The sequence below is a fragment of the Chthoniobacter flavus Ellin428 genome, assembly GCF_000173075.1.
GTDB classification, from domain to species: Bacteria; Verrucomicrobiota; Verrucomicrobiia; order Chthoniobacterales; family Chthoniobacteraceae; genus Chthoniobacter; species Chthoniobacter flavus.
In genome coordinates, this window is record NZ_ABVL01000004.1 from 1 (window position 1) to 115,343 (window position 115,343).

Below are 115,343 nucleotides of genomic sequence, written 5' to 3' on the forward strand. Positions count from 1 at the left end.
CGGCGCAAGTTCTACGAAGCCAAAGAAACGGCACCGAAGGTGGCCGGTTGGTTCCTTCGGCACTTTCAAAACCTATACGAGTTGGAAGCCCAACTGCGTCAGTCGCGAGCCGGCCCCAGACGACGACATGCCGAGCGAGCCAGCTTGAGCCGATCCGTACTGCTCCGACTACACCGTGCCTTGGTGCGGTTAAAAACCGTGCGCCGTTACCTGCCCAAAAGCCTCATGGGCAGAGCGATCGACCACGCCCTCAATCAATGGCCCGCGCTCTTGGTCTTCCTCGAGGACGGCCGCCTGGAGATCGGTAGAGTCGAGGACAGGCGCGGTGGCAGTAGGAATGAGGGAGTCGCTGTTGCCGGCGGTTTTCACCATAGTGCCGGTGCCTCATTCTCATCCGTGGCTCCGTTTCCTGTCCCCGCTCCTCGAACCGGACGTGCAGATTTACCGCATCCGGCTCTCATCTCCGAATTCCCAGCTTTCGCTTTCGACTGGTCTACGCGGCTCCGTGGCAAGCGATATAGGCCAAGCCTCTCATAAAGATACTCGTCCGGGTATTGGCGATACCCAGTGCCTCGCTGCTGTCGTCGCCGCATCAACCATCTGCGCAAACGTCGGTCAGTGTAGTTCTGCAACCACAGGTAGATTCTGATCACCGGGCCTTGATTGAAGTACCCGGCCCACCCGCGGAGTTTTTCATTGAGCACCTTCACCCGAGTCTCGGGTTCGGATGCGTTCCACTGACTGCTGGTTTGCTCGTGGATTTCCCCCATGATCCGTAGGATCGCCTTCTTGGATGGCCGTGTACCGATGTATGGCTTGCCTCCTTGGCCGTAGAAGCCTCCGATAGTGTAACCGAGAAAGTCGAATGACTCTCCCGGCACGCGCACCACTTTGGTCTTCTGCTCGTTGACCGTGAGACCGATCTTCCCCATGACTCGCGTCATGGCTTTGCGAGCGTCGTTCCCGTTACCGGGACGACAGCAAATCACAAAGTCATCGGCGTAGTTCACGATCACCGAATCGAACGCCTGCTCATAGCCCAGTTGTTTCCAGGCCAGAACGAAGCGCCGGAAGTAGACATTGGCCAGCAGCGGAGAGATGACACCGCCTTGCGGCGTGCCTCTCCCAGCATCCTTGGCCGGTGTGGATCGTACCAGGCGCCCATCGGGCGTGCATTCTTCCACGGGAGCCTCCAGCCACCGGGCGATGACCGACAGCACTTGGCCATCGGCAATTCGGCGACTGAGACTTTTCATCAGCGCTCCATGTGGGACGGTGTTGAAGTAATCGCTCAGGTCTGCATCGACGACTTCCTGGCGGCCTTTCTGTCTGACTTGATAGTAGACAAGACGGACCGCCGTCTTGGCGTCCCGACCCGGACGAAACCCCATCTGCTCCTCGCAGAGATCAGTTTCGAATATCGGGCCGAGCACCATCACCGTCGCCATCTGAACCACACGATCACGCACTGTCGGTATCCCGAGCGGGCGCTGTCCTCCGTTGCTTTTGGGTATCCATACCCGAAGAAGGGGCTGCGTTCGATATTGCTTCGTGCGCAACTCCTCTTGCAGTTTTCCAAGCCACGCATCCAACCCTGCGGCCTCAATCTGCTCGAACGTTTCCCCATCCACTCCGGCACTTCCGCCATTGCGGCGGCAGCGCCGGTAAGCTTCCACGAGGAAATCTCCCCGGCAGACCTTGTCCCAAAGGCTGTAAAAGCGGTAGCTCGGTTCCGTCTTGGCTTTTGCTTGTAGTGAACTCTGTAGCTTCCGAACCGATTCAGAAGTTCTTAGATGTTTGACATCAATCTTCATGGCTCTTGCGACTTTGTTGCACTCTTCTGAGATCAGGGGTCCTTCCCTCCACCCGCGTTACCGGGCTTCATCGGTACTACAACCCCATCCGTCATCTGTGATGGCCGATCCTTTCCCTCGCGGGTTGATCGTTGTACCGACGGCAGCCAGCCACCGGCACACCTTCACAGACTTCCCTTGTTGCGTCTTCGGACACTTTCATGCATGCCGTCATCACTACCCCGGTGGAACGAGCCGAGGCGATTCGCTCTACCTCGGTTCGCGGCGGCCTTCCCCGTTATTGTGGCGGGTCGGCTTCCACGACGACATTTCGGGGCCTGCTCGATGTTCACTGCGCGTTACGGCCTGCATGGTTCGCTGGACCGCTTTGCACGGCCCTTTTCTGGTAGTACTTCAATTCATTTGTTACCTCCTGAATCGCTCCCAGTGCTTCGGGCTGGAGCGAAGTTGCCCGCCGGGATTGGAACCCGGATTCTGAAGACGCCTTTGGCAAGGCGTACACAACAACCTGGTCGAAAACGCCATCCGCCCCACCGCGATCGGTAAAAAGAATTGGCTGTTCTTTGGCGAGGCTGCCGCCGGTGAGCGCAGCGCCATCCTCTACACGATCATCGAATCTTGCCGGCGTCGGGGTATCGATCCTTTCGCCTACCTGCGGGACGTCTTCACTCGGCTGCCCTCCATGACCAACTGGCAGATCAAGGACATCACTCCGGAAGCTTGGGCGAAGCACCGAACCCCTTCCGTTCAACGTGCAGTAGCGTAGATGTCATAGGCCTACGCCTATGACGTCTACGACTTGAAACCAGAATCTACGATAGCCCTGTCAAGAGGCGCGGCAGCGGACGCTTACATGTCATCGACGCCGATGGTCTGACATCGATGGCCATCTCCGCTAGAGGTGCTTCAGTGGACGCTTACGCATGGAGCTACGGACACCGCTTACTTCCCTTCACGGGCGCACCATAGGCCTTCGGCTATGACATCTACGTTCAGAAATCAGAGCCTACGAGAGCCCTGTCAATAGGCGCGCCAGCGGACGCTTACCTTTATTTTGTGTGCGCCGCGGGTGGGCTGAGATGTTTGTCGGCAAAATCCATGTAACAGCCCCAGTCGTATTCGGTGAGGTTGTGTTTGCCGGTGCGGAGGTGATAGCCGATCTGTCCGCCCTGCATCGGCATGTCGGGTTGCGGCATGACCGAATCGGCGAGGCCCTTGAGTCCGAACAACGCGAAGACCGGGCCCGCATGGACCGCGGCGAGGAACTCACTTTTGGGATCCGCCCAGGTGTCTTCCGACGCGCTCCCAATGCAGAGCGGACGCGGCGCGATGAGCGCGTCGAGCATGTGTTGATCCAGCGGCAGCTCGTCTTCGCGATCGGCAAAGGTTTTGTAGGTATCGTTGAACCAGTGCGGAAATCCGCGATTGATGTCGCGGATATGCTCGCCCTGTTTGCCGCGTGCGAGGGCCGCGCCGGTGCAACCGGAATCGTTGCTCACGACCATGGCGAAGCGTTCATCCTCGGCGCCGGCCCAAAGCGCGGTCTTGCCGCCGCGCGAGTGTCCGACGACCGCCACGCGCTGGCCATCGATCCCCGGATCGGTCACGAGATAATCGAGTGCGCGGCTCGCGCCCCACGCCCACGCAGCGATGGCGCCCCAAGCGTCGGCGGGCCGGGGTTGCTGGTCGTAGATGGCGAAGACACCGCTCTTGAAGCCATCGTATTTATCGTGCACCACGTCGCCATTGAAGAACGCCGCGGCGGCGTAACCGCGTGCGACAATTTGCTCGGCGGGCCAGAACGGGCTTTTCACCGCGCGGGTCGGATCGATGTTTTCCGCCGCCGGCCGATTGCAGATGAGGAGAAAGCACGGCACCGGTTGCTTAATGCCGTTCGGGATGAAGAGCACGAGATGGATCGCACCCTCGCCACCCGGCCCGTGGTAACTGATCTTGATTTGTTTGCGCGTCGCTTTGCCATCCATTGCGTCGCTGGCGGAGTCGAAGGTTTCAAACTTCAAATCGGCAGGCTTTCCGACCGGAGCGCGCCCGTAGACGTATTTGCGAAAAAGCTCGAGCACTTCCGGACGCCGCGTCGTTTGCCAGGCCGCCGCGCTGGTCACGCGTTCGCCGTTTTGCGTCACGAGCGGATCGGGGAGCTGAAGCTCAGCGGCATGGACGGTCACCACGGTCGTGGCGATCAGCGGCAAAATCCGGCGCAACAGCAAAAGCATGGTGATCATGGCAAATTCCTATTCCAGAAAACACGCCGCCGGGCGACTTCGTAGGATATTTGTGGGAGTCTTGGGTGAGCCGACGTTGAGAGTCACCCGCTCCCACGGCGGTTTTCCAATTTGCGGGCGCCGGTGATGGGCATCGTTTCGCTTGTCCATCGCAGCGCCCAAGGGCCCTGATGCGTGCGGTGCGGTGGAAGCAGCAACTTACTTCGAAGGATCCTCTTCTTCGCCGGCGAGGTCGCCGCAAGCAGGAGCGGTCTTCGGCGTTTGGCCCGCGTGGAGTTGGGTTTGGCTGCCCGGCCCCCATAGCGGCCGGGCGTTTTGCGCGTGCCACTCGGACAGGAGGGTCGAGAGGCGGGCCACCTTTTCCGGATTCTGCGCCGCCAGATCACTCTTTTCACCGATGTCGACGGCCAGGTCGAAGAGTTGCGGCGAGCCCTTCTTGGGCACGACCAGCTTGAGGTCGCGGTCGGCGACGGCTGCGCCGAAGCCGGGAAACTCCCAGAAGAGCGTGGCGTGGGTGGGTTGCCTGGCGTTGCCTTCCAGCACGGGCAGCATGTCCACGCTGTCCAGTGGGTGCGAGGTTTCCGGCTTCGTGCCCGCCAGCGCGCAGGCCGTGGCGAAAACATCGAGCGAGGTGACGGGCAACTCGCACACGCTGCCGGCTGGGATGTGGCCGGGATAAACCGCGAAGAAAGGCACACGGATGCCACCCTCGTAGAGTGAACCCTTGTGATCACGCAGCGGCGTGTTGTCGTAATACGGATGGTTCGCGCCCCCGTTGTCCGAGAAGAAGACGATGAAGGTGTCTTTCTCCATACCGTTCTCTTTGAGCGCAGCGCGCACCTTACCGACCGATGCGTCCATCGAGGTGATCTGGGCGGCGTAGGTACGGCGGTCTTTGCTTTCCAAGGTCGCGGGCATCGTGTCCACCAGATCCTTGGGCGCCTGGGTGGGGGTGTGCGGCGCGTTGAAGGCCAGGTAGAGGAACAGCGGTTGATCCGGGCGCTTCGTGTGCGACTCGCGGATGATGCGCACGGCGTCGGCGCCGAACGCGTCGGTTAGATAACCGGGCACCGCTTCACCCACCGGGCCATTGCGCTCGATGCGGGCTTTGTAACTTTGGTCGCCCACTGCTCTCTCCTCAGGATGGTTCACGAAGTAATCATGTCCGCCAGTGATGATGCCGAAGAACTCATCGAACCCGCGCTCGTAGGGCCGGCAGCCGTCCTGCAAACCCAGGTGCCACTTGCCGACCATGGCCGTGTAATAACCGGCCTTGGCCAGCACCTGTGGCAGGAGCGTCTCGTTGGAAGGCAGGTGAGCGATTGGCAGGGCGGCCTCGGCGACGATGTTATTGTGATGGCCGAATCTTTCCTGGTAGCGCCCGGTCATGAGACCGGCACGCGAAGGGCTGCAGACCGGCGCGGTAACGTAACCGCGCGTGCAGCGTACGCCGCTCTTTGCGAGCGCGTCGAGGTTGGGCGTGAGGATGTCCTTCGAGCCTTGGAAACTGGCGTCGGCGTAGCCCTGGTCGTCCGAGACGATGACGATGATGTTCGGCCGCTTGGTCGGTGTATCGTCGGCGCGAACTGAGGAGGAGGCGAGGCTGAGGGCGGCGACGCTGGTGAAGGCTTTTCGTAAGAGAGACATGAGAAAGGGATCTATGAGAGTCATCCAAACCCCGGTTTCCGGAAATCGTCGTGTAGCGAGAATTCGCTACGAAAACTGTCGCACCGTGCTAATGCGACAGTCAAAGCCGTTGGATGGATGCTCACTGCCCGGTGCTCTCTAAAATCAGGATCAAGCCGCCATCCGGCGGCAACGTGATCGGCTTTCCGACTTCGAACTGGGCGGCTTTTTGGAAACCCGGGATTTCCGGCGCATGGAGTTTGGCCTTCGCGGGATCGATGCCCAAAGCGGCGAAATCGATTTCTGGCGAAATGTGCGTTTCCTCCTTCGACCAACTGGCGATTGCGAACGCGGCTTGTTTGCCGTGGTGAACATAAGCGGTCACCCGGATGGCGGGGTTGCCGATTTTCACCGGGCAATTGGGCGTCCAATAGCCGAGCATTTCGGCGTCCTTGATTTTGAAGGAATCCCACCAACCCCACAGTCCACGCGGGTCCGCAGGGGTCCAGCCGTAGCGGTGGCTGAGTCCGTAAACCATTCCTTTGGAAACGCTGGCGTGCGATTGCAGCAATTCTCCCGGAACGCCGAAGGGAATTCCGGAAATCGCCACGAACCAATAATCGGGATCGCGGGAATAGTCGGCGCCTTCGCCGAACCACAGGCTGTCGATGCACGAGAGCTGCGGCATTACTTCCGCCGGCGAGCCGTGATAATCGATCAAGGCATTGGGCTTCGTCCGGACCAGCGCCTTGCGCACGCGGAGGAACGACGCGCGGTCGAAGGTGATGCCATCCAGATAAAGGCCATCGAGCCCCGCATTTACCTCCAGCCACTTCAGCCCTTCGATGTAAAAGTTCGACCACCGGGAAGCGCCGCTGATTTGCACGGAGCCATCCTGATACTGGCGTTTGCTGTCCATGAGCGAATGCCACCGCGTGTGGTAATCACTGACCAGGTGCTCGCACATCCACGACTGTCCCGTCAGCGGATGTTCCGTCAGCGCCTTGAACTGATATTCCAGCGGAAGCTGCGACATTTCCTCGTAACCGATGTGCTCCGGAGACGGGGACAGGATTTCATCGCCCAGACTGCGCAAGGCCCACAGTTCCGGCGCGCGATTGCTCAACTCTCGGATCGTGTAGTAGGCCTTGAAGAGCCCACCGGCTCCGTGAATTTTATCCGCCACCTGGCGCAATTGGGGCGCGTTGAGGAAGGGATAATTGATGTAGGGGTTCAGGAGGTTTCCCTGATGCAGCGTAAAAATGGTGGCGTGTGAATCATCCCATTTATTGAGATGCGGCACCTTCCCGTAAGAAGGCTGGTCGTATTTCCAATCCCAATGCTGCTTGGGCAGCGGCTTGATGGGCGTGACGTAAAGATCGTATTCGAACGATTTGGGAACATTCTTCGAAATTTCCAGCGAACCCGTTTCGACGGACAATGCGTAGGTCCCGTTCTGGTGTTCCACCCGCAACTGGCCCTTTCCGAGGTTGACCCAATTGGCGCGATCATCGGGCAGGCACAGCGCGAGGCCTGCATTGTAGTCGCCGATCCACGTCGTTTTGTGTTTCTCGAGCCCGCCTTGATAGCTTTCCGGGCACTTCGAGGTCAGCGGCTTTTGGGCTCCCGATCCCAGGATGAATGTCGCGACGTCCGCCGAAATGGGGATCGTTAGCTTCACCGTATCGAGGGTGATATCCGCGTCGGAGGTGAGTGTCACTTTGCCGTGAATCACACCGTCCATTTCCACCGCCGTGTCGACTTCCTCTCGCAGGCCGCCATGCGTGGCGCTGGCCGTGAAGCGCACCACGCCGGGATCCTTCTCGACGCACTTCGCCGTGCTCGATTCGAGCGGCACCGGGGTTCTGTCCTTCACGACGTCAAAATGCACCGGGCTGCTCAGGATCGCCCGCCCCGTATCGCCAATCGCGAACATGTCGATGTGACTGGTGGCCTGACGTGGAAAGCCATCCGCCGCCAGCTCGATATCGCGTCCCAACACGTGCACCGTTTGCCCATCGACGGTAACCGGAGGAAAGGGCGCGCAGACATCGTTGTCGATTTCCGTCCGCGAATTGAGCCACCGCAGGCGGCTCAAACGCCAGGCGTCGCCGTCGCCGTGGTCAGCGAGCGACTTGTCTTCGACGGTGATCCGCAGATGCACCTCTTGCGGCGCCACGTCATCGGCCGAAACCGTCACGGTCCCTTCATACACACCGGGCTGCGCGGATTTCGGAATATCGAGGCCGAACCAAAGCGGTTGTACCCTGTCTTCCGCCACATGGACCGTCTTGGTGAAAGCTTTGCCATACTGGTCCACGCCTCCCATGTTGAAACAGGTGAACGCTTCCATCGGAATCACGGCGCCCTCCTTCGAACGCAACTCCGTGAAAGCCGTTTTCAAATGCGGCAACGTCCCCTTGAAGGCATACACGCCGATCTGGAAAACGTAGTACTCGTTCTTCTGCGCGGTGTCCGCGAATTCATCCAGTTCCTTCACGTCCCGAATCGCCCACCGGTAGGGGATCTGGTCGGTCATGCGGATCGGGTAGCGGCGATTCTCCGGGAAAAGAATGAATGGCCGGAACCGGCATCGATCTCGAAGCTGCGTGCGCTCCGCAAACGTCGAGATCACCTCCATCGGATAAAAGCTGTTCCAGTCATCCGCCGTCGCGTCTTTGAGCGACTGAAATTCCACCAGCTCCGCGGAGGGAAGCTTGCGCCAACTGCCTCCCAGCACCGGATCCTGCCCGTATCTCCTCACGGGCAATGTCCGAAGGTCATCCGTCGTGAGCTTGTTTTTGGCCAACCACTCTGCGCTGGCGGTTTGAGTGGGCGTGGGGTAGCGCGTGATGGGGAAAGAGCTGCGGGGCCACTGGAAGGCATTACCGTCGTTCACCGGAGGCAGGTAATACAAAAAATACTGGCCCGGCCCCTCGGTGGGTTGGAACGCAACCTCCCCGTACTCTTTGTTGCAAGTGACGATCACACGATTGGCGATGACTTTTCCGGACTTCGCATCCACGACGAGAATGTTCTTCCCCTCGGGATGCGCATCGCGCCGCCGCCAAGGCAGGTAAGCCAGCACTGCGTCTCCGGCTTCCTTTACTTCCACCACCGCGCGATGGTTGCCATAGATCGGGTTCCATTCATCAGTCCCGAACTTCGCGATGCCCCGCGGGACGCGATCTTCCGGCCCTCTAAAAAGCGTGTCCGCTCCGAATGAAAGATTCTCCGTGCAAGTGAGAACGGTCAGGAGAAGCGAGAACGAAACGAGCCGTGAATGCATGCTGTTTGGAAAAGGTTGAAAATGAGGATTGGCGTTGGGTTGCTGGCCGAGACGTTGTTTACAACGGCGACGAGAGGAGAGCGAGGTGGAGGGGATGGGAGCGAATCAAATGTCTGTTCCTGAAATCTGACTTTGATTCGCGTGGTCCGCGCCTTCTATTTTTCCTTTTGAGGAGGCCTCGGGGCCATCGCGGTGGAGAGAATCGTGCGCTCCTTTGGCCGGCTGGCTTTCAACTGGATAGGCGGAAGCCCGATCGGCAACCGCGTTTGCTTGAAGGCACACGTCAGCGAGCCAGGTGAAATCTCTGCTCTGAGATAGGGTGTTGTTCTCGGATTGGTCTTCCATCGGTCTGTCTCCTATTCAGCTCCCGGATAAAGTTTGAGGGCCTGCGTTTGCGACGAAGAGCGCAAATCCACTCGCGAGCAAGGCAATCAGCCTCGGCCGGCCACGGCGGGATGTGGATCTCTGCCGGGAGAGTGCAGGTGAAGACGAGGGACGCATCGTCTAATCAATGGCGGAAATTCGGATCTCCTGCCTGTAGCGAAAACTCGCTACACGCGGAAAGGTACCTCGCCCGGAGTCGACTCATGAAGCTGAAGCCGAGCCAGGGCTTGTAGCGAGTTTTCGTCACATGACAAACCGGGGACAAAGTCATGGAATGGATGCGGATTTTTACTGAAATCCATTCGATCTGGGTGGGCAAAATTTCCCAGCACAGGTCGAGCCCACCTCCACCCCCCTCGACAATGAAACTCGCTCCTTTCGCAGCGTTTACCAAGGCTAGGTATGCCTTCTCGTCTCATCCGTTTACAATCCCCTCATTCCACTGGGACGTGTGGAATGGTCACCCATTCGTCGCAATGACGAAACGATGGAGTACGGTTGTTCATGCATTCGCGATCCTGTTCGTGTTCGCTTTGGGGAACGGGGGTTTGGTCCACGCCCAGCAGGATCTGGAAACTTCGGTTCCCGCAAATTGGACGGCTAACACCGGGACCTTGTCCATTTCCCCCAATCACTACAAGATAGGCTCGCAGTCGTTGCGGTGGGACTGGACAGGCGGCGATGTCATTACCGTCAGTAATCCCGGCATCAATGCCGCGAATGTCCTGGCTTGGGGTCAGAACACCTGCAACTTCTGGGTCTGGAACGGCACAGCCATCCCGGGCGGCAAGTTGCACGTGGCGTTCATGAACGGCAACGTCGCGCAGTATTGGTTCGATTTCTATGTCGACTACACCGGTTGGCGGCGTGCGCTACGCAGCTACCGGTATGATATGGGGCACATCGCCAATGCCTCGACGACTTTCAGCTCCGTGCAGATCTCTGCCCCGGCTTCGGGAAGCGGCACCTTCTATCTCGATGCGGTGACCTGGGTGGGGAGTGGCATTCAGCGAGTTCAAGATGCGCAGAACGTGGATACCACCGGTTACAATTCGAGTTCCCTCTGGTATTCCATGTACGGCAACGCTCCGGACATCGCGACCGACGCGCCCACCGCGGCCGAGCTTTCCGATCTCGCCACTTTGCGCAGTCGCTGGCTGGCCTCGGCCAAGGGCGGCTCTGCTCCGAGCGCGTCTTCGGTGACCTCGGCCCAGAATTCCTTTACCGCGATGAACATCGTCCAGGATGCCAACGGCGTCCGCGGCCAGGTCGTCAACGATCCGACGGCGATCGATGGCGCTGGTTGGCCGCTCACGCTGGCGAAAGACTACACTTGGGGCACCTCAACTGGAACGACGAGCGGCAACGATATGGTGCTGCTCGCCCAGCACTTCATGGATCAGGGGTTCGCGGCGAACAGCAATCTTGTTCCCGGCATCTGGTATAACTACGTCAATATTCCGCCGGCGTTGGTCCTGATGGCGCCCGCTTACGATTCAGCCACCAAGGCGCGGCTCTGGGATTATTTCCACTGGAACTTTTATACGCTGGGGGAACTCTGGACCACGAATTGGGAACAGAACTCTGACGACATCTACTGTGGTATCAATTCCATGCTGGGTGCGATCCTGTTCCTCACGCCCAACGACACCGAAGCCGTGCGCCAGCTCAAAGGACTCCAGCGCTGGTTGGAGCGCTGGCTCGTTGTCTCGCAAGGTTGCACCGGTGGCATCAAGCCCGATGGCCTCAGCTTCCATCACAACTCCCATTACAATGCCTACATGTATGCGTATAAGCCGTTGATTTCGGCGCTCTCCCAGTTGAGCGGGACTGGGTATCAAATCGATCAGCCCAGCTATGAGAGCCTACGCACGGCGGTATTCACCATGCTGCGCATGTCCGCTGACGCCTCGGGGACTAACACGGGCTACTTTGCCAACGCGCTGAGCGGCCGCGATACCTTCTCCACCACCGTCGCAGTGTCCATGTGGGATCTGCGTCCCCTCGGGCAGCTCGGTGGCGCGTTCTACGGACAAAGTGCCGATCCGGTCGTTGCCCGCTACTACAACCGTCGCTTCGGGACGAGTGGTTCCAATAGTTACTCGCTCTTCGTGCCCTACGGCGTGGAGAATGCCCCGGACGGCTTCTATCAATATAATTATAGCCCACTGGGGATCTATCGTCGTGCCGACTGGGTGGCATCCATGCGCGCACCGGAGCACTACTTCTGGTCCTCGGAAATCTTTGGCCCCCCGAACGCCGGCGCCAACATCTACGGCCGGTATCAATCCTACGGCGCGCTGGAAATCCTCTACAATGGCGGCATGGCCAATAGCGGGGAGCAGATCAATGGCTGGGATTGGAATCAGCCGCCCGGCACCACCACCATCGCGCTGCCGGACAGCAAGCTAGCCGCTCTGCTTACATATTACTCGGCGGACGAATACATCTACTCGCAGCTCAACTTCTCCGGCGCCCTTGCCTTCCACGACGGGCAGAGCGGCCTCTATGCCGCCAATTTCCAGGAGAGCAACGATGACGCGAATTCCAATACCACTCTCATGTGGCGCAAGTCGTGGTTCGCCTTTGGATCGGAAATCGTCTGCCTCGGCTCGAACATCGCCGACAACGACACCGCCGACCCAACCGTCACCACGCTGTTCCAGGGCGCCCTGGCCTCGCAATCCACGGCCGTTACGCTCGATGGCAATGCGCTGACCGCCTTCCCCTACAGCAGCACGGCCAGCGGGGCGAATGCGCACTGGCTGTTGGACGCCTATGGCACCGGCTACATCACGCAACCGGGTGCGGATATCAACATCAGCCGCGCCACCCAAAATTCTCAGGATCAATCGGGCAATGGCACGCTGACCACCGGTAACTTCGCCAAGGTCTGGCTCAACCACGGGATGGCGCCGAGCGGGGCCAGCTATGAATACTCCGTCTTCCCAAGCACAAATGCCACCGCCATGGCGTCAGCGGCCAGCCAGCACGGCAATCCGTCGACCAAGCCTTACCAGGTCATCGAGCAGGACAGTACTGCGCATGTGGTGAAATGGAATGCGACCGGCCAGGTCGGCTACGCCGTCTTCGCGACCACCGCATTGCCCGCCGGCACCCAAAGCGCCGGGTTGCTCAGCGCCGTCCAGCGCCCCTGCCTCGTCATGACGCAGCCGGGCACCAATAACGACGCCTGGATGAGCGTGGTCGATCCCGACCTGAATTTTACCAACTCCCAGTCGGGCTACGGTTTGCCTCCGGACGCCAGCGTGGCGCGCACGCTCGACATTACCGTCAACGGGCCTTGGATTCTCGACCCATCGGATACGAACATGAGTATCGTCGCGGCGACGGCGAACAGTACCACCGTGCGTGTCACCACACAGCATGGATTTGCGGTGCATGTGCATCTGCTCAGTGAGATGCCGGTGGCGGTGGCCGACAGTGCGACCACGCCGGGAGATACCGCGGTGACCATTCCGGTGCTAGCCAATGATAGCGACCCGGGCGACAGTGCGCTCACCCTGCAATCCGTGACTCAAGGCGCGAATGGCATGGTAGCGATCTCCGGATCCAATGTGATTTACACGCCCGCGAGGTATTGGAATGGCACGGATAGCTTTACTTACACGATCGCCAACAGCGTGGGCGCGACCGCGACGGCGACCGTCACGGTGACCGTTACGCCGGTGAATCACCCGCCGTATTTCGCGGTCAGCCCGATCAACAAACCCAACGCCACGCAAGGCAGCGCCTATTCGCAAACGCTCGCCGGCACGGCGGCCGATCACGATGCGGGGGACACGCAGACTTATTCCAGAGTGAGTGGGCCTGCCTGGCTGAGCGTGGCGGCCGATGGCACGCTTTCCGGCACGCCGGCGAGTACGGATGTGGGGAACAACTCGTGGACAGTCCAGGTGACGGATAGCCAGGGCGCCACCGCCAATGCGACGCTGAATCTTTTTGTCGACGGCGTGTTGCCTGCGGGCGTGACGTCCGGAGATATCGGCAGTGTAGGAGTTTCAGGAAGTGCGGGGCAGAGCGGGGGGACCTATACGGTAAACGGCTCGGGAGCGGATATCTGGGGCCCTGCGGATGCTTTCCAATTCGTATCCCAGACGCTGAGTGGCGACGGTGAAATTCGCGCCCGTGTTACTTCGCAGACGAACACGAACCCGTGGGCGAAAGCGGGTGTGATGCTCCGTGAAACGACGGCCGCAGGCTCGGCGCACGCGATGATCGTGACGACGCCTGGCAATGGCTTCGCCTTCCAGTATCGCGCCACCACCGGCGGAGCGAGCGCCACCGTGTCGGGCCCGGCCCTCAACGCCGCGCCGAACAATTGGGTGCGACTGACGCGCAGCGGCACCTTGATCACCGCCTATGTCTCGGCGGACGGCGCGACGTGGACCCAAGTGGGCACGGCGGTCATTAGCATGGCCTCCAGCATCAGCGCAGGAATGGCTGTGACCAGTCATGACAATACCACGGTCAGCACCGCGACCTTCGACAACCTGACGTTGACGCCATTCCCGGCGCCGTGGCAGACCGTCGATATCGGCACGCCGGGGATGCAAGGCAGCGCGGAGTATTTCAATTCCGTCTTCACGGTCAAAGGTGCGGGCAACCTGAGCGGCACCGCGGACAACTGCCGGTTTGTGTATCAGACGATGAGCGGGGATGGGCAGATCCAGGCGCGGATCACGGCGCCGCAAAACACGGGCACTAACACGCGAGTCGGAGTGATGATCCGCGACACGCTCACGACTGGCGCGGAGTTTGCCTTCATGGGTGTCGATGGAAGCAACACTTTCACCTGGCGGCGCCGCAGCTCGACCGGTGGCGGCACGGGTTCCTTTACCAAAGGCACTGGCACCCCGCCTAACATCTGGGTGCGGTTGGTTCGCACTGGCGGCAAACTCTACGGCTATGAGTCCACGGACGGGGCAACCTGGACGATTGTCGACACCATTAACATTGCCATGGGCACCAACGTCTATGTCGGCCTGGTCAATGCCAGCGGCGATCCGACGACGCTGAACACCACGGTCTTCGACAACGTGACGGTGGTGCCATGAAGAAGTACGCACTCACCGGTACCGGGGCCGCGGGCCTCATTCTAGCCCTCGTTTTGGTGATCCAAAGATCGGCTGACGAGACTGTCGATCGATCGAAAGGGGAGCGCATCGTAACCCCGTCCGCCTCGCGGGGGCTTGAGCCGGCACCCGTGGTGGCGGTCGCCGACCGGGAGGAAAACGGGCGGACTCCCATCGCTCCCGCTAAGGTGCCTTCGCCCGTGGCATTGCCACCGGAAGATCCCATCCGTCGGCTTCTTCAGGATGTGGCCGCGGGCCGGCTGGTCCTCGATACCAACGAGGAGGAATTTGGCACGCTGGATCTTTCCCGGTCGGACGTCGTTCCGGTGATCGTCCGGTTGTGGGCGCAGAAGCATTGGGCGGAAGCTGCCCAGTGGGCACAGGCACTCCCAGAATCCGACGTAAAGTCTGCGGCGCTCCGGCAACTCGCCGTGTTGCTGACGCCGTTCGATCCCTCGGCGGCCAGGCAATGGATTGATACCTTGAAAGCCGGACCTTCGCGGGACGCCGCGGTGGAATCGATGTCGACGCAGTTTGCGTCGGCGTATCCCGAACAGGCCCTGCAACTCGCGGAAGAGCTGCCTCAGGGAGACATTCGCGACCAGACGTTGACCCACATTCTTTCCCAATGGGGCGCGCAAGACCCCTCGGTGGCGGTGGCGAGCGCTCGCACCATCGAGGACCCCGCATTGCGATCCCGTGCTCTCGCGGCGGTGGCCACGGCGTGGGCGGCGAGCGATCCCGCGGGCGCCGGCACGTTCGCCGTGCAGGAAATCGATGACGAGGCGGCCCAGACCCGCGCGGTGGTTTCCATCGTCCAGCGTTGGGCGCGAAAAGATCCGGCTACAGCCGCGGCGTGGGTGCAGCAGTTTGAGCCGGGAGACCTCTCGAACAACACCGTGGAGCAACTCGTTGCCCAATGGTCCCTGCAGGATGCGGAAGCGCCTCGTCGCTGGCTCATCACCCTGCCGGATGCGGCTACGCGCGATGCCGGCCTGGCCAGCCTCGCTCGCACGCTAGCCCAGTCTCAACCCGCGCAAGCAGCGCAATGCGCCGCGCTCATCATCGACCCTTCCCGCCGCCAGGCTTGCCTCGCCGTCTTGGGAAATCGCTAGAGCCGTTTTGATGCGGTGAGCCGTAGCGAGTGGAGCGGAGAAACAGGAGCGGGATCGAAGCACCTCCCGCGTCCGCGGGTTCTCGCGCGGAGCAGTTGCGTTTTCGCTTGGGCAAGTGCCGTGCCACGTGAATGTCGCCCATTCTCGCGACAGGCGGCAAACGACTCGTGCGCGTAAATTTGCGCAAACCCCCACCCACGAACCTCCCCCATACGCTTCCTCCTCCTGTGGCCAACAACACCAACGTTGACGAACTGCTGATCCAGAACTGTTCCGATTGTGGAGCGCCTGTGGATGTTACTAATGTCGAACCCCTGTCCGCAGTGGTGTGCCCCGTCTGTGGTGCCCCCGCGACGGTGAGCTCGATGATCGACCATTTTCAACTCGTCGACATGCTCGGTCACGGTGGCATGGGCGCGGTTTACAAGGCGTACGATACCTCGCTGGGGCGCATGGTGGCGCTGAAGCTCTTGCGCAAAAGCAGCGGCACCGCAGAGCAGATCCAACAACTGGAGACGGAAGCGGCGATTACCGCGTCGATCAATCATCCGCACGTCGTGCGGGTATTCAGCACGGGGATGGATCACGGCCGTTTCTACATCGCCATGGAGTTGGTAGAGAAGGGCCCGCTGGACAAGCTGATCGAATTGCAGGGACGCGTGGCCGAAGCACAGGCGCTGGAGGTGGGCATGCAGATCGCCAGTGGGTTACACGCGGCGCAGGAGGCCGGTCTAATTCACCGCGACATCAAGCCGGGCAACATTCTTTTCGCGGATGCGCATACGGCAAAGATCGTGGACTTCGGGCTGGCGATTTTCGCTGAAGATGAGGCGAAAGTGCGCGGGGAAATCTGGGGTACACCCTACTACGTCGCCCCCGAGAAGCTCGACCAAAAGCCCGAAGACTTCCGCAGCGATATCTATTCGCTTGGCGCCACGCTTTTCCATGCGCTCGCGGGGCGGCCGCCATTCGAGGCGGAGAATGCGTCGATGGTGGCGTTGAAGCACTTGAAGAGCCAGGCGGTGAGCTTGCAGACCTTCGCTCCGCAGGTCTCGAGCAACACCAACTACGTCATCAACCGGATGCTGAGCAAGGATCCCGATCAGCGGTACCAAAGCTACGGGGAACTCATCGAGCACTTCGAATACGCCTTGAATGAGTTGCAGGCCGGTCGTGGCAGGGTGCAGGAAAAGCGTGTGGTGCTGGAGTCCGAGCGAGAGAAAAAGGCGATGGGTTGGCTGACGTTTGCGATGATCGTGTTCGTGCTGCTGATCGGAACGGGCGTGCTTCTCCGAAATCGGATTCTCTCCGGCCCGTCGGAAGAGGAAGCGAAAAAGGGGAGCGCGCTCGTAGCCGACGGTGTGGACAAGCTGGTGGGAGCCAAATCGACGGACGCGGTGACATCACTGGCGGCATTGGCCGCGCAAAAGCCCGAGCAACCCTGGCTGAACTGGGCGGATATGTTGACCGGCCTCGCGCAGTTCATGGCCGGGAATCGTCCGGAGGGCATCGCTGCCTTTCAGCGGGTGGAGCAACGCGGTCCGTATTCGAAGAAAGACGCGGACAAAGGGTTGGCTGACTTTTTCGTCGAGACCGCCCAGCAGATGACGAGCGAGCATGTCATCGATCCGAAGACGACGAATCGGTCGGGGGGAGTAGGGCAGGCCGCGTTTCTGTTTTATGGAATGAAGGATTGGCAAGCTGGCGCTATCGATGAGGCGGCGGACTTCTTTCGGCGTTTTCGCCAGGCGGAATTCTCCGGGCCCGATGCGTGGTTGGATAGCCTCAAGCCGTTGGCGACCGATTACGTGGTCGATTACACCGCATATCAAATGGCGTCGGACGCCTGGAAGACGGCGAAAACGCCCGACCAAAAGCGCAATGCGGTAAAGGCGCTTAAGGCGGTGCGAGGCAGGCTTGCCGGGAAAGCGCAGGAACTGGCCGTGAGCGCTGCGACCGATGCGACCAGACTCGAGAAAGAACGTGCGGTGCTGCTGGTCCAAGGCAGGATCCCGGACGATCGCTATAAGCTGACGAATCGCAAGACGGGCAAGGCCATTGACGTGGAAGGGCGTTCGCACGACGACGGCCACAAGGTGCTTCTCTGGGGCTACACCAATGGCGGCAACCAGCAGTGGCACATTATCCCCCAAGACAACGGCTCCTACATGCTGGTAAATATTGAAAGCGGAAAGGCGCTTAGCCTGCCGACCAATCCCAACGCGTTGAATCCGCGCTCCATCCCCACGCCCAAGCCGGTGACCGACGATGGCACGCAGGCGCAGCAGTCCAACGTCAACAAAAGCGCGGCCTGGCAGCAGTGGAAGATCGAGAAAGTGGACAACAACTATTTCAAGCTGATTTCGCAACATGACGGCAAGGCGCTGACGGCCAAAGCTCCGGGCAACGGCGCCGCACTCATCCAGACCCCGATCAGTGCCGTCCAGGAGCAGCAGTGGAAGATAGAGGCACCGTAGGCTAAGTGCACGGATGGAAGGCCACAAAAGGCACAAAAAGCACAGAGGCCGATTTTTGCCACGGGCTAATGTTTCACCCAATCGGTGTCGGGTTGAATGAGGCAGCAGTAGCGTCGTGTCATGTAGCGAGAACTCGCTACAAAAACCGCCCTTGTATGCGATAGGATAACGTCTTGCCTATTGCTGATGCTGTTTCCCCTCCGTCATCTGCTGGTCGCCTTCTGCGCTTTTGGAACCGGCGCGCTCGCGGCGGAGCCGATTCGATTGGAGCCGGTGGAAGCGACCACTGCGGCCGATGCGCGGTTTGCAGAGGCGGTCGATGGAGTGGAGACCGCGGATAACGGCTGGATGGTCCCGCAGTCCACGCCGCAAAGCGGTGTCTTTCGCTGTGTTCCGCCGATGGCAGCAGGGCGGGTCCGGTTCTCGTTGGTCTTCGGCAGCGGTCAAAAAGACTCCTGCTTTGGCGAGTTCTCGATTTCGGTGACGACCGACCGCAATCCTTCGTTGGCAGGTCACTGGCAATTGGTCTTCCCAACCTCTTTTAGTGCCAATCAAGGCTGGCTCGACCGGGCCTACCCGCACCTCCATTTCGTGGATCATCCTGGCAAGACGACAGCGCGGGTCGGGGGGATCCTGCCAGACGATGGCGTGACCGGAATTCGCGTCGAGGTGTGGCCATCACCGATGGGCCCGGCCAGCAATGCGATTCTAACCGAACTGCGCATGGAACGAATGCCGTTCGGGACCACCAACATCGCCTTGGGGTGTCCGGTGACGGCCAGTCACGCACTTCCGGAGAAACAGTACGCCGAATCCCTCACCGATGGACTGATCGGCAGTTACGCCCATCCCGCGAATTCCAGGCTCGGGCGGGATTTTTATTTCGAAATCGATCTGCGTCGAACTCGCGATCTCGATCACATCTCTCTCCGCGGCCGTGCGCAAAGCGGGACCGGTGGCCAGTTCACTCATTTGCATCTGCAGCTTTTCGACGAGGAACCGGAGTCGGACGCGGGGCCCGTGTGGGAGGGAAAGGTCCGGGAGACCGCGCCCGAAGCGGAGCCGGGGACGGCGGCCGTGGTGCGCAGTGCGGATGGCCAGGGGACATTTCGTGGCCGCTATTTGCGAATTTTCAGCACGAGCGTGGCGCCCTATTCGCCGCAAATCGCGGAGGTGGAGGTGTACGAATCCCTAGTTCCTTCCGGTGTTCAGGTGCGGTCCAATGACCGTCTGGTGACGGGCCTGCCGGCGGTGCGCATCCCGGCCGGCGCAAACTGGCTCGCTTTCACCCTCGAAGAGCCGCCCTTGCGCGACGGTATGACACTCGGAAAGCGGTTGCGGATCGTTGGTGGACCCGACGGGTGGATCGCGCCGAATTGGCACGGGGCGGTCGAAACCCGTGGGCTGCCCCCGGGGGAATATCTTATCGAGGCGCAACTGCGGCACAGCGATTTCGAGTGGAATAGCGCCTCCTTGCGCATCCCGCTCATCGTCCTCGCGCCGTGGTGGAAAAATCCCTGGGCACAATTGACCGTGGCGCTGGCCGCCGTGGCCAGCGCCGCGCTGCTGGCCTGGCACATTGCCCGTCGCCGTGTCGCCTGGCAATTGGCGGAGTTGGAGCGAAGCCAGGAGCTTTCTCAGGAACGCCGCCGCATCGCCCGCGACATGCACGACGTGGTCGGCGCCCGGTTGACACAACTCACCGTGATGCACGAGCTCTTCGCCGCGCAGGAAACGCTGTCCTGGAAAACTCGCGAACGACTCGAGGAGTTGACCACCACGGCGCGCGACGCGGTCGGCGCGCTCGACGAAGCTGTCTGGGCCATTAACCCGCGAAACGACACGCTGCAAAATATCGCGGACTACCTTTGCCACGCGGCCAGCAGTTATCTTTCTCCACTCGATATCCGCCTCCGGCAGCACGCGCCGGAGGCGTGGCCGGAGCGCGAGGTCGGGGCGCAAAAGAGGCACCAGCTTCTGCTCGCCTTCAAGGAAGCATTGCAAAACATTGTCAAGCATGCGGGCGCCAACCTCGTGACCCTCACCCTCCGTTTTGAAGATCCCGTGATGGTCATCTGCCTCGATGACAATGGCTGCGGGTTACCGCCGGATGCCGCCGGACCGGAAAAAGACGGCCTCGAAAACATGCGCACCCGCCTCGCTGCAGTGGGCGGAAGCTGTGTCGCGCAAACTCGGGCCGAAGGCGGCACGAGAGTCGAATTTCGTCTGCCGGTTTAAGCCCTCCCTGATCATGTCCATCCGCATTGCCCTCGTCGAAGACGACCAACCGTTTGCGCGCACCCTGCAACGTTACTTTGCGCTGACTTCCGCCGTCACGTGCGACGTCGTCTTTCCCAATGCGGAAGAAGCTTTGCGGAAAATTCCCAAGCTCGCCCCTGAGCTTTTGTTGGTGGACATCAATCTGCCGAAAATGAACGGCATCGAGTTCGTCGGACAGATCGTGCAGCGCTGCCCGGGCATGCTCTGCCTGATGCTGACGATGTACGAAGAAAGCCCGCTCATCTTCGAGGCGCTCAAGGCGGGGGCCTGCGGCTATCTGCTCAAGCGCACGCCACCGCAGGAAATCGTGACCGCGATCGAAGAGGCGAAGGCCGGTGGTTCGCCGATGACGCCGCAGATTGCCCGGCATGTCGTCAACTTCTTTCAAAAGCAGCCAGTGCCTCCGCCGGCCGCGCCGGTCGAGGCGGGGCTCGCGGGCCGCGAAGTGGAAGTGCTCGGTCTTCTCGCGCAGGGCTACCTCTACAAGGAGATCGGCGAAAGCCTTGGAATATCCACGCACACGGTGAACAGCCACATCCGGCGCATTTACGAGAAGTTGCACGTCCGTTCGCGGAGCCAGGCGGTGGCGAAGTATCGCGGGCTAATCGAATAGGTTAAATTCGGGGGTATGTAGCGAATTCTCGCTACATGACGGGATCGCGCACAGACGGCATTCTCCCGCCGCACTGAGACGCGCCCGCTTGGACGCCGACGTGCGTCGTTCCTTCACCATCCAACCCCCTTGAAGCGCTCACCCCACTGCCATTCGTTCCGCAACTGCTTGAAGATCATGAAAACTCCCGGTGCTCGCAGACTTCTCATTACGTCGATTCTCACGGTGCCGATCTGGGTCGCGGCGGTCGCCGCGCTGAACTTCGGGGCCGAGGCCGCGACGACCCTCACTTGGGATAGCAACACCGGGACTTCCGGCGCGCAGGATGGCAGTGGCACATGGAATGCCGGTGGCACGACGTGGTGGAATGGCACAACCGATGTCGCGACCGCCAGCGATCTCACCACGAACATCGCCTTGTTTGGCAATGCCGGGACTCTCTCCAGTGTCGCCACTGTCAACGTGGGCACGCAGAGCATCAATGGCCTCCTATTTGGCGCGACCACGACGAACGGCTATACGCTGACCAATACCGCGGCCAGCACCCTCACCATCGGCAACGGAGGGATCACGATGAACAGTGGGGCGCAGGCGACCACGGTGGGTGATCCCACCAATCTCTCAATTGCCTTGGGCGCCGCCCAGACGTGGACGAACAACAGCGGCAATTTGTTGATGGTGGGCGGTAACGTGACCAACAGCACTTTCTTGCTGACGATTGCGGGCAGCGGTGCAGTCAGCATCTCCGGAAATATCGGCAGCGGCACCGGGGGATTGACCCAGAAAGGCACGGGGACCACGACCCTCTCCGGTGCGAATACCTACACCGGCGCCACCACGGTCAACGCCGGTACCCTCCAGGTTGGGAACGGCACTTCGGGGAGCATTGCCAGCACCTCGCCCCTGGCCTTGGGCGGTGGCACGTTCTCCGTTCTCGGCAATACCACGGGGACAACCAGTCAGACGGTGGCCAGCCTCGCGGTCAACGCGGGCGCGTCGGCCATCGTCGTCAATGCCAACGGCGGCAGCGGCACGACCCTGAATGTCAAAGCCATCGCGCGCTCTGTCGGCGGGACCATCGATTTCAGCGGCACCGGCGGCACGATTACCTCCACCGCCAATACCACCGGCGGCATCCTCGGTGGGTATGCCACCTTTAACGGCAATACCTGGGCGGTGGCCAACGGCGCAAGCGCCATCACCGGTCTCGCCTCCTACGTTAACGATACCTGGGCCTCCGGAAACAATACCACGGTCACTCTGGCCTCGAATACCGCCTACAACAACGTCACGACCAACAGCCTTCGCTTCAATGCCAACGCGGCGAGCACGGTGACACTCAGTGGAACCAATGTCATCACCACGGGCGGTATCCTCGTCACGAGCGCGGTGGGCAGTGGCAACCTTTCCACGATCACCGGCGGCACGCTGGAAGGAGCCTCGGGCAAGGATTTGGTGGCCATCGTCAATAATGCCGGAGGCCTCAGCATCGGATCGATCATCGCCAATAACACCACGGCTACCGGCCTCACCGTGAGCGGCCCGGGAACATTGACCCTCACCGCCGCCAACACCTTTACCGGTGCCACCACAGTCAATGGCACGCTCAACCTTTCCAATACCCTGGCCCTGCAAAACAGTACGCTATCTGTGGGCGCAGCGGGCAGCGTCGTCTTCGACTCCTCTGTCAGCACTCATGCTTTCACGGTAGCTGGCCTTGGGGGTGGCAATATCAACCTGATGGACAACGCAGGGACCCCCAACGCCGTCGCTCTGACGGTGGGTGCCAACAACGTCAACTCGAGCTCGTCCGGCGTGATCAGCGGGGGCGGCAGCCTGATTAAGACCGGCACTGGCACGCTGACGCTCAGCGGGGCGAATACTTTCACAGGCGGTATCACGGTCAGCGGTGGCCTCCTGTCCAATGGTTCAGGCGCCGCCACCACCAACAGTCTCGGCACTGGGCCCATCACCGTCCAGAACGGGGGAACGCTCAATTTCAATTCGTCGCGCAGTCTGCCGGTGCTTGGGGCGCTCACGATCAATGGTGCCGGTGCCAGCGGGCAGCCTGGGGCTCTGGTTGCCGGTGGCGGTCTCTCATTTGCCAGTTTTAGTTTCACGTCGATTACCCTCGGGTCCGATTCGACGATCGGGGCGTACTCCAACGGCAACGGTGTGACCGTTGGCGGAACGGTCAACCTCGGGGCCTTCACCCTCACTCTCAATCCGAATGCTTTTGCTGGCGCCATTTCGCTCCCCGGCGTCATTTCCGGAACGGGTGGTCTGACCCTGAATGGCAGCGGCGACGCGACGCATCTCGCGAGCACCGCGACCGCGACCTTGTCCGGTGCCAACAACTACACCGGAGCGACCACGGTTACTGTGGGTACGCTCGTGGCGGGGAAGGCGACGGTCGGCGGAGCCTCGCCCATCTCCGGGGCCTTTGGCGTGAATTCGACGACCACCGTGAACACGGGCGCGACCCTCGATCTTCACGGCTTCGTTGAAACTCTTGGTTCCATCAGTGGCGGCGGCACGATCACCAGCGCCGCTGCGGGAACGCCCACCCTGACGATCGGCGGGGACAACACCAGCCCGACTTTCTCGGGTGTCATCCAGAACGGTACCGCGACCAGCGTCGCACTGACCAAGATCGGTAGCGGCACCCAGACCCTCTCGGGCGCCAATACTTACACCGGTGCGACCACCGTCAGCGCGGGAACCCTCGTGGTTAGCGGTTCGCTCAATGGCACCGCCAATGTGAACGTGGCCTCCGGCGCGACGCTCGCTTCGGGTGCGACGGGATCGATCACCGCCGCGACCGCGGGCAATATCATTGTCAACGGCACGCTGGCGCCGGGCGGTCTCGGCTCCGTGGGCACCTTGACCCTGGCGCTCGGCGCGGGCTCACTGAGCTTCGCTTCGGGTTCGACACTGGCCCTGGACATCAGCGGCACGAACTCCGGCGAGGTCGCCTTTTCCTCGACCGGTGACTGGCTGCTCGGCAGCGACAACCTGACGCTCAGCCTCAGCGGACTCACTCCTGCCGACTACGGGAACACTTACACCGTCTTCCACAACGTCACGACCAGTGGCTTCAACCTCGCCGGCATCACCGGTTACGATACGGCCGACTACCTCGCCAATTTCAATCAGGTGGGCAGCGACTATCAGCTTTCCTTCACGGCCATTCCCGAGCCGAGTGCGTTTGCATCGCTCTTTGGCGGACTCGGACTTTTGGTGGCCTGGCGTCGCCGCAACCGTCAGCGCCGTGCGTAAAAGCTTTTCAAATTTGGCGCGCTAAACGGGGGCGCCAAAAACACAGAACGGCAGTGCATCGGCGAAGTCGTTTTCGCCGGTGCGCGGTCTTCATAACCAAACCGGTAGCGGAGCCATTCTAGGGGAGTGGCTCCGCCGCCCATCCTTTCCGCAGAAGAACCACACAACCGGAGACTGCCGGACCATGAACGACCTGTTCGCAATGCTACCTAGCGAATTCTCGTCACATGACGAATCACTCGCGAAGAAGAATGCTGGGCAGAGCGAACGCTCTCTCCGAGGTGACTCCCCCATGAATTCCAACGCCGCTGCTTCCAGTCGATCTCACTTCCCGCTCCGCTCCGCAGGAGGGGGGCGCGTGGATAGCGGTGCGAAATCAAGGCAGCAGGGGGTGGCGTTGGTGATCGTGCTCTTTGTGCTGGTTCTGATCACCACGCTGATCGTCGGCTTTCTCACCCTGGTCTCCACCGAACGGCAGGCTTCTTCCAGCTATGCCGACGACTCCAGCACGCGCATGTTGGCGGACTCCGCGGTGAACGTGGTGATCGCCCAAATACGCCAGGCGACGGATACGCTGAACGATGATCCTGCCTCGCCGAAGACGTGGGCTTCGCAGCCGGGGATGATCCGGGTGTATGGCTCGGATGGCGGGACGGGAAGCGGCGGCAGCGGGCTGGCCAGCCTGCAGAAGGCTTACAAACTGTATTCTTCCGATCAAATGAGCGTCTCCGCGTTTGGCGCTTCGGAGGAAAACGCGGAAATTCCGCCGGCGAATTGGAGCGCCACACCTCCTCTCTACACGGATCTCAATGAGCCGGTGAAAGTGGCCGACCCAGCGAATCCTGGATCGACCAAGCTGCGCTATCCCATCCTCGACCCAGGGGTCCTGACTAATGTGCCGGGCATGCAGATCCAGAATGCGCCAGGAACGACCAGCACCCAGTCCGCGCCGATGCCCGTCAAATGGCTTTACGTCCTCAAGGACGGCACAACGGCGGCGGCTCAAGCGGTGCCGGGAAGTCCCACGCAGGTGGACGTCACTGGCGCGACGGCGGCCAACCCGATCGTGGGCCGGATCGCTTTCTGGACAGACGACGAATGCGCCAAGGTGAACATCAACACGGCCAGCGAGGGTGTCTTCTGGGATACGCCCAAGGCCAACACCACGACAGAGCGGAGCCTGGCGAGTAGTCTGCCAGTAAAGAATGAGTTTCAGCGCTACCCGGGGCATCCGTCCACGGTGTGCCTGAGCCCGGTGCTGGGTAACTATCTGCCTAACACCGCGGGTAGCACCGCTGCGGGAACCTCCAAATATGGGCTCTACTACGACCTCGCGCCGCGCGTGCAGACCGGCGGTTCCCTGGATGGCACGCGTCCTATCACGTCCAGTTCCGCGAATCTGGTCATTAAACCCGATTCCGACCGGCTCTACGCCACACCCGACGAGTATCTCTTCAAGGCGACGTCCATGACCAGCGGCCAGCGCGACGTGAATACTTCCGAACTGACCGCGGACATGCTGGCGCAGACGCAGTTTCTGCTCACCGCGCAAAGCCGCGCACCGGAGGTCACGCTCTTCAATACTCCGCGCGTCTGTCTCTGGCCGATACAGCAGTATCAGACGACTTATACTACTCAGCCGCGCAATGCCTACGATCAATTGATCGGATTCTGCTCCAGCCTCGGTTCGGATCCGTCGCTTCCTGCGGGCTATCCCTTTTCTCGCGGCTTCGCTTACTACTTTCAGCGGGGCTACGTGACGGCGTTGCTGGCCAAGCAATATGCAAACTCCCAGGCGACATGCTACAGCGCCACGGCGGATTACGCCAAAATCCCGCGGAACCAGGCGCTCTACGCTTATCTGCAACGCCTGACTTCGCAGAGCATTCCGGGCTTTGGAGGTAACTTCCTGGGTAAGTATCCCAATGATCGGGATCAGATCCTCACGGAGTGCTACGACTATATCCGCAGCCTGGTGAATACCGTTCCCACACCACGGCAGAATTTGACGCCCTACTACTCCTATGGGCCGTACTATGTGGACTTCGGCATCATCTCGCCAATCCAAATCGGGACGACGATGGGGCAGGGGCGCTTTTACACCATCGCGCAAGCCGCGCTCCTCTTCTATCCCACGCAGGTGGACGTCAGTCCCACGAATCCGACTGTCGTCACCACCCGGACGATGCGCGCCCGTCTCATCATTCAGCCCTACTGCATTTCTCCAGGTGCCAGCGCGTTCAATCAGAACTTCCAGATCAAGGTCTCCGGCATGAATTCCTTCATGGCGGATAGCACCAATCTCGGACTGAATGCCAACGGGGTGAACGCCACGCGCACGTTGAATTTTGCCGAGGGCTACTACTCGGCCGATACCTTTTCGCCCGCGAACAAAACGGCGCTCCCCAGCATGGGTGGCCAGTTTTTCGCCTCCAACACAGGCGGGAAGAGCCCTCTCCTTGTGCCGGGGCAGGGGAGCAATGGATTCGATATCTGGGCTTCCAACACGGATATCAATGTCGTCGGAAAACCGACGTTCCAATTCAACGGGGGAAATATCACCGTTACCGTGATTGGCCCGGATCACGCCACGCAGATCCAGACATTCACCATCAACTTTCCCGCGCAAACGCTGCCGGTGCCCGCGCGGGTCGGCGGGTTGAACGACATTGGAAAACAGCTGGTGACCGGTGTGCCAAACCGGTATCAGCTCGATTACTACAACCGATTTTTCTACAGCCTCAAGAATCAGAACACCACGGATCCTCTTTACGGCCGCTATGAGAAGAATGCGCAGAGTCTTCTGAACAATCTGATTTATCCTGGAGATACCGTTTATGCGATGGCGGTGGATCCCGCCGGCACGTCCGCGGGTGATATGCGGATTATCGCCTATCAGCCGAGCATCACGTCCGGCTATTTCAAGGCTCAATCGAACCTGGCCGGTATGACCTTGCGCGGTGGCGTCTGGACCAATAGCGGACAGTTCCGGAGCTCCTGGACGACGAATTTCAAGAACTCCCAGACGAGCGGAACACTGATCCCGGGCCTGACTTATCCGGAGGACGCCATTCCCATGGTCCCCCCCGGATTGAGCGGGGCGCTGAATCAATACGGCGCGCCGGGAGATTGGGATACCGGCGACGACATTCAGGAAGACGGGCCTTATGTTAACAAGGCGGATGAGGGCTCCACCTCGCTCGGCTACTTCACACGGGGATCAGCGCTGGGATATGTCGCCGCGGGAGGCGAGTCCGGTGGCTACGGCAGCCAGGGTTCGGAGACGGATAACATTACTTTTTCCCCGAATCGCGAGATCGCCTCGGCGGTCATGTTCGGTTCGCTGCCCACCGGGGTGCATGGGAAGAGTAACAAGCCGGAGCCCTGGCAGACGCTGCTTTTCAATCCGCAGCCCGCGGCTGGTACGCAGCACTATGGATTGACGTTTCCGCAGGATCACCTGTGGCTGGATCTCTTCTGGATGCCGATCGTGGAGCCCTACGCCATCAGCGAGCCTTTCTCCACGGCGGGGAAGGTGAACATGAATTACGACATCGTTCCATTCCGCTATCTCAAGCGGCGGACCGCGTTGCAGGGGGTGTTGAAGGGCGTCTCGATGACCGCGATTCCAGATAGCGATGTCACCATCTATAAAAAGCAGCCATGGAACGGCGCGACGAATGCCGCCAATTCGAATTATCGCCTGGCGATCGATCCTGATCCCGCCGGCGGCACGTTGAAGGGATTCGAAGACCGCTTTAAACAGGGAGATATCTTTCACTCCGCGACGGAGATCTGCGGCATCTCGCTCGTGCCACTCAACTCAGGCGCCACTTACGATAATATGAGCACGTGGTGGCAGTCTCACCGATTGACGGGAGATAACCTCCGCGAGAGCCCGTACAATCAGCTGTATCCGCGGCTGACTACGAAATCGAATACTTACACCGTTCATGTTCGGGTTCAGTCGCTGCGGAAGAACGCGGCCAACGGGACGCCGGAGAGATGGGATGAGGCCAGAGACAATGTGGTCGGTGAATACCGCGGTTCCTGCCTGATCGAGCGCTACGTCGATGCTACGGAAACCGACCTGCCGGACTTTACCTCCACTGCGGATACCAACGGGAACGGAATCCCGGATAACCAGGAAACGCTCGATCACTATTACAAGTTCCGAATCATTCAACGCCGTCAATTTGCGCCATGAAACATCGTTCACCTGTCTCTTCGTCTTCCGCCTTTACCCTGGTGGAGGTAACTCTCGCTTTGGGAATTATTGTCTTCGGCTTGCTCACCGCGGTGGGGCTGCTGCCTTTGGGATTGGATTCGCTGCGGGCCTCGGGGGCGGACACGGCCGGGGCGCGGATCGTCGAGGAAATTAACTCGAGGCTGGAAGGCAGCGATTGGGATCAGACCCACAATCTCGCGGATTTCGATGGCCAGATTTATTATTACGACAACCAGGGCAATGAGATTCCCTCCGATACGGTGGAGACCGTGATGACGGCGCAGCTTTCGGTGCCGTCAAATGGCGCCTCGCTGCCCTCGAGCGATGCGACTTCCTTGAACCAGTATTTGCGCGCGGTGCAGGTCAAGTTGACCAGCCTGCCAGCGGGGATTCCGGACCGATTTACCAACCAGGCCAAGTATAAGCTGGTGACGCTGCTGGCCGCGAGGATCAGTCGATGAAAACGGGGAACGGCGCAGGTGGCAGACGGAGCATGCGCGGAACTCCGGTGACCTTCCGCTTTCACGAGGCGTTCACCCTCGTCGAGCTGCTGGTCGTCGTCGCGGTGCTGGGACTCATCATGACGATGATGTTTAACGTGCTGGGCGCCACGCAGCGCGTCTACACGGATTCCCGGTCGCGAGTAGAGCAATTCCGCGAAGCACGGGTCGCCTTTGAGTCCGTTACGCGCCGGTTGAGTGAGGCGACGTTGAACACCTATTGGGACTACAACGATCCGAATCAGCCGACCAAATACGTGCGCCAGTCGGAGCTGCATTTCATCGCGGGTCCCGCGGAGAAGTTGCTGAATGCGGCAAACCTGAACCAGACACTAACGCAGGCGGTCTTTTTCCAAGCGCCCTTTGGTGTGACGAACGACCCCAACGACGCCGCGGCGGCCACGGCCATGAATGCGTGGGGCTACTTTCTGACCTGCGACACGGACTCGGACCTCGGCGCGTTACCGGCATTTCTCGGTTCCCGCGTGATGCCAAGGAAACGCTGCCGGCTCATGGAGTTCCGCCAGCCTTCGGAACGGCTGAGCATTTACTCCCCTCCCGGAGGCGTGGCCTCGGGCTTCAAGGGGCTCACCTCTGCCAGCTTCGGCGATGCTACGGCGTGGTTCAATAATACCTCGCTGCTCAAGGACTCCACCGTTACACCGCCGCTGAAAGTCAGCCGGCCGATCGCGGAAAACATCGTTGCGCTCATCATCAGCCCGCGCAGCCCAGTGCCGCCGAAATCCACGAGCGCGCACGACTACGACGTCGCGCCAAACTATTTCTACGACTCGCGGATGTTTCTTACCGACAGCAGCAATACGCTTGCCCCGTTGACACGACATCAGCTTCCACCCAGCGTGGTGGTGACCATGGTGGCGCTCGACGAGCGTACCGCGAGCCGCTACGAGAGCGGCTCGCAGAGCACCGGTCAACTGGTGGACCAGAGCTGGTTTCAGCAGGTGAGCTTGTTTGACGCGGACATCAGCGCGCTCACCGCCTCGCTGATTGCCAAGCGTCTCAACTATGAAGTCTTCAGCACCACCGTGCCGATCCGCTCGGCAAAATGGAGCGCCAGCATTTCGCCATGAGTTCCTCGACTGATCCCGCCCGGACCAGTCTCGCGGCGTTTAGCTTGGTGGAGTTGATGGTGGTCGTTGCCATCATCGCGATCATTGCCGGCTTTGTCGTCCCCGCGACGACTGATGTCGTCCAATCCAGCCGGCTGTCGAATTGCGCGGTGAACCTGATGAACCAACTCAATGCCGCGCGCATGCTGGCCATCCGGATGAATCAGCCGGTGGAAATGCATTTCTATCAATACGCGGACACGGAAGACCCGGGCCAGACGCCCGCCTATCACGGGTGCGACATGTGGGTGAATGGGATCCGTTACAGTACGATGACGACCTTTGAAACCGGCGTCGTCTTGTCCGCCATGAAGGATGCCAGCGGCCAATCGTGGTCTTCGATCCTTGATCCATCGGTAAATACGCTCGGGACCAATCAGCCGCTTCCGACAGGCATCAAGATCGGGCGGGCGGCGTCATCGCCCGCGCCGACCTACTCGTATTTCCAGTTCCGCCCGGATGGTTCCACCAATCTCTCGGGCAGCCAGCAGTGGACGCTGACGCTTCTTATGGAAAAGGACTCGGCCAGGACGGTATTACCGTCGAATTTTGTTTCCATCGTCCTCGACCCGCTCACCGGCGGCGTGCGCATGCTCAGCCCGTAAGGAAGATGCTGCGCGTCCTCCGTTTCGAGAATGTAGACGTAGGAGAACTGAGCCATCGGGATGGGCTTGCCGAGCCGTAGCTGGAGTGAGAGAAAGTCCGCCTACGCAGAGGAACTGCTTCGGGCGGGACAACCTTCGCTTCCGCTGGAAGCTCCAGCGAAGGTTGGTTGCGGGGGCGGGATTTGAACCCGCGACCTTCAGGTTATGAGCCTGACGAGCTACCAGGCTGCTCCACCCCGCGATTGAGGAGTTGTTATTTACTTCGCACTCGCTGAGACAGCAAGGGGAAACTTTGTTTCTTCGAAAGATTTTCGCGAATGAGACGGGAAAGTCGGCGAGCGCCTCGAAGTTCAGCCTTGGTCGACGCTGTATTTCCCGGGGCCGATGAAGATGAGGGCGATGAAAAGGAGGCAGAGCTCCAGCGCGTGAGAGGCGGCGCCGAGGCCGCCCTTGGTGTGGTAGTCGGAGATGGCGGCGACGGTCATGGTGATGACCAGGAGCACGCACGAGGGACGGAAGGCGAGGCCGATGAGGAGCAAGCCCATGCAGATGGTCTCGGAAAAGGCGGCCATGAATCCCCAAAAGGCGAACCCAAAATGGATGTGGACGAATTTCATGGCGTGGCCGACTTCCTTCCATCGGCTGATGCCGCCGGCGAGCTTCGGCCAGCCGTGCACGTAGATGTATTCGAGGCCAAACGTGACGCGGAAAAAGAGCAGCGCGGCGTCGCGGTAGTTCGAGAGATTCTTCCACATGCCGCGGACGCTATCGAGGGCGGCGGGCGAGCGGCCAGATTAAAAGACGCGGATCATGCGCAGCGCGGCGAGCGCGGCGAAGCAGAGGAGCAGCGCTTCGAAGAAATCCTGCTTGATGTAGCGGATCAGCCAGCGCCCGGTGAAGGTGCCGACGGCGATGGCGGGGACGAGGACGAGGTTGAAAAGCAACGACGAGCCATGGATGAGGCCGAGGCTCCAACTGAAGGGGACCTTGAAGGAATTGAGGATGAGGAACATCCAGGCGCTGGTGCCGACGAGGGCGAATTTCGGAGTCTCCGTGGCGAGGAAGTAGAGCGTCATGATGGGGCCGGCGCCATTGGCCAACATGGTGGTGACGCCGCCGGTGAGGCCCATGCTCCAGGCGAATTGCGGAGTATGCGGCGCTTTTTCAAAGGCACGCGGATACCATCGGCGAACGGCCTGGAGGATAACCATGATGAGAACGATCCAGCCGATGATCGGGCCGAAGATGCGCCCGTCGGTGAGCTTCAGCATGATGCAGTAGCCCGCGAGAATGCCGATAATGGTGGGCGGCAGCATGCGCCAGACGATGGGCCAGCGGGCGTGCTGATGAAAGGCGATGACGGAAAGGATATCGCCGCAGATGAGCATGGGCAGGACGACGCCGGTCGATTCGCGCGGGCCGAAGAGCTCAGCCATGACGAGCACATTCAGCAGGCCCGCGCCGGAGAAACCGCTCTTGGCAAAGCCGATGCAAAACGCCGAGAGGGCGGCGAGGGACCATTGAATGGGGGTGAGATGGGGAAGCATTGCCGGGCGGCGAGGCTTTCAATCCTATGCGGCGGTGGCAAGCGGAACCGTCGCTTGGGACGGATAAGGAAAGGGGAAAAACGCAGAGACGCGGAGGCGCAGAGGGAAGAAGAGGCGACAACCCAAGAGACAGAAATTGAACCGCGAATGGGCGCCAATGAACGCGAATTATAGAAGCGAACCATTCTTCTGTTCCCGTTCATTCGCTGTTTTAAATCCACCCCAACCAACCCCTACACACTTCTTCTCTGCGCCTCTGCAGTGCTAACCATGAAAATGTCCGCACGACGCGTAGAATTTTTGGCCCGCGAATCACGCAAATAACACGAATGAGGGCAGATCATTCGCGTCATTCGGGTGATTCGCGGGTCACTTTCCCTTCCCTGTCTTTTCGCATGTTCGTGGCTCCCCTTTTGGTTGCGGCTTTGCCGCGCTGCGTCGCCGCGTTTTTAGTCCCCCGTTAATCTACGCGGCGGAGGACGAGGACGGAATTGATGCCGCCGAAGCCGAAGGCGTTGTTCAGGGCGACGCGCAGTTTTTGTTCGCGGCCGACGTTGGGTACGACGTCAAGGTCGCAGGCAGGATCGGGGGTGTGGTGGTGCAATGTGGGCGGGATGAAGCCTTCGTGCAGGGCCAGCGCGCAGATGACGGTTTCGATCGCGCCGGTGGCGCCGAGCGGATGCGCGGTGTAGGCCTTGGTCCCGGTCACGGCGAGTTTCGAGGCGTGTTCGCCGAAGACGGCTTTGATCGCCATGCATTCGTTGGCGTCGTTGAGTTGGGTGCCGCTGGCGTGGGCGTTGATGTAGTCGACGGTGTCGAGCGGGACCTGCGCCTCGGCGAGGGCTTCGCGCATGCAAGCGATGACGGCCTCGCCACTCGGCAGAGGGGTGGTCATGTGATAGGCCTCGTTGTTCAGGCTGTAGCCGAGCACTTCGGCGTAAATGTGCGCGCCGCGCTGGCGGGCGTGCTCGTATTCCTCGAGGACGACTGAAGCGGCGCCTTCGCCCATGACGAAACCGTCACGATCTTTGTCGAAGGGTTTGCAGGCAAAGGGCGGGTCGCCGGTCCAGCGGCTCATCGTCTTGATGAAATCGAACGCGCCGTAGGTCAGCGGGCTGAGCGGAGCTTCGGCGCCGCCGGCGACCATGACGTCGGCCATGTTGTCACGGATGTAGCGCATCGCTTCGCCTACGGAGACTACGCCGCTGGCGCAGGAGTTGGAATTCGTCGTGCCCGGACCGCGGAAGCCGCACTCGATGGCGATATTCGAGTGGGCACTGCCGCCGAAGACTTGCAGGGCGAGCGTTTGGTTTACGCCGCGCTGGCCTTTCTTGAGAAAGCGCTGGTGCTCGTGCTCGGCATTGGCGATGCCACCGAGAGCGGTGCCGAAGCTCACGCCCGCCCGAAAGGTCGGTTGCTCGCGCGACCAGGGAAGGCCGGCGTCTTCGAGGGCGAGCAAGGCACTGGCGACGGAGAATTGCGCGTAGCGATCGAGCCGCTTGAGGCGGTGCGGTGGAAAAAAGCGGGTGGGATCCCAGTCGAGAATCTCGCCGCCGCAATGCGCCTTGAGCTCGCTCGTGTCGAAGGTCGAGACGCGCGAGATGCCGCTGCGACCAGCGCGGATATTTTGCCAGAAAACTTCGCGGCCGGTGCCGATGCAGGTGATGGGCCCGAGGCCGGTGATGACGACGCGCCGCTTCATTGTTCGAGGTGGGCCTTGAAAGCGGCGAGCGTCTTGTTCGCAATGTTTTCGATGAAAAAGCCGCAGATGATCGGCTCCGCCAGCCAGCCGAGGAAAGGAATGCGGAATTTCAGATCGTGGATGATCTCCACGCGAGTGCCGTCACGGGTGGGCGTAAGCGTCCAGACGACTTTCATGCCCTTCGTCCACTTGCGCAGATGCTCGAAGTGAAGTTCGAGGGCATGCTCGTCCGCCCGATACTCGGAAACCCAGGAAATCGGGATGCCGGAACGGGAGGCGGCCATTTGCACAATGCTTCCCCTTTCATTTGTCTCCAGGGTCCGGACGTAGCGGTAGTGGGAAAGCAGTTCCGGCCAGCGATTCAAATCGCTGACCAGGGCAAAGATTTTTTCCCGCGGAGCGCGGATGTGAATGAAGTTGCCGGTGTGCAAGCCGGGCAATCTCCCGAGCCAACCCCTTGCTGTCGAATGAAATCGAGATGGCAGAGAAGCAGTGGCAGCGCAAGTTTCCGAATCCACGTTACTGCGAGGGCTTTTCCGGCGTCAGGATGCGATATCGCAAATTGGGAAAGGAACGGAAGCCACTGTCGAATGTGACCATTCAAAGAACGAGGTCGCCGTCCTCTTGATGCTGGTTAACCCACGACGCGGCCGACCGGTGGTGTAGGTGGGCGCCGTGGATGAGCGGCAGAAGGACATTAATGTCCCATAAAACGGCCATGGGCATCGGCTTCCTCAGCCAGTAACTGATCCTCAGCAGCCGAAACCATTTCCGGAGTTGTTTTTCGATGGGGGTCTTGGGGTTGAATGAGGGGGAACGAAGTACGGCAAGGAGCGCCGGAAGAGCCGTTTTGACGTCTTTCCAAAAAAAGTTCCAAGGCGGCCGCAACCAGATCTTTAAGGGCCTGTCCTTGAAGGGCAGCTTGGGCCTTGGCCCGACGAAGCAGGGCATCTGGCAGATCTACAGTCGTTCTCATAAAATCAGCTTGGCATATTACTGCTTTTCCGCGACCCGGATTCTGTATCGCAGGAAACACTCGTCCTCGATGACCTCCATCGAGCGCAGGTGCGCGTTGATGGATTTGGGCAGGAAATCGCCGGCGATGCCGGTGATGGTCGTGGCCTTGATTCCGCCGAAAATTTTCGGGGCAAGGGTGAGATGGATTTCGTCGATCAACCCGGCGGAGAGCAGGGCGCGGAAGATTTGGGCGCCGCCTTCGCAGACCAGGCGCTTCACGCCGTAATCGGCGCGCAGGGTGGCGAGCATGCCGGCGAGATTCACCGCCGGACCCTCGTGCAGCCAGAGGTCGGCCTTGCCGGCGAGTGCGCTTTGCACCCGGGCCGGCATGCGCGTGGTGGAGAAGATGATGATCGGTGAAAAGGTGCTTTCGAAAACGCGCAGCGCGGGGTCGATGCGGCCGGAATTGGTGAGCAACACGCGCAACGGATAGGCGCTTTGTCCACGCTTCACCCGCGCCGTGCGCAACGCCGGATCGGGCAGGCCCATCGTCATGTTGTCCGTCGCGATGGTCTTGGCTCCGGCGAGAATGGCATCGCACTCGGCGCGAATCTCCACGAGACGCCGCTTGTCTTTCGGCGAGGTGAAATTCGCCGGTGTGCTGCGGCGTGTGGAGATGCGGCCGTCCCACGTCATGGCAAAATTCGACGTGACGAAAGGGCGGGGCGGCTGGCGCGGCATTTAGCGTTTTGCTTTGTCGGGCTCGCCCTTGGACCCACCACCGCTTGCCCCGTGCACCGCCACTTCGGCGGTTTCGAGGGCCACTTCTTCTTCCGCGACGGTGTGCTCGAGCTCGGCGACTTCGCTGCGGATATCGCGCAGACGGGCGTGATCCGAGGGGCGGTAAAACAGGTAGACGACCCCGCCGATGATTCCCCAGAAGAAGGTGAGGAAGTACCCGCAGAGGGAAACGAGCGACGCGTCCGACACGGGCACGCTGCAAAGGTGATTGAGAAAAACCTGGAACAGCCCTTCGCGCACGCCGAGCCCGCCGATGCTGATGGGCATGGCCGAGATCGTGTTGACGATGGGCATGATCGCGCACATCTCGGCGAAGGTGGGCATGCGGACGTTGTCATGCCGCAAGGCCTGGCCGGCGCAATAGAAGACAGCGAAGTAGCCCAGGTGCGCGAGGAAGGAGAGGCCGAAGGCGGAGAGTGTGGGCTTCCAGGAGCGACCGTAGAGATTGTAGGCCAGGGCGAGTTCGGCGAGTTTGTCGCGGCCCGGAAAGCGCGCGGGCAGGCGGTGGATCCAGCCCCGGCTGGTCATGATGTAGATGCCATGCAGGCCGCCGAAGCTGCCACCCAGAATGATGATCGCCGGCCAGACGAACTTGTCCACCACCGGAGAACTCATCAGCCATTGCCAATCGGCGATAATCAGCACCGCGGCAAAAACGCTGAGGGCAATGAGCCCGACGAGCCGGTCCACGAGCACGGAAAGCAGGGCGACGGTGCGTTTCCCGGGAGTCTCCTTGAGAAGGTAAAAAGTCTTGATGACATCGCCGCCTGTGCCGCCGGGGATGATGAAATTGAAGAAGACACCGATGAGCAGCAGGCAACACAGGCGGACCCACCCCAACTCGATCCCCTGCACGCGCAGAAGCAGTTGCCAACGCCAGCCGGCGATGACTTCGACCAGCCCATACATGATGAACCCGAGGAAGAGCCATCGGGCATCCGCATTCCGCAGCGTCGTGGCCATCTTCGCCCGGACCTGAGGGTCATGAAAGAGATAGTACAGGATCGCCACCGTGACGACGATCTGGAACATGGTGGCGAGGGCTTTTTTCAAAGGATGAAGGAGGAGGGGTGAAGGATGAAGAATCTCGCTGCTAAAGCAAGTGGCTCTTGTGAAGGCTGATACAACAGCCAACAGGGCAGCTCGTGGTCAGCCATTCGGGCAGGAATAGGTCGAGCGGCGCCGCGAGCAAGGGCGTGGCTTGGCGAGGCAGGTTATTCATCCTTCCGCCTTCATCCTTCTCTTCTCACGCGCCGTATTTCTGGGTCCACTTTTCTCGCGCTTCGATGATCTCTTCTTTGGTGCGCCGCGGACTCATCTCGAAGACGAAAAGAGTATCGCGCGGCAGCAGGGGAATGAGCTGGTCGTAATCGATATCGCCCATGAAGGGCGCGAGATGGTCGCGGCCTGGCCATTTCGTATCGTGCAAATGGCAACCGATGAGCCGGGGCGCCGCCTCGCTGAGCCATTCGCGGTGATCGAGGAAACCGAGATTGTGCTTCACCTGGACGTGCCCGAAATCGTGCCAGTAGCCGACCTCCGGGACGTTGAATTCATTCAGCACCGTGGCCATTTCCAGCTCGTTGGGAATTTCCTCGTAGCTGTGCCGGCTTTCGATGCCGAGCTGCACGCCCTTGCCCTGCGCGTATTCCACGACGCGCTTCAGGCAATCGCGCGCCCGCTGGAGATACGGTGCGGCCTTGTCCTCGCGCTTGCGAATGCACTCCATCTTCTCGCGCACAAAGGTTCGCGAGTGCAGCAGCCCGACCTCGGCCATGTGCACGAGCTTGTCGGTGTATTGATCGATCGGCGTCCGGCCGAGATGCAGCACCACGAAGCGCGCACCGAACCGCTGGGCAAAATCGATGGTTTGGAAAGTGTGCTTCAGCGCCCGGTCGCGTTCTCGCGGATCGGTCGAGGAGAATTGATAGCAGTCGGGCGCCGCCCGGGTGATCTCGATCGGCAGTGGGCAGAAATTGTGGAGGCTGGAAATGGTGAACCCGCCCTTGTTGAAGCGCCGCTGGATGCCTTCCATGAGCGACAGACGGATGCCGTGCCCGAGCTCCACGCGCTCAAAACCGAGATCGAGGATTTCTTGCAGCATCGCTTCGCCGTCCTGGTGACGGCTGGAGTTCCAACAGGTCGAAAACGAAAGCATTGCAGATTTCTTCGGGCGAGAGTGGCGTGGGAAATGGTCAATCGGCAATGCCTAATCCGCGGAGTCGGTTGATTTTTCCGGGGTTTGCAAAGGGCCGATCTGGCGGACTTGCGGCCATTTCCAGGCGATTCCGAGCACCACGAAGATGGTCCCGATGCCTCCGCCGACGACAGAAAGCACCGGTCCGAAGAGCGCTGCGGTGATACCGGATTCAAACGCGCCGACTTCATTCGAGGAGCCAATGAAGATGTTGTTCACCGCCGAGACGCGGCCGCGCATGGCATCCGGGGTCAGCAATTGCACCAGGGTATGGCGCACCACCACGCTCACATTGTCGCAGCAGCCGGTGAAGGCGAGGGCGACGAAGGAAAGCGCGTAATTGTGTGACAGGCCGAAGATGATGGTCGCCACACCGAAGCCCGCGACCGCGAGCAACATGGCGTCGCCCGCTTTTTTCAAGGGCGGCCGGTGGGCGAGGATGAAGGCCATGAGTACCGCGCCGATAGAGGGCGCCGTGCGCAACCAGCCGAGTCCCACGGCTCCGACTCCAAGGATGCGATCGGCAAAGATGGGCAACAAGGCCAGTGCGCCGCCGAGCAGTACGGCAAAGAGATCGAGGGTGATCGTGGCGAGGATGATCTTGTTTTCGCAAACGAAGCGCAGCCCGGTGAAGAGGTCCTCCAGCGGGTGCGGATGTGTCTCGGCGATTTCCTGCGGAGCGAAAATGGGGAGGATGAAGAGGAAGCCGATCAGCCCGCAGCAGGCATCGAGAGCGTAGACTGAGGGGATATTGATATGCGCGATGGCCAGTCCGCCGAGTGCCGGACCGAGCACGCAGGTGAGCTCGAAATTGCTGCTGTTCCACATCACCGCATTGCTCAAGGCGGAACGGGGCACCAGGTTGGGGAAAAGCGCGCTGCGCGCCGCCCAGCCAAAGGCGCGGCTGATGCCATTGATGAACAGCAGGAGATACATGAGCGGGAGGGCCGCCTCGAAGATGACCCCGTTCTTTTCCCCGAAGAGTGCCGCCATCCAGTAGAGAGCGTGCATGGCTGCGGCAAGCGGGGCGATGGCCGGCACCGCGACATGTTCCCAGGCCAGGACCGTCAGACCGATCGAAGTCAGCATGGAAAGCAACTGCGTGATGAGGATGATGACCTTGCGATTCATCCGATCCGTGGTGATGCCCGCGGGAATCGAGAGAAAGATGATCGGCAACGCGCCCATGAGACCGACCAACCCGAGCGCCGTGGCCGAGTGGGTGCGCTGAAAGATTTCATACCCGAGCGCCACGCCCAGCATTTGCCGCCCGAGGTTCGCCACGAAGCTGCTCACGGCATAGCTGCGATAAGCCGGAGACCGGAAGGCCGCATAGGCATCGCGTTTGGCTGGGGCGGGCGAGGGGACGTCCGTCGGGGCTTGGGACATGAGCCGCCCAGCGTGGCTGCTGGTGCCCCGCGCGACAAGCCGGTTTAAGACGCCGAGACGCCTTCGGCGCAACATCCAACATCCAACGCCCAACATCCAATGAACCTACCGCCGAGCCAACCATCCCGGCAGCACGCTTGCGCCATTGGATGTTGGACGTTGGGTGTTGGACGTTGGGTGTTGGACGTTGGGTGTTGGACGTTGGGTGTTTGGTGTTGGGTGTTTGGTGTTTGGTGTTTTTCCCCTCCCTCCCGGTGCAAAATGACGCACTTTCCTCTTTGCAGCCGCTAAAACGCCACGTTTAGTGGGCCGCACTCCCCAGTGAAGTTATGAAATATCGGACCTATCTTATTTTCGGCGCTCCCGGCAGCGGCAAAGGCACGCAAGGCAAAATCCTTGGCGCGATCCCGCGGTTTTTCCACTGCGCATGCGGCGACGTCTTTCGCCAGCTCGATACGCGCACGGCGGTCGGTCAGGCTTTCATGGAATACTCCAGCCGCGGCGAACTCGTGCCCGATGAAATCACGGTGAAGCTCTGGATGGCGCGCATCGGCGACATGGTCGGCTCGCACACCTTCAAGCCGGATATCGACTCGCTGGTGCTCGATGGCATTCCGCGGAGCGTGAACCAGGCGAAGCTCATGCAGGAGATGATCGAGGTGAAAAAGGTGTTCCATCTCTCCTGCCCGGATCGCAACGCCCTCGTCACGCGTCTCAAAAAGCGCGCGCTCAAGGAAAACCGGTTCGACGATGCGAACGAAGAAACCATCCGGCGCCGTCTCGCCACTTACGATGAGGAATCGAAGCCGGTCCTCGAGTTTTACGGGCCGAATCTGGTGGAGGATATCGATGCCACGCAGACGCCGGTGAAGGTGCTGCAGGATATTCTGTTCGCGGTGAACGCGGGAAGCTGACGAAAAAGTTGAGAGTTGTGAGTTGAGGGTTGAGAGTCCTCCGCTTTCCCGCTTTTGTGCGGCGCTCCGCGCCGAAAGGATGATGTAATCTGCACGCCGCGGAGCGGCCATTCCGCGGCTTCGTGGTGGACTCTCAACTCTCAACCATCAACTCTCAACTTCCTTCGCATGCGCGCTATCTTCATGGGGACCGGTGAAATCGGGGTGCCCGCGTTGACCTGGCTGCTCGACAGTCCCGAATGGGAAGTTGTGGCCGTGGTCACGCAGCCGGACAAACCTGTCGGGCGCAAACAGGAACTGCATGCGCCGGCCACCAAGCAACTCGCGTTACAGCGCGGCGTGCCGGTGCTGCAACCCATCAAGCTCCGCACGCCCGAGTCGGTGGCGGAGATCGTGGCTTTGCAAGCGGACGTGATCGTCGTGATGGCCTACGGCCAGATTTTGCCGAAGTCAGTGCTCGATGCGCCGCGGTTGGCCTGCCTGAATTTGCACGCTTCCTTGTTGCCGCGTTGGCGCGGAGCGGCGCCGATTCAGGCGGCGATCGAAGCCGGAGATGCCGCGTCGGGCGTGACAGTCATGTACATGGCCGAAGGGCTCGATACGGGTGACATCCTGCTCATGCACGAGACGCCGATTAGCGTTCAAGACACCGGCGGCAGCTTGCACGATCGTCTCGCCGATGTTGCCGCGGCCGCGATGGCCGAGGCCTTGCCGCTCGTCGCCGCGGGACACGCCCCACGCACGCCGCAGGATGAAGCGCGCGCCAACTACGCACCGAAGCTTTCGCGCGAAAATGGCCTCATCGATTGGAAAGCCACCCCGGCGCAGATCGACCTCCGCATTCGCGCTATGAATCCCTGGCCCGCCGCGCACACTTTCCTGCCGACGCCCGCCGGGCCTCGCCAGCTCAAGGTCTTTGGTTGCGCTTTGCAAAGCGGTGGTTCCGGTGCTTCCGGCGAAGTGCTGCGGGCCGATGCGCAAGGCCTGCTCGTCTCGGCGCAAGGTGGCACCGTGCTGCTGAACGAGATCCAACTCGAAGGTAAGCGCCGTATGCCGGCGGGCGAATTCCTCCGTGGTCACTCCATCGCGCCCGGCACGATTCTCGGTTAAATGCCCCGTCCCTCCGCCGCTCAACGCCGACTCGACGAACTCGTCACCCACCTCCGCGGCTGCGCGCTGTGCCCGAAGATGCATCGCCCCGCGGTCTCCGGCGGACCGGTCTTGAGCAAGGTCATGATTGTCGGCCAGGCGCCCGGCACCAAAGAGCCCGTCCTCGGCCGGCCCTTTGCCTGGACGGCGGGCAAGACGCTCTTCGGTTGGTTTGAAAAGGCGTGCGGGATGGGCGAGGTCGAGTTTCGCGAGAGCATCTACATGGCGGCGGTCTGCCGCTGCTTCCCCGGCAAGAACGCGACCGGCGGCGACCGCGTGCCCGATGCGCAGGAAATCGCCACCTGCTCCCGCTGGCTCGAAGCGGAGATCAAGCTGCTGCAGCCCGAACTCCTCATCCCCATCGGCAAACTCGCCATCGGGCAATTCATCGCCTCCGACAAGCTCACCGAGATCATCGGCAAAAAGTCGCGCGTTACCTATCACGGCCACGACTTCGATATCGTGCCCCTGCCGCATCCCAGCGGCGCGTCCCCCTGGCACCGCATCGAACCTGGCCGCACCCTGCTCGCCCAGGCCCTCGACCTCATCATCCGCCACCCCGCGTGGCCGCGGAAGGGGTAGCTACTTCAGTTCACTCTGCCGCCAGCAGTAGTCGAAGAGCCCTTCGAATTCGACCCGCTGGAGGTCGGCGAGTTCCTTCAGGCTTTCTTCCGCGCCAAAGCGAGCTTGCTCGCATTCGCCGGTGAATAGGTACGGGTCCCAAGTGTCTTGTCGGGCCATATCCGCGGAGTGCTCGCAGGCCGTGCGGTGCAATTCATCGAAAATGGGCAGCTTGCCAGCGCGGCGAAACCAGTAGCGGGCATTGTCGAAATCCCCTTCGCGACGATGCATCATGCCGTGCCAGTAGGAACCGAGATCACCGGGGCTGTCCTGGAAGATCTTGTGAGCCTCGTCGATGGCGTCGAGAGCGTAGAAAAGACCGCCCCGTACCAGAGTAAACATGGCCGGCTTGCCGATGGCCCGCTGATCGCTGAGCGTGGCGTCATCCGCCGCCCGAAGCTGGAGCAGCAGGTCGTAGTCGAGCGGCTCGGTGGGGATGAGTTTCCGAAAACGGCCCTCCGCACGGAGAACGCGGTCGATAAAGTCCGAGTAGGTCTTCATGAACCCCAGACTCTGGGCGAATACGAAGGGCGACAAGGAAATTCCCGACCGTGGCAAGGGGGCTGCTACATAATAATACTGTTATGAGATCCATCGCCATTTGCGCGCTGCTGACCCCTGTGATCGCTGGTGGAGGCCTGGCCCTTTGGCCACAAGGCTCCGCCCCAGCGGCGAGCATGCCTTCCCCCTCGATGTCCCAGGCTGCAGTCGTGGCCCTGACGGCAGCGTCCAATGTCCGGCCCAGCAAGACCGGCAATGTCGTCAGCACCCAGCCGCAAACCCTGGATTTGCATACGGCGATCGAACACGGCCAGCTTTCCGCTGAATTTCGCGGCAACGGCCGCGACACTGTGCGGGCGATTTTGACGAACCGGACCGGCGGACAGCTCACCGTCCGTGTGGCTGGCGGACAGATGTTTGAATCAGGCACCAATCTGGTCGTCGTCCTGCGCTCCGGCGAAGTGGAACTCCGCCCCGGCACCCCAGTGGAAGTCACCATCCAGACCGCAGCCACCCGCTCCGCGAATAAGTTCGCCGACCGCGGCTACACGCTTTCCTACGGCACATTGCCCCGCTTGAAGCCCCTGCTCACCTATGCGCAGAATCATCCGGAGCTTTCCACCGCGACCCTGCAGACGGCGGTGCTCGCCCTGACGGAAAATCTTCCGCTCAGCGCCGTTTCCAAGTTCAGCGCCGCCGGCGCCGATCTGCCGACCCACTTTGATACCAGCGCGTTCCGCGTGGAGACAGGCGATATCGTCCATGCGCTGCTCACTCTGCGCGCCATCGGCGTGCGGGACGGCGATCTGGCGATGAATATCGATCCGCAGCTCAAGGTCGAGGCGATGATCGAACCCCTTACCCGCCCGTTTGCCATGCGCTACTATGGCATTACGCCGGCCACGGAGTGGGATTACTGGAAGTCCGAGTTGCTCTCCGGCGATGAGGCCACCCGCCACTACGCGCTCTACGGCATCGCGCGGTTTTATCCCGATATCGCTCTCGAGATGCTCCCGAAATGGGCGCGCGAGACCAAGATGGCCGAAGTGTTCCGCATCTCCGCCATCCAGGCGCTCGCCGACACCCAGCGGCCGGAAGCCCTGCCGATCCTCGAGAAGCTTTCGGATGAATTCGGCTCTGATACCGAACTGGGAAAAGCCGCTTCCAATTCTGCGAAATTTTTGAACACGAGCCTCGCCAAGCTGTCCGCAAACCGCACAGCGACAGTGAGTTTCCGTAGTTCCGTTGCGACTTCTCAATTCCAGTAAGTCGCGAGAGAAACCAAACTAAAGCCAGAGCTTTACCTTCCCAAAAGCTATGAAATCGCTGATCGTGTTACTCGCGGTCTGTTCGTTGGGCTACGCCGTCGACCATTGGCAGGAATTGGCGGAAAAACGTTCCTCGGTGGCGACGGTGGACGCTCCCGAGCTGATCCTCTATAGTTCGAAAGCCGAACCCGCCTGTGTGCGGCTGGAGGCCGAGTTAAAAAAACAAGGTATTCGTTACCAGAGACGTGACCTCACCGTGAATGCGACCCGACATGAGCTGAACGACGAGCTCGCCCGCGTCGGCAAAAGGGTCGACAGCGTCCCGATGCCAGTCGCGGAGATCGGCGGGGTGCTTTACGAGGGCGTGACGTTCGAGCAAATCGTGCACCGGTTGCACTAGGCGGATTCGCTTCTCCCAAATCACTCTTTCACCGGCAGCAGCGCGAACGACCGCAGGTCGTAATCGTCGTCGTGCACTTCGCCCTGGCCGTCGATAATGCACCGCTCGCGCTCGAGGATGTCTGCGCGTTTGTCCTCATCGTCCTTGTATTCGGACGATCTCTTCATCGCGTCGGATATCTGTTTCATCCGCTCCACCTCGTCGTGCCAGGGCTTCTTTTCCAACTGCCGCACGGCTTTCTTGCCCGGGCCGTTGGTGAGCACCGTCATGTCGAAACAGAAGAGGTCGATCCGCAGCGAATGGGGCGCGGCACTGCCGAAAAGCTGCTCTCGATAATCCGGCAGCTCGCCGTCCCAGCTCTTCTTGCGCGTCGCGGCAAGCTGAACGTCCCGGAAATGGGGAATGCTGTGGAACTCGGCGAAGAGCTGCGCAATCTCCGGTCGCGGCTGCTGTTCATCGGGATCGGCGCGTGGATTGCGAATGACGAACTTCACGAACTCGTCGTGATTCTTCTTCACGCTCTTCGGATGGAAGCTTTCCACGAGTTCGATGAATTTCGCCGCATCCCTCGGCGCCAGCCGTTCGCGCGCGAGTTGGAAGACCGCTCCGTTCGTCGCCGCATTCGCCTCCTGGAGAAATGTCTGCAGGCTGCCATCCTGCGATGTGAAACCGACGATACCGAAGGTGACGTTGGAAAAGTTATCCTGACTTTCGGCGGAGCCTTCGAGTTTGTTCAGCGTGCCTTCCCAGCAATCGATGAGGTTCGTGCTGCGCACAAAATCATCCGGCCACGGCAGCCCCACCGCGGCGAATTCCGCAGGCCCTGCGCGCCCGCTGGCCGAGTGCGCACCGGTCAAGGTGGCCTGGAGCTGGCGTGTATTCTCCGTCGTCTCCGCGCCGAATTCATCGATCGTTTTCGGAGTGCGCACATGCTCCGGCGAAGCGGTCTGCAGGAAGGCGACCAGCTTTTGGTTGTAATCGCGGATGAGGAAGCCACGCGCTCCTTCCGCAAAAGAATAATGGTCCTCCGCGCTCATCGATAAAATCGGGAGCACCAGCAGCCACGCGGCCATCAGGGAAAGCGAGGTTTTCATGCAGCGACCGAGAAAGTATCGCAGCAGGGGCGCGGTGCGAGTGCGAAACATGGGAGCGGAAAGTGAAAACTTCCTGCCACGCTTTCACCACAGTGGATGCTTCTTTACCACCACGACTCGGAAGATGTCTTCCGAAAGCCAGCGGCAGGCTGCGGGCACTTTCCACTTTCACTTTCCACTCCCAGCGAAAGATGCTCGATTGCCCGCGATGAAAAATCTCGCTGACGCACTGCTCTACGGAATCCTCGACCTCGGCTACACGCCGGCGGATGATGTCGAGCGCGTCACCGAGCAGATGCTCGCCGGTGGTGTGGATATCCTGCAACTGCGCGCCAAGGACTGGGACGAGTCTGCAGTCGAATCGCTCTGCAATCGTCTGCTCCCGCTCACCGAAGGCGCCGGCGTTCCTTTCATCATCAACGATTACCCACAACTCGTCCCTTCGGTCGGCGCGCAAGGCGCGCACGTTGGTCAGGATGACTTTACCGTTTCCGATGCCCGCTGGCGTGCCGGCCGTGCCCTGGCCGGGGAAGTGCCGCCGGTGATCATCGGCAAATCCACCCACAGCTTCGAGCAAGCCGTCGCTGCCGCCGCTGACGGCGCGGACTACATCGGCTTTGGCCCGCTTTTCGCCACGCCCACCAAACCGGGCCGCCCGGCCATCGGTCTCGAAAATATCGCCCGCATTCACGAGACCGTGCAGATTCCGATCTTCTGCATCGGGGGCATCAAGTGGGAAAATCTCGACGCGATCATCGAGGCCGGCGCGCGACGCGTGGTTATCGTCTCCGGTCTGCTGCAAGCGCCCGACATCGCGGCCTATGCACGGCGGGCGAAGGAGCGGTTGCTGAACAACGCTATCTGAACTCATGGTGGCGTTTATGAATGCGAAAAGGCGATCGTCGGACGCTTGCGTTTCGGAGTGCGGCGCTGCTGCGCCGCTTTTCGATCAGGCTCGCGAACCGCAATGTCCGCATTGCTCCACGATTTCCCAAAGCGGCGCAGCAGCGCACGCACTCCAAAACGCAAGCGCGCCACCGCGCGCGGCGTAAATTGGGCGCATTCCCATGAGTGAATCCTCCATCCAAAATGTCTCCGACACCGCCTTTATGGTGGCCGCCTATCGTGCCGCTGAGACCGAGCGTCCCAATGCGCTGTTCCAAGATCCACTCGCGGCCCGTTTGTCCGGCGACCATGGGAAAAAGATCATCGAAAACCTTCCCAAGGGAGCATTCGTCGGCGGCTGGTCCGTCATCATTCGGACCTGTGTAATCGATCGGTTGATCCAGACAGCCATCGCCGAAGGGATCGAGACCATTTTGAATCTCGGCGCGGGCCTCGATACGCGGCCTTATCGGATGGACTTGCCCGCATCGTTGCGTTGGATCGAAGCCGACTTCCCGCACATGATCGAATTGAAAGAAGAGAAGCTGGCTGGGGAAACGGCATGCTGCCGATTGGAGCGCATCAGCGTGGACTTGGGCGACGATGCGGCACGGGAAAAGTTCCTCGCCGAAGTGGCGGCCAGTTCAGCGAAGATTCTCGTCCTGACCGAGGGAGTGATTCCTTATCTGACCCCGGAGCAGGTTACCGCCCTCGCGCGGGATCTGAAATCAAAGCCGTCGTTCCGATATTGGATCGCCGATTACTTTGCGCCGGAGACCTATCGCTATCGGCGGCGCAAAGGAATGACGCGCGTGATGAAGAACGCTCCCTTCCGATTTGAGCCCGCCGACTTCTTCGGATTCTTTCGCGAACGGGGCTGGCAACCGAAGGAGATCCGTTACCTCGCGGAAGAGGCAGAACAGCTAAACCGTCCCCTGCGGTTTCCATTGCCGATGCGAATGTGGATCAAACTGGTGAGCCTGCTCATGTCGCCGGAAAGGCGGGCATCCATGAAGCGGTTCATGGGGTATGTGCTCTTTGAGCCGATGGCGTGATGGGCTTTTCGTGTTCAGTGCGGCGGAACCGCAACCAAAGAATTTTTTTTAAACGCAGAGGCCGCAGAGACGCAGAGAAGCAACCAAAGAGAACCGCGAATGGGTGCCAATGAGCGCGAATAAAGGGCGCAAACGCGATTTTTTCCATACGCGTTTATTCGTGTCCATTCACGGTTCAAAAAGTTCCGCAAGCTGCGTACACTTTTCGGGGTAGCACTGCGGAGAGCGCCGAGGGCAGGAGAGGAATACGCTCTCTTTTCAGTGTCATCCTGAGCGAAGCGCTCGCGGGCCAGTGGGGAGCGCGCAGTCGAAGGATCCGGTCGCTTTACGAGCGATTCTCGCTGGTTGTTCGGCCGGGTTGCTGAGCAGTCCCATAGGCGTCTCGCCGGTTGTTCCACGGGGTTCTTCGACTCCGTGCCCGCCACCTACCCGCCGGGGCACTCCGCTCAGAATGACCGCGAGGAGAGGAGTTTGCTTATCTCGCCGTCGCTGAAAATTGAGGACAAAGGCTCTACGGTTTTGCGGCCTCAGGTGTGATCTGGTAAAGCCGAATCCCCGGCTGCAGATACGAGATTGTGCCCTTCGGCCATTCCTTGAGCAGTTTGCCCTCGGCGAAAAGGTGGGCGTAGAAATCGCGCTGTTTGTTGTAGCCGGACTTCACGTTGGCTTGCGGCTTGGTCTCGTCGTTAAAGTAGCGCCCGTAGTTTTGTTTGCACACCGCGACGTAGCCCACGCCTTCGCTGCGCAATTTGTCCAAGTCGCCGAGATCGGGGGCGAGGCCGGATTTCGCCTCGAGCACTTTTTGCGGGACGCGGGCGGTGCTGCTCGGGCCATCGTTGCCCTTGGTCGCGGCGAGATTCACCCGATGATCTTCGGCGATGACGGCATCGAGCGGCAGGTTCGCTTTGATCCACGCGGCGACGGCGGCGGGGTCGTCGTGTTGAAAACCATCCCACGAGCGATGAAACGCCGGCCATTCCACATAAACCGTCCACGCGAGCAACGCTGCCGTCACGGCATGGCCGAGGAGGATGCGGCCGCGAATATCCGACGCTCCGAGCACACGCCCGATCTCGCCTACTCCGAGCGCCGCCAGTAGAGGCACCATCGCGCTCACCGGCAGGAGGTAACGCTCGGCAATTTTCGGTGAGCAGGAGATCAGGCCGAGGAAGAGGATGGGGAAGAGCAGGGTGATCCACTCGGCTGGCGTGCGGCGCCGCGCGGTGGCCAGCAACGCGACGGCGTAGATGGCCACGAACCCCCATTCCACCGGTGGCACCTTGCTCTTCAGCGAGTTGACGTATTCCGCGTGGGGCACCTTGCGAGTCAGCCCGTGGTGACCGCCAGCCACACCGTCCATCTCGTTGCGAATGCTCCTAAACGGGCTGGAGATCTGCCAACCGAACATCGGGAAATTGCAGATGAGGAAGGTGACGACGAAGACGATGGCAAAGGACTTTACCCGCGCCTTCCGCGGCAGAAAGGCATCGCTCGTCTTGTGCCAGATGACGATGGGCAGCGCGAAGAGAATCGCGACGATGCCGAGGTACTTCCCCGCCGCGGCCAGCCCGCAGGCGATGGCCAGGAAGCGCAGCGGGCGTTTCCCCGGCGCGCGCCACCAGATGTGCGCCGCGAGGAGGGCGAGCGCCAACCCGAAGAGCAGCGCCGGGTCCTCCTTCATGTAGTGCGACATCTCGAAGAGATCGTCCTGCAAAGCCACAGCCAGCCCCGCGCCCCAGCCGATGAGCAGCCCATAGTTCCACCACGCGAGCAGCGCAAACGCCACTACGCTCCCCGCGGCAAACGCTGCCGACACCCACCGCCCCGTTTCCACGATTGCCTGTGGATCGTGCGGCAGAAAGGCAAGGTGCGCGACATAAGTGGAGACCTGCAGGAGGAGCAGGGGATGATGGTAATTGCGACTGCCCACCAACACCTGCGTGACCTTGCCGCCTTCGTCGGGGTGATAAGTGTAGGGGAAATTATTGTGCCGCGTGTGCAGCCACAGGGTGAGGGCAAAGAGCACCACGGCCATGAGCCATACACCCGGCGTGATGCGCGGAGATTCGGTGGTCGCGGGAGAGGGAAGGGGATCGGTCACAATGAGGGAGCGGCTTGGTTACACGATGGCGTCGAACCGGGCAAAAGAGGGAGAAACATCCAACATCCAATTAAGAGCGCGTTCCGCACACGCATGCGCCATTGGGTGTTGAGTGTTGGATGTTGGATGTTCAGTCTTCACGGACAGCACCATTCCATTGAAATTCTCGAAGTCCTTTTTTGCACGTCTGTTTTGGTTTCTCGTCGGCGGGGTGCTGAGCATCTGGGTCAATGCCGGGCTGTTTCGGCTCTTTTCCCACGGCTTCGGGTGGAAGGACTGGCTCGCCTACGCGCTGAGTCTCGCGATCGTCAATGTGCTCCTATTCCTGTGGAACTACGTCGTCGGCTTCAAATCCGACCGGCACTGGACGGATGCCGCATGGCGCCAGGCCGTCTGCTTGAGCGTGTCCAATGGGCTCAATTACACGCTCGTCCTCGTCCTGCTGAGGCTCATCCCGCATTGTCCCGAAATCTTCGCGAAGGCCTTTGGCTGGTCGCCTTTCATCCACCAAAAACTGGTCGATCTCTGGAAAGAAGGCGTCATCGCCGGCGTGCAGGTCTTCATCGCTTTTTTCAAATTCGGCCTCTACCACTACTGGGTCTACCCCCAGCGCGAATCGGCCGCTTCTCCGGCCGAGGCGGAGCGGGCGTAGCGCACCTTTACGGCGCCGCCGGGTTTCCATCAGCCATTTTCCGTTAGTCTGTCATTTCCCCATTTTCCATCTGCCATCCCCATGCCTGAACCCACGGCGCCCGAACCTCTTCGTTTTTCCATGCAGTGGCGCCGGCTCGTGCTGCTCTGCCTCCCGGCGCTGATCCTTGGCGCCATCTTGCGGTTCTCCCTCCTTACCGCCCTGCCGGAGGGCTACTACGGTCCGGACAGCAATTCTTATTTCGACACCACCTCCGCGCTCTGGCTGAAGCATGAGTGGGACATGGGGCCAAAACGCCGCTGGGTTTATCCGCTGCTCCTCATTCCCACGCCGATTTTGCCCGGCCGCAATGTCGCCACCATCGCGGTCGTGCAGCACATCGTCGGCCTGCTCGTGTCGGTCATTGGTATCGGCTGGATCACGCTGAATCTCACTCGCCGCCCGACGATCTGGGTGCCACTGGTCGCCATCTTTGTGGCCATCTGGCCGCGGATGGTCTGGTACGAGCAGGAAGTCGTCGCCGAGTCCATTTTGCTCGATAGCATCATTCTCACCATGGCCCTGGCCTTCCCGGTGCAACGCTTGCGCGAGCCGAAACGCCTATTCTGGTTCCTCATGGCCGCGGCCTTGATCATCGCCATCAAGCCACATGGCCGGCCGATCTGGATCGGGCTGATGATTTCCGCCGTGCTGCTCGCCGGATGGCCGTGGCGCTGGAGCAAGCCCTGCTGGGGCGCGCTGGCACTCTCGCTGGTCGTGATCCTGACCACCGGCAGTTCCAAGCAGGGCCCCTGGCTGTTGCTTAGTTCTTCCTTGCCGCTGGTGGATCCGGACCACGGCAAATGGCCCGAGTATCGGGCCGTTCTCAAACCCTTCATTGAAGAAGCCCGCGCCGATCTCTCACAGTATCCTTGGAAACAGGCGCGTTATAAAAAGATGCTCGTCGAGTCCGGCGAGAATCTGCAGCTCGGTCCCGTGTGGCAGGAGATGCTCAAGGAACGGAAAAAGACGAAATTCCTGCGTGTCTGCAACGATCTGGCTCACGACGCCATTTTGCATTCGCCCTTCACTTACGCGCAGATGGTTTTGCGGAAAATCGGCGCGGTCCTGGCCGATCAAGACGCAGGCACGTTCATGGCGCCCCGCGCCTTTTGGAAAAGCCAGCTCGACGACAACGAGGAGCGCTGGATGAAGCATCCGGATGAAATGAAGCTGCTCTACGAGATGGACGAGAACGCCTATCTCTCCCTGGCCGAGCAGCGCCGAAAGCAGAGGGAATGGTACGAGCCCTGGGTCTACCACTTTGACCATGCCTTTTCCTGGATGAAGGCAAGCCGTGGCGAAGCCCGAAAGCTATATCTGCATCCGGCATGGTTCGGACTTCTCGCCTTGTTCGGCTTTCTCACCTGCCTGCGCCCCTCCCGCTGGCGCGAGACTTCGCCGCTCTGGCTTGCGCTGGGGTTCTATCTGGGCTTGATCTTTGGGATCGGTGATGCGGTGAGCCGTTATTTGCAGCCGATCGAATGGATCGGTCTTATTTTCGTGGCCTTGGGCCTGGACTGGTTGCTCGGGCTGGTCTGGCGGGAAGAGCCAGTCCCCGAAGAAGTGGAAAGTTGAGAGTGGATAGTTGATAGCCCTCCGCGTTTCCACTGAAATGGTCGCTTCGCGGCGGCGGCTTGCGAAACTCCAATCCGCGCGGAGCGCGCAAAAAGATTGAGAAAGCGGCTGGTCTATCAACTATCAATTGCCTCCACGGCACCGCAGGCTTCTCCTTCGTCGAATATCAACTATCAACTCCCTGCATCCCCTTGTCCGACTCCGTAACTGCTCCAGCCCGACCCCAGTCGAAGTTCGCTAGTTTCCTGCGCGAGCCGCCGGTGGCTCTTGAGGTCATCCTGTGGCTGCTGTTGGTCGCGGTGGTCGTCGGCATCCGCCTGTATCTCTGGCACCTCTTGCCCGCTTACATGTGGTCGCGCGATGCCGGGTCATACACCTTTGCCGCCTTTCAGTGGCTGGACACGGGGGAAATGGTTTTCGATGGCCGGCGCGGACCGGTCTACACGCTGCTCATTGCCGGGGCGCTCAAGCTCTTCGGTACCATGAATGGAGTGGTGTGGACGCAGCATGCACTCAATGGGCTGGCCATTCTCGGCATCGTGGCCACGGCCCGCTATTGTTGGGGACGCGTAGCGGTGTTGCCGCTCTTCCTCTGCGGCATTTGCCTCGCAGCTTACGGTCTGCCACTGCATCTGGGGCAACTCATTCGCAACGAATCCGTGCTCTTCATTCTCTCCGCAGCGGCCTTTTGTTCGTGGTGGCTGGCGCTGAAGCGGAACTCCCAGACGTGGCTCTTTATCGCCGCTTTGAGCGCAGGTATCCTCACCATGACGAAGAATGTCTTCGTCCCGTTTCCTTTCGCGCTCATCGCCGGGGCCTGGTTCCTGGAAGGGCACACTTTGCGCGGGAAAATCACCCGTGTGATCCTGGTCGTCTGCGGCTTCGCCCTGCCGTTTATCGCCCTGCGGCTCGACAACGAGGTGAGCGTCCATGTGAACCCGCCGGAGCCCCAGTCGGGGATCCTTTTCTACGGGCGCACCGCCCAGTGGACCAAGCTCGATGGCGGCATCGAGCCCGAGCTCAAGGCCAAGATTCGCGCCGAGGTCGAGGATTACAAGGCGCGCCCGAAGCTCGATAACAACATTGTCATCAAGCGCACCATCGTCCCGCATCTGTGGCGCGAATTGCAGGCGCAGGGCAAGACCGCCGTGGATCTCGATCGCCTCTGCCGCCGGTTGGCGATTGAGGCGGTGAAAAACCAGCCGAAGGCCTTTTGGGGCCAGATGTGCGCGGATACCTACAAACTCAACGTCCGCGGGGTGAAAAATGACTTCCCCAGCCCGGAACAGGTTCGCGATGCCATCGAGGAATTGCACCACCGCGACGATGACCAGCGGGTTCATCCCACAATGCAGGTGGAAAAGAACCTGGCCGCGCTCGAAGCGCACGAAGACAAGAACGATTTCCGCCTCTTCCACCGCCTCCTCAGCCGCGCGTTGCTCTTCCAATTCTATCCGGTATTCGAAACCACCATCGCGCTCTGCTTCATATGCCTCTGCACGCGCGGACGGGAACGCGAATTCTTCCTCGGGGGCGCTGCGGTCTGGTTTTTCAACATGGTGCTCCTTTGCACCGTCGGCCGCCCTATCGAACGTTATCTCATGCCGCTGGTGCCAGTGATGTTCTGGGCACTCTCGGGCGCGCTGGTGCTGCTGTGGAGGACCGCCCTGCGGGTGAAAGCGGAACCGGTGAGCATAAGCGTTTCAAGTGAAAGCGTAGCCGAAGCGAGTCGGTAGAGCTGCGGGGCGCACTCGGCGCATTCGCCGTGGGAGGATTTACGCCCTCGAATTCGCCAGTCGGCATCGCTGGTAGAGAGCGCAATTGTAGGGCGGTCCTCCTGGCCGCCGTTCGTTTGCCTTTGAATCCATGCATCCACACACGGCGGCGAAGATCGCCGGCCCTACAATCGCGCTGTCTATTCGCATGGAATCGATCACGGGATGAGGCGGGTGCTACCAGTGCAACGAGGGTGAAGATTATCCGCAGCCGGATGGTCGACACGGCTCATCACCCAAACGTCGCCGCGACCGCCTTGCCACGCCACGCCAAATCCCTTGCGCTTTTGCCCTGCAGTGCCAACCCAAAAATGGACGCAGCTTGCGTAGAATTTTTTAACCGCAAATGGACGCCAATGAACGCGAATAGGAGAGGGAGGTGAAGGCGTTTTCCTATTCGTGTCCACGAGCGGTTTTTACTCCACCAGCCCTCTACACTTCTTCTCTGCGCCTCCGCGGCCTCTGCGTTTAAAAATTTCTTTGGCTGCGGCCCGGTCGCGCCGCGCCCTCGGCGTTTAGTAACCAACCCGGCTGTAGCCGGTGGTTACCACCGGCGCCGTATGTTGAACGGGTGCGGTGTGTTGCACCACGGGCGGGTGATAATTCGTCGTGCTCTGCGTCGAATGATTGCAGCCGGTGGAACCGCCGAGACCAGTCGATGAGCCGTTATAGGTCGGATGGATCGCGGAAGACCCAGCCGAGACTACGCCCGAAGTCGTCTGCCGTGGCACAAAGGTGCTCGACCGTTGCACGCCGCTGCCACCGAGCGTGGCCGAATTAAGCGAGGTGTGATTGGAAAAGCGCCAGGGCTCCGGTTGGTTGTGGGGCGCCAGGCTCGTGCTGGTCGAGACGAACGGTCCGCGGGCGTTGGTTCCCGTCGAACGCTGGGTCCGTTGCACATATCCATTACGGAAATAGAAAACATAGACCGGATAGTACCAAGTCTCCCCATACATCGTCCGCTCCACATGCTCAGGTTGACCGTAGCTGCGCTGCACCTCCTCTGGAGACGCCTTCGATACAAACGGGGCGGGGGTGGCGGACGGATCATTGGAGCTATCCGCAGCCGGATTGGACTGGTCGGGCTGAGGAGTCGGAGATGCCTGGTCCGCCTGTGCGGGCGTGATGAGCTTGGAAATCTGCGGCAGGGGATTCGGAACGGAAGCCGCGAGCGTATTGACTTCGCTTTTGAGCGTCGTCATGTCGGGCATATGTGGCAGTACCGCGATGGCACTGAGACTGGTCGCCGCGAGGAAGAGTAACGCCTTCATAAGTCCAAAGTGATTAAAACCGCGCTGATTTCACCATTTCGGCGGTGACAGGTCAAGATTACTTCCAGATAAAATTGCCGTGAATTTGCGCACCCCCACCCGGAGGACAGGGCGTCCCCCGTCGAACGGCTCTCGACACCGATTTGCGCCTTCGGAGGCATGCCCTTGGCAAAATCCCCCCAGAGTAACCCTCCCTCCAAACTTGACCGCAGCCCTCTCTTAGCCTACCACCAACCCCTTCTCGAAAAAACCGTACCTCGTTTTGTCCACGACGCTTAGCCCTACCACTCCCGCTGCCACGCCCGCCGTTTCGGATCTGGCGGTGTCTGTCCTCATCCCGGCGTTTAATGAGGAGGAATCCATCACCGGCACCGTTGAGGCTATCCGGAAATTCGAGCCCTACGTCCGCGCCCTGGAGATCATCGTCATCAACGACGGCTCCAAGGATCGCACCGGGGAGATCGCCCGCACGCTGCCCGTCACCCTCCTCGAGCACGAGACGAATGCCGGCTACGGCGCCGCCCTGAAAAACGGCCTGCGCAACGCCAAGCACGACTACATCCTCATCGCCGACGCCGACGGCACCTATCCGCTGGAAGATATCCCGCGGCTCCTCGCCGAGGCGGACAAATACGCCATGGTCGTGGGCGCCCGCACTGGGGCCATTGTCCAGGTCCCGACGCTGCGCAAGCCCGGGAAGTGGATCATCACCCGGCTCGCGGAATACCTCAGCAACCGCAAGATCCCCGATCTCAATTCCGGTTTCCGCGTCTTCCGCAAGGACGTGGCCATGCGCTTCATCCAGCTTTACCCCGAGGGCTTTTCGTTCACCACGACGATCACCCTGGCGATGATGACCAACCACTATCCGGTCAAGTTCATCCCCATCAATTATCACCGTCGCGTGGGCAAATCGTCGATCAAGCCCCTGCGCGACTTCACCAATTTCACCATTCTCATCATTCGCATCTGCGCTTACTTCAAGCCGCTGAATGTCTTCGTCCCTCCGGCGCTGACCCTCATTTTGCTGGGAGTAATCAAGGGTGGAATCGACTACAGCCATCAGCATCACCTCGGTCTCTTTGGAATTGTGCTCGCCATGACTGGGGTGCAAATGCTTTTCATTGGGTTACTTGCGGACTTGATCGACCACCGCATGAAACTGTAGTTGTTTCCGCGACATGCCGAATTCCCTTCGCTTACACGCCTCGGATCGCCTGCTCTACTTCGCTCCGCATCCGGACGATGAAACCCTCGCCGGTGGCGGGCTGATCCAAAAAGCCGCCGCCCTCGGAGCCCAGCTCTGCGTCGTTTTCCTCACCAATGGCGACCGCAATCCGTGGCCGCAGCGGGTGATGGAACGGACGATCTTCCTCGATTCCAAGGCGCGTCGTCGCTGGGGTCTGCGCCGGCAGGGCGAAGCGCGCGCCGCGCTGGATATGCTCGGCGCCGGTGGTTCGGCCGAAAGTGCATTTCATCGGGCTGGCCTGACCAGGGCGTGACCAATTTGCTCATGACCGCCGACGAAGTGGCGCTCGACAACATCGTCAATTTCATCCGCGACTGGAAGCCGACCAGATTTTCACCCCGGCTGCCGAGGATACGCATCCTGATCACAGCGCCTTCTTTGTCATGCTCCAGCTCGCGCTGGATCGCCTGCATGCCCGCGGCCACGATACCAAGCCGACGCTCAGCTACCTGGTCCACTATCCCAAGGCGCGCCTCAACCGCACCTTGCGCACGCTGAAGCTCACGCCCAAGGAAAAGGCGCTCAAGGCCGAGGCCATCCAGCAGCACGAGACGCAGATGCTCTCGCGCCGCCGCTTCCTCGCCCATGCCCGCGACACCGAGGATTTCCACCTCCCTATGGCGCCGGAGGCCAAGCACCCGCATCACCCGGTGGCCGCCGGCGATATCGCCCGTGGTGCGTTGCAACTGCGCCTCAAGCTCCTCAAGCCGGCCCTCAGTTTCCGCGACGCCAAGCTTCACGTGGTGCTCGAGACCCTGCTCGAAGGCAGCCTGCGCTGGACGCTGAAGATGCCCAGCAAATCCGCCAAGGCGCGCATCCACTGTGCGGTCACTGGCAAGCCCGTCCGCTGGGCCTCGGTGCGCATCACCGGCCGTCACGCCACGATTTCACTCCCGGCGATGAACGCCGTCCCGCTCACGCGCATTTTCGTGAAGCTGGAAAAGCGCCCGCTCTTCTTCGACATCGCCGGCTGGCGTGAGATCGCCGTCGACGAAGCCCGCCGCCCGAAGCTGCACTTTCACCGGCACACCTCCGCGCATCCGCACGCGGCGGAGTAGGGGCGCGATTCGGTAGCAGAATTCCGGGGATCGCACCCGTCTCGGGTGCTGGCGACGGCGTCTCGCCGTCGCGGACTTTTTAATAATTTCGCCGGTTCTAACTTGCGCGCGTGTGGAAAGTTCGTTGTGGCGAGACGCCGCAACCAGCACCCGGGACGGGCGCGCTCCCCGGAGCTCCGCTGCGCCCTAGCCTCGATTCCGCACCCGGAACTGCCGAGGCGTCACGCCGGTGCGTTTGCGAAACTGTTGCGTAAACGCGCTCTGGTCGCAGAATCCGTGCTGGATCGCGATCTCGCTAATTGGTGTGGATGTCCGCACCAAGGCTTCCGCCGCGGATTGAATCCGCGTGCGCAACAACAACTCGTGCGGCGTGAGCCCCAGCGTGGTCCGCAACAGCCGGTGCAAATGCCGCTCCGAAACGCCCGCCGCGCGCGCCAGTTCCGCGGTGGTCAGATTCCGCCCGCAATGCTGCCGCGCATATTGCACGGCCGCGGTGACCTCGCGCACATCGTAGTGCCGCATGCGATCCTCGTCGCGTCGCGTGATCCCCATCACCCCAATGACCTTGCCGCGCCTATCGCGCACCGGCAGTTTCGTGGTGAGAAACCAGTCGAGATTCCGCTGCTCATTATACCAGAGCTCCAGGCGATTGATGAGCGGCTTGCCGCTGCGGATCACCTGCTGATCATCCTCGCGAAAGGCCTTCGCCCAGTCCGCAGGAAAGAACTTTTCATCCATCGCGCCGACGAGCTCATCTTCGCTCTCGATGTCGAAACGCGTGAAGGTTTCGCTGTTCGCGGCGATGTGCCGCCCCTGCGCATCTTTCACAAAGAAGAACACCCCGGGCAAATGCTCGAATATCGCGCGCACCGCCTGTGGATCGGCCATGCGGGCGAAAAAATCAGCCTGAAGGCGTTCAGAAGGCATGGCCGTATTTTAATAGAAAATGGCAGGCTGTCACCAGACAAGACTAGCCCGCAGCGGTATGAAAACGGTGCAATCGTTCATCCCCGCCATGAATATTCCCCGCCCCGTTCTCGTCTCGCTGCTTGGTTTCGCCGCCGCCATCACGCTGGCCGATGAGGCCACCGATTTCCCGCCCAAGCCGCCGGTCAAAGCGCTCTCGCCCGTCGAAGAAGCGAAGACCTTTCAACTTCCCAAGGGCTACCACCTCGAGCTCGTACTCAGCGAACCGGACATCCTCGAGCCGGTGTGCATGGCCTTCGACGGCAACGGTCGCCTCTTCGTCGCCGAGATGCGCAGCTACATGCGTGATATCGATGGCTCAAACGAGATCGTCCCCACCGGTCGCGTCTCCGTCCACTGGTCGAGCAAGCACAACGGGGTTTACGATCAGCACCGTATCTTCGCCGACAAGCTGACCCTGCCGCGCCTGCTCCTGCCGCTGGCCGATGGCGTGCTCATCGGCCAGACGGACACGAACGATATCTATTTCTACCGCGACACGAAGGGCGACGGCGTGGCCGACGAAAAGAAACTCGTCTATCAGGGCGGAGCGCGTGGCGGCAATCTCGAACACCAGCCGAGCGGCCTCACCTGGGGGATCGACAACTGGATCTACTCCGCGGTGAACAATTATCGCCTGCGCTGGAAGGATGGACAGCTCACCAAGCAAGACATTCCCGGCAACGGCGGCCAGTGGGGCGGCACGCAGGACGACGACGGCAAGTTCTGGGTGGTGAATGCCGGCTCCGAAAAGGGACCGATCAATTACCAGCAGCACTTTCTCTACGGTCAATTCAATGCGCGCCATCAAGCCGACGTCGGCTTCGAGATGGTCTGGCCGGCGATGGGCCTGCGTGATTTCCAAGGCGGCCCGGGCCGCTCGCGCGATGACAATACGCTCAATCACTTCACCGCCACCTGCGGTGGTGAAATCTATCGCGGCGACCAGTTGCCCGCGGAACTGAAGGGCAACCTCTTCTTCGGCGAACCCGTCGGGCGTCTCGTGCGCCGCGCGCAGATCGAGGTGAACGACGGCATTACCATCCTGCACAATCCGTATCCGCAGAATGAATTCCTGCGCAGCACGGACCCGCTCTTTCGTCCGGTCGATATGAAGACCGCGCCCGATGGCACGCTCTTCATCTGCGACATGTATCGCGGCATCATCCAGGAGGGAAACTGGACGCGTGAAGGCAGCTACCTGCGCAAGGTCATCAACCAATACGGCATGGACAAGGTGATCAACCACGGCCGCATCTGGCGTCTCGTGCATGACACCACCAAACATGTGCCCGAGCCGAAATTGCTCTCCGCTCCGCCCGCGCAACTCGTGGCCACGCTGGCGAATCCCAACGGCTGGTATCGTGACACCGCGCAGAAGCTGCTTGTCTTGAAACAAGACCAGAGCGTCGTGCCCGCTCTCACCACCATGGTGCAAAAGGAAAAGAATCCGCTCGGCCGCATACATGCGTTGTGGACGCTGGAAGGGCTCGGCGCGCTCACGCCCGATCTCGTCCGCACGGCTTTGAAAGACGCTTCGCCACAGGTGCGCCGGGCCGGCATTCGGGCCAGCGAATCCCTCAACGATCCCGCCTTGCAGCCAGACGTCGCCGCGCTGGCCAAGGATAGCGATCCGTCGGTCGTTATTCAGGTCTGCCTCACGGCGAAGCTCATGAAGTGGAAGGATTACGCGGATTTCATCAACCGTGCGGCCATGACTACACCCTCGAAAGGTGTGAAGGAGATCGCCACGCAAGCGCTGACCAACAGCAGCGAATTCCCACGCGAATTGAGCGGCACGCAAAAGGAAATCATGAATCGTGGACAGGCCACCTATCAGGAACTGTGCTTCACCTGCCACGGTCTCGACGGCCGGGGCATGAGCGCCGAAGGCATGCCGCCCGGCACCACCCTCGCGCCACCGCTGGCCAATGCCAGGGTCGTGCTCGGCCATCGCGATGGCCTCATCCGCGCGCTGCTGCACGGCGTCACCGGCCCGGTGGGCGGCAAGACCTACCAGGGACAGATGATCTCCATGGCGACGAACAGCGACGAGTGGATCGCCGATGTGCTCAGCTACATTCGCAATCGCTTCGGCAACTCCGTGACCTTCATCGAAGCGAAGGACGTGGCCCGCGTGCGCAAGGAAACGCAGAGCCGCACCACGCCGTGGACCGAAGAGGAAATCGCCGCTACCGCACCGTCCGTGCTGAAGAACCGTCCGGAGTGGAAGCTCACCACCAGCGAAAATGCCAGGGGTCTCGAAGCCATCGTCGATGGGAATCTCAAGACCAAGTGGAGCAGCGAAAAGCCGTTGGCCAATGGCATGTGGATCTCCGTCGAACTGCCGTCCGAGGAAACGATCAACGGCCTGCGCCTCGCCTTCGGCGAACATGGCGGCTATCTCTCTCGCAACGTGCGTGTCGAGACCTCACTCGATGGCCAGACCTGGAGCAAGCCGGTCTACAACGGCACCGCCGTGACCAACCTCACCGAGATCGCCTTCAACCCGACCAAAGCGAAGTTCATCAAGATCACCCAAACCGGCGGCGGCGACAAACGCACGCCGTGGAATCTTCACGAGCTGGACGTCACCACACCTTCCGCCCTGACGCACTGAAAAGCGCGGCGAGTTTCTTACTTGCCGCACCCCGCCTCATCCAGACAGCCGCGCACATTCGCGGCCAGCACGGTCGCGGAGCATGGCTTCGGCAGGAACCTTCTTCCTCGCCCCAGCGGGAGATGGTGATCCACGGCATCGGCGCTATAGCCGCTGCAGTAGATGACCTTGAGAGAAGGCTGCCGGGCGATCAATGCGTCGGCCAGTTCGCGGCCGGAGATTCCGCCCGGCATCACCAGGTCGGTCAGCAACAGATCCACCTGGATTCCGGGATTCTCCCATTTCTCGAGCGCGACGGCTCCTGATTCGGCGGAGATGACGTGATAGCCGAGACGCTCCAGGACGCTGCGCGTCAGGTTGCGGACCATCGGTTCGTCTTCCACGAGCAGAATGGTCTCCGAGCCACCGGGGATCGCCGTGATCGGGCGTGCCAGGGGTTTTCGGGCGGGAACCGCCGCGCAGGCGGGCAGAAACACCCGAAACGTCGTGCCCAGGCCCAGCGCGCTTTCCACGTCGATCCAGCCGTGATGCTGCTCGACGATGCCGAAGACGATCGCCAGGCCCAGGCCCGTGCCGCGCCCGATTTCCTTCGTCGTAAAGAACGGTTCGAATATCCGGGAAAGATCCGCCGCGGCAATGCCGCACCCCGTGTCACTCACGCTCAGGCAAACAAAACGCCCGGCAGAGATCCCTGGCTTGGCCGCCGCCGCCTCCGCATCGACATTCGCCAGGTCGAGCGTGACGATCAGGCGGCCGCCAGTGGGCATCGCATCGCGCGCATTAATGGCCAGGTTCATCAGCACCTGCTCCACCATCCCGGGGTCGGCGTGGACCATCGGCAGCGGCGAGGCAAAGCGGCTTTCCAGGACAATGTCTTCCCCGAGCATCCGCAGCAGCAGCTTGTTCATCGCGCCGACCACTTCCGTCAGGTCGAGATCGCGTGCTTGTTTCACGTTGCGCCGGCTGAAGGTGAGCAGTTGCCGGGTGAGATGGGTCGCCCGATCCGCCGCCGTCATAATGTCCCGGATACCTTCGCGGGTGACGCCGTCATCCGGCGCCGTCTCCAGCAGCAGGGCCGACTGCATCTGGATGGCGGACAGAAGATTGTTGAAGTCGTGGGCAATCCCGCCGGCCAGTCGCCCCACCGCCTCCATCTTCTGTGACTGGCGCACTTCATCCTCGAGCTGGCGCCGCGCGGTGATGTCTTCGGCCACACCGACCATGCGGTAGATGCGACCTTGGGCATCCTTGATGGGAAAAGCGCGATCATGAATCCACCGCACCGCGCCGTCGGGCCGCTCGATGCGATACTCCATGTCGTACTCACCGCTGTTGGCCAGTTTGCGTCGCGCCTCGGTCGCTCGCGACCGGTCATCGGGATGAATCGTCGCCATCCATGACAGCGGCGATTCGTAGAGGCCCTTGCAACTGCGTCCCCAGATTTTCTCGTACGCCGGACTGATATAGATCGTCCGGCCTTTGGTCACATCGACCAGCCAAAAGACTTCCTCGATGCTTTCGGCAACCTGCCGGAAGCGCTGCTCACTTTCGCGCAACGCCTCTTCCGCAAATTTGCGTTCGGTGACATCGCGGACGACCGAGATCACGTAGTCGCGATCCAGGGTGATGTAGTTCGCATTCACCTCGACGGGAAAAATCGAGCCGTCCTTGCGGCGGTGCGCCCCGACCAGGGCCTTGGACCCGGCCTGTCGGATGTGATCCACGTGTTCTACCCAACGGCCGGGCGTTTCGAAATCGATGCCCACCTCCAGGTCCGGCACCCGCAAGCGGAGATATTCCTCCCGGCTGTAGCCGTGCACCTGGCAGGCGCGTTCATTGACGTCGAGAAACCGGCCCGTCACCGGGTCCACGACTTCGATCGTATCGGTCGCGCGATCGATCAGCGTGCGGAATAGCTTCAACGCCTCCTCGCCGCTCTTCGCTTTCGTAATGTCGACCATGATGCCGCGCAATTTCACCGGGCGGTCATTTTCCGAGATGACCTTCACCAAATCGTGCAGCCACACCACCCGCCCGTCGGCCGCGATCATGCGATAGTAAAAGTCGTGGTCCCGTCGCTCCTCGGTCGCCCGCAGGCAATAGTGGAGCGCCCAATCCCGGTCGCCCGGGTGGAGATGATTCTGCCAGAAATCGGCTTCGTTCAGCCACTGCTCGACCGGGTAGCCCAGGATGCGCTCGGCCTGCTGGCTCACGAAGGTAAAGTGGAACGTCGGCACATCCAGTTCCCACACGATGCCGTCGATGTTATTGACCAGCGAGGCGTAGGCCCGCTGCGATTCCCGCAGATTGCGGTCCGCGATCAGGCTCGTCAGCGAATCCGTCAGGCGCCGGCCGATTGTGCGAAAGAGGTTTTCCTCCTCCGCTGTCCACTCACGGGCGTAGGAGCACTGGTGCAGGCCGAACATGTAGGGCTTGTCCAACTTCGGGCAGAGTGCCATCGCCATGATCGACCGGATTTGGTATTCCTCCGCCACCGGCAGCATCGGGCGGTCTATCCCCGGCCGGAATTTCACCGGCCCGTTGGTCTGCCGCAGATAGCCCATCACCTCCGCGATTTGCTCCTCCATCGGGAAATCGATTCCGGCGGCAAAGCCTCCCGGGTATTCCGGGCGAGTCCGTTCCATCGGCACCCGCCACGTCGGTGCCGCCGGGTCGCAGGGATAAACGAGCCAGGCTCGATCGCACTCGAAGATCGCCAGCAGCGACTCCAGCACATCGCTCATCATTTGCTCCAGGCTTTCCGCCCGCTGGATCGCGCGATTGACCTGATCCATCGCTTCAAAGAAACGCAGGTGCGCCAGGCGCTCCGCGTCTCCCTGCTTGATTTCCGTGATGTCGATGTGGCTGCCGACCATGTGCGTCGGTTTGCCGGTGTGATCATTGAAGAGATCCGCCTGGGCCAGGATCCAGCGCCACGAACCATCCTTGTGCTGCATCCGAAACTCCGCTTCGTAGTCCGGCCACGGTTTGGCAAAATAGTCCGCCAGGCGCTTCTTCATCCGGGGAAGATCGTCCGGGTGCACCCGCGCCTCCCAGGAGCTGAATTCACTGGGAATTTCGTCCGGGCCGTAACCCAACTGCCGCTTCCATTCGTCGGAGAACTTCACCGCATTGGTCCGCAGATCCCATTCCCACAAGCCCACCTTCGCCGCTCGAATAGCCATCCGCAGATGGGCTTCTCTGCGATGCGAAGTATTCATGGCCGCGATGGAAAGGACGTATCCACCACGAGTATCCCACCGGCACCGGAGGCGTGTTCAGGACCCGATTTTGGTTTCGGGTTCAAAGCACGCTTGCGGCGTGCAGTGGTGTCTTCGGGGGATGCGTGATTCTACTCACTGTTCCGCTATTTTTTCCAGCGAAAAGATAGAGATTATTTAACGACAGCCAATCTCGGTGGATCGCGATCTTCGAGCGCGATGGCAAAAATGACGGGCAAAGCGCCACTTTCCCCTGGGATGAAGGATGAAGAATGCGCCTTCCGCAGTGCCCTCTGCATCCTTCTCTTCTCTGCGCCTCCGCGGCCTCTGCGTTTAAAAAATCTCTTTGCCTGTGTCTCCGTCGCGCTGCGCCCTCAGCACGCGCCCACCGGTTTCACCACCAGTTCCCGCAACACCTCCGCGGCCAGCTCAAACGAACGCAACCGCGCTCCGTGATCGAAAATCTGTGCCGTGATGATCAACTCGTCCGCGCTCGTATTCTCGATGATCTCCGCGAGTCGCTCGCGAATCGTCGCCGCTGAACCGACGGCCGAGCAGCGCGTCATGCGATGCACATAAGCTTCCTCCGCCTCGGTCCATTGCATCGCATCCACCGGCGGCCGCAGCTCCGAGCGATTCCCTCGCACCATCCCGAGAAAAGCCTGCTGCAGCGACGTGAAGAGGCGCGCCGCCTCGGCATCCGTTTCTGCGGCAAAGACATTGACGCCTACGATCACGTGCGGCTTTGCCAATTGCGCCGAGGGTTGGAAATGGTCGCGATAAAGCGCCAGCGCTTCGTACAGGTAATCCGGTGCAAAATGCGAAGCGAAGCCGAACGGCAGTCCAAGCAGCGCTGCCTGCCGCGCACTGAAATCGCTCGAGCCCAGCAGATAAATCGGCACCGAAAGTCCCGCCCCCGGAATTGCCCGCACCGGTTCAAACGGCGACGCCGGTGCAAAGTAAGACCGCAACTCTCGCAAATCCTGCGGAAACGTATCCCCGCTGCTGCCCAGCCCACGCCGCAGTGCCCGCGCAGTATTTTGATCTCCACCCGGCGCGCGCCCGATGCCGAGATCAATCCGCCCCGGATAAAGCGACTCCAGCGTCCCGAATTGCTCGGCAATCACCAGCGGTGCGTGATTCGGCAACATGATCCCGCCCGACCCCACGCGCATGGATTTCGTCCCTCCGGCCACATGCCCGATGAGCACCGAAGTCGCCGCACTGGCGATACCCGGGATATTGTGATGCTCCGCCAGCCAGTAGCGGTGGTAACCCCACGTCTCCGCATGCTGCGCCAGATCGAGCGTGCGACGAAACGTTTCCGTCGCCGTGCCACCTTGGACGATCGGCGCGAGGTCGAGCAGAGAATAGAGAGTCATGAAATGGGTGGCAGAGGCATGTTTGCGTTGTTGCCCTCAATCTAATTCGCGCCCGCTCACTGTGCAAAAGGCGCTAGCAGCTGAAGCGGCGGTCCATGACCCGATTTCCCTCTGCGGCTCTCCATGTTCTCCGCCGTGCGAATCCTAAAAATGTTTGCCGCCTGCGTCGATTTTTAACCGCGAATGGACGCCAATGAACGCGAATAGAGGAGGAAGATGAATGCGTTTCCGATTCGTGTTCATTAGCGCCCATTCGCGGTTTTTTACTCCACGAACCCCTCTACACTTCTTCTCTGCGCCTCGTGCAGTGCTAACCTGAAAAGTGTACGTAGCTTGTGGAAATTTTTTAACCGCGGATTTCACAGATTTCACGGATTGAAGGCAGTGACGGTTCGATTTCTTTAATCCGTGTAATCCGCGAAATCCATGGTTCCCCCCTCTGCGGCTCTCTGCGTTCTCGGCGTCCTCTGCGCTTAAATGGATGGGCATTTGGTTGCGTGGGGTGCGCCGGGCCCTCTGCGGTTAAAAATTCTTCAATTACGGATCCGCGCCCCTGCGTTCCATCCTTGAAGTCCCTCCCGAGACAGACTACCCCATCCCTCCGCATTCCGCATTCCGCATTCCACATTTCCTACCATGTCCGTCCTCGTCGTTGGTTCCATCGCTCTCGATAACGTCAAAACTCCCATCGAGGAGCATTCCGACCTGCTGGGCGGTTCCACCAGCTACGCGTCGGTGGCCGCGAGCTTCTTCGCGCCGGTCAATCTCGTCGGCATCGTCGGCGACGACTTTCCCCAGGCGCACATCGATTTTTTCAAGAAGCACAACATCGACCTCGCCGGCTTGCAAATCGTCCCCGGCAAGACCTTCCGCTGGTCGGGCGAATACATGTGGGACCTCAATACCCGCGAGACCCGCAGCATCGCGCTGAATGTCTTTGAGAGCTTCGAGCCGAAGCTGCCCGCGGGCTACGAAAGCACGCCTTACGTCCTGCTCGGCAACATCCATCCGAGTCTCCAGCACCACGTGCTCGACCAGGTCAAGAACCCGCGGTTTGTCATCGCCGACACCATGGACCTGTGGATCAACAACACGCCGGAGGAACTCAAGCGCCTGCTCACCCGCATCGACATGCTCATCCTCAATGACAGCGAGGCCCGCATGCTCACCAAGCAGACCAGCCTGATCAAGGCCGCCGCCCAGATCCGCAACGCCGGCCCCGCCTATCTCTGCATCAAGAAAGGCGAACACGGCGCGCTGCTCTTCGGCCCGGAAAGGCCAGTTCTTCAGCTGCGAGCGCCTATCCGCTGGAAGACATCCACGACCCCACCGGCGCCGAGGGATACCTTTGCCGGCGGCCTCGCGGGTCACCTCGCCTCGCTCAATCACGAAAAGATCAGCTTCGACTCCCTGCGCAAAGCCGTCGTCCTCGGCAGCGTCCTGGCCAGCTACAACGTCGAAGCCTTCTCCCTCGAGCGCCTGCGCACCTTGACCAAGGCGGACATCGACGGGCGCTACCAGACCTTCAAGCGCATGAGCCAGTTCGAGGTCATCGGGTAGCTCTTGGGATCAGCCCCAGGCTTCGCCTCCCGGAGGGAGGCCAGAAATTAGCCGGTGGCGTGAGCCACCGGACCGCCTTCCCACCATCATCCGTCCCGGAGGGCCGGCATTCGGACCTTGAATCGGTCGAAGAGGCATCATCGGGTTCAGCCTCCCGATTTTCCGGCGAGCCGGGATTTAACAATATAGTTCCGGGTGACACGATACAGGACCGCGATTGAGCACAGGAACATGGCGATCCAAGGGATCGTGGAGAGAAGCTCTCTTCCGCCCGCGATGATCATACTGACGGCCCCGACCGCCAGGGGACCGAAGAGTAGCCACATGCCGATGAGGATGATGAGCTTCGGTGGTCCATCGACCGCAGACCGATAACCGAAGCCTTCCGCGTAAATATGTTGAAGTGGGTCGACGTTCGCGACCATGCCGATGGGGGCACCGCAAGCCGCACAAAACGCCGCGGTCGCCGAATTACTGAACAGGCATTTAGGACAGACGACGCCCTCTGGTGATGGCGTAGGCGGGTGAGATTCGGTGCTCATGAGATTGGCTCTTGGCTACAGCGCATGGCCGGGCGCGGCGGCTGATTGGAAAACCGTGATTAGCAAAATCACCACGAAAACGATTCCCGAAACAAGCAAGATACTTTCGAGATCTCGCTACCCCAGAGCGCGTCGTACCGCTTCTTCCACGACCGCGGGTGACAACCGGACCAAAAGACCATCCGGCGCTGTCACGACGGTGACTTTCTCGTTGGCCGGCGCCCAGATGGCGGGATCGGTGGGACCAAAGAGCAGCACGCACGATGTCTCCACCGCGGCGGCGAGATGCGAGATGCCGCTGTCGTGCCCCAGGAAAAGCCGGCATCGCTCCAACACCGCGGCAAGGTGCGGCAACGGCAGATTCTGCGCGAGCAGCACCGGTGCTCCGCGCAACGCCTGTTGCACCGTGGCCAGGGGCGCGGCATCCGCCTCTCCGCCGATCAAGAGCACCCTCGCTTCCGGCGCATACCGCGACAAACCTTTGGCGATCGTCGCCCAGTTCTCCGCCGGCCAGTTCTTGCGCACACCTCCGCTGCCGGGATGAATCGCGATCACCGGCGCAGTGGAGTCGCCGAGAAATTCCTTCGCCCGCGCCCGGTCTTCCGCCGAGGGATACAACTCGGCCGCTGCGCTATCGAGAAAGAGCGCCATCCGCTGCAGGGGCTGCGCGAGTTGCTGGGCGGCGTGCTGGGAATCATCGATCTTCGCGTAAGCCGGGAGAAAATTCTTCACGCCCGCGCGGCGCAGATTATTCTCAAAGAACAGATCGGGATCGAAGAGATAGCTGACGACCTGCTGGAAGCTCGCAAAGTATTCCACGAGGTCCGGCGCGAGCTTCGAGTTCGGCACGAAGAAGCCCGCCATGGGACCGTATTCGATTGAGCGCGTGGCGTCGGCGTAGAAGCGTGCGCGAGCCAGTTCGATGATATGCTCGTAACCGAGGATTTCGAGCTGGGCCTCTGGAAAATTTTCCCGGAGTAGTCCAATCGCGGGAAGGGTGAGAATGAAATCTCCAATCGCTCCTCCCCGAATCACCAGAATGCGCGGCTTCACGTTCTTTAGTTCTTAATCGTATTCTTTAATCGTTAATCCTTAATCCCTCAGTGGGCCACCGAGATTAACGATTGAGGTTCAAAGGTGACGATTAAGAGCAGGCCACTTTCGCTCGCGCATTCGTTACCCGCAAAAAAAAAACGCGCCCTCATCGGGCGCGATTTAAATTAGTGACTGCCTGGCATCATGCCACCCATGGGTCCTTGACCCTCCCACTTTTCCGGCCGATTCCACGGGATGGTGCTGACCTGATTGGGATCACTCGCCTGCTTGTTGTCGTCCGCGCAGGAAGTCATCAACGTCATGCCAACAACCCAGCAGAAGGAAACCCAGAATTCGCGTCATGGTTCCTACGATCAGCTATTGGGAAGGCCGGGGGCGGGAGCGACAGGGAGGGTAGGTGCAGGAGCGGGAGCGGAATCGGGAGCAGGCTTGGTGGTCTGCTGATTGCCACGGGTGCCTTCGAAGATCACGGTATCGCCGGGCTGAACCGTCACGCCCTTGCGCACGGTGCCGGGCAGGACATCGGCAATCGCCGTGGAAGGTTCCACCGAGGTGACCCGCAGGCGGGCGACTGGCTCATTGCCGCGGACGACGACGAGCGATGAGTTGACCAGCACGCCGTTCTTGTCGCCGACGCTGAGCACTACGAAATTCCACCCAGAGTTCACCGCGAGGATGCGGCCATGCAGACCCGGACGCATGATACCGAGGTCGCGCTCGTGGTCCTTCTTGCGGAGTTCGGCGAGCTGCCGGTCGTTCTCAGCACCTTTGGCGACAGCGGCATCGGCGGCGAGTTTGTTGGCTTCGGCGTCCTTTTCGGCGGCCTGTTCCTTGGCCGTGGCGTCCGCGAGCTGCGCCTTCAGGGCGTCGATGTCTGCCTGCTTCGGAGCATTGGGATCAGCCGGGTTGGTGCTGGCCTTGGCTGCAGCGAGTTCCTTTTCCTTGCTTTCGAGAACCTGCTTGGCTTCGGCGAGCTGCATCTTGGCGTCGTCGGCTTCCTTGGTCTTGTCGGCTGCCGTCTTCTCCGCGGCGGCTGCCTTGTCGCCCGCATCCTTGGCGTCCTTCTGGGCCTTCTCGGCGTCGTTCTTCGCGGCGCGGGCTTTCCCTTCTGCGTCGGCAATCTGGCCCTTCGTTTTGCTCAGGGACGTTTGCAACTTGTCGACATTACCCTTCAGCATAAATCCGACGCCAGCGGTGGCGAGCATGAAGAGCAGTGCGATGCCAATGAAAACTTTAGCCATAAGGGAATTGTGAAAGGTATGTGTAGGGGGGCGGATGGGTTGGTTCAACCTAACCGCGTATTGCGCCGCACTTTAAAGCCTTGAAAATTTATCAATGCAAGAGGTTTTCCCCTAATTTTTCGTGAATAAAGGATTTGTGTTGCCGCTGACCTGCCCCAATAGTGTCGCCTCCGTCAGGGACTACGGATTGAAGGCAGACAAACCCCGCCAGGGCCGGAAGGCAGCAACGGTAGTCCGACCTTCCTTGTCGTAGCTCTCTGACGGCTTTTTTGTCTTTAGGCGACATTCTCAGGGGGAGGAGGCTGGGGGATGGGGTTAAAATGGAACGGGTTTTTCCAATTTCAAGGAAATGAGAAAGCAATGTTCATGCTCAGAGCGGGCGATTCCCGGAGGGAGAGGCCGCTCGGGACACTCCGGTCAGAATGACACGTGAGGAGGGCGTCTGGATTTTGTCATTGGAGTCGGGTGCGAAATGCGCCTAATTGCGCGCCATGTTTCGCACTGGAGCGCAGTTCATGCTTCTCGTCCTGCTCGCCGGTCTGGCGCTGTTGAATCAGTCCCAGATCGAGCCGCTGGCTTCGTGGGACAATGGTTTTGCGGACTTTCTGGCCATGAACAGCCACCGCGGCGCCAAGCCCACGCCGATGACCCTGGTCCGCATCGATGACGCCACTCTGGCGAGCCATCCCTGGCCGTGGAATCCGCTCGATTTTTCCCTCTTCATCCCCGCGGTGTTGCCGCTGAAATCCTCGGTCGTCGCCATCGATCAGGTGCTCGATTGGGACCGCGCGATTGTCCTGCCAATTCCGGAAGACCCGAAACGCCGGCCGCAGTTCGCCGAAAAGCTCCAGCAATACGAAACGATCCTGCGCGACAATATCCTGCGTGCTCCCAAGATGCTGCTCGGCTCGAAGCTGGGTATCCCGGACGATCCACAGGTCATCCCGCCGCTGCAGGAGGTGCCGCTGCTGCACAATGTGAAGGGCTCGATCAGCGAGATCCCCGAGTTCACGGCCGTCGAACTCCAGCCCGCGGAAAGCTACCGGCTCTCCTCCACCGTGGGCTTCACGAACCTTCCGCCCCACCACACCCATTTCAATTCCGTGCCGCTGATCCTGCGCTACCGCGGACAGATCACGCCTACCTTCCCGCTGCAGGCCGTGCTCCTCTGGGCGAAGCTGACCCCGGACGATGTGAGCGTGCAGGTCGGCTCCTTCATCGACATCGGGAAAAAAATCCACATCCCCATCGATAGCATGGGCCGCATGCGGGTGGATTTCGGGGCGCGCTTCCTCAGCTTCAGCCGCGACGAACTGCTCCTGGCCAGCGAGCAGAAGGAAGCCGGCGGCAAGCCAATCGTCCCTATCGATCAACTCGCCAACAACATCGTGCTCCTCTCGCGCACCGACGCCGCTGCGCGCACCATTCCGCTTGCCGCGCGGCGCAACGGCTCCCCGGGCGAACTCTTCGCCGCGGCCATCGCCACCATCCTCGATCAATCCTTCATCCGCCCCGTGCCGGAGTGGGCGGATTACGTCATCATCGCGGTGTTCATGCTCTGGAGCTTCCGCATCCCGCGCATGAAGAAAATGAAGACGATTTTCTACGGCATCTTTGTCCTGGCGATCTACGGTCTCGTCGCCATTGCCGTCTTCTCGCATTGGCTGATGTGGATGCCGGGCGTGGTCCCGGTGGGCGTGGTCGCCGTGTGCGTGCTCTTCCGCCTCGTAACGCCGGATTCCTTCGGCAAGCCGAAGCGGCCGGTGATCTTGTAAGGGGCGGGGCAGGCTTCTTAATCTTAATCCTAATCGTAATCTTAATCCTCTGCCGGAGAGAGGGAGTAAGATTAGGATTAAGATTAAGATTACGATTGCCGCTTTGCCGATCGGAGCGGCGAAAACATTTGCCATCCCCGTCGCGCCCCCGCATCCTTCCCACAGGTCATGGGTGGTCTCACCTTCACTAATCTGACCCGGCAGATCGAAATCGGCGCTAATTGCTACTGCCTCGACCTGGCCGGGAAACGCATCGTCCTCGATTCCGGATTGCATCCGCGCTTCGATGGCACTGCCGCCCTGCCCGATTTCAGCCGTCTGCCGGATGGCACGGCCGACGCCATCATCCTCTCGCACGCGCATCAGGATCATGTCGGCTCTATGCCCGTGCTCATGCGCCGCCAGCCGCAGGCGCCGGTGTTCATGACCGAGGCCACGCGGCTGCTCAGCGACGTGATGCTGCACAATTCGGTCAACGTGATGACCAAGAAGCGTGACGAAGGCATCACCGAATACCCGCTCTTCACCCACCGCGAAGTCGATGTCGCTTTTAAGCGCTGGCGCCCCGTGCCGTTGCACACGCGCTTCGATGTCACCGGCGAACGCCTGCTGCCCAGCGAGGACGCGGAGCTATCCTTCGAGTTCTTCGATGCCGGGCACATCCTCGGCTCCGTCGGCACGCTCATTCGCGCGCAGGGCCGCAAGATTTTCTACACCGGCGACGTGCAGTTCGATGACCAGACGATCATGCAAGGCGCGCAGTTCCCCGAGGAGGAACTCGACGTCCTCATCATCGAGACCACGCGTGGCGATCGGGCCACGCCGGAAGGCTTCACCCGCCACGGCGAGGAATTGCGCTTCGCCATGGCCATCAGGCGGCCTTCGATCGCGACGCCGGCATCCTCATCCCGCTTTTCGCCCTCGGCAAGACGCAGGAAATCCTCGCGATGTTCTACGAATTCCGGCGCGGCAATCTCCTCGGCCTCGGCCCAATCTACATCGGCGGCCTCGGTACGAAATTGACCGAAATCTACGATAAGCTCGCCCCGCAGACCCCGCGTCAGCACCCGCAGCTCCAGCTCCTCGACGCCGTCGCTCCCTTCACCATGGCCGGCCGCGCTGCCGATGCCACGCCGCTCAAGGGTGGCCGTATCTACGCCCTTTCCAGCGGTATGATGACCGAGAAGACGCTCTCCAACGTCTTCGCCCGCCAGGTCATCAGCGACCGGCAACACGCCCTCTTCTTCGTCGGCTACGCCGACCCCGCATCCCCCGGCGGCCGCCTGCGCAGCGCTGCTCCGGGCGAGATCGTGCAATTGAGCCCGGACGTCCCCGCACAGCCGCTCAGTTGCGAGGTCGAGCAATTCAACTTCAGCGCCCACGCCTCCCGCGAAAGCCTGCGCGCTTACGTGAACAAAGTGCGCCCGAAGAAAATCGTCCTCGTCCACGGCGACACCCCGGCCATCGAGTGGTTCCGCACGACGCTGGCTGGCGATTTGCCGCAGAGCGAGATCCTCCTGCCGACACCGGGCGTGCCGCTGGAATTGTAAAAAAAGGATGAAGGAGAAGGCGGTGTGGCCCTCTTAACCTTAATCGTAATCGTAATCTTAATCTCTTCTGAACCGGGGGATTAAGATTACGATTACGATTACGATTAAGACTGCCGCCAACCCCATCGGAACCTTCCGCCTTCCTCCTTTACACCGCCCTTCTCGCCAGCGATATTCCGCGCCCTTTCGCATGCAGCACTTCGCCATTGGTTTAGCCGGGATGGGCAATGTCGGCGCAGGTGTCTTCAAACACCTGACGCAGAATCGTGCCCTGCTCCGGGAACGGCTCGGGTTCGAGCTCGACGTCAAAAAGATCGCCCTTCGCGACATCAACAAAAATCGCGGCGTGGATTTTCCCACCGGCATCGTCACGACCCGCTGGCAGGACATTCTCGATGATCCCGAGATTCGCATCGTCGTCGAACTCATGGGTCAGAAAGAGGAGAGTCTCCGTTTCATGCTCGGCGCCATCGAGCGCGGCAAGACCGTCGTTACCGGCAACAAGGCGCTCCTCGCCGAGCACGGCCGGGAGATTTTCGACGCCGCGACCAAGCATAAGGTGCCCGTCTTTTTCGAAGCCGCGGTGGCCGGGGGCATCCCGATCATCAAGGCGATCCGCGAAGCCTTCATCGGCAATCATATCCGCTCCATCCACGGCATCATCAACGGCACGAGCAACTACATCCTCACCCAGATGACCGAGCGGGAGATCAGCTTCACCGAAGCGCTCGCCGAGGCTCAGGCCCAGGGCTACGCCGAGGCCGATCCCACGCTCGATGTCAACGGCTGGGACGCCGCGCACAAGGCCGTCATCCTCGCCTCGCTCGCCTACGGCTTCTGGGTGCCGACCGACAAGATTTTCGTCGAGGGCATCGACCAGATCACCGCTGGCGACATCCGCTTTGCCAAAAAACTCGGCTACGCCATCAAACTCCTCGGCATCATCAAGGCCGACGAAAATGGCGAGATCGAGGTGCGCGTGCACCCCACTCTCATCCCCGAGAAACACGTCCTCGCCTCGGTGAATGGGGTCTTCAACGCCCTGGCGGTCCATGGCGACGTCGTCGGCGAAACGCTCTTTTACGGACGCGGCGCCGGCCAGGATCCGACCACCAGCTCGGTCATCGCCGACCTCGCCGAAGCCGCTGCCGCGCTGCAATCGCCGCGCAGCAATTACGGCTTCATGCCCCACGGGCTCTACGGCACGTGCAAGCCGATCGACCAGATCGTCTGCGAATACTACCTGCGCCTTACCGTCGAAGATCGCCCCGGCGTCGTCGCCCAGGTCGCCGGCGTGCTCGGCGCCTTGAACATCGGCATCTCCTCGCTCTTCCAGCCCGAAGGCACCGAGGGTGAAGCCGTCCCGCTCGTCTTCGTCATCCACAAAGCCACCAGCGCGCAGATTCAAAATGCGCTCGATCAAATCGGCGCGCTGCCGTGTGTGAAAAAAGCCCCGCGGATGATCCGCGTTGAAAATTTCGCATGAGCACCTATCGCCCCCTGCACGACCGCGGCGTCATGGCTCGCTGGCGGGAATACCTGCCCGTCACTGAGGCCACGCCTTTCATTTCGCTGAACGAAGGCAGCACGCCGCTCATTCATTCGCCGAAGCTCAGTGAGCGCGTCGGCCGCGGCTGCGAAGTCTACATCAAGTACGAGGGTCTCAACCCCACCGGTTCCTTCAAGGATCGCGGTATGACCATGGCGCTCTCCAAGGCGGTGGAAGACGGCGCCAAGGCGGTGATCTGCGCCAGCACTGGCAACACCAGCGCCGCCGCTGCCGCCTACGCCGCGCGGGCCAGCATCGCCTGCATCGTCCTTCTGCCCGCCGGCAAGATCGCCTTCGGCAAGCTCGCCCAGGCCTTCATGTACGGCGCCAAGGTCGTGGCCATCGATGGCAATTTCGACGACGCCCTGCATCTCGTCCGCGAGATCGGCGAGACCGAGCCGATTGCCATCGTTAATTCCATCAACCCGTATCGTCTGCAGGGCCAGAAGACCGCGTCGTTTGAGATCATCGATGTTCTCGGCGATGCGCCCGACGTGCACATCCTGCCCGTGGGCAACGCCGGCAACATCAGCGCCTACTGGATGGGTTACCAGGAATTCCATCAGCTCGGCAAAGCCACCAAGCAGCCGCGCATGTGCGGTTTCCAGGCCGCCGGCAGCGCGCCGATTTTCTACAACAAAGTGGTCGAGAAACCCGAGACCGTGGCCACGGCCATCCGCATCGGCAATCCCGCAAGCTGGAAGCTGGCCAGCGCCGCCATTACCGACAGCGGCGGCAGCATCGACATCGTCACCGACGCCGAGATCCTCAGCGCCCAGCAGTGGCTCGCGGCCCACGAAGGCATCTTCGTCGAGCCCGCCAGCGCCGCCAGCATCGCCGGCCTTTTCAAGAGCCTCGAAAATCCCATTCCGACCTGCCCCATTCCGCGCATCGCGGAAGGCAGCAAGATTGTCTGCACCGTCACCGGCCACGGCCTCAAGGACCCCGACATCGCCCGCGAACAATGCGGCAGCGTCATCCCCGCCAAGGCGGAGAAGGGGGAGATTCTGCGGCTCATCGCGGGGTAGCGTTTTCCGTTTAGGTGCGATGCGCCGAGTGGAGCGGTAGCGCCGAATCGAAAACCCTGTCATCCTGAGCGGAGCGGGGAAGTATGGGCGGAGTCGAAGGACCTCCAATTTCTGCGGGTTTTCGCGCGGAGCTGTAACCACACTGGAAAGAACACGCCCTCGAATGCCGTGTGGGGTGAGCAAGGGCGGATATGGGATCCTTCGATTCCAATTGGCCGCTTCTTGGCATTGCCAAATGAAAATGCTGTAGCGGCGCCGTCCTAGCGTCGATCGCAGCGCCGAAGAGTTTCCGACGCCGAGGACGGCATCGATAGGCGTGATGCGGTAAAAATTTCTACGCTCGGGTGTCGATTTGAGTAAGAGCCGAAACGATTCGGACGTATTCCCTCCCATGGGAATTTTCGTCTTCAGCAACTCGTGCACTGCGCAATATCGCCGATCTCTTTTTTGGCTTAAAAAATCTGCGGTTCCGATCTTTGGGGTGCTCTCGTTGCTCGGAAGTGTTGATGGTATTGCGGATGGTCCTGCGGCGGCGACGATTCAGCAGCAGCGTTCCATTCCGTTGGAGCCAAAATCTGAGGTGATTGATCGCGCCACCGTCGCTATCTGCGAGACACTCAAGACGATCCGGCCCCGGTCGCACCAATCAACCAAGGTAATTCACGGGATAGACAAGCCGTATATCCTCTACGGCGATCTATTTCACAACGGTGGCATTTACGCGTTGGTGACGATGGATGTGTTGTTCGACAACGGTCGGCATATAGGCATTGGATTTGCACAATGGACCGCGCACGGGTGGGAGGCTCGAGGGTTTTGGGACATCCAACCCGAATGGGTTCCCAGAGGGGCCGCTCCTGATCCTGATGTACGTTACCCGATTACTCCGGCCGAGAAACCGTTTTGGGTCATGGATTTCAACGGAAAAGGGGATCTTGGCTTAGTGATGGCGGGCCAGGTTTGGAGATACTGGCAGGAGCATTTTCTTTTCAGATTTGATTCCGAAAAGAATTTACTCGTGCCGCTCGAGCAGGCGATGAGAAGGCCGCGCCTCATTCACGGCTGGCTGCGGCTCTATTACAACTCTGGTCACCGCTCGATATATGAGGAATGGCACTTTGCCCGCTGGAATGGGCGACGCTTCACCCAAAAGATTTCGTGGCACAGCGAGTCGCCATATAACAACGTCGATCCGCCCTTTACAGAAGTGGTGCTGACCGATCGTGACGGAGGGGAAATCGAATATAGAATCGTGGAAGGAGAGATGGGTTCCGATAGACAACTCGTCTACGAGATTACCAGAGACGGCGAGGCCTTCGCGCGCCTGAGTTTCGAATGGCCCAAGCCGATCGGGGTGGTGGATGGGACAGCGGAAATCTATATGTTCAAGAAGCTCACGCACCTTCCATCGTCGATGTTTCCCGACACGCAACCTTTCCCCAGAAAGCCTTTGACGCATTTCCAAACGGTGCGGGTGACTGGAAGTGGGGAGGCGGTGAAGATGTTGTCTCCTTGAAAGGGAGACTTCGGGCGATGGCGTCTAGTCCCTTGGCAACGGCCATGGATACCCTCATCCCCTCCTTCGCAAAAAATCCTTCGCCAGTTTCCCCAGCGTCATCACCGCATTCTCGATCTTCGCGTCGATGCGATACCCGCAATTGATGCGCATGAAATTCGAAAACTCGCCGCGTGGAGAAAAGAGCGGGCCGGGGGCGATGCTGATGCCCGAGCGTTGGGCGCTGCGGGAGAGCTGCACCGCATCGATCTGCGGGGGCAATTCGCACCACAACACAAACCCACCCTGCGGCTTCGAAAGAGCGATGCCTTCCGGCAGGGCGTGCGCCAGCAACTCGCGCATGTGATTTACCTGCTGCCGGTAAATGCCCCGTGCCTTGCGCAAGTAGCGCTCGTAGCCGCCTTCACGTAGATACGCGGCGAGCGCATAGGAAGGCAGCCCCGCGTTGGCCAGCGTGGTCGTTTGCTTGAGACGCATGACGCGATCTTTCCACCGGGCGGGCGCGATGTAGCCGAGCCGCAAGCCCGGCGCGATCGTTTTGGAAAACGAGCTGCAGAGGATTACGTTTTCATCGAATGCGCGCAGGCAGCGCGGCCGCGGGCCGGCGTGCTGGAGGTCGCCGTAAATGTCGTCCTCGATTATCGGAATTTCCCGCTTCGCCAGCATCTGGCAGAGACGCAACTTGTCTTGATCCGACATGCACGAGCCGACCGGATTGTGAAAGCTGGGAATCAACACACAGGCCGCCACGCGGGTCTTGCGCAGCGCTGTCGAGCACGTCGAGGTTCAAGCCGCGCTCCGCATCCACGGGAATCGGGAGCGCCTTCAGCCGCAGTTCCTGCAGCACCGTCGCGATGCCGAAATAAGTCGGCGACTCGACGACCACGGTATCGCCCGCCTCGCACACGGCGTGCAGTGCCAGCGCCAGCGCTTCGGTGCAGCCGATGGTGAGAATGAAATCATCCGGGGTCAGCGCACAGCCCCACTCGAGCGAGCGACGCGCCAGCTCGGTGCGCAGGGGTGGACAGCCCGGCGGAAAATCGTAGGACGAATATTCTTTGCGCAATTGCCTGGCCACCGCGCTCATCTCCCGCGCCATGCGCGCTTCCGGCAGATTTCGCGGGTCCGGCACGGCTACGCCCAGCGGGACGAGGTCCGGCGCATTTTGCGCGGCGAGGATGGCGGTGAGGGGATCGAGCTTGGAATAGTCGGCCACACGCGGCGACTGCGAGCCGGCGCTCGGTGGCCGGACCGTATCCGCGCGGCTGGCCCGCACGTAGTAACCCGATTTCGGCCGCGCCTCGAGCAAACCGCGATCTTCCAGCATCGCGTAAGCCTGCAGCGCCGTCGGGACGCTCACCCGCCGCTGACGGCTGAACTGGCGCAGCGAGGGCATGCGATCTCCGGGTCGCAGCGAGCGGTGTTGAATCATCTCTTCGAGTGTATCCGCGAGTTGCTGATACAGCGGGTCGGTCAGCGAGTTTCCGAGCGCAGTCATATCGGCAGGATACTGCAAAAGCGGCAATTGCACAGATACAGATTGTAGTGATTACGGCTTGTACAGTGTGATCTGTACAAGCCGATTTTCTGCGCGGGTGCATCTGTTGCCACCGGCTTTCCGGGCGCATGCTCGTGGTGCTATGAAAACCGTGCCTGCTCTTGGAACATCGGTCAGTCGTGCCGCCCGTGGGGCGCAAGCTCTCTCCCTATTCATCCCGGCCACCGTGCCGGACGTGATGGAGAAAAACGCGCGCCCCATTTCCCTGCAACTCGCGCGCGGTCAGGTGCATCGCCTCGACCCGGCCGATGGCGTTCGCGAAATCCAGGTGCTCGACGGAGTCGTCTGGCTCACCACCACGCCCGCCGAAGGCGACATCCTGCTGCGCGCGAGCGATCGGTTTTCTACGCCCAACGCGGGCCGCATCGTCTTCGAAGCGTTGAAGGATGCCTCCGTGCTGCTCGTCCCCGCGCCACGGCGCGCCATCTAATTCAAGGCTGAAAGATCCCATTTAGCACCGCCGCCAGACGATAAGCTGCGCGCACGGCTTGATGTTCGCAGACATCGATCTGGTCGGTTGTGTATTGGGGAGTGACGTTCGTGCCGTCGATGATTTCCTGGGTCTGCCCGGCGGCATTGGTTTCCTGGTAGACATGGGCATCGGCGAGGGCCGCTCCCTGGGCAATCCAGTGGGCTACATTGAGATCTGCGGCGTCGCTGTCCCCCGGCTTGAGCTGGTTGTTCCTGAGCCACGCGTCGGTGACCTCCATGGCATCTGCCGGGGTGAGGTCCTGTCTCGCCGAACGATGGCCGCCCGCCGCGTGATCGATCCCTTCGTCCCAGTAGCTGTGCAGATTCACCGCGTGAAGCGCGCCGGAAGCGCCATCCCACGGAGCGATGATGTTCACCGCATTGCCGCCGATGTCGCCTCGGTGGTTATGCGCGTAGTTCGAAGTGCAATGGAGCGGCTGGTGCAGATCTCCCGTGAGATGCTCGATCCAGCACAGCCACCAGGCGGCATCTCTCAAATCGGCTCCCGCCGCGCTGTTCTTGAGCTTCGCGAGCTGGGCCGTGGCGTAGTTATATGCGACGAGCGCGTTTGACTCGTAGATCTTCGGCGCGTGCGAGGTGCTGTAATGAATGGGCGTGTCGTAATAGTGCCACGTCTTGCAGCGGATGTACTCTGATTTCGGCTTGGCCAGTTGCTGTGGCGAAACATCCGGCTGAAACGTCAGGTTCATCCGGTCGACATATGCGTCGTCAAAAACCGTGCTCGCGCCTGGATCCCGAATGACATCCGGAAAACTGGATGCCCGGCGAAAGGCATCGCGCAACGTATCATCGCCATTGTTCGCCGGTACATAGCGCGGGTCACCATGCTGGAGGATCTCCCGAATTTTGTTTTTCGCCGCCGGCGTCAGGCGGGTGTAGGCCATGTCGGCGATCTGTTCATGGCCGGGCGTATCCCACGCCAAGGCGAAAGAAGCACAGATCAGCAGGAGAATCGTGGCGTGAAGAAATGGCGAACGCATCGGAGTCGGTGGAAGGGTCAGGAATAACCTTTCCGATGATCGCGGGCCAGAACACACCGCAGGGCATTCAAATTCCGCCGGCGCTTTCGGAGTATGCGTAACCAACCGCATTCCGCTATCGTCTGTCCGCTCGAATCCGCGAAATCCTTCGCGGTTCGCCAAACCGACTGCCATGCCTTCCTTCCTCAAGCTCTGTCTTTTCGCCTTTGCCGCGTGGGTGACGACCGCCTCCGCTTATGACCCATTGAAATTGCCCGCCGGCACTTTGCCGCCGCCGGTCGACCTCACGGTCCATGATGCCGCGCGCAATCGCGATATCCCGCTACGCGTTCTCCTGCCGATGTCCTCGGCGCCCGCGCCAGTGGTGTTGTTCAGCCATGGTCTCGGAGGTTCGCGTGAAGGCAGTCCGTTCCTCGGCGAGCAATGGTCGGCGCGAGGCTGCGTCGTCGTGTATCTGCAACATGCGGGTAGCGATTCCGCCGTGTGGAAAGGCGTGGAAGCGGCGGACCGCATGGCTGCCTTGAAGAGCGCGGCTTCGCTGCAAAACTATGTGCTGCGGTTGCAGGACGTGCCGGCGGTGCTCGATCAGCTCACCGCCTGGAACAAGGAGACGGGGCATTCGCTCGCCGGGCGTCTGGATTTGAATCACGTCGGCATGTCGGGGCATTCCTTCGGCGCGCTGACGACGCAGGGGGTGAGCGGGGAGACGTTGCCCACTGCCGGGAAGCGCTTTACCGATCCGCGCATTCGTGCCGCGATCGCCTTCAGCCCCGATGTGCCGGGCAAGGGCGACCCGAAGGCCGCCTTTGCCGAGGTCACCATCCCGTGGATGCTCATGACCGGCACGAAAGACGTCGCTCCCGTGGGTCACGCCACCGTGGAGTCGCGGCTGGCGGTTTATCCCGCCTTGCCTGCGGGCGACAAATACGAAGTGGTCCTCGAAAACGCCGAGCATTCCGTCTTCACCGATCGCCCGCTGCCCGGCGACCAGCAGCCGCGCAATCCTAATCATCACAAGGTGATCCTGGCCCTGAGCACGGCCTTTTGGGATGCCTATCTCAAAGGCGACGCCGAGGCCAAAGCCTGGCTGGCCGGCGACGGCCCCCGCCAGGTCATGGAATCCGGCGACCGTTGGCAGCGGAAATAGGCGAGCCGATCGGCGGCCGAAAGGTTTTGAAACACAGAGGACGCGGAGACGCGGAGGGGGACAATCAGACAGGGAGACAGGGAGACAGGGAGACAGGGAGACAGGGAGACGTCCTGCCGGAGGATGTCTCATTGTCCGATTGTCTGATTGTCCCACGGCGCCACGGGGGCAACCCAGAACCAGAAACCCGAAACCCACCACGCCCCCCACCCCCGACCCCCGAATCGTCACCCGCCCCGTGTTGACACCGCCCGCTCCGCCCGCGATGCTGCGCCCCCCTTTTATCTGACGTGAATCCCATCATGACCGACGCCCCTTATCAATGGATTGAATCGACCTCCTGGGAACTGGAGTTCTTCGGTCTGCCCAATCGCATCCCGTGGCCGAGCAATGTCGACCCCAAGCTGGCCAGCAGCGACCCGTTCGAAATGAACCATCTGCTCGACGCCGTCGAGTCGATGGGCGCCGATGCCCCGGAACCGTTTGGCCGTTTCCTCAAGGCCTCCGAGCACCTCGATGAATTCGGCGAAGCCGTGCAAAATTCCGAGATCGTGCGCGCCTACGAATTGTTGGAGAAGTTCGACGAACAATTTCCCGACACGGCGTTTGCACTCTACCACCGCGGCTCGCTGTCGCGGTTGGAAGGTGACGATGAAGGCGCGGTCGAACTCTTCGAGCAGGCGGCGGCGAAGGCCCCTCGCGGGGGTGGCCATTTGGAACAGCATCGGCGTGGTGAACGCCACGCAGGGCAAACGCGACGAAGCGGTGGCGGCGTTCAAAAAAGCGCTGGCGGTGTCTCCGCAGGATCGCACGGCGCTCGATGGCCTCGTGCAGATGCGCGAGATGGTCAAGCTGCTCCGCAATGCCAAGGATCCGAATTCCGCCTTCTACATGGACCTGCCGACCTTCGGCCAGATGGCCATGCGCCAGGTGCAGCAGTTGGTCAACGATCCCGAGCAACTCCTGAACTACGGCGAGCAATTGCTGCGCGAAGGTTATGCGCCCGAGGCCGGCCTCGCGGCGATGCAGCGTGCGGTCGAGGCCCGGCCCGATGATGCCCGCGCGGTGATTGGCCTCACGATGGCCTATCGCACGCAGGGGAAGCTCGAGGAAGCGCGCGCGACGATCACGCCTTTCACCGAGAAACATCCGGAAGATCCGCGCGGATTCTTTTTCCTCGCCACCGTGTGCAATGCGCTGGGCGATGCCGAGGGCGAGCGCAAGGCGCTGGATCGCGTGCTCGAGCTCGACCCGAACGCGCAACAGCCGCTGGGCATCCGCTTTGGCCTGAACGACGCCGAGCACGACCCGGCCAAGGAATCCGAACTGGCTCGTTGGGCTGAGGAGCGGAAATCGTGGATGGCCTACATCCTGGCGAGCAACATCGCGCGCAAGCGCGGGGACGCGAAGGCCGCGCTGAAGTGGGCGGAAAAGTCCTACGAGATCGCACCGGAAAACGAAGACGTGGTCCTGCACCTCACCGCGGCGCTCGGCGAGGCGCGCGATTTCGAGAAGATGGTCCGGATCGTCAAGCCGCTCGTGGAGAGCGGGAAATACTCCAAGCGGCTCAACTGGAATTACGCCCAGGTGCTGCAACAGACCGGCCTCACCGATGACGCCATCCGCGTGCTGCGCGATGCGGCCCAGGGCGAAGTGCCGCCGGATTTCAAGGCCGCGGTGGTGCAGACGATCGAAGCGTGGTCCGGCGAACTGACCGGCTGCGGCGTGCGCCTCGAAGTGCATCAGGCTGGCTTCCTGCAACGTCCGGTGCTGCTCACCATCGATGGTGAAGAAGGCGGCATCGTGCTCGCCGCCGGTGCGAAGGTGCCGACGGCCGGCGGTTTCCCGTGGCGTTCCAAGGGGCCGGAAACGCGTATTCAACTCCAGCAAGGCGAGAGCGGCGGCAGCCTCGAGGTGCAGCCTTTGGGCGCCTTCGTCGTCAAGGGCATCGAGCCCGCCAATCCGATCGATTGCCACATCGTGGCCCAGCAGGACGGCAGCCTGCTCTTCCGCGCCCGGCAGGGCAACCGCAACCTCAAGGTCGGCTGGATGCCGTTGGGATTGGATAAGGCATAGTGACGGAGGAGGAGTGATGGAAGCCGCCCTTTGGAATTACCGGCGCGGCAGCGTGACGAGCCGCTTCGTCATTCGTCATTAGTAATTCGTCATTTCCCGGCCTCGATAGACCATTGACAACCCGCGTCCCTCCCGCCACCTTCCCAGCCCTTTTCCGATGAGCCTCATCGTCCAGAAATACGGCGGCACGTCCGTCGGCAATCCCGAACGCATCCTGAATGTCGCCAAGCGCGTCATCGCCACGCAGGAGGCGGGGCACGATGTTGTCGTCGTCGTCTCGGCGATGAGCGGCGTGACCGATGGCCTCATCAAGCTGGCCAGACAATGCTCCAGCAACCCGACGGAACGGGAGATGGACGTACTCCTCGCGACGGGTGAGCAGACGACGATCGCGCTCACCGCCATGGCCATCAATGGCCTCGGCAAGAAGGCGGTGTCGCTCACCGGTGCGCAGGCGGGTATCATCACCGATGGGGTGCACACCAAGGCGAAGATCGCCAACATTACGCCGAAGCAGATTCACGCGCACCTGAAGAACGGCAACATCGTCATCGTCGCCGGTTTCCAGGGTGAGACGACGGATGGCCGCATCACCACGCTCGGGCGCGGCGGCAGCGATCTCACAGCCATCGCCATCGCGGCGGCGATCAAGGCGGACATTTGCCAGATTTATACCGACGTCGACGGCGTCTACACTTGCGACCCGCGAGTCGTGCCGACGGCGCGTAAGATCGACGAGATCAGCTATGAGGAAATGCTCGAGATGGCGTCGAGCGGCTCGAAGGTCATGCAGTCACGCTCGGTGGAGTTCGCCAAGAAGTTCGGCGTCATCTTCGAGGTGCGCAGCAGCTTTAACAACAATCCGGGAACCATCGTCAAAGAGGAGACCAAGAATATGGAAAACGTCGTCGTCCGTGGCGTCTCAATCGAAAAGAATCAAGCCAAGGTCACCATCCGCCAGGTGCCTGATCGGCCCGGCACTGCGGCCAAGATTTTCAGCGCCCTCGCCGGTGCGAACCTCAGCGTGGACATGATCGTCCAGAGCGACAGCGTGGGTGATACGAACGACATTTCGTTCACCCTCAACAAGGATGATCTCACGAAGACCAAGAAGTCGATGGAGAGCGTGATGAAGGAGATCGGCGCCAAGGAGATGACCACCGAGGAAGGCATCGCCAAGCTCAGCATCGTGGGCATCGGCATGCGTTCGCACAGCGGTGTGGCGGCGAAGTTGTTCGAAGCGATGGCTGCGGGTGGCATCAATATCCAGATGATCTCGACCAGCGAGATCAAGACCGCGGTGATCATCGACGAGACGAAGATCAATGAAGCCGCCGTCCTCGCGCACGACGCGTTCGGCTTGAGCGGCAAGGTGTAGGTTCGAAGATCGGGTCTGGCAGATTGGAGATCGGAATTCGGAGTTCGATCTGCCATCTCCGAGACCCGATCTTCGATTTGCGTTCTCCCCCTGCGAGGGCGAGCTTCAAGGAGAAAGCTCCCCGGTGATGAAAACGCTCCCGATGTTCCTCAACGGCACGTGGGTCGAGGCCCAGGAAGGCCACACGCGCGAAATTCTCAATCCCGCGAACAATGAGTTGCTCGCGGTAGTAACCGATGGCGGCGAGCACGACGCCGAACTCGCCATCGGCCATGCGCGCAAGGCCTTCGACACCGGCCCGTGGCCGAAGATGCGCGCCCCCGAGCGCGCCAGTTATCTCTTCAAGCTTGCCGACCTCATTGACGGGCTGGCCGAAGACCTCGCCAGGCTGGAAACGCGCAACAACGGCAAGCCGCTGCGCGAGGCGAAGTTCGACGTCGCCGATGCCGCCGCGTGCTTCCGTTACTACGCGGGCCTCATTACCAAGCCGCTCGGACAGACCTACGAAGTGGGCGACCCGACGATCCAGTCCATGGTCGTTCGCGAACCGATCGGCGTGTGCGGACAGATCATCCCGTGGAATTATCCGCTGCTCATGGGCCGCTTGGAAGCTCGCGCCCGGCCTTGCCGCCGGCAATTGCTGCATCCTCAAACCCGCGGAGACGACACCACTCACCGCGATCGAGCTCCTCAAGCTCATCGCCGAGGCTGGCTTCCCGCCCGGCGCCGCGCAACTCCTGCTGGGACCCGGACCGACCGCCGGTCACGCGCTCGCGGCGAACAGCCACGTCGACAAGATTGCCTTCACCGGTGGCACGGTCACCGGCCGGAAGATCATGGCCGCGGCCACCGGCAATATCAAAAAGGTCACCTTGGAGCTCGGTGGCAAATCGCCCTGCATCGTCTTCGCCGATGCCGATTTCGACGTCGCGCTGGAGTACGCGATGTTCGCCATCTTCGCCGGACAAGGCGAAGTGTGCAGCGCTGGCTCGCGGCTGATTTTGGAAAGGAAGATTGCTGACAAGTTCCTTTCGCGAATGGCCGAGGCGAGTTCGAAGATCGTCGTCGGCGATGGGCTCGATCCGAAAACCGAGATGGGCCCGCTCATTACCCGCCAGCACATGGAGAAAGTGCTGCACTACATCGACCTCGGTCGCCGCGAAGGCGCGCGGACCATCTGCGGCGGCTCGCGCCTCACCAATGGCGTGATGGAAAAGGGCAATTTCGTCGCGCCTACGGTCTTCGTCGACACGCAGCCGGGCATGAAGATCGTCCGCGAAGAAATCTTCGGCCCGGTGCAAGTTGTGCAGCTTTTCGACACTGAGGAGGAAGCGCTGCATCTCGCGAATGACACCATCTACGGCCTCGCCGGGGGCGTCTTCACCGGCGACCAAGGCAAGGGCCTGCGCGTGCTCCGCGGTCTGCGCGCCGGCATCACCTGGCTCAATACCTATCACCCGACTTTCAACGAAGCGCCGTGGGGCGGCTACAAGCAGAGCGGCATCGGGCGCGAGCTCGGCACCTTCGGCCTCGACGCCTATCTGGAGACGAAACAAATCAATATCAACCTTGTTCCGCAGAGACTGAATTGGTTCAGTGGCGTCTAGCCGCCGCATGGACCACATGGTCGAACTCAGAAAAGTCACCAAGCGATTTGGCGGTTTCACCGCTGTCGATGAGGTCGATCTCACGATCAAACAAGGCGAGTTCCTCACGCTCCTCGGCCCCTCCGGTTGCGGCAAGACCACGGTGCTGCGTATGGTCTCCGGCTTCGAGACGCCGAGCGAAGGCAGCGTTTGGCTGGCGGGAGAGGATGTCACCGATCTGCCGCCCTATCGGCGCGATGTGAACCAGGTGTTTCAAAGTTACGCGCTCTTCCCGCATCTCACTGTGCAGGACAACATCAGCTTCGGCCTGCGCATGCGGAAGCTGTCGAAAGCCGAGGTCGCCGAGCGGGTGCGCAACGTCATCGAACTCGTCTCGCTTTCCGGCATGGAAAAGCGCAAGCCGAGCCAGCTCTCCGGCGGCCAGCGTCAGCGGGTGGCGCTCGCCCGCGCCATTGTCTGCCAGCCGAAGGTGTTGTTGCTCGATGAACCGCTCTCCGCGCTCGATGCCAAGCTGCGGCACGCGATGCAAATCGAGCTCAAGCGGTTGCAGAAAAAGCTCGGGATCACGTTCGTCTTCGTCACCCACGACCAAGAGGAAGCGCTCACCATGTCCGACCGCATCGCCGTGGTGAACAAAGGCCGCATCGAGCAGATCGGCGATTGCGCGGATATCTATCACTCCCCGCAGACCAGCTTCGTCGCCAATTTCATCGGCCCAGGCCAATATTCTCGCTGCCAAGGTAACCGCGCATGAGGAACACGCCAGCCCGCCTGCGCCTCGCCCCGGATGTGCACGTGTGCATTCCGCGACTGGTCGGCATTCCCGGCGTGACTGAACTGGTCGTCTCCATCCGTCCGGAGAAGATTCACCTGCAAAAAACGAAACCAGCGGGGGGACAACGTCTTCGAAGCGGAGGTTGACGAAGAGATTTTTAAAGGCTCCATCGACGAGTTGTCGCTGAAACTCCCCAGTGGTCTCACCCTCACTGCCATCTGTGCCAATGAAAGCGCGACGCAGGAGACCTTTCACAAAGGCGAGAAGGTGTGGTGCTCGCTGCACGCCGATGACATCGTCATCGTCCGCCCGGAGTGAGGCGCTCTTTCCTCGATGTGGCAGTGATCAGTAATCAGTAATCCGTAATCGGTAATCAGTAATCAGTAATCAGTAATGCGGTCGGCTTTCCTCACTGATTACTAAATACTAATCACTGATTACTTCCCTCCCCGGGAAGCGGCAACTGATTCGCAATCTCGATGAGATTCCCGTCTGGGTCGCGAATGTAGATCGACTCGATCGGGCCTTGGGCGCCAGTGCGTTCGATCGGTCCTTCGAGAATATCGACCCCGCAATTTTCCATGTGCTTCATCACGCGGGCCAGTGGCTCGGCGGTCAGAAAGCAGACGTCTGCCGAACCGGGTTTCGGATGCAGCGCCTTCGGCTCAAATTCACGACCAGCCTCGTGCAGGTTGATCTTCTGCGTGCCGAAGGCCAGTGCCTTGCGATTCTCGCCGAAGGTGACTTCCTCCATGCCGAGCACGCGGGTGTAGAAAGCGATCGTTTCACCCAGGTCGCGCACCGTGAGGACGAGATGGTCGATTTGATCGAGACGCATGGGAGGCAGAAGAAAGTCAGTGCGGGAGCGGCGCTTTGACGCCCTCGCTCGAGACGTGCACCATGATCACGCTGGTGCTGAAGACCGTCGCGTGTGTGCGCGCGTCGTGGCACCACACGTCCACCGTGCAGGAGGTCGTGCCGATTTGGGCGACGCGGCCGTAGATGCGCACGATGTCACCATTGTGCACCGGCGACTTGAAATCGAACGCCTCCACCGCGGCGGGTGACGAAGGAAGCCTTGGGAAAAGTCAGCGTTGCCGCCGTGCTGGCCAGGTCATCTGCCCATTCGAGCATGTAGCCGCCGTACAGTGAGCCGCGCGGATTGAGATATTCCGGGCGGATCAACGTGGTGCGTTCGTAGACGGGGAAGGCGCCGGCCTGGCTATGCGTTTGCGAATTCTCCACGGCGGCGATGCCATTCAATCGCGCCACGTGCCGGCCCCCTTCGAATTCCGTGTTCAGCCAGGTTTTCACGATCTCGAGCGCCAGCTCCCCGGGAATGGTGCGCTGGCCGATGGCGATGCAGTTGGCGTCATTGTGCAGTTTGGCCCAACGGGCGGTATCGAGGCTGAAGCACAGCGCGCAGCGGATGCCGCGCACTTTGTTCGCGGTGATCTGTTCGCCATTGCCCGACCCGCCAAGGACGATGCCGCGCTCGCATTCGCCGCTGGCCACCGCTTGCGCCGTGGGAGCGATGTAAAGCGGGTAGTCGACTGGATCGGCGGAGTGCGTGCCGAAGTCGCGCACCTCGTGACCCAGCGTGGTCAGCAGTTCGATGATTTTGCCTTTGTACTCAAAACCCGCATGATCGGAACCGATGGCGATTTTCATGAGCAAATTCTGCGCGACGATCGAACGATGCGCGAGAAGGAATGTTGCGCGCGGAGGAATGTTGCGCGCGGAGGAATGTGACGCGCGGAGGAATGTGACGCGTCGATCAGCGCTTGTGTTTTTGTGCGGCGCTGCTGCGCCGCTTCCGGGGTGATTCTCTTCGAGGATAGAGTCTTGCAGAAAGCGCGAAGCGCCCCAAAAAGCATGTCATCCTTGAGCGGAGTGCTCCGGTGGTAAAGAGGGCGGAGCACGTAGTTGAAGGATCTCCAATATCCGCGGGCGAAGGTGGTGGAAAGATGAACGCTTGGTGACACGCAAAATGGTGGAGGCTCCGCGCGAAAACCACGGAGACTGGAGGTCCTTCGACTCCGCCCATGCTTCCCCGCTCCGCTCAGCAACTGTGTTTTTTTAGTGGGATTTTTGTGGGTGGGGTGGAGGGAAAGATGAGGTTTATGAGGCGGCGGTTTGAGGTGGAGCGGTGAGGGTTTTGAGTACCGTGTTGAGATGGAGAAGCAGTTTGCGCATGACGGCGGTGATGGCGACTTTGAAGAGTTTCTTTTGGCCCCGAAGGCGTTGGTAGAAGGTCTTGAGGATGGGGTTGTGGGTGGCCGCACTCAGTGCCGCCATGTAGAGAGCCCTACGGACTTCCTGACGTCCGCCGCGGATCGTCCGCTTTCCGGCGTATTTGCCGCTGTCGTTGTCGTAGGGGGCCAGGCCGGCCAGAGCCGCACATTGGCCCCGGTTGAGCGTGCCAAGTTCAGACATCTTCGCCAAGAGGGTCAGTGCGGTGACGAAGCCCACGCCCTTGGTCTGGGTCAACCGCTCGAACTTGGCCTTCCAGAGCGGATGGGCATCGATTTTGGCCCGCAGTTGCCGGTCGAGAGCGGCCAGCCGCTTTTCCAAAACGAGGATGGACTGGTCGATCTCGGTGACCAGCGCGGCGTGGAGGACCTGCTGGCGGTGGGTGCGCAGGACCTTGATCATCTCCACTAGTTGCTGGCGGTGGGTGACGCTCTCGCTCAAGGCCAGTTGCTCGCGGCAGAGCGGCGGATCGGCCGGCGGACGTTTGCTCTGGGCAAAGCGTTCGATGAGCGCCGCGTCGATGGGATCGTTTTTCGCAATGATCCCTTCCGACAGCCCGAAGTAGTAGATGCGGGCGGCATTGGCGATGGTGAAGGCAATGCCTGCCTCCTGGAGCGCCAGGCACATGGGCAGATGATAGGGGCCGGTCGATTCGCAGACCACGTGGCCAGCGGCCGACAGCTTCTTGATTTGGACGATGAACTTGCGCTGTCCCTCCTTGGTGTTGGCAAACTGCCAGCGGCGGTTCTGGCCGGCCACAACGAGGGTGTCCTTGGAGACGTCGACTCCGAGGTAGCATGAGGGTGATGACATAGGTTAGACTCTTTCTTGGGTTTACGAGCTCGGCGGGGCAGGGATGCCTGGCCTCCGGCTCTGGCAACTGTTCGAGTTGGCAAACCTGAGAAGCTCCGATCGATCGTGCTGAGCGACGCTCTGCGGCTAATTACCGCGACGCCTGAATGAAACGATCTCACCGAAGCTGGCGGGGTCGCGGGGATCAGCCGCGACTCCGCTCCTCAGTTAAGCGCACGCTTCAAAAGAAGCAGCGCTCCCGAAAACAGACCAACCAAAGCACTTTTCCAACAACCAAGGATGACAGGGTTTTTGGAGCGCTTCGCGCCTCTGTATCGAGCGCTTTCCTACTTCTCCGGCGCTGTTGTTTTTGAGAGCCGGTTCTGGAAAAGCGGCGCAGCAGCGCCGCACTCCAAAACGCAAGCGCATTAACGCGCTCTAACCTTGCGCAGAGGACAAGGTCGCAAACTGTGCGTCCGATAATTGGATCTTCGCGGCGGCGACATTCTCCTCCAGATGCGCAATGCTCGTGGTGCCGGGGATGAGAATGATATTGGGACTGCGGTGCAGTAGCCACGCCAGCGCGACCTGTCCGGCGGTGGCGCCGAGTTCGCTCGCGACTTGGGCGAGTACTCCGGAACCTTGAGCGAGCGGTGCCTCCGGGGCGAAGGGCTTTGCCGCCAGCGGTCCCCACGGCAGGTAAGCGATGTTGTGTTGTGCGCAATAATCGACCACCGCATCATCCCCGTGTTCCTGCAGATTGTAGCGATTCTGCACCGAAGCGATCGGCACGATGGTGCGCGCTTCCTCAACCTGCGCGAGGGTGACATTCGAAAGCCCGGCGTGGCGAATTTTCCCTTCGCTCTTCAACGCCGCGAGCGCGCCCACGCTTTTCGCAAATGGCACCTGCGGATCCGGTCGATGAAGTTGATAAAGCGGAAGGCAATCGAGCTTCAGCCGTTGCAAACTGCCCTCACAAAAGCGGCGCAGGCTCGCGGGGCTGCCATCGGCAAAGACTTCGCCCGGGCCAGTCTTCTCGACGCCGCCCTTGGTCGTGACGATCACGCCCGTAGGATAGGGCGCGAGCGCCTCGCCAATCAGTTCTTCATTCCAACCCGGTCCGTACGGATGCGCGGTATCGATGAAATTGATGCCCAGTTCGACGGCCCGCCGCAGCAGACGCTTGCCGCCTTCCCAATCCGGATACGGCCCAAAATTACCCGGCTGGGCACACAGACGCATCGCGCCGTAGCCCAGCCGGTGAATGGGAAGATCTCCGCCGAGGAGCCAGGAAAGTGCGGGGGTAGTCATAGCCCCGCTGACAATGAGACTGTGAGACAATCAGACAATGAGAAAAGCGCATCGATTGCACCTCTCATTGTCTCCCTTGTCCGATTGTCGCATTGTCGTTCGATCAGGCCTTCCCGCCGAAGGTCACGTAGTCGTCGACGTCGAGCAAATCGGCCCAGGTCGTGATGTCCGACCGGTGCGGCGCGGTGGCCGTGCGGATCTCGTTGAAGAACTCGATCGACTCGCCCTCCGGCACCCGCTTCCCGGCGGCGTCGGACCACGCCTCGATCTCGGCGTCGGTGTGTTTGTTTTTCTGGTTCGAACGGATCCACTCGAGGATTTCGCCGTCGCCTTTGCCGGCGGCGAGTTCCTTGCGGAGCGCCTCGGCGTCGACGCCGAGATACTCGAGGATGCGCTGGTCGAGCGGGCAGTTGTAATGATACTCGCCGTTTTTTCCGGCGATTTCCGCGCGGCCCTTGTCGAGCATGCGGGGCAGGAGGGCGTAACCGCCGAGGCGGGTGCGCATGCTGCGGGGCGGACGTTGGGTGAGGTCAGTGATGTTATTCATGGTGTGGGGTGTTGGGTGAGTGGTTAAGGAACGGTCAGGCCGCCATCGACCTTGAGCGATTCGCCGAGGATGAAGGACGCGGCGTCGGAGCAGAGGAACAAGACGGCATTGGCCACCTCATCGGTCTTTCCGGTGCGCCCAATGGGATGCAGCGAGGCGAGATGCTCGCGCTGCGGTCCGTCCTTGCCGGCGAAGCGATCGACCATGGCTGTATCGATGACCGCCGGAGCGACCGCGTTGATGCGAATGCCCTGGTTGGCGAATTCGAGTGCAATGGATTTGGAGAGGCCTTCGACGGCGTGCTTCGTGCCGATGTAGAGGCTCGCTCCCGCCATGCCGACGTGACCCGCGACGCTGCTCGTATTGACGATCGCGCCGCCACCGGTCTTGAGCATCGCCGGGATCTCGTATTTCAGCGAAGCGATGACGCCCCAGACATTGGTGTCGAAGAGCCGCCGGTAATCGGCCTCGGTGGCGTTGGCCAGCGGAGCCATCCATTCGACACCGGCGTTATTGAACGCGATGTCGAGCCGGCCAAAAGCGGCGACGGTTTGCTCCACGAGATTCTTGACGTCGGCCTCGACGGCGACGTCCGCGCGCACGAAGCGGGCGGTGCCGCCGGCAGCGGCGATCTCCGCGACCACAGCTTTGCCTTCCGTCTCGCGGCGGCCGGAAATGACGACCTTCGCACCGGCTTGGGCAAAGGCGAGGGCAGTGGTCCGGCCGATGCCGGAAGTGCCGCCGGTGACGAGCGCGACCTTATTGGAGAAATCAAATTTCATATGGTGAATGCGTTGGAAGGCTTCGTTTAGATGCGAATGAAAAGTTCCTCCGCCGGATAGCGCACCTTGGGCGCCGCGGCATACTTGTCCGCGTCCGAACGATAACCGACCGCCGCTGCCACGACGGCATTGTAACCCTTCGCCGGCAGGCCGAGGAGTTCGTCGTATTTCGGCGCGTCGATGCCTTCCATGGGGCAGACGTCGATGCCGAGCATGGCCGCGGAAGTCATGAGGTTGCCGAGCGCGATGTAGCACTGGCGCGTTGCCCACTCGTGCTGCGCTTTGCTGCGCGGCCCGTGCACGATGTCGCCGGCGAGAGCCTTGCGAAATCCGGCCAGTTTTTCCACGGGCGTCCCGCGCACTTTGCTCACATGGGCAAGGTAATAGTCGACATCCGCCTCGGTCACATTGGTTTTTGCGGCGAAGACGACGAAGTGCGAGGCATCCGCCACCTGGCACTGTCCCCACGAAATCGGCAAAAGCTTTTGGCGCGTGGCCGGATCGGTGATCACGACGAAGCGATAGGGTTGAAAACCGTAGCTGGTCGGCGTGAGGATGAGCGCTTGTTCCAACGTCGCCCAATCGGCATCGGCGATCTTCTTCGCCTGGTCGAAGGACTTGGTGGCATAGCGCCAGCGCAATTGCTGGAGCAGCGTGTCGTTGGAGACGGGTGGGTTCTGCATGCGGGTTTGGTGGTGTGGTTGAGAGACGCGCTATTTGTTGCCGAAGGCGAAGAGCTTTTCTTTTGTCCGGATGTAGATCCGGCCATCGACAAAGGCGGGCGAGGCGGCGAGGTATTCGCCGAGGTCGAGTTTGGAAAGAACGGTCGGCTTGTCTGTGGTCTTCGCATCGAGGACGACCAGGGTCCCTTTGGTCGTCGCGAGATAGATGCGGCCGTTCACATACGTGGGCGAAACGTAGTAGTCGCCGGGCACCCCGATGCGCTGCTTCTCGTATAGCAACTTGCCGCTGGCGGCATCATAGAGCGTGGCGAAGCCGCCATCCTTCACGAGAAAAAGTTTGCCGTCGTAGTAGAGCGGAGAAGCCACATACGGCGCGCCTTTTTCGTTGTTCCAAATGACGTGGCTTTCGGTGATGTCCCCGTGGCCACCGGGCTTGACGGCGAGCACCGCATTTTTACCGCGTTTCATCCAATTGATGTTCCCTTCCCATTCCGAACGGTCCCAATAGCCGTCGTGGTTCTTGTCGTTGACGTCGAAGAAATCCTTGAACGGTGTGCCCGCCATTTCCGCCCGGGAGATGCGGCCGTCGCCGTCCTTGTCCATCATCTTGAGCAAGTCGTCGAAGGTCGGCATGGGCTCGTCCGCGCTGCCGCCGGGGCTCCAGGTGGCGATGTAGAGATTGCCGTCCACGCCGGGAGTGGGTGTGGTGCAGGGGTAAGCGGCGAGCCCGCGCAGGAGCCATCGTTCTTCGCCGGTCTTGAGATCGTAACCCTTGGCGCGGCTGTCGCCGAGGGCGACGAGCACGCCGTCCCATACCACCGGGGTGCCGAAGCTGACGCGGAATTCCTCGCGGGAACGTTTCCAGACTTGGGCGCCGGTTTTGATGTCGAAGGCGTAAAGACCATTGCCGGGCCCAACTTCGTCGCGGAGCAGGTAGACGAGGCCGTCGTGAATGATTGGTGACGTGCCGGTGCCGAAGCCGTCCTTGCTCTGCGCGACGGGCAGCCTCGCTTCCCAGAGCAGCTGGCCGTCGAGGCCGAAACAACTCAGCCCGTAGGAGCCGAAGTAGCTCACCACGCGCTCCCCATCGGTGGCGCAGGTCGACGCGGCTGGCGACCCGAGTTTCTCCATGTAAGTCTCCAGTTTCTCCGGCGTCGTCTCGTGCCGCCAGGCAACGGTGCCATCGGTGAGGTTCACGCCGAGCGTGATCAGCTTGCCGTCCGCGAAGCCGGTGAGGAAGGCGCGGCGGCCGACGATGACCGGTGAAGACGCGCCGCCGGGCAAGGCCGTCTGCCAGAGCAGATTCCGCGCGGTATCGATCTCCGCCGGGATAGTTTCGTTCGCCGCGGTCGATTGGCCCGAGGGGCCGCGGAATTGTGGCCACAACGAAGCGGCATGAAGCGTGGATGCGAGAGCCAGCAGTAGGCAGGCGTGGCGGGTCATTGGATGTTGGGTGTTGGGTGTTGGAGGTTCGATGTCCTGACTTTTCGTTCCGTCACCAGGCGATCTCCGCGCGTTCGCGCAGGAATTTGCCGGTGAGGCTCTGCGGGGCGTCGAGGGCGAGCCACACGAGGGTGTCCGCACCTTGTTCGACGGAGAGTGGTGCGGCATCGCCGCCCATATCGGTGCGCACCCAGCCGGGCGACACCGAATTCACGGCGAAGCGCGGCAGGGCGGCGGCGAAATGCTGGGTGAGCGAGTTCAACGCCGTCTTGGACATGCTGTAGGCGGGCGCCCAATCCTGCAGGCCATCGGCGAGTTGGCCGGCGCCGCTGGACATATTGATGACCCGCGGTGCCTTGCTCTGCTCGAGCAGCGGCTGGAAGGCCTGCGTGACGAGCATCGGGCCGACCGTGTTGGTGGCGAAAGTTTTCAGCACGGTCTCGCCCTCGAGGTCGAGGACGCTGCCGGCGTCGTCGAGCAGGATGGCGGCGTTGTTGATCAGGATATCGAGATGATCGGTCTGCTTCGCCACCACGCGGGCCGCGCTCTCGATGCTCTCCACGTCGCTTACATCCAGCAGCACGAAATGCACGTCGCCTTTGATGGAGGCCGCCGCTTTTTCTCCGGCGCCGCGCTGGCGTGCGGTCAAAAAGACCCGCACGCCGCGCGCCGCCAGTTGGCGGACGACTTCGAGGCCGATGCCTTTGTAAGCGCCCGTCACGAGCGCGACTTTTTGCGGTGCACTCATGATTGCGGGCGGGGTAATTCCTCGGGCACGACCATGGCGAAAATCTTCTCCGTCTGGCGCAAGACCATGATGGGCGAAGGCACGCCGATCTCGGCCGCGACGAGCCTCTTGTGCAGGTCGTCGATGCTCTTGATCGTCTGGCCCTTGAAGCCCACGATGATGTCACCACGCTGCAGACCAGCCCGGGCCGCGGGGCTGTGCGGATCGAGCTCCGCGATGAGCACACCACGATCCTGCGGCAGCCGGTGGAAGCGGGTGACCCGCGGATGCAGCGGCACATTCTGGCCGGCCACGCCGATCGCGCTGCGCCGGATGCGGCCCTCTTTGATGAGCCAGGCGACGACGAATTGCGCGGTGTTGCTGGCAATGGCGAAGCAGATGCCCTGCGCCGGCAAGATCACGGCGGTATTCACGCCGATGACTTCGCCTGCGCTGTTGACCAGCGGGCCGCCGGAGTTGCCGGGATTCAGCGCGGCGTCGGTCTGGATGATATCGTCCATGAGCCGTCCCGATTCCGCGCGCATACTGCGACCGAGTGCGCTGACGATGCCGGAGGTCACCGTCTGTTGAAAACCGAACGGCGAACCGATGGCCACCGCGACCTGGCCGACGCGAATCGTAGAAGAATCCGCGAGTCGCACGTGCTGAAGATTCGGCGCGTCGATGCGCAACACCGCGAGATCGGTATCGGGATCTTCGCCGATGAGTTGCGCGGGAAACACCCGGGCATCATGCAACGTGACCTCGAACTTCCTGCCGTGATGGACAACGTGGGAATTCGTGAGGATGAAGCCGTCCCGGGCGATGATGAAGCCCGAGCCGCTGCCGCCGCGCTGATTCTCGCCCTCGACGCGGATATTTACCACGGAGGGCGCGACGCGGTTGACCACGGCGCTGATCGTGCGCGAATAGCTATCGAGGAGGGTGTCGTCCTCGATGGGTTCGCGCGGAGCGACCGAGGTGAATGAGGTGGTGGTGCTTTCGTCCCCGACCGGCTGCAATTCCGGCCGGTTGGACCGTTGGAATTCGGGTTGGATTTTCATGGGTTAAAGTAATGACGCACACGCGTCAAATGACCGGGCCTCCTTGGAGGCTGTGAAATAAACCGGCGAAAAGAGGATTGGCCCGCGAATCACGCCAATGACACGAATGTAAGGTTCCCCCATTTGCGTTATTCGCGTGATTTGCGGGCACTTTTTCACAGTCGCTTAGAATGCCGATTTGACGATGCCGCCCTCGGCCCGCCAGACGGCGCCGGTGGTGGCGGAGGAGAGCGGGCTGGCCACGAAGGTGACGATGTGAGCGATTTCGTCGACCGACTCGAAACGTTTGATGAGCGAATTCGGGCGGTGCTTTTCGAAAAACTCCTTTTCGAATTCCGCGAAGGGTTTGCCGGCCGAAAGTTGACTGACATAGGTTTCCACGCCTTCGGAGCGCGTCGGGCCGGGAAGCACGGAATTTACCGTGATGCCGGTGGCGGCGGTGAGCTCAGCGAGGCCGCGGGCGACGGCAATCTGCGCCGTCTTGGTCATGCCGTAGTGGATCATCTCCGGCGGCGACTGGAGCGCGGATTCGCTGGAGATGAAAATGATGCGGCCCCAATTGCGCTGGCGCATGCCGGGTAGATAAAGACGGCTGAGGCGGACGCCGCTGAGGACATTCACCTCGAAGAAGCGACGCCAGTCGTCATCGGGAATTTCCTCGAACGGCTTCGGCTCGAAGATGCCGAGATTGTTGACGAGTATTTCCACGTCGGGAAAACGCTGGGCGACTTCATTCGCGGCCTTCTCGCTGGAGAGGTCGCCGGCGAAGCCTTCCAGCTTCGCCCATGAAACATTTTCCCGGATTTTGGCGATGGCTTCCTGCACGCGCGCCTCGGTGCGGCCATTGACGATGACGCGCGCGCCTTCCGAAGCGAGCGAGTGGGCGATGGCGAAGCCGATGCCGGCCGTGGAACCGGAGACGAGGGCGAGTTTATCGGTGAGATGGAGATTCATGAGATGGGAAGGATGGGACCGATGGCCTCAGGCATTGATCAATTTCATGTTGGCCGGGTGATAACGGTCGCCGGTGATCGGAATCGCGGAGATCTCTCCGCGGATTTGCTCTTCATCCTCCGGTGTCAGCGAGACGCCGAGAGCCCCCATGTTGTCCTCCAGATACTTCACGCGTTTGGTGCCGGGGATCGGCACGATGTCGTCGCCTTGCGCGAGCACCCAGGCGAGCGCGAGTTGGGCGGGCGTGCAGCCTTTTTTCTGGGCGAGCGCTTTTACCGCTTCGGCCAGCTTGAGATTGCTCTGCAGATTTTCTTCGCCGAAACGCGGGTAGTTGGTCAGGCGGAAATCGCCGGCCTCGAGGTCGGAGACTTTTTGGATGGCGCCGGTGAGGAAGCCGCGGCCCAGCGGGCTGTACGGGACGAAGCCGATACCAAGTTCGCGGCAGGCGGCGAGCACGTCGTTTTCCTCCACGTCGCGGGTCCAGAGCGAATACTCGCTCTGCAGCGCCGCGATGGGATGGATCCTGGCCACGCGGCGCAAGGTATTGGCGCTGGTTTCGGAAAGGCCGATGGCGCGGACCTTCCCGGCCTGGACCAGTTCGGCCATGGCGCCGACGCTGTCTTCGATCGGCACGGCAGGGTCGACGCGGTGCAGGTAGAAGAGATCGATCACGTCGATGCCCAGGCGCTGCAGACTGGCGTCGCAGACCGCCCTGGCATTGGCGGGCGAACCGTCCGTGCCGTTGATGCCTGTCGGGCCGAAGCAGAAGCCATACTTTGTGGCGATGACCAGCTTCGAGCGGTCAGTCTCCTTGAGGAAGCGGCCGAGCAGCTCTTCGTTCCTGTACGGACCGTAGGCTTCCGCGGTGTCGAGAAAGTTGCCGCCGAGCTCGATATAGCGATGCAGGACACGCAGCGACTCCGCGTCATCGGCGGGACCGTAGGCGAAAGACATGCCCATGCAGCCAAGGCCGAGTGGGGTGACGTTGAGAGGTCCGAGTTTGCGAGTTTTCATGATTGGCGATGATTCGTATGTCCTCGGGGAAACGCGTTTAGAAAGGTGGTGGCGGTAGCCGCGATCCCGCCACGGCGGGACCACGACCACGGCAGGCGCCCCGCGGAGCGGGGCGCTCCCTCAGCCAAGCGCCTACGTCCAGGTCCAGCGGTCGTGGACGAATTCATAGCCGGTGTCGTTCTTGCGAACATAACCGAGCGCGGGATACGCGAAGTGCGCGGCGAAAATGCGCGAGCGATCGGCGGCGGCGCGATCGAACAGCTTCTTGCGCGTGACGCTGGCCAGGGCGGGCGTGGAATCGCCGGCCATCGTCCAGTCGAGATGTTCGAACATGAGCACTTCATGATGCGCGGCATCGACGATGTGCAGGAGTTGCTCGTTCCCCGAGGTGATTGCGAAGGCGAAGTGTCCGGGCGTGTGGCCGGGAGCGTCGATCAATTCGATGCCCTCGAGCACGCGATCGCCGGGCGCGATCATCTGGATCTTCGGCTTCGCCTTGTTCAATACCGTTTGCACCATTTCCAGCATGCCGGAGATGAACTCCTTCGGCAGGCGCAATCCACTCACATCCGGCGACGGCGCGGTCCAATAGTCGAACTCGCGCTGGTGCATGAAATACTTCGCGTGCGGGAAGACGAGTTCCTTCGTCTTCGCATCGACCAGGCCGCCGATGTGATCGGAGTGGGCATGCGAGATGAAGATCCCGGTGATCTGCTCGGGCTGGACGCCTGCCGCCACCATCACGGGCAGCAACCGGCCGATGGTCGGCGCGGAGAAGCCGCCGGCCCCGGCGTCGAAGAGCACCCATTCGCCGCGCAGATTGACCAGCAGGACGTTGAAGGGCATCTCCGCGACCGGCTTTTGGAAATGCGCGGCGAGAACTTTGGCGAGTTCCTCCGCGGGCGCTTCGGTGGCCAGCATCGGCTGGATCGGCATCGGCATATAGCCGTCGTTCAAGACATAGGCCGTCGCGTCACCGATGTGGAACCGGCGGTAGCAGGCTGCGGGATTGGGCGCTTCCGCGGGAGCAGCGGCCGCGGCCACGGCTTGCTCCGCGGCGGAAGCGTTGCGGCCCAGGAAGGCCGCCAGGCCGCCGAGACCGAGCAGGCGCAGCAGTTCGCGACGATGCAGAGGAGACAGATGGGTGGTGTTCATTTTCTTTTGGGAAATCAATTCAGGTCGTTTTGCAGCACGATGCGATAGCGGGCCTTGCCGCTCTTCAGATGCTCGAAGGCATCGTTGATCTTCGACATCGGGAAGAGCTCGGTCGTCGGCGCGATGTCGTGGCGCGCGGCGAAGTCGAGCATCGTGGCGGTGGTGGCCGGGCTGCCCAGCGGCGAACCGGAGAAGGAACGCTGCGCGGCGAGCATGGGAAAGGCAGCGAGGCTCACCGGTTCGGCAATCGCGCCGACGGTGTGCAGGCGGCCTTTCGGCGCGAGGGCGTTGACGTAGGCCTGCCAGTCGAGTTTCACATTCACCGTGGAGAGGATGAAATTGAACGAGCCCGCGAGCTTCTCCATTTCGGCCGAGTTGCGCGAATTGACGACGCTGTTCGCGCCGAGTTGCAGCGCCTCGTCGCGTTTGGAATCGCTGGAGGTGAAGGCCACGACGTCGCAGCCCCAGGCCGTGCAGGAATTTCAGCGCCATGGTGGCCGAGTCCGGCCGATGCCGATCACGCCCACGCGATCCGGTCGGTTTCACGCCAAATTGCACGATTGGGTTTGAAAACCGTGATGCCGCCGCAGAAGAGCGGGCCGGCCTTGGCGGGATCGACCCCTTCGGGCAGCGGAATGGTCCACGCGGCTTGCGCGCGCACCTGCGTGGCAAAGCCGCCGTGACGGTGGATAATCGTGCCCTCCGCCGTCGGGCAGAGATTGTGATCGCCGCTCATGCACTGGTGGCAGGTCATGCAACTGCCGGAATACCAGCCGAGACCCACGGTCTGGCCGACTTTGAGGTGCTTCACCTGGCCGCCGATCGCGACGACCTTGCCGATGACTTCATGTCCGCCGACGAGCGGGTAAACCGACATGCCCCAGTCATTCTCGACCATGGAGAGATCGGAGTGGCAGACGCCACAATAAGAAACGGCGATGTCGACCTGCTCGTCCCCGAGCGGGCCGGGAGAATACTCGAACGGCGTCAGAGGGCTTTTCGGTGCGGTCGCAGCGTAGGCTTTGATGGTGGTGCTCATGGGTGATGATGGTTCGGTTGGCGTTTTGTCGTAGTCGTCGTGGAAAAAGTCAGGAACGGAGCGCTTGCGTTTTGGAGTGCGGCGCTGCTGCGCCGCTTTTCGATAGAAAGAAATCCTTTCCCCATTCGCGTCATCTGAGTGATTCGCGGGCTTCCCTGCCGTCGTTGTGCGAGGTCGGTAATGCTTGCGGTGCCCCGTCACTGTTCGAGGACCGGCTCTCAAAGCGGCGCAGCAGCGCCGCACTCCAAAACGCAGGCGATTCATCACGCGTTCACTCCTTTGATCGCTTTCTTGTCCTTTGCTGCATTGGCCGCGCGCCAGAAGTACCACGCGGCGGTGGTGGCGTAAGGGCGCCAGCGCTCGGCGTGGGCGAGGATTTCTTTCGGCTTGGGCATTTCGTCGAGGCCGTAGGCCACGCGGAAACCATCGCGAATGCCGAAGTCATCGGCCGGAAAAACATCCGGCCGCCCGAGCTTGAAGATGAGCATCATTTCCACCGTCCACCGGCCGACACCGCGGACTTGCACGAGCCGCTCGATGATTTCGGCATCGTTCATTTTTTGAATTGCGCGCGTGCTGGGGATCGTGCCGTCGAGCGTCTTCGCGGCGATGTCGCGCAGGGCGGCGATCTTCGCCCACGAGAAACCCGAACCGCGCAACGCTTCATCCGTTACACTCGCGAGGTCTTTGGCTGTCGGAAATTTCTTGCCCGGAAAAAGCGCGCAGAAGCGGCGCAGGATGGTCTCGGCGGCGGTGCCGTTGAGTTGCTGATGGGCCACCGCGCGGACCAAGGCGCGGAAAGGGGAGTGATCCTTCTCCGGTTGGAGCGTGCACGGTCCGTGGGTGCGAATGAGCCGGCGCATCACCTTGCACCGCTTCGTGAGATACTCGTGGGCTTCTGGCGTCATGATCGAGACCGGGTGTTTAACTTGATATGGAAGCGGCCGAAGCGCCACCCGGTAATGGTGACGAATTCGCGACGCGGTCGCGCCGGCCTCGGCCGATTAAAAGCACGCCGGCGGCGGTGAGCACACACAGGCTGCCCGAGATGAAAAAGGCGTGGTCGTAAGCGCCTTCGCTGGTGCGAATGAAACCCGCGCCCCACGCCGCCAGCGCCGCGCCGATCTGGTGCGAGGCCACGATCCAGCCAAACATGATGCCGACTTTTTCGCGGCCGAACGCCCGCGCGGTGAGCGCGACCGTGGGTGGCACGGTGGCGATCCAGTCGAGTCCGTAAAAGACGGCGAAGAGCGAGAGCCGATGCGTTTCCGGTTGAAACGCGCTGGGCAGGAAGAGCAGCGAAAGGCCACGCAATCCGTAATAGGTGAAGAGCAGCCAGCGATTCGAAAAGCGATCGGAGAGCCAGCCGGAGGCGGTGGTGCCGAAGAGATCGAAGATGCCCATCACGGCCAGCAAGCCCGCGGCCTGGACCTCGGGAATGCCGTGATCCATGCATGCGGGGACGAGATGGGTGCCGATGAGGCCATTGGTGCTCGCGCCGCAGATGAAGAACGATCCGGCGAGCAGCCAGAAATCGCGTGAACGCAGGCCGAGACGCAGCGCGCCGAGCGCGGCGGAGAAAGGGTTGCCCGCCGGCGCAGGTGTCGGTGCAGGCTCGTCGGGAGACAAGCCGTACGGCCGCACGGCCCCGGCGGGACGGTCGCGCATGAAAAAGAAAATGATCGGCAGCATCGTCAGGAGCACCGCGACGATGATGGAGACCGCGCTGCGCCAGCCGCGGATTTCGATGACATGGGCGAGCAGCGGCAGGAAGAGCAACTGGCCGGTCGCAGTGCTGGCCGTGAGGATGCCGATGATGAGCCCGCGTTGTTTATGGAACCAGCTGTGGACGATGGTCGCGCCGAGGACGAGGGCCGTGAGGCCGGTCCCCGAGCCGACGAGCACACCCCAGAGCAGCGTGAGCTGCCCACGAAGTTTTCATGACGAGCGCCCGTGCTGGCGACGCCGGCGGCGACGAGCGTGAACGCCAGGAGCATGATCCCGGCGCGGCCCGTAGAGATTGATGAAGCCGGCGGCAAAGGGGCCGATGAGCCCGTAGAGGAGAAGATTGACCGAGACGGCGAAAGAGATGGTGGCGCGAGACCAGCCGAATTCGTGCTCGAGCGGCACGATGAGCACGCTGGGCACGGAGCGCACGCCGGCGCCGACGATCAAGGTGAGAAACGTGACCGCGGCGACGACCCACGCGTAGTGGAAGCGTGGGGAGGGTTGGGGTGGGGAAGATGTCATACGTGTTAGCGGATGCCCAAACGGAGGGACGCGCTCCTGCGCGATCCCACACTTCTTTCACGTCGCGGACAGGTGTTGGGGAACGCGCAGGAGCGCATCCCTCCGTTTGGCGACGCTTCGCGCCAAATGCGGACGTCATCCAATGAGACGTGGTCCATCATTACCTGCCTCGCCATCAAGGCTGCCCGCCGAAGCTCACGTAGTCGTCGACGTCGAGCAGGTCGAACCACGTCGTGATGTCTTCGCGCGTCGTCGAAAACTGAGCGACCTTCTCGGCGAAGTGTTGCAGCGTCTCGGCGTCGCTGTCTGGACCGCGCTGGAGATGATAGTTGCTCCACTGGGCGATTTCCCATGGCTCGCGCGGGGTGCGGGCGTTGGCCTGGATCCACGTCAGCATTTCGCTGTCGCTCTTGCCGGTGGCGACTTCGGCTTGCAGCGCGGCCTCATCGATCCCGGTGAAGTTGAGGAAGTGCCGGTTCATTCCTTTGCCATCGAAGCGGTATTCGCCATTTTTGCCGGCCACCAGCGCGCGACATTTATCGAGCAAACGAGGCAGGAGGACGTATCCGCCCAGTTTCACGCGCGGGCTGCGCGGCGGGCGTTGCGTGAGGTCGGGTGCGATGAATTGGCTCATGGGTTGTTCGGTTAAGGTTAGAGCGCGGGGTAGTCGGTGTATCCGTGGGAGCCGGGCGCGTAGAACGTGCTGGAATCGGGCGTATTCAGCGGAGCGCCGGTGACAAAACGAGCCGGCAGATCCGGGTTGGCGATGAAGAGTTTGCCGAAGGCCACGGCGTCGGCTTCGCCCGCGGAGACGATCTGGTCGGCCGATTCCCGGGTAAACTGTTCGTTGGCGATATACACGCCGCCGAAGGCGCGCTTCAGTTCCGGGCCGAGGCGGCCCGGTCCGACGGCTTCACGAGCGCAGAGAAAGGCGATGCGCCGTCGACCCAGCTCGCGCGCGACGTAGCCGAAAGTGTGCGCCGGGTTCGAATCGCCCATGTCGTGCGCATCCCCGCGCGGCGCGATGTGCACACCCACACGATCCGCGCCCCAGACGGAGATCACGGCATCCGTCGCTTCGAGCAGCAGGCGCGCGCGATTCTCGATCGGGCCGCCGTATTCGTCGGTGCGATGGTTCGTGCTGTCCTGCAAAAATTGGTCGAGCAGATAGCCATTCGCGCCGTGCAATTCCACACCGTCGAATCCGGCCCGCTGCGCATTCTCCGCGCCGCGGCGGTAGGCCGCGATGATGCCCGGAATTTCGTCCAATTCCAACGCGCGGGGCGTGACGAACGGTTTCTCCGGGCGCACGAGGCTGACGTGGCCTTTCGCGGCGATGGCGCTGGGCGCGACCGGTTGCCGGCCTTCGAGGAACATGGGATCGGAAACACGTCCGACATGCCAGAGTTGGAGAATGATGCGGCCGCCGGCCTGGTGCACCGCATCGGTGACCAGCGACCAGCCACGCATCTGCTCCGCGGACCAGATGCCCGGCGTATCAGCGTAGCCCACGCCCATCGGATCGACGGACGTCGCTTCGCTGACGATGAGCCCGGCCGAAGCGCGCTGGCGGTAGTATTCAGCCATGAGCGCATTGGGCGTGCGGGTCGCGCCGGCACGCGCCCGGGTGAGCGGCGCCATGATGATCCGGTTGGGAAGGGTGAGCGCGCCGACCTGGAGCGGAGTGAAGAGAGGATTCATCAGAGCGAGTGGGTGGGGGCCGCAGCCCTGCGGGATGAATGGCCGCGGCCCCCGGTGTTGGGTGCGGTCACTTCGGGTGTGTTGGGTTGGGTCGAAGTGACCGCGGTTGGGTTGGGTGAATCGAGGTGACGGCGCACTGTTGTCAGTGCGCTCTATCTTAGGCGGCCTGGAGCGTTTCGAGTTTCTCGAGCTTCTCCAGGATGCTCTGCTTGCCGAGGGTGCCGACGGCGTAGTCGCGGACCTGGCCGTTCTTGAAGAACAGCAGGGTGGGCACGGCGCGGACGCCGAACTTGCTGGCCAGCTCTGGATGGTCGTCAATGTTCAGCTTGGTGATCTTGAAACGGTCACCCTGGCTGGCGGCGATCTCGTCGAGCGCACGGGGCCATCATCCTGGCAGGGGCCGCACCAAGGGTGCCCCAAAAGTCGACGAGCACCGGTTTGCTGGATTCCACGACTTCCGTGTTGAAGGTGGTCGGGTCGATGTTGGTTGGATGGTTCATAGGGTTTCTGCGGCGGGTTGGAAGGTTGCTTGGGTAGGGACGACGAAGTGCCCCGTTGGTTCATGCGGCATGGGACAACGTCCCGCCGCTGTGGTCGTAAGGGTGGTGATCGCCGATCGCGGCGATGACGAAGCGGGCTTTTTCCTCGGCCAGGGCCGGGAAAAAGAGATTCGGGAACCCGGTCTCCTGCGCGACTTCAGTGGCGTCATCGAGCACCCGGCGGATGAGGGCTGGGGTGACACGAACGCCAAACTCGCGCATGAGCCGGGTGGAAACAGTGCGGCGCAGCCCGGTCGCGAGATGGGCGAGCGAGTTGAGCGATTGCGGCTGGGTGGTGAGGGTTTTGGTTCGGCGGTTCATGGTCGTAGTCGGATGGTTACATTGCGGTGATAAAAATAGACCAGTCGTCTATAAGCGGCTGCGAAAAATTACTTAGCGGGCCCCGGGGTAAGGTAGCCGCGGATAAAAAGGGCGGCGGAACGGAGCGAGGAGACGCTTTTCTCCACCTGCATCCGCTGGTTGGCACCCATCCAGAGGTCCTGCATCATAATGGCGGTAGTCTGAGGATTGAGTTCCTTGCGGAACACACCCTTTTCCTGGCCTTCGATAAGCAATTTCTCCATGAATCCGCGCCATTCGCGCATGCCTCCGGCCAGAACGGCGCGCATATCGTCGCTGAAAGTGGCGACTTCGGTAGCGAGCTTGGCCACGAGGCAGCTGCACTGGCAGCTATTGCCCATCATGTTGGCGATGGTCAGGTCGAAATAGGCGGCCAGACGCTCGGCGGGGTCTTCGGAAAGCTCCGAGGTGAGCAGGGCCTTGCGCTTGTAGTTCGAGGCATCGGCGACGTAGTGCTTCAACAGCTCGACGCCGAAATGTTCCTTGGACTGAAAGTAGTGGTAGAAGGAGCCCTTGGGGACTTTGACCGCGGAAAGGATCTCGTTCAGCCCGACTGAGTGGAAGCTCTTCTGAAGCATGATCTCCTCCGCCGCATCGAGGATGCGTTCCTTGGTAGTAGGAGTGGCGGTAGTGGTGCTCATTGCGTGGGTATAGGATTAGACCAGTCGTCTAGTGGTGTCAAAAGAAAAAAAGTGAAAAGTGAAAGTGAGGGTGGAAAGTGCCCCAAGCAAGGCCATCGGTTTGGCCGCTCCGCGGCGTCATTTTTCAATCCCCGGCGCGGCGCGCTCACATCATGGAAAAGCGGCAGCACTTTCCACTTTCACCGTCACTTTCCACTCAGGCTCCATCCACCCATTCCTTCGCCCGAGTCACCAATTCCGTGCCGCTCTGAAGTTCGAGTTTATGTTTGATGTTCTCGCGGTGCGTCTCAACGGTCTTGATGCTGATGCCCAGACGCGTGGCGATTTCCCGCGTGGGGATCCCCGCGCCGATAAGTTCGAAGACGTGCAGTTCGCGGTCGGAGAGCTTCGCCACACCGTCGGCGGCGGAAAGCTCCGGCATCTTGATGGCTCTTTGCATGAGGGTGATGCCGACTTTGCGACTGACGTGCAATTCGCCCACCACGACGGCGCGCAAGGCGGCGAGCACCTGGCCGCTCGCTTCCTGTTTCATGACGTAGCCCAAGGCGCCGGCTCGCAACGCGCGCGGGGCAAACACCGTCTCGTCGTGCATCGAGAGCACCAGGATTCGCACCTTCGGGAAGAGGGTGTGGAGCTGCTTGATCAAGTCGATGCCGCCCGCGCCATGCAGCATGAGATCGAGCAGCAGCACGTCCGGCTCTGCCTTCTCGATCGCGGCGGCAATTCCTTTGGGATCATCGCATTCGCCGCAGACCATGAAATCCGGCTGGCGGTTGATCAGTTGCGCCAGACCTTCGCGGAAAATCTCATGATCCTCGACGATCAGCACCCGGGCTTTTTGGGGAGTGTCGTTCATAGCGAGGCGGGCGGCGCAATCGGCACCCGGCAGCGAACGAGGGTCCCACGGGGTTCACCGGGGTAAAATCTCGAGGATCCCGCCCAGCGCATTGGCCCGGTGCTTCATGATGCGCAGTCCGATGCCGGAGGTCATTTCGCGTTGCGCGATGCCGGTCCCGTTGTCCCGGATCTCGAGCGTGATTTCGCCCGCGGCGGCCCCGAGGTGGATTTCGATTTTCGTTGCCCGGCCGTGACGAATCGCGTTGTTCAACGCTTCCTGGGCGATCCGGAACAGATGTTCGGAGGTGTGGCGCGACTCGATGACCAATGCAGAGTCGCCCGTGGAGCAACAGTGGACCCCGCGAAACAGCCGTTCCGTGTCCGCGGCGAGCTTCGACAGCGAGAGGGCAAAGGGCACATGCGCGGGCACGGTCGGATCGAGTCCGCGCGCGAGCAGACGGGTTTGCGCGGTGGCTTCGCTGGCCAGTTTCACGATCTCAGCGGCGGCCTCCGCCTCGGGCAGCGACTTTTCCGCGAGGATTTGACGAAGGACTTCGGCTTTCAGGGCAATGCCGCCGAGGAGCTGGCCGAGGCCATCGTGCAAATCGTGAGAAATGCGTTGCCGTTCCCGCTCGCTCGCCCGGACTTCGGGGTCGATAGCGATAGGGGCGACCGGTTTCTTTTCATCGGCAGGCATGTTAACCAAATTTGAGACGCGTCGACGAAGACGTAAAGCGAGGAGTGCGTTTCTGCGTAAAAGTACTGGTTCCCTGACCCCGGAAATAAGGGTGATCCCCCGATGGGAGGGACGGGGTGGATTCCTAAGATAGGGGCACGATGAAAACCAACGCCTCAACTAGAAATCCAATCCTCAAGGCTACCCCGGCTGAAAAATTTCTCACCCGCTCAACCTTCGCCGCAATTCTCCTGGCCGCGCTTGCTGGCCCCACCCTGTGCCGGTCAGCTCAGGTCGATGCCCATCTTTCTATGCAAGGTACTAATACCCCCCCAGCTTACAATCAGACGAGTCCGACCGGCCCGCTGGGGACCACTCTTTCGGCACCGTACGGCGACGTCAGTGCAACTTTCGGTTTTGGCACGATTGACATTCAGGCGGCGGCCACCGAGGACAACCAGGGCTTCAACAACGCGAGTGCCAACGGGGATTGGAGGGACACCCTCACGATCAATGATCCTGCACTTACCGGCATGCAAGGGGTCGCGCGATTCACCTATCACCTCAGCGGCAGTGTCAATGCCACGACGGCGGGACTCGAGGATGTGAACAGTAACTTTAGCCTGACTTTGCCTTCTGGGGCTAATTATCAGGGCGGCTACTACAGCAACAACAACGGTTACCAAGGCTATCAGGTCAGCGATCTCGGCACGGTAACGGATGACGTCGGATTCACCTTTGGGACGCCTTTCGATATCTCGGTTGGCTTCGGCGCCGGTGTTTCTATTCTCTGGGACCACCAGTCGTCCGCCGGAGACGTGAGTCTCTCCCTGGACGCCGGCGGCTTGACCGTGCTTTCGGGGACCAATCCAGTGGACCCGAGTTCCTACACGACTTCTTCAATCTCGGGGACAGACTACGCCGTTCCAACCCCCGAGCCTTCGACTTGGACGGCGCTCCTCGGCGGGTTCGGCATGCTCCTCGGCTTCCAACGCGGGAAAAGGCCGGTGACAAAGAAGGGGTAGAAAACTACTTCGTCTTCGCGGCGTCGAATGCCTTCCAGAATTGGGTCGCCGGTTGGTCCAGCGTCGCGGCGCTGTAACCCAGTATATCCAATCTGGGCAGCTTGCGCAGTAACTCGATCCCGCGCGCGTCTCGCGGCACGACCGCCTTCTTCAACGTTGGCAATTCCGCCAGCACCGAAACATCCTTCAGGTTGGGGCAATCGTAGACACTCACCGTGACGAGCGGCGTCCCGCGGAGAAATTCAATGCTGCTCAGGTGTGGGTTTTCCGCCGCGGAAAACAACGTCAGCTGTTTCCCGGCGAGCAGAGAAAAATCCGCAATCCGAGTTCCGGAGAGCGCCACGTAGGTCAATGGCGCGGCGCGCAAAGGTTCAATGCTCCGGACTTCGTCGTTATTGAGGGTGATAAACTGGAGGGGCATCCCGGTCAGCGGCGTCAAGTCCGTCACCTTGGTGCTCCCGGCATCGAAATCCCGGAGCGGCATTCCGCGCAGAGGCTCCAGGCTGTCGACATTGGTGTTCGGTATTTTGAGGATTTCCAGCTTCATGCCGCGGAGAAAGGACAGGTCGCGGATGGGCAGGTGGTAAATGTCCAGGCCGGTGAGGGGCAGAGTCGGGATCACATCCAGCTTCTCGACCTTGGTATCCCCGATGCCCAGGTAAGTGAGCGGCATGCCGCGCAATGGTTCCAGTTCCTTCACCGCGGTGGACCCAATATCGAGCCGGCGCAGCGGCATCCCGTGCAAAGGGCTGAGGTCAGTGACCTTGGTGCGTTGCAGCAGGAGATGATGGATCGCCAGTCCGGAAAGCGGGGTGAGATCGCTGATGGGCAGATTGACCAGATCGACCAAGAGGTATCCGTCGTGCGAGCGGTAGACGCGTTTGCGGTCGCTCCAGCCGCGCAGACTTTTCCATGACGTGACCCGCTCGTTCACCAAGGCGTCGTCTTCGGCGTTCATTTTGCCGATGCGCATCCCGAGGGGCGCCGCTTCGGCTACCCGCTTTTCGGCCATGAGCGCGTCGTACAACGGACTGAGATCCTCGGGGCTGAGCTGGGCCGGATTTCCTTTGGCGAGGAAGCGACGACAGAGGTCGAGATTGCTTTGCGCGGCGCTGTCGGGTTGCACGGCGAGGAGGCGCTGGTAGGCCGTGGCGGCGTCGGCGAACCGGAGCATGGCTTGAAGCAGGTTTGCGCGGCGGCGCAGCAGGTCTGGATCGCGCGGGGAAATCGTGGTGGCGAGATCCAGCCGATCGAGCGCTTCATCGAACTTTTGCAGGGCGATGCTCGCTTCCGCTTGCGCCAGCAGGGTGGGCAAGGTCTTGTGCAACTCCGCGAGCGCGCGCTCGGCGCGATGCCCTTCGACGATCGCCTTGGTGCCGAAAGTGGCGCCGACGACCAGGACCGCGGCCACCCCAATGGCGGCCGTTTTGTTGCGCCGGAGGAGCAGCCGGATCTGTTTCCACGCCCCGGCATTCTCCGCCCGGGTGGCGAAGCCGCCTTGATAAGCCTCGATGTCCTTTTGCAATTCCGGCACGCTGGCGTAGCGCGCCGCCGGATCGAGCGCCATCGCCTGGCGCACGACGGCGGCCAGCGAGTCGGGCACGCTTCCGCCTGGCAGGTGTGGAAATTTCCGGGATACCGGCAAGGGATCGATCTGGCCGGCGGCAACGCGGTCCACGACTTCCCAGGCATGGCCCCCCACGATGGGAGCGCGCAGCGCGAGGATGTGGTAGAGGATGGCGCCGAGACCGTAGATGTCGGTGTGCGCGTCGAGCTTCTCGACCTCACCGCGGGCCTGTTCCGGGCTCATGTACTGGGGCGTGCCCATCACCGTGCCCGCCATCGTCGCGCTGGCGGCGGGGTCGTTCACCCCACGCACCATGCCGTCTACGGGAGTAGCGGACGGGTTGGCCTCGGACTGTCCGAGGACCTTGGCCAGACCCCAGTCCATGACGAGCACTTCACCGTAGTCGCCGATCATGATATTCTCGGGCTTCAGGTCGCGGTGGAGGACGTGCTTGCTGTGCGCGAAGGCGATGGCGTCGCACACCTTTTGGAAAACGGTGAGCAGGGTCGCGAGCGGGTATTTCCGGACGGTTGGCGCCGCTCCTTCGGCCAGCAGTTCGAGCACTTTGCGCAGGGTGATCCCGCGCACGAACTTCATCGTGTAAAAGACGTTCTCGTTCTCATCCACGCTCAGTTCATGGACCGGGACGACGTTCGGATGCTCGAGCTGCGCGGTCAGCTTTGCCTCGGAGATGAAGCGCACCATGTCTTCGGGCGACGGCGCATGCATCATCACTTTCATGGCCACGGTGCGCTCGGTGGTCGCTTCCTTCGCGTTGAGGATCGCCCCCATGCCGCCCTGGGCCACGACTCCGCCGATGTCATATTTCTTCTCGTGCAGGAACTCGGCCGGCAAAACCCGGCGCACCGTCTCCGTGGAAGGCGCCAGCGACACATCCGGCTGGGGAACTGTCTTGATGCGGCGCAGCTCGACGGTGGCGGCGCCGACCTGGATCTTCTGGTTGGGCCAGAGCCGGGTCGCTTCGGTCACCGGTTGGCCGTTGACGAAGGTGCCGTTGCTGCTGCCGAGGTCCTCGATCAGCACGTGATCGTAGTTGACCGTGAGCTGGGCGTGCCGCCGGGAGACCAGTTCCGCCTCGACGCGGACATCGCACTCGCTTTCCCGCCCGATGATGTAGTCACCGGGCCGGACCGTCTTGCGCACCAGCTCAGCGCCGTTGGTGGTAACGATGATTTCGGTCTCGGGAATTTCCATAATGTCCTCAGGGGCAAGGCTATTCCAACACAAAGACGGCGCTGATGTCTATCGGGGCGCGAAGGTTTTTATGCGTAAAAACGCGGAAATACTTTCGATATACTTCCGAAAGGAGATCAAGGGCGACTATCACTCTCACTTTCCACTGAGGCCCCTTTCTCTCGGGCCGAACGGAGAAAGGCGACTACAGCATTACCCGCCTCACGTCTCGCCTTCGCCCTGCCGGCCGTTTTCCTCGAGGTGCCGGAGCACATCGCTGCGGTCTTCCACTTCGTCCCACACGTCCCGGCTTACATAAATGGGCGCCTTTTGCTGGATGGCCAGGGCGATGCAGTCGCTGGGGCGGCCGTCGAGTTCCACGATCTTCTTTTCGAAGAGTTCATTCTCCGCGCTGATGATCAGGCGGGCGAAATAGGTCTCACTCTTGAGATCGTTGATGATGACCCGGTCCACCTTCGCGCCGAGCGCGGTCATGAGGTGGCCGATGAGGTCATGCGTCAGGGGGCGTTCCTTGGGAGTGTCGTTCAGGAACATGGCAATGGCCGCGCCCACGCTTTCGTCCACATAGATGACGAAGACCTTTTCCTCGTTGCCGATAAAAACCGCCCGGCCCGAGTTGAACGGGAGTACGGTGCGAATTTCGACCGGAATCACAGGCTTATTCATGCTGCGGAAATGTCGGGCGTAGGGTGGCCGGTGTCGAGGGCGAAAAGAAGGGGAGATGGGAACATCCAACATCCAACACCCAACGCCCAACATCCAATGAAGGGACCGCCGCGATTGCTCTTTTTTTGTGGAAAATCGTTCGCCGACGCTACCATCGAAGAAGCACACGTGAGGCTGCGCCCATTGGATGTTGGGCGTTGGGTGTTCGATGTTGGATGTTTTCTCACCCTCTTTTGTGGTGAATAGCGTGACTTTCCTCTCTCTCCGGGATAAAGCGAAAGCCCAACATGTTCAGGTGGATCCTCATTCTCATCCTCGTCCTGGGGGCTTTCTTCGCGGTTCGAAATTGGTCCACCATCATGGGGAAGTGGGAGACGACCGTCGGGCAACTGCCGGGTCTTAGCAAACCGTCCGGCGGCAAGGGTGGCACCAGTGACAACGGCGGCAACGGCAAGACCGACTCGCCGGATTCTGGCATTGGGAATTTTCTGAAGGGCTTCGCCGGCATCAATGGTTGGGGAAATCGCACCGTGGCGGGGATCACACTCGACCTTCCCTACAGCGTTTCGACCTACACGCCCTCGTACTTAGTCACGCCGACGCCCAATACCATCGCGGAATACTATCGCGGCGGTGGGCCGACGCGGTCCCTTTTCATCAAGCACGAGATCAATACCGCCATGGCTGGCGGCGCCATGTTCGCGTGGGCGAATCGCTCGCTCAAGTCGGAGGCGCAGCGGCTCAAAATGGACATCATGTCCCAGAATTCCGCCACCACCGTGGTGAATGGGTATCGCGCCCGCCGGATCGACATGATTTCGCGTGATGAACCCCGCAAGCGGGTGCGCATCGTCGCCTTCGAGCGTGGAAACCAGGCTTGGTTCGTGCAGTTCACCACCATGGAAAGCGACCCGGAAGCCGAGCAGATCTACCAGCGCATTGCCAATTCCGCGCATTGAGCCGCGGCTCCCTTCGCGTTTTCCGCCGCACCCCCGAGCCGATGCACTGTAAATTTTTGCAAAGCTCAGGTTGCATTGACGCCACACGTTTCTAGTATCCGCGCCGATGAAGCAAAACTGGGACATTCCCGCCGCCATTTCCCTCTACAATATCGACCGTTGGGGATCGGGCTATTTTACGATCAACGACCGCGGGAATATCCAGGTGAACCCGACGCGCGCCCCCGCGGCCATCGACATCATGGAATTGATCGAAGAGGCCAAGCAACAGGGTCTCACTTTTCCCATGGTCCTGCGCTTTCAGGATCTGCTGCGCGATCGCGTGGAGACGATCAACAAAGCTTTCGCCGCGGCGATGCAGGAAGCGAACTACCGCAACGAGTATCGCGGCGTTTTCCCCATCAAGGTGAACCAACTCCGGGAAGTCGTGGAGGAGATCGTGGATGCCGGCGCGCCGTATCACTTCGGCATCGAAGCCGGCAGCAAGCCCGAGCTCCTCGCGGCGATGGCCATTCATCGCGATCACGAGTCGCTCATCATTTGCAACGGCTACAAGGACAAGCTGTTCATCGAAAACGCGCTGCTCGGCCGCAAGCTGGGCAAGAAGGTCATCCTCGTCGTCGAGAAGATCGAGGAACTCGCCGAGATCCTGCGTGTGTCGAAGGAAGTGGGCGTGGAGCCGATGATCGGCATCCGCGTGCGCCTCGCCGCAAAGGGTGCGGGCAAGTGGGCGACCAGCGGTGGTGAGAATGCGAAATTTGGCGTCAGTACCGCGGAACTCGTGGCCGCGAGCGAGCTCTTGAAAAAAGAAGGCCTTCCGAACGCGCTCAAGCTCGTCCATTTCCACGTGGGCTCGCAGGTGCCAGACATCGGCACGATCAAGCGCGCGGTTCGGGAAGCGGCCCGTTTTTACTCGAAACTGCACAAGCTCGGGCATGAGCTCGGGTATCTCGATGTCGGCGGCGGGCTCGGAGTCGACTACGATGGCTCGCGCACGGCCTTCGACAGCTCGACGAACTACTCCCTGCACGAATACGCGCGCGACATCGTCTGGAACATCATGGAGGTGTGTGACTCGGAAAAAGTCCCGCACCCGGCGATCGTCAGCGAAAGCGGCCGCGCGATTGTCGCGCACCATTCCATTCTCGTCGTCGAAGCGTTCGGCGCGATCGAGAAAGACAAGGCGCCGATCCAGATCGAAGCCGTGGCGGAAGACCCGAAGCAGGTCGGTGAAGTCCTCGAGATCCAGCGCAACCTCACGCAGCAAAACCGCATGGAATCGCTGCACGACGCGCAGCAGCTCAAGGAGCAGGCGCAATCCATGTTCGACCTCGGCCTCATGGGGCTGGAGAGCAAGGCGCGCATCGAGACCGTGTATTGGCAGATCGCCAAGAAGGTCGTCGATTTCTGCGCGGGCATGAAATATGTCCCCGAGGAAGTCAAGGATCTCGAAGTCACGCTCAGCGATCAGTACGTCTGCAACTTCTCGGTCTTCCAAAGCCTGCTCGACCACTGGGCGCTCGGCCAGTTGTTTCCGGTCATGCCGATTCACCGGCTGAATGAATTCCCCGAACGCCAGGGCACGCTGGTCGATATCACCTGCGATTCCGATGGCAAGGTGAGCAAGTTCATCGACCTGCAGGACGTGAAGGACACGCTCTCGCTGCACAAGCTCAAGCCCGGTGAGCACTACTACCTCGGCTTCTTCCTCATGGGCGCCTACCAGGACATCATGGGCGACCTGCACAATCTCTTCGGCCGCGTGAATGAGGCCCACGTCTTCCTCGACGAAGACGAGGAGAGCGGCTGGTACATCGAGGAGACCATCGAAGGCAGCGCCATTGGTGAAGTGCTCTCCATGACCCAGTGGGACAAGAACGAGCTCGCCCGCCAGGTGAAAGCGCAAGTCGACGCCGCCATCAAGAGCGACCGCCTCAAGCCCAGTGAAGCAATGAAGCTGCTCGCCAACTACGAGCGCGCGCTCAAGGGCTACACCTACCTGCAGTTCAACGGGAACGGGACCAGCGCTACGAAGTAGTACTCGTCCGTGGTTGAATTGACGCCGCCCGCCGGTTGAGGCATTCTCAAGACATGAGCATCACCGGCATCGTGGAAAACGATACGATCAAGCTGCCGGTGCATTTACCAGACGGCACCCAAGTCGAGATTTGTGTCTTGGAGGAGAATACCCCGCCGACGGAGCCAGAGTTTTTGCGTAAAATCCTGGCCGTAGCTGGCCAAA

General features: G+C 61.2%; 96 protein-coding genes, 1 tRNA gene, 1 other RNA gene and 5 pseudogenes (1 of these 103 running past the window's edge). 46 read left to right on the forward strand and 57 right to left on the reverse strand.

Annotated elements, in window-relative coordinates; all coding sequences use genetic code 11:
- Window positions 1-39 precede the first annotated feature (39 nt).
- Window positions 40-243 (forward strand): annotated as a pseudogene (locus CFE428DRAFT_RS35505) (IS66 family transposase); the annotation flags it as partial.
- Here the strand turns inward: CFE428DRAFT_RS35505 and CFE428DRAFT_RS39625 are convergent.
- The gene (locus tag CFE428DRAFT_RS39625) at window positions 190-372 is read right to left on the reverse strand and encodes a hypothetical protein (RefSeq protein ID WP_006978970.1); all 183 of its coding nucleotides are present in this window, start codon (window positions 370-372) and stop codon (window positions 190-192) included. The pseudogene CFE428DRAFT_RS35505 and the gene CFE428DRAFT_RS39625 overlap by 54 nt on opposite strands.
- Window positions 366-1,814: a group II intron reverse transcriptase/maturase gene (gene ltrA / locus CFE428DRAFT_RS07880; protein WP_006978971.1), complete on the reverse strand. Its 1,449-nt coding sequence runs from the start codon at window positions 1,812-1,814 to the stop codon at window positions 366-368. The genes CFE428DRAFT_RS39625 and ltrA overlap by 7 nt, the downstream gene beginning before the upstream one ends.
- Before the next feature lie 496 nt (window positions 1,815-2,310).
- On the opposite strand from ltrA, the pseudogene CFE428DRAFT_RS35510 reads away from it, so the two are divergent.
- Window positions 2,311-2,580 (forward strand): annotated as a pseudogene (locus tag CFE428DRAFT_RS35510) (transposase domain-containing protein); the annotation flags it as partial.
- Between the two features lie 283 nt (window positions 2,581-2,863).
- On the opposite strand, the gene CFE428DRAFT_RS07890 reads toward CFE428DRAFT_RS35510, so the two are convergent.
- The 3 genes from CFE428DRAFT_RS07890 to CFE428DRAFT_RS07900 all read right to left on the reverse strand — a co-directional run bounded on the left by CFE428DRAFT_RS07890 (window position 2,864) and on the right by CFE428DRAFT_RS07900 (window position 8,972).
- Window positions 2,864-4,057: a glucuronyl esterase domain-containing protein gene (locus CFE428DRAFT_RS07890; RefSeq protein WP_006978972.1), complete on the reverse strand. Its 1,194-nt coding sequence runs from the start codon at window positions 4,055-4,057 to the stop codon at window positions 2,864-2,866.
- Window positions 4,058-4,255: 198 nt separating this feature from the next.
- Window positions 4,256-5,704, reverse strand: coding sequence for a sulfatase-like hydrolase/transferase (locus CFE428DRAFT_RS07895; RefSeq protein WP_042724644.1), 1,449 nt, complete (start codon window positions 5,702-5,704; stop codon window positions 4,256-4,258).
- A 121-nt stretch (window positions 5,705-5,825) separates the two neighbouring features.
- The gene (locus tag CFE428DRAFT_RS07900; protein ID WP_006978974.1) at window positions 5,826-8,972 is read right to left on the reverse strand and encodes a glycoside hydrolase domain-containing protein; all 3,147 of its coding nucleotides are present in this window, start codon (window positions 8,970-8,972) and stop codon (window positions 5,826-5,828) included.
- An 860-nt stretch (window positions 8,973-9,832) separates the two neighbouring features.
- On the opposite strand from CFE428DRAFT_RS07900, the gene CFE428DRAFT_RS07905 reads away from it, so the two are divergent.
- From CFE428DRAFT_RS07905 to vccD, 10 genes are all read left to right on the forward strand, one after another.
- Entirely contained in the window at window positions 9,833-14,434 is a 4,602-nt protein-coding gene (locus CFE428DRAFT_RS07905) for a polysaccharide lyase family 8 super-sandwich domain-containing protein (RefSeq protein ID WP_006978975.1), read from the forward strand.
- Window positions 14,431-15,567 (forward strand): hypothetical protein, encoded by a 1,137-nt coding sequence (locus tag CFE428DRAFT_RS07910; protein ID WP_006978976.1) that lies wholly within the window; start codon window positions 14,431-14,433, stop codon window positions 15,565-15,567. The genes CFE428DRAFT_RS07905 and CFE428DRAFT_RS07910 overlap by 4 nt, the downstream gene beginning before the upstream one ends.
- 365 nt (window positions 15,568-15,932) lie before the next feature.
- The gene (locus CFE428DRAFT_RS33235; RefSeq protein WP_049975576.1) at window positions 15,933-18,044 is read left to right on the forward strand and encodes a serine/threonine protein kinase; all 2,112 of its coding nucleotides are present in this window, start codon (window positions 15,933-15,935) and stop codon (window positions 18,042-18,044) included.
- Window positions 18,045-18,230: 186 nt separating this feature from the next.
- On the forward strand, window positions 18,231-20,282 hold the full coding sequence (locus tag CFE428DRAFT_RS07920; protein ID WP_006978978.1) for an ATP-binding protein: 2,052 nt from the start codon (window positions 18,231-18,233) through the stop codon (window positions 20,280-20,282).
- A 13-nt stretch (window positions 20,283-20,295) separates the two neighbouring features.
- Entirely contained in the window at window positions 20,296-20,937 is a 642-nt protein-coding gene (locus CFE428DRAFT_RS07925) for a response regulator transcription factor (RefSeq protein WP_006978979.1), read from the forward strand.
- 177 nt (window positions 20,938-21,114) lie between these two features.
- Window positions 21,115-24,216, forward strand: a complete 3,102-nt coding sequence (locus tag CFE428DRAFT_RS07930) for a beta strand repeat-containing protein (RefSeq protein WP_006978980.1) — start codon at window positions 21,115-21,117, stop codon at window positions 24,214-24,216.
- A 292-nt stretch (window positions 24,217-24,508) separates the two neighbouring features.
- Window positions 24,509-28,423: a Verru_Chthon cassette protein A gene (vccA, locus tag CFE428DRAFT_RS07935; RefSeq protein WP_202797392.1), complete on the forward strand. Its 3,915-nt coding sequence runs from the start codon at window positions 24,509-24,511 to the stop codon at window positions 28,421-28,423.
- Window positions 28,420-28,905 (forward strand): Verru_Chthon cassette protein B, encoded by a 486-nt coding sequence (vccB, locus tag CFE428DRAFT_RS07940; protein WP_006978982.1) that lies wholly within the window; start codon window positions 28,420-28,422, stop codon window positions 28,903-28,905. Before vccA ends, vccB begins: the two co-directional genes overlap by 4 nt.
- A complete protein-coding gene (gene vccC / locus CFE428DRAFT_RS07945; RefSeq protein ID WP_202797393.1) occupies window positions 28,902-30,035 on the forward strand; it encodes a Verru_Chthon cassette protein C in 1,134 nt (377 codons plus the stop codon). The genes vccB and vccC overlap by 4 nt, the downstream gene beginning before the upstream one ends.
- Entirely contained in the window at window positions 30,032-30,679 is a 648-nt protein-coding gene (gene vccD, locus CFE428DRAFT_RS33240) for a Verru_Chthon cassette protein D (RefSeq protein ID WP_049975577.1), read from the forward strand. Before vccC ends, vccD begins: the two co-directional genes overlap by 4 nt.
- Before the next feature lie 164 nt (window positions 30,680-30,843).
- Here the strand turns inward: vccD and CFE428DRAFT_RS07955 are convergent.
- From CFE428DRAFT_RS07955 to CFE428DRAFT_RS08000, 10 genes are all read right to left on the reverse strand, one after another.
- A tRNA-Met gene (locus tag CFE428DRAFT_RS07955) sits at window positions 30,844-30,920 on the reverse strand.
- A 109-nt stretch (window positions 30,921-31,029) separates the two neighbouring features.
- Window positions 31,030-31,434: a DoxX family protein gene (locus tag CFE428DRAFT_RS07960; RefSeq protein ID WP_006978985.1), complete on the reverse strand. Its 405-nt coding sequence runs from the start codon at window positions 31,432-31,434 to the stop codon at window positions 31,030-31,032.
- 39 nt (window positions 31,435-31,473) lie between these two features.
- Window positions 31,474-32,226, reverse strand: a complete 753-nt coding sequence (locus CFE428DRAFT_RS07965) for a sulfite exporter TauE/SafE family protein (RefSeq protein ID WP_006978986.1) — start codon at window positions 32,224-32,226, stop codon at window positions 31,474-31,476.
- Window positions 32,227-32,686: 460 nt separating this feature from the next.
- The gene (locus CFE428DRAFT_RS07970) at window positions 32,687-33,928 is read right to left on the reverse strand and encodes a beta-ketoacyl-[acyl-carrier-protein] synthase family protein (protein ID WP_006978987.1); all 1,242 of its coding nucleotides are present in this window, start codon (window positions 33,926-33,928) and stop codon (window positions 32,687-32,689) included.
- Entirely contained in the window at window positions 33,925-34,359 is a 435-nt protein-coding gene (locus CFE428DRAFT_RS07975; protein ID WP_157447454.1) for a type II toxin-antitoxin system RatA family toxin, read from the reverse strand. The genes CFE428DRAFT_RS07970 and CFE428DRAFT_RS07975 overlap by 4 nt, the downstream gene beginning before the upstream one ends.
- A gap of 266 nt (window positions 34,360-34,625) precedes the next feature.
- The gene (locus tag CFE428DRAFT_RS07980) at window positions 34,626-34,904 is read right to left on the reverse strand and encodes a hypothetical protein (RefSeq protein ID WP_131990067.1); all 279 of its coding nucleotides are present in this window, start codon (window positions 34,902-34,904) and stop codon (window positions 34,626-34,628) included.
- 17 nt (window positions 34,905-34,921) lie between these two features.
- Window positions 34,922-35,626 (reverse strand): RibD family protein, encoded by a 705-nt coding sequence (locus tag CFE428DRAFT_RS07985; RefSeq protein WP_006978990.1) that lies wholly within the window; start codon window positions 35,624-35,626, stop codon window positions 34,922-34,924.
- The gene (locus CFE428DRAFT_RS07990) at window positions 35,627-36,739 is read right to left on the reverse strand and encodes a lysylphosphatidylglycerol synthase transmembrane domain-containing protein (RefSeq protein WP_042724646.1); all 1,113 of its coding nucleotides are present in this window, start codon (window positions 36,737-36,739) and stop codon (window positions 35,627-35,629) included.
- 193 nt (window positions 36,740-36,932) lie between these two features.
- Window positions 36,933-37,844, reverse strand: coding sequence for a sugar phosphate isomerase/epimerase family protein (locus CFE428DRAFT_RS07995; protein ID WP_006978993.1), 912 nt, complete (start codon window positions 37,842-37,844; stop codon window positions 36,933-36,935).
- Window positions 37,845-37,895: 51 nt separating this feature from the next.
- The gene (locus CFE428DRAFT_RS08000) at window positions 37,896-39,272 is read right to left on the reverse strand and encodes an MFS transporter (RefSeq protein ID WP_006978994.1); all 1,377 of its coding nucleotides are present in this window, start codon (window positions 39,270-39,272) and stop codon (window positions 37,896-37,898) included.
- 329 nt (window positions 39,273-39,601) lie between these two features.
- Between CFE428DRAFT_RS08000 and CFE428DRAFT_RS08005 the strand changes: the two genes are divergently transcribed.
- The 3 genes from CFE428DRAFT_RS08005 to CFE428DRAFT_RS08015 all read left to right on the forward strand — a co-directional run bounded on the left by CFE428DRAFT_RS08005 (window position 39,602) and on the right by CFE428DRAFT_RS08015 (window position 41,917).
- Entirely contained in the window at window positions 39,602-40,186 is a 585-nt protein-coding gene (locus CFE428DRAFT_RS08005; protein WP_006978995.1) for an adenylate kinase family protein, read from the forward strand.
- 168 nt (window positions 40,187-40,354) lie between these two features.
- The gene (gene fmt, locus CFE428DRAFT_RS08010) at window positions 40,355-41,296 is read left to right on the forward strand and encodes a methionyl-tRNA formyltransferase (protein ID WP_006978996.1); all 942 of its coding nucleotides are present in this window, start codon (window positions 40,355-40,357) and stop codon (window positions 41,294-41,296) included.
- Window positions 41,297-41,917, forward strand: a complete 621-nt coding sequence (locus CFE428DRAFT_RS08015; protein WP_006978997.1) for a uracil-DNA glycosylase family protein — start codon at window positions 41,297-41,299, stop codon at window positions 41,915-41,917. It begins immediately after the preceding gene.
- Here CFE428DRAFT_RS08015 and CFE428DRAFT_RS33245 read toward each other — a convergent pair whose 3' ends face one another.
- Entirely contained in the window at window positions 41,918-42,457 is a 540-nt protein-coding gene (locus tag CFE428DRAFT_RS33245; RefSeq protein ID WP_006978998.1) for a hypothetical protein, read from the reverse strand.
- An 83-nt stretch (window positions 42,458-42,540) separates the two neighbouring features.
- On the opposite strand from CFE428DRAFT_RS33245, the gene CFE428DRAFT_RS08025 reads away from it, so the two are divergent.
- Together CFE428DRAFT_RS08025 and CFE428DRAFT_RS08030 are read left to right on the forward strand one after the other, a co-directional pair.
- Complete coding sequence (locus CFE428DRAFT_RS08025; RefSeq protein ID WP_131990065.1) at window positions 42,541-43,725, forward strand: HEAT repeat domain-containing protein; 1,185 nt, start codon at window positions 42,541-42,543, stop codon at window positions 43,723-43,725.
- Between the two features lie 49 nt (window positions 43,726-43,774).
- Window positions 43,775-44,125: a thioredoxin domain-containing protein gene (locus tag CFE428DRAFT_RS08030; RefSeq protein ID WP_006979000.1), complete on the forward strand. Its 351-nt coding sequence runs from the start codon at window positions 43,775-43,777 to the stop codon at window positions 44,123-44,125.
- Between the two features lie 20 nt (window positions 44,126-44,145).
- Here CFE428DRAFT_RS08030 and CFE428DRAFT_RS08035 read toward each other — a convergent pair whose 3' ends face one another.
- Complete coding sequence (locus CFE428DRAFT_RS08035; protein ID WP_131990064.1) at window positions 44,146-45,219, reverse strand: hypothetical protein; 1,074 nt, start codon at window positions 45,217-45,219, stop codon at window positions 44,146-44,148.
- 208 nt (window positions 45,220-45,427) lie between these two features.
- Between CFE428DRAFT_RS08035 and thiE the strand changes: the two genes are divergently transcribed.
- Window positions 45,428-46,084 (forward strand): thiamine phosphate synthase, encoded by a 657-nt coding sequence (thiE, locus tag CFE428DRAFT_RS08040; RefSeq protein WP_006979002.1) that lies wholly within the window; start codon window positions 45,428-45,430, stop codon window positions 46,082-46,084.
- A 202-nt stretch (window positions 46,085-46,286) separates the two neighbouring features.
- A complete protein-coding gene (locus CFE428DRAFT_RS08045; RefSeq protein ID WP_006979003.1) occupies window positions 46,287-47,159 on the forward strand; it encodes a class I SAM-dependent methyltransferase in 873 nt (290 codons plus the stop codon).
- A gap of 511 nt (window positions 47,160-47,670) precedes the next feature.
- On the opposite strand, the gene CFE428DRAFT_RS08050 is transcribed toward CFE428DRAFT_RS08045, so the two are convergent.
- On the reverse strand, window positions 47,671-49,260 hold the full coding sequence (locus CFE428DRAFT_RS08050; protein ID WP_131990063.1) for an ArnT family glycosyltransferase: 1,590 nt from the start codon (window positions 49,258-49,260) through the stop codon (window positions 47,671-47,673).
- A 157-nt stretch (window positions 49,261-49,417) separates the two neighbouring features.
- On the opposite strand from CFE428DRAFT_RS08050, the gene CFE428DRAFT_RS08055 reads away from it, so the two are divergent.
- The 3 genes from CFE428DRAFT_RS08055 (at window position 49,418) to CFE428DRAFT_RS08065 (ending at window position 53,265) form a co-directional block, all read left to right on the forward strand.
- Window positions 49,418-49,912 (forward strand): GtrA family protein, encoded by a 495-nt coding sequence (locus CFE428DRAFT_RS08055; RefSeq protein ID WP_042724647.1) that lies wholly within the window; start codon window positions 49,418-49,420, stop codon window positions 49,910-49,912.
- Between the two features lie 81 nt (window positions 49,913-49,993).
- Window positions 49,994-51,529 carry a hypothetical protein gene (locus tag CFE428DRAFT_RS08060; RefSeq protein ID WP_042724648.1) on the forward strand — a complete coding sequence of 512 codons (1,536 nt, stop codon included), beginning with the start codon at window positions 49,994-49,996 and terminating at the stop codon, window positions 51,527-51,529.
- A 191-nt stretch (window positions 51,530-51,720) separates the two neighbouring features.
- Window positions 51,721-53,265, forward strand: a complete 1,545-nt coding sequence (locus tag CFE428DRAFT_RS08065; RefSeq protein ID WP_131990062.1) for an ArnT family glycosyltransferase — start codon at window positions 51,721-51,723, stop codon at window positions 53,263-53,265.
- Between the two features lie 554 nt (window positions 53,266-53,819).
- On the opposite strand, the gene CFE428DRAFT_RS08070 is transcribed toward CFE428DRAFT_RS08065, so the two are convergent.
- Complete coding sequence (locus CFE428DRAFT_RS08070; RefSeq protein WP_006979008.1) at window positions 53,820-54,575, reverse strand: hypothetical protein; 756 nt, start codon at window positions 54,573-54,575, stop codon at window positions 53,820-53,822.
- Window positions 54,576-54,837: 262 nt separating this feature from the next.
- Between CFE428DRAFT_RS08070 and CFE428DRAFT_RS08075 the strand changes: the two genes are divergently transcribed.
- The 3 genes from CFE428DRAFT_RS08075 to CFE428DRAFT_RS33255 all read left to right on the forward strand — a co-directional run bounded on the left by CFE428DRAFT_RS08075 (window position 54,838) and on the right by CFE428DRAFT_RS33255 (window position 56,882).
- On the forward strand, window positions 54,838-55,743 hold the full coding sequence (locus tag CFE428DRAFT_RS08075; RefSeq protein WP_006979009.1) for a glycosyltransferase family 2 protein: 906 nt from the start codon (window positions 54,838-54,840) through the stop codon (window positions 55,741-55,743).
- A gap of 13 nt (window positions 55,744-55,756) precedes the next feature.
- Window positions 55,757-56,077, forward strand: coding sequence for a PIG-L deacetylase family protein (locus CFE428DRAFT_RS33250; RefSeq protein WP_006979010.1), 321 nt, complete (start codon window positions 55,757-55,759; stop codon window positions 56,075-56,077).
- Between the two features lie 130 nt (window positions 56,078-56,207).
- The gene (locus CFE428DRAFT_RS33255) at window positions 56,208-56,882 is read left to right on the forward strand and encodes a hypothetical protein (RefSeq protein ID WP_006979011.1); all 675 of its coding nucleotides are present in this window, start codon (window positions 56,208-56,210) and stop codon (window positions 56,880-56,882) included.
- 186 nt (window positions 56,883-57,068) lie between these two features.
- Here the strand turns inward: CFE428DRAFT_RS33255 and CFE428DRAFT_RS08085 are convergent, their stop codons facing one another.
- Window positions 57,069-57,809 (reverse strand): AraC family transcriptional regulator, encoded by a 741-nt coding sequence (locus CFE428DRAFT_RS08085; protein WP_131990060.1) that lies wholly within the window; start codon window positions 57,807-57,809, stop codon window positions 57,069-57,071.
- A gap of 88 nt (window positions 57,810-57,897) precedes the next feature.
- Here CFE428DRAFT_RS08085 and CFE428DRAFT_RS08090 point away from each other — a divergent pair, with 88 nt between their 5' ends.
- Complete coding sequence (locus CFE428DRAFT_RS08090; protein WP_131990059.1) at window positions 57,898-60,468, forward strand: DUF7133 domain-containing protein; 2,571 nt, start codon at window positions 57,898-57,900, stop codon at window positions 60,466-60,468.
- Between the two features lie 17 nt (window positions 60,469-60,485).
- On the opposite strand, the gene CFE428DRAFT_RS33260 is transcribed toward CFE428DRAFT_RS08090, so the two are convergent.
- A complete protein-coding gene (locus tag CFE428DRAFT_RS33260) occupies window positions 60,486-63,689 on the reverse strand; it encodes a PAS domain S-box protein (RefSeq protein ID WP_049975581.1) in 3,204 nt (1,067 codons plus the stop codon).
- A gap of 374 nt (window positions 63,690-64,063) precedes the next feature.
- Complete coding sequence (locus CFE428DRAFT_RS08100) at window positions 64,064-65,071, reverse strand: LLM class flavin-dependent oxidoreductase (protein ID WP_006979016.1); 1,008 nt, start codon at window positions 65,069-65,071, stop codon at window positions 64,064-64,066.
- Window positions 65,072-65,707: 636 nt separating this feature from the next.
- Between CFE428DRAFT_RS08100 and CFE428DRAFT_RS08105 the strand changes: the two genes are divergently transcribed.
- Window positions 65,708-66,631, forward strand: a complete 924-nt coding sequence (locus CFE428DRAFT_RS08105; RefSeq protein WP_006979017.1) for a PfkB family carbohydrate kinase — start codon at window positions 65,708-65,710, stop codon at window positions 66,629-66,631.
- Window positions 66,632-66,777: 146 nt separating this feature from the next.
- Here the strand turns inward: CFE428DRAFT_RS08105 and CFE428DRAFT_RS08110 are convergent, their stop codons facing one another.
- The 3 genes from CFE428DRAFT_RS08110 to CFE428DRAFT_RS08120 all read right to left on the reverse strand — a co-directional run bounded on the left by CFE428DRAFT_RS08110 (window position 66,778) and on the right by CFE428DRAFT_RS08120 (window position 69,470).
- Entirely contained in the window at window positions 66,778-67,173 is a 396-nt protein-coding gene (locus CFE428DRAFT_RS08110) for a zinc finger Ran-binding domain-containing protein (protein WP_131990057.1), read from the reverse strand.
- Between the two features lie 117 nt (window positions 67,174-67,290).
- Window positions 67,291-68,226 (reverse strand): glycosyltransferase family 9 protein, encoded by a 936-nt coding sequence (locus CFE428DRAFT_RS08115; RefSeq protein ID WP_006979019.1) that lies wholly within the window; start codon window positions 68,224-68,226, stop codon window positions 67,291-67,293.
- A 356-nt stretch (window positions 68,227-68,582) separates the two neighbouring features.
- Entirely contained in the window at window positions 68,583-69,470 is an 888-nt protein-coding gene (locus CFE428DRAFT_RS08120; RefSeq protein WP_006979021.1) for a hypothetical protein, read from the reverse strand.
- 171 nt (window positions 69,471-69,641) lie between these two features.
- Here CFE428DRAFT_RS08120 and ffs point away from each other — a divergent pair.
- The 7 genes from ffs to CFE428DRAFT_RS08150 all read left to right on the forward strand — a co-directional run bounded on the left by ffs (window position 69,642) and on the right by CFE428DRAFT_RS08150 (window position 76,888).
- An RNA gene (ffs, locus tag CFE428DRAFT_RS34995) (signal recognition particle sRNA small type) lies at window positions 69,642-69,736 on the forward strand.
- Between the two features lie 225 nt (window positions 69,737-69,961).
- Complete coding sequence (locus tag CFE428DRAFT_RS08125; protein ID WP_006979022.1) at window positions 69,962-71,245, forward strand: CHASE2 domain-containing protein; 1,284 nt, start codon at window positions 69,962-69,964, stop codon at window positions 71,243-71,245.
- A gap of 168 nt (window positions 71,246-71,413) precedes the next feature.
- Window positions 71,414-72,268 (forward strand): MBL fold metallo-hydrolase, encoded by an 855-nt coding sequence (locus tag CFE428DRAFT_RS08130; RefSeq protein ID WP_006979023.1) that lies wholly within the window; start codon window positions 71,414-71,416, stop codon window positions 72,266-72,268.
- Entirely contained in the window at window positions 72,193-72,795 is a 603-nt protein-coding gene (locus CFE428DRAFT_RS08135) for an MBL fold metallo-hydrolase RNA specificity domain-containing protein (RefSeq protein WP_042724650.1), read from the forward strand. Before CFE428DRAFT_RS08130 ends, CFE428DRAFT_RS08135 begins: the two co-directional genes overlap by 76 nt.
- 190 nt (window positions 72,796-72,985) lie before the next feature.
- A complete protein-coding gene (locus CFE428DRAFT_RS08140) occupies window positions 72,986-74,281 on the forward strand; it encodes a homoserine dehydrogenase (protein WP_006979025.1) in 1,296 nt (431 codons plus the stop codon).
- On the forward strand, window positions 74,278-75,372 hold the full coding sequence (gene thrC / locus CFE428DRAFT_RS08145) for a threonine synthase (protein WP_006979026.1): 1,095 nt from the start codon (window positions 74,278-74,280) through the stop codon (window positions 75,370-75,372). Before CFE428DRAFT_RS08140 ends, thrC begins: the two co-directional genes overlap by 4 nt.
- Window positions 75,373-75,763: 391 nt before the next feature.
- Window positions 75,764-76,888, forward strand: a complete 1,125-nt coding sequence (locus CFE428DRAFT_RS08150) for a hypothetical protein (RefSeq protein ID WP_006979027.1) — start codon at window positions 75,764-75,766, stop codon at window positions 76,886-76,888.
- A gap of 54 nt (window positions 76,889-76,942) precedes the next feature.
- On the opposite strand, the gene CFE428DRAFT_RS40350 is transcribed toward CFE428DRAFT_RS08150, so the two are convergent.
- Window positions 76,943-77,587: an aminotransferase-like domain-containing protein gene (locus CFE428DRAFT_RS40350; protein ID WP_272941104.1), complete on the reverse strand. Its 645-nt coding sequence runs from the start codon at window positions 77,585-77,587 to the stop codon at window positions 76,943-76,945.
- 82 nt (window positions 77,588-77,669) lie between these two features.
- Window positions 77,670-78,386: pseudogene (locus tag CFE428DRAFT_RS40355) on the reverse strand (aminotransferase-like domain-containing protein); the annotation flags it as partial.
- 142 nt (window positions 78,387-78,528) lie between these two features.
- Here CFE428DRAFT_RS40355 and CFE428DRAFT_RS08160 point away from each other — a divergent pair.
- Window positions 78,529-78,876 carry a DUF2917 domain-containing protein gene (locus CFE428DRAFT_RS08160; RefSeq protein ID WP_006979030.1) on the forward strand — a complete coding sequence of 116 codons (348 nt, stop codon included), beginning with the start codon at window positions 78,529-78,531 and terminating at the stop codon, window positions 78,874-78,876.
- 1 nt (window position 78,877) lies between these two features.
- Here the strand turns inward: CFE428DRAFT_RS08160 and CFE428DRAFT_RS08165 are convergent, their stop codons facing one another.
- Window positions 78,878-79,918: a S1/P1 nuclease gene (locus CFE428DRAFT_RS08165; RefSeq protein WP_006979031.1), complete on the reverse strand. Its 1,041-nt coding sequence runs from the start codon at window positions 79,916-79,918 to the stop codon at window positions 78,878-78,880.
- Between the two features lie 172 nt (window positions 79,919-80,090).
- Between CFE428DRAFT_RS08165 and CFE428DRAFT_RS08170 the strand changes: the two genes are divergently transcribed.
- Entirely contained in the window at window positions 80,091-81,065 is a 975-nt protein-coding gene (locus tag CFE428DRAFT_RS08170; RefSeq protein ID WP_006979032.1) for an alpha/beta hydrolase family protein, read from the forward strand.
- Window positions 81,066-81,346: 281 nt separating this feature from the next.
- On the opposite strand, the gene CFE428DRAFT_RS38230 is transcribed toward CFE428DRAFT_RS08170, so the two are convergent.
- A complete protein-coding gene (locus tag CFE428DRAFT_RS38230; protein ID WP_162145248.1) occupies window positions 81,347-81,808 on the reverse strand; it encodes a hypothetical protein in 462 nt (153 codons plus the stop codon).
- Here CFE428DRAFT_RS38230 and CFE428DRAFT_RS08180 point away from each other — a divergent pair.
- From CFE428DRAFT_RS08180 to CFE428DRAFT_RS39645, 6 genes and pseudogenes are all read left to right on the forward strand, one after another.
- Complete coding sequence (locus CFE428DRAFT_RS08180; RefSeq protein WP_162145249.1) at window positions 81,771-83,141, forward strand: tetratricopeptide repeat protein; 1,371 nt, start codon at window positions 81,771-81,773, stop codon at window positions 83,139-83,141. The two genes, CFE428DRAFT_RS38230 and CFE428DRAFT_RS08180, sit on opposite strands and share 38 nt — an antisense overlap.
- Before the next feature lie 157 nt (window positions 83,142-83,298).
- Window positions 83,299-84,519, forward strand: coding sequence for an aspartate kinase (locus CFE428DRAFT_RS08185; protein ID WP_006979034.1), 1,221 nt, complete (start codon window positions 83,299-83,301; stop codon window positions 84,517-84,519).
- 127 nt (window positions 84,520-84,646) lie between these two features.
- Window positions 84,647-86,126, forward strand: a pseudogene (locus CFE428DRAFT_RS39635) (aldehyde dehydrogenase family protein).
- Window positions 86,127-86,142: 16 nt separating this feature from the next.
- On the forward strand, window positions 86,143-86,880 hold the full coding sequence (locus CFE428DRAFT_RS08195; RefSeq protein ID WP_237705460.1) for an ABC transporter ATP-binding protein: 738 nt from the start codon (window positions 86,143-86,145) through the stop codon (window positions 86,878-86,880).
- Window positions 86,877-87,047, forward strand: a complete 171-nt coding sequence (locus CFE428DRAFT_RS39640) for a hypothetical protein (protein ID WP_006979038.1) — start codon at window positions 86,877-86,879, stop codon at window positions 87,045-87,047. Before CFE428DRAFT_RS08195 ends, CFE428DRAFT_RS39640 begins: the two co-directional genes overlap by 4 nt.
- A gap of 22 nt (window positions 87,048-87,069) precedes the next feature.
- A complete protein-coding gene (locus CFE428DRAFT_RS39645; RefSeq protein ID WP_237705465.1) occupies window positions 87,070-87,219 on the forward strand; it encodes a hypothetical protein in 150 nt (49 codons plus the stop codon).
- A 112-nt stretch (window positions 87,220-87,331) separates the two neighbouring features.
- On the opposite strand, the gene CFE428DRAFT_RS08200 is transcribed toward CFE428DRAFT_RS39645, so the two are convergent.
- From CFE428DRAFT_RS08200 to CFE428DRAFT_RS08315, 26 genes and pseudogenes are all read right to left on the reverse strand, one after another.
- Window positions 87,332-87,739, reverse strand: coding sequence for a VOC family protein (locus CFE428DRAFT_RS08200; protein WP_006979039.1), 408 nt, complete (start codon window positions 87,737-87,739; stop codon window positions 87,332-87,334).
- A gap of 16 nt (window positions 87,740-87,755) precedes the next feature.
- A complete protein-coding gene (locus CFE428DRAFT_RS08205; protein ID WP_006979040.1) occupies window positions 87,756-87,956 on the reverse strand; it encodes a hotdog domain-containing protein in 201 nt (66 codons plus the stop codon).
- Window positions 87,916-88,572: a ribose 5-phosphate isomerase B gene (gene rpiB, locus CFE428DRAFT_RS35530; RefSeq protein ID WP_006979041.1), complete on the reverse strand. Its 657-nt coding sequence runs from the start codon at window positions 88,570-88,572 to the stop codon at window positions 87,916-87,918. Before rpiB ends, CFE428DRAFT_RS08205 begins: the two co-directional genes overlap by 41 nt.
- Window positions 88,573-89,022: 450 nt before the next feature.
- Entirely contained in the window at window positions 89,023-89,967 is a 945-nt protein-coding gene (locus CFE428DRAFT_RS08215; protein WP_006979042.1) for an IS110 family RNA-guided transposase, read from the reverse strand.
- 417 nt (window positions 89,968-90,384) lie between these two features.
- Window positions 90,385-91,257, reverse strand: coding sequence for an aldo/keto reductase (locus CFE428DRAFT_RS08220; RefSeq protein WP_006979043.1), 873 nt, complete (start codon window positions 91,255-91,257; stop codon window positions 90,385-90,387).
- A 103-nt stretch (window positions 91,258-91,360) separates the two neighbouring features.
- Window positions 91,361-91,804: a DUF5069 domain-containing protein gene (locus CFE428DRAFT_RS08225; protein WP_006979044.1), complete on the reverse strand. Its 444-nt coding sequence runs from the start codon at window positions 91,802-91,804 to the stop codon at window positions 91,361-91,363.
- A gap of 23 nt (window positions 91,805-91,827) precedes the next feature.
- A complete protein-coding gene (locus tag CFE428DRAFT_RS08230; protein ID WP_006979045.1) occupies window positions 91,828-92,586 on the reverse strand; it encodes a glucose 1-dehydrogenase in 759 nt (252 codons plus the stop codon).
- A gap of 26 nt (window positions 92,587-92,612) precedes the next feature.
- Window positions 92,613-93,269: an NAD(P)H-dependent oxidoreductase gene (locus CFE428DRAFT_RS08235; RefSeq protein WP_006979046.1), complete on the reverse strand. Its 657-nt coding sequence runs from the start codon at window positions 93,267-93,269 to the stop codon at window positions 92,613-92,615.
- Window positions 93,270-93,299: 30 nt separating this feature from the next.
- Complete coding sequence (locus CFE428DRAFT_RS08240; protein WP_006979047.1) at window positions 93,300-94,712, reverse strand: outer membrane protein assembly factor BamB family protein; 1,413 nt, start codon at window positions 94,710-94,712, stop codon at window positions 93,300-93,302.
- A gap of 52 nt (window positions 94,713-94,764) precedes the next feature.
- Window positions 94,765-95,460 (reverse strand): SDR family NAD(P)-dependent oxidoreductase, encoded by a 696-nt coding sequence (locus CFE428DRAFT_RS08245; RefSeq protein WP_006979048.1) that lies wholly within the window; start codon window positions 95,458-95,460, stop codon window positions 94,765-94,767.
- Window positions 95,457-96,503, reverse strand: coding sequence for a S1C family serine protease (locus CFE428DRAFT_RS08250; RefSeq protein WP_006979049.1), 1,047 nt, complete (start codon window positions 96,501-96,503; stop codon window positions 95,457-95,459). The genes CFE428DRAFT_RS08245 and CFE428DRAFT_RS08250 overlap by 4 nt, the downstream gene beginning before the upstream one ends.
- 165 nt (window positions 96,504-96,668) lie before the next feature.
- Window positions 96,669-97,457, reverse strand: coding sequence for an SDR family NAD(P)-dependent oxidoreductase (locus CFE428DRAFT_RS08255; protein WP_006979050.1), 789 nt, complete (start codon window positions 97,455-97,457; stop codon window positions 96,669-96,671).
- Between the two features lie 27 nt (window positions 97,458-97,484).
- Window positions 97,485-98,471 carry an aldo/keto reductase gene (locus CFE428DRAFT_RS08260; protein WP_006979051.1) on the reverse strand — a complete coding sequence of 329 codons (987 nt, stop codon included), beginning with the start codon at window positions 98,469-98,471 and terminating at the stop codon, window positions 97,485-97,487.
- Window positions 98,472-98,603: 132 nt separating this feature from the next.
- Window positions 98,604-99,626, reverse strand: a complete 1,023-nt coding sequence (locus CFE428DRAFT_RS08265; protein WP_006979052.1) for an MBL fold metallo-hydrolase — start codon at window positions 99,624-99,626, stop codon at window positions 98,604-98,606.
- 14 nt (window positions 99,627-99,640) lie between these two features.
- Window positions 99,641-100,665 (reverse strand): annotated as a pseudogene (gene ahr / locus CFE428DRAFT_RS40995) (NADPH-dependent aldehyde reductase Ahr).
- A gap of 263 nt (window positions 100,666-100,928) precedes the next feature.
- Entirely contained in the window at window positions 100,929-101,573 is a 645-nt protein-coding gene (locus CFE428DRAFT_RS08275; RefSeq protein WP_006979055.1) for a DNA-3-methyladenine glycosylase family protein, read from the reverse strand.
- A 16-nt stretch (window positions 101,574-101,589) separates the two neighbouring features.
- A complete protein-coding gene (locus CFE428DRAFT_RS08280) occupies window positions 101,590-102,570 on the reverse strand; it encodes an MFS transporter (RefSeq protein WP_006979056.1) in 981 nt (326 codons plus the stop codon).
- A 33-nt stretch (window positions 102,571-102,603) separates the two neighbouring features.
- Window positions 102,604-102,915 carry a hypothetical protein gene (locus tag CFE428DRAFT_RS38830; protein ID WP_006979057.1) on the reverse strand — a complete coding sequence of 104 codons (312 nt, stop codon included), beginning with the start codon at window positions 102,913-102,915 and terminating at the stop codon, window positions 102,604-102,606.
- 175 nt (window positions 102,916-103,090) lie between these two features.
- On the reverse strand, window positions 103,091-103,549 hold the full coding sequence (locus tag CFE428DRAFT_RS08285; RefSeq protein WP_006979058.1) for a DUF5069 domain-containing protein: 459 nt from the start codon (window positions 103,547-103,549) through the stop codon (window positions 103,091-103,093).
- Window positions 103,550-103,566: 17 nt separating this feature from the next.
- Window positions 103,567-104,616, reverse strand: coding sequence for an alkene reductase (locus tag CFE428DRAFT_RS08290; RefSeq protein WP_006979059.1), 1,050 nt, complete (start codon window positions 104,614-104,616; stop codon window positions 103,567-103,569).
- A 157-nt stretch (window positions 104,617-104,773) separates the two neighbouring features.
- The gene (locus CFE428DRAFT_RS38835; protein WP_202797400.1) at window positions 104,774-104,980 is read right to left on the reverse strand and encodes a thioredoxin domain-containing protein; all 207 of its coding nucleotides are present in this window, start codon (window positions 104,978-104,980) and stop codon (window positions 104,774-104,776) included.
- Entirely contained in the window at window positions 104,961-105,116 is a 156-nt protein-coding gene (locus tag CFE428DRAFT_RS38840) for a thioredoxin family protein (protein WP_202797395.1), read from the reverse strand. The genes CFE428DRAFT_RS38835 and CFE428DRAFT_RS38840 overlap by 20 nt, the downstream gene beginning before the upstream one ends.
- A gap of 60 nt (window positions 105,117-105,176) precedes the next feature.
- The gene (locus tag CFE428DRAFT_RS08300; RefSeq protein WP_006979061.1) at window positions 105,177-105,476 is read right to left on the reverse strand and encodes a hypothetical protein; all 300 of its coding nucleotides are present in this window, start codon (window positions 105,474-105,476) and stop codon (window positions 105,177-105,179) included.
- Window positions 105,477-105,544: 68 nt separating this feature from the next.
- Window positions 105,545-106,156 carry a TetR/AcrR family transcriptional regulator gene (locus CFE428DRAFT_RS08305; RefSeq protein WP_006979062.1) on the reverse strand — a complete coding sequence of 204 codons (612 nt, stop codon included), beginning with the start codon at window positions 106,154-106,156 and terminating at the stop codon, window positions 105,545-105,547.
- Between the two features lie 196 nt (window positions 106,157-106,352).
- Window positions 106,353-107,012 carry a response regulator gene (locus tag CFE428DRAFT_RS08310; protein WP_006979063.1) on the reverse strand — a complete coding sequence of 220 codons (660 nt, stop codon included), beginning with the start codon at window positions 107,010-107,012 and terminating at the stop codon, window positions 106,353-106,355.
- Window positions 107,013-107,066: 54 nt separating this feature from the next.
- Window positions 107,067-107,690: a sensor histidine kinase gene (locus CFE428DRAFT_RS08315; protein ID WP_006979064.1), complete on the reverse strand. Its 624-nt coding sequence runs from the start codon at window positions 107,688-107,690 to the stop codon at window positions 107,067-107,069.
- A 290-nt stretch (window positions 107,691-107,980) separates the two neighbouring features.
- Here CFE428DRAFT_RS08315 and CFE428DRAFT_RS08320 point away from each other — a divergent pair, with 290 nt between their 5' ends.
- Complete coding sequence (locus CFE428DRAFT_RS08320; protein ID WP_042724653.1) at window positions 107,981-108,694, forward strand: hypothetical protein; 714 nt, start codon at window positions 107,981-107,983, stop codon at window positions 108,692-108,694.
- A gap of 4 nt (window positions 108,695-108,698) precedes the next feature.
- On the opposite strand, the gene CFE428DRAFT_RS33275 is transcribed toward CFE428DRAFT_RS08320, so the two are convergent.
- The gene (locus CFE428DRAFT_RS33275; RefSeq protein WP_006979066.1) at window positions 108,699-111,476 is read right to left on the reverse strand and encodes a protein kinase domain-containing protein; all 2,778 of its coding nucleotides are present in this window, start codon (window positions 111,474-111,476) and stop codon (window positions 108,699-108,701) included.
- Window positions 111,477-111,677: 201 nt separating this feature from the next.
- Window positions 111,678-112,142, reverse strand: a complete 465-nt coding sequence (locus tag CFE428DRAFT_RS08330; protein ID WP_006979067.1) for a bifunctional nuclease family protein — start codon at window positions 112,140-112,142, stop codon at window positions 111,678-111,680.
- Between the two features lie 287 nt (window positions 112,143-112,429).
- Between CFE428DRAFT_RS08330 and CFE428DRAFT_RS08335 the strand changes: the two genes are divergently transcribed.
- The 3 genes from CFE428DRAFT_RS08335 to CFE428DRAFT_RS37130 form a co-directional block, all read left to right on the forward strand.
- The gene (locus CFE428DRAFT_RS08335) at window positions 112,430-113,101 is read left to right on the forward strand and encodes a hypothetical protein (RefSeq protein ID WP_006979068.1); all 672 of its coding nucleotides are present in this window, start codon (window positions 112,430-112,432) and stop codon (window positions 113,099-113,101) included.
- A 106-nt stretch (window positions 113,102-113,207) separates the two neighbouring features.
- Entirely contained in the window at window positions 113,208-115,139 is a 1,932-nt protein-coding gene (speA, locus tag CFE428DRAFT_RS08340; RefSeq protein ID WP_006979069.1) for a biosynthetic arginine decarboxylase, read from the forward strand.
- Window positions 115,140-115,192: 53 nt separating this feature from the next.
- A protein-coding gene (locus tag CFE428DRAFT_RS37130) for a hypothetical protein (protein WP_006979070.1) crosses the window boundary here: on the forward strand, window positions 115,193-115,343 show its 5' portion. It continues 26 nt past the right edge of the window; the window shows 151 of its 177 coding nt (coding positions 1-151); it begins with the start codon at window positions 115,193-115,195; its stop codon lies off the right edge, out of view.

Bases quoted from the DNA above. Each gene is read 5' to 3' on its own strand.
- CFE428DRAFT_RS39625 (WP_006978970.1), bottom strand. From the start codon at position 372: ATGGTGAAAACCGCCGGCAACAGCGACTCCCTCATTCCTACTGCCACC.
- ltrA (WP_006978971.1), bottom strand. From the start codon at position 1,814: ATGAAGATTGATGTCAAACATCTAAGAACTTCTGAATCGGTTCGGAAG.
- CFE428DRAFT_RS07890 (WP_006978972.1), bottom strand. From the start codon at position 4,057: ATGATCACCATGCTTTTGCTGTTGCGCCGGATTTTGCCGCTGATCGCC.
- CFE428DRAFT_RS07895 (WP_042724644.1), bottom strand. From the start codon at position 5,704: ATGTCTCTCTTACGAAAAGCCTTCACCAGCGTCGCCGCCCTCAGCCTC.
- CFE428DRAFT_RS07900 (WP_006978974.1), bottom strand. From the start codon at position 8,972: ATGCATTCACGGCTCGTTTCGTTCTCGCTTCTCCTGACCGTTCTCACT.
- CFE428DRAFT_RS07905 (WP_006978975.1), top strand. From the start codon at position 9,833: ATGACGAAACGATGGAGTACGGTTGTTCATGCATTCGCGATCCTGTTC.
- CFE428DRAFT_RS07910 (WP_006978976.1), top strand. From the start codon at position 14,431: ATGAAGAAGTACGCACTCACCGGTACCGGGGCCGCGGGCCTCATTCTA.
- CFE428DRAFT_RS33235 (WP_049975576.1), top strand. From the start codon at position 15,933: ATGATCGACCATTTTCAACTCGTCGACATGCTCGGTCACGGTGGCATG.
- CFE428DRAFT_RS07920 (WP_006978978.1), top strand. From the start codon at position 18,231: ATGCTGTTTCCCCTCCGTCATCTGCTGGTCGCCTTCTGCGCTTTTGGA.
- CFE428DRAFT_RS07925 (WP_006978979.1), top strand. From the start codon at position 20,296: ATGTCCATCCGCATTGCCCTCGTCGAAGACGACCAACCGTTTGCGCGC.
- CFE428DRAFT_RS07930 (WP_006978980.1), top strand. From the start codon at position 21,115: ATGAAAACTCCCGGTGCTCGCAGACTTCTCATTACGTCGATTCTCACG.
- vccA (WP_202797392.1), top strand. From the start codon at position 24,509: ATGAATTCCAACGCCGCTGCTTCCAGTCGATCTCACTTCCCGCTCCGC.
- vccB (WP_006978982.1), top strand. From the start codon at position 28,420: ATGAAACATCGTTCACCTGTCTCTTCGTCTTCCGCCTTTACCCTGGTG.
- vccC (WP_202797393.1), top strand. From the start codon at position 28,902: ATGAAAACGGGGAACGGCGCAGGTGGCAGACGGAGCATGCGCGGAACT.
- vccD (WP_049975577.1), top strand. From the start codon at position 30,032: ATGAGTTCCTCGACTGATCCCGCCCGGACCAGTCTCGCGGCGTTTAGC.
- CFE428DRAFT_RS07960 (WP_006978985.1), bottom strand. From the start codon at position 31,434: ATGTGGAAGAATCTCTCGAACTACCGCGACGCCGCGCTGCTCTTTTTC.
- CFE428DRAFT_RS07965 (WP_006978986.1), bottom strand. From the start codon at position 32,226: ATGCTTCCCCATCTCACCCCCATTCAATGGTCCCTCGCCGCCCTCTCG.
- CFE428DRAFT_RS07970 (WP_006978987.1), bottom strand. From the start codon at position 33,928: ATGAAGCGGCGCGTCGTCATCACCGGCCTCGGGCCCATCACCTGCATC.
- CFE428DRAFT_RS07980 (WP_131990067.1), bottom strand. From the start codon at position 34,904: ATGAGAACGACTGTAGATCTGCCAGATGCCCTGCTTCGTCGGGCCAAG.
- CFE428DRAFT_RS07985 (WP_006978990.1), bottom strand. From the start codon at position 35,626: ATGCCGCGCCAGCCGCCCCGCCCTTTCGTCACGTCGAATTTTGCCATG.
- CFE428DRAFT_RS07995 (WP_006978993.1), bottom strand. From the start codon at position 37,844: ATGCTTTCGTTTTCGACCTGTTGGAACTCCAGCCGTCACCAGGACGGC.
- CFE428DRAFT_RS08000 (WP_006978994.1), bottom strand. From the start codon at position 39,272: ATGTCCCAAGCCCCGACGGACGTCCCCTCGCCCGCCCCAGCCAAACGC.
- CFE428DRAFT_RS08005 (WP_006978995.1), top strand. From the start codon at position 39,602: ATGAAATATCGGACCTATCTTATTTTCGGCGCTCCCGGCAGCGGCAAA.
- fmt (WP_006978996.1), top strand. From the start codon at position 40,355: ATGCGCGCTATCTTCATGGGGACCGGTGAAATCGGGGTGCCCGCGTTG.
- CFE428DRAFT_RS08015 (WP_006978997.1), top strand. From the start codon at position 41,297: ATGCCCCGTCCCTCCGCCGCTCAACGCCGACTCGACGAACTCGTCACC.
- CFE428DRAFT_RS33245 (WP_006978998.1), bottom strand. From the start codon at position 42,457: ATGAAGACCTACTCGGACTTTATCGACCGCGTTCTCCGTGCGGAGGGC.
- CFE428DRAFT_RS08025 (WP_131990065.1), top strand. From the start codon at position 42,541: ATGAGATCCATCGCCATTTGCGCGCTGCTGACCCCTGTGATCGCTGGT.
- CFE428DRAFT_RS08030 (WP_006979000.1), top strand. From the start codon at position 43,775: ATGAAATCGCTGATCGTGTTACTCGCGGTCTGTTCGTTGGGCTACGCC.
- CFE428DRAFT_RS08035 (WP_131990064.1), bottom strand. From the start codon at position 45,219: ATGAAAACCTCGCTTTCCCTGATGGCCGCGTGGCTGCTGGTGCTCCCG.
- thiE (WP_006979002.1), top strand. From the start codon at position 45,428: ATGAAAAATCTCGCTGACGCACTGCTCTACGGAATCCTCGACCTCGGC.
- CFE428DRAFT_RS08045 (WP_006979003.1), top strand. From the start codon at position 46,287: ATGAGTGAATCCTCCATCCAAAATGTCTCCGACACCGCCTTTATGGTG.
- CFE428DRAFT_RS08060 (WP_042724648.1), top strand. From the start codon at position 49,994: ATGCCTGAACCCACGGCGCCCGAACCTCTTCGTTTTTCCATGCAGTGG.
- CFE428DRAFT_RS08070 (WP_006979008.1), bottom strand. From the start codon at position 54,575: ATGAAGGCGTTACTCTTCCTCGCGGCGACCAGTCTCAGTGCCATCGCG.
- CFE428DRAFT_RS33250 (WP_006979010.1), top strand. From the start codon at position 55,757: ATGCCGAATTCCCTTCGCTTACACGCCTCGGATCGCCTGCTCTACTTC.
- CFE428DRAFT_RS33255 (WP_006979011.1), top strand. From the start codon at position 56,208: ATGCTCCAGCTCGCGCTGGATCGCCTGCATGCCCGCGGCCACGATACC.
- CFE428DRAFT_RS08085 (WP_131990060.1), bottom strand. From the start codon at position 57,809: ATGCCTTCTGAACGCCTTCAGGCTGATTTTTTCGCCCGCATGGCCGAT.
- CFE428DRAFT_RS08090 (WP_131990059.1), top strand. From the start codon at position 57,898: ATGAATATTCCCCGCCCCGTTCTCGTCTCGCTGCTTGGTTTCGCCGCC.
- CFE428DRAFT_RS33260 (WP_049975581.1), bottom strand. From the start codon at position 63,689: ATGAATACTTCGCATCGCAGAGAAGCCCATCTGCGGATGGCTATTCGA.
- CFE428DRAFT_RS08100 (WP_006979016.1), bottom strand. From the start codon at position 65,071: ATGACTCTCTATTCTCTGCTCGACCTCGCGCCGATCGTCCAAGGTGGC.
- CFE428DRAFT_RS08105 (WP_006979017.1), top strand. From the start codon at position 65,708: ATGTCCGTCCTCGTCGTTGGTTCCATCGCTCTCGATAACGTCAAAACT.
- CFE428DRAFT_RS08110 (WP_131990057.1), bottom strand. From the start codon at position 67,173: ATGAGCACCGAATCTCACCCGCCTACGCCATCACCAGAGGGCGTCGTC.
- CFE428DRAFT_RS08120 (WP_006979021.1), bottom strand. From the start codon at position 69,470: ATGGCTAAAGTTTTCATTGGCATCGCACTGCTCTTCATGCTCGCCACC.
- CFE428DRAFT_RS08125 (WP_006979022.1), top strand. From the start codon at position 69,962: ATGTTTCGCACTGGAGCGCAGTTCATGCTTCTCGTCCTGCTCGCCGGT.
- CFE428DRAFT_RS08130 (WP_006979023.1), top strand. From the start codon at position 71,414: ATGGGTGGTCTCACCTTCACTAATCTGACCCGGCAGATCGAAATCGGC.
- CFE428DRAFT_RS08135 (WP_042724650.1), top strand. From the start codon at position 72,193: ATGTTCTACGAATTCCGGCGCGGCAATCTCCTCGGCCTCGGCCCAATC.
- CFE428DRAFT_RS08140 (WP_006979025.1), top strand. From the start codon at position 72,986: ATGCAGCACTTCGCCATTGGTTTAGCCGGGATGGGCAATGTCGGCGCA.
- thrC (WP_006979026.1), top strand. From the start codon at position 74,278: ATGAGCACCTATCGCCCCCTGCACGACCGCGGCGTCATGGCTCGCTGG.
- CFE428DRAFT_RS08150 (WP_006979027.1), top strand. From the start codon at position 75,764: ATGGGAATTTTCGTCTTCAGCAACTCGTGCACTGCGCAATATCGCCGA.
- CFE428DRAFT_RS40350 (WP_272941104.1), bottom strand. From the start codon at position 77,587: ATGTCGGATCAAGACAAGTTGCGTCTCTGCCAGATGCTGGCGAAGCGG.
- CFE428DRAFT_RS08160 (WP_006979030.1), top strand. From the start codon at position 78,529: ATGAAAACCGTGCCTGCTCTTGGAACATCGGTCAGTCGTGCCGCCCGT.
- CFE428DRAFT_RS08165 (WP_006979031.1), bottom strand. From the start codon at position 79,918: ATGCGTTCGCCATTTCTTCACGCCACGATTCTCCTGCTGATCTGTGCT.
- CFE428DRAFT_RS08170 (WP_006979032.1), top strand. From the start codon at position 80,091: ATGCCTTCCTTCCTCAAGCTCTGTCTTTTCGCCTTTGCCGCGTGGGTG.
- CFE428DRAFT_RS08185 (WP_006979034.1), top strand. From the start codon at position 83,299: ATGAGCCTCATCGTCCAGAAATACGGCGGCACGTCCGTCGGCAATCCC.
- CFE428DRAFT_RS08195 (WP_237705460.1), top strand. From the start codon at position 86,143: ATGGTCGAACTCAGAAAAGTCACCAAGCGATTTGGCGGTTTCACCGCT.
- CFE428DRAFT_RS39640 (WP_006979038.1), top strand. From the start codon at position 86,877: ATGAGGAACACGCCAGCCCGCCTGCGCCTCGCCCCGGATGTGCACGTG.
- CFE428DRAFT_RS08200 (WP_006979039.1), bottom strand. From the start codon at position 87,739: ATGCGTCTCGATCAAATCGACCATCTCGTCCTCACGGTGCGCGACCTG.
- rpiB (WP_006979041.1), bottom strand. From the start codon at position 88,572: ATGAAAATCGCCATCGGTTCCGATCATGCGGGTTTTGAGTACAAAGGC.
- CFE428DRAFT_RS08215 (WP_006979042.1), bottom strand. From the start codon at position 89,967: ATGTCATCACCCTCATGCTACCTCGGAGTCGACGTCTCCAAGGACACC.
- CFE428DRAFT_RS08220 (WP_006979043.1), bottom strand. From the start codon at position 91,257: ATGACTACCCCCGCACTTTCCTGGCTCCTCGGCGGAGATCTTCCCATT.
- CFE428DRAFT_RS08225 (WP_006979044.1), bottom strand. From the start codon at position 91,804: ATGAATAACATCACTGACCTCACCCAACGTCCGCCCCGCAGCATGCGC.
- CFE428DRAFT_RS08230 (WP_006979045.1), bottom strand. From the start codon at position 92,586: ATGAAATTTGATTTCTCCAATAAGGTCGCGCTCGTCACCGGCGGCACT.
- CFE428DRAFT_RS08235 (WP_006979046.1), bottom strand. From the start codon at position 93,269: ATGCAGAACCCACCCGTCTCCAACGACACGCTGCTCCAGCAATTGCGC.
- CFE428DRAFT_RS08240 (WP_006979047.1), bottom strand. From the start codon at position 94,712: ATGACCCGCCACGCCTGCCTACTGCTGGCTCTCGCATCCACGCTTCAT.
- CFE428DRAFT_RS08245 (WP_006979048.1), bottom strand. From the start codon at position 95,460: ATGAGTGCACCGCAAAAAGTCGCGCTCGTGACGGGCGCTTACAAAGGC.
- CFE428DRAFT_RS08250 (WP_006979049.1), bottom strand. From the start codon at position 96,503: ATGAAAATCCAACCCGAATTCCAACGGTCCAACCGGCCGGAATTGCAG.
- CFE428DRAFT_RS08255 (WP_006979050.1), bottom strand. From the start codon at position 97,457: ATGAATCTCCATCTCACCGATAAACTCGCCCTCGTCTCCGGTTCCACG.
- CFE428DRAFT_RS08260 (WP_006979051.1), bottom strand. From the start codon at position 98,471: ATGAAAACTCGCAAACTCGGACCTCTCAACGTCACCCCACTCGGCCTT.
- CFE428DRAFT_RS08265 (WP_006979052.1), bottom strand. From the start codon at position 99,626: ATGAACACCACCCATCTGTCTCCTCTGCATCGTCGCGAACTGCTGCGC.
- CFE428DRAFT_RS08275 (WP_006979055.1), bottom strand. From the start codon at position 101,573: ATGACGCCAGAAGCCCACGAGTATCTCACGAAGCGGTGCAAGGTGATG.
- CFE428DRAFT_RS38830 (WP_006979057.1), bottom strand. From the start codon at position 102,915: ATGACATCTTCCCCACCCCAACCCTCCCCACGCTTCCACTACGCGTGG.
- CFE428DRAFT_RS08285 (WP_006979058.1), bottom strand. From the start codon at position 103,549: ATGAGCCAATTCATCGCACCCGACCTCACGCAACGCCCGCCGCGCAGC.
- CFE428DRAFT_RS08290 (WP_006979059.1), bottom strand. From the start codon at position 104,616: ATGAATCCTCTCTTCACTCCGCTCCAGGTCGGCGCGCTCACCCTTCCC.
- CFE428DRAFT_RS38840 (WP_202797395.1), bottom strand. From the start codon at position 105,116: ATGAACCATCCAACCAACATCGACCCGACCACCTTCAACACGGAAGTC.
- CFE428DRAFT_RS08300 (WP_006979061.1), bottom strand. From the start codon at position 105,476: ATGAACCGCCGAACCAAAACCCTCACCACCCAGCCGCAATCGCTCAAC.
- CFE428DRAFT_RS08305 (WP_006979062.1), bottom strand. From the start codon at position 106,156: ATGAGCACCACTACCGCCACTCCTACTACCAAGGAACGCATCCTCGAT.
- CFE428DRAFT_RS08310 (WP_006979063.1), bottom strand. From the start codon at position 107,012: ATGAACGACACTCCCCAAAAAGCCCGGGTGCTGATCGTCGAGGATCAT.
- CFE428DRAFT_RS08315 (WP_006979064.1), bottom strand. From the start codon at position 107,690: ATGCCTGCCGATGAAAAGAAACCGGTCGCCCCTATCGCTATCGACCCC.
- CFE428DRAFT_RS08320 (WP_042724653.1), top strand. From the start codon at position 107,981: ATGCAAGGTACTAATACCCCCCCAGCTTACAATCAGACGAGTCCGACC.
- CFE428DRAFT_RS33275 (WP_006979066.1), bottom strand. From the start codon at position 111,476: ATGGAAATTCCCGAGACCGAAATCATCGTTACCACCAACGGCGCTGAG.
- CFE428DRAFT_RS08330 (WP_006979067.1), bottom strand. From the start codon at position 112,142: ATGAATAAGCCTGTGATTCCGGTCGAAATTCGCACCGTACTCCCGTTC.
- CFE428DRAFT_RS08335 (WP_006979068.1), top strand. From the start codon at position 112,430: ATGTTCAGGTGGATCCTCATTCTCATCCTCGTCCTGGGGGCTTTCTTC.
- speA (WP_006979069.1), top strand. From the start codon at position 113,208: ATGAAGCAAAACTGGGACATTCCCGCCGCCATTTCCCTCTACAATATC.